The organism is Erysipelatoclostridium sp. DFI.2.3 (assembly GCF_019132535.1).
Lineage (GTDB): Bacteria > Bacillota_I > Bacilli_A > Erysipelotrichales > Erysipelotrichaceae > Clostridium_AQ > Clostridium_AQ innocuum.
In genome coordinates, this window is sequence record NZ_JAHOOJ010000004.1 from 1 (window position 1) to 115,343 (window position 115,343).

The 115,343-nt window shown below is 44.6% G+C and carries 106 protein-coding genes and 1 pseudogene (1 of these 107 running past the window's edge); 87 read left to right on the top strand and 20 right to left on the bottom strand.

Going from position 1 to position 115,343, the window contains the following annotated elements; all coding sequences use genetic code 11:
- The first annotated feature begins 586 nt into the window (after positions 1-586).
- The 9 genes from KSZ58_RS05265 (at position 587) to KSZ58_RS05305 (ending at position 9,658) form a co-directional block, all read left to right on the top strand.
- Positions 587-1,309 (top strand): hypothetical protein, encoded by a 723-nt coding sequence (locus KSZ58_RS05265; RefSeq protein WP_009587813.1) that lies wholly within the window; start codon positions 587-589, stop codon positions 1,307-1,309.
- Entirely contained in the window at positions 1,306-1,917 is a 612-nt protein-coding gene (locus KSZ58_RS05270; protein ID WP_009269404.1) for an ATP-binding cassette domain-containing protein, read from the top strand. Before KSZ58_RS05265 ends, KSZ58_RS05270 begins: the two co-directional genes overlap by 4 nt.
- Positions 1,884-2,387 (top strand): hypothetical protein, encoded by a 504-nt coding sequence (locus tag KSZ58_RS05275; RefSeq protein ID WP_008818952.1) that lies wholly within the window; start codon positions 1,884-1,886, stop codon positions 2,385-2,387. Before KSZ58_RS05270 ends, KSZ58_RS05275 begins: the two co-directional genes overlap by 34 nt.
- 288 nt (positions 2,388-2,675) lie before the next feature.
- A complete protein-coding gene (locus tag KSZ58_RS05280; RefSeq protein ID WP_227761306.1) occupies positions 2,676-4,577 on the top strand; it encodes a DUF1430 domain-containing protein in 1,902 nt (633 codons plus the stop codon).
- Positions 4,574-5,218, top strand: coding sequence for an ABC transporter ATP-binding protein (locus tag KSZ58_RS05285; RefSeq protein WP_008818950.1), 645 nt, complete (start codon positions 4,574-4,576; stop codon positions 5,216-5,218). The genes KSZ58_RS05280 and KSZ58_RS05285 overlap by 4 nt, the downstream gene beginning before the upstream one ends.
- Before the next feature lie 214 nt (positions 5,219-5,432).
- The gene (locus KSZ58_RS05290) at positions 5,433-6,899 is read left to right on the top strand and encodes an SNF2 helicase-associated domain-containing protein (protein WP_217752634.1); all 1,467 of its coding nucleotides are present in this window, start codon (positions 5,433-5,435) and stop codon (positions 6,897-6,899) included.
- Positions 6,865-8,043, top strand: a complete 1,179-nt coding sequence (locus tag KSZ58_RS05295; protein ID WP_008818948.1) for a DEAD/DEAH box helicase — start codon at positions 6,865-6,867, stop codon at positions 8,041-8,043. The genes KSZ58_RS05290 and KSZ58_RS05295 overlap by 35 nt, the downstream gene beginning before the upstream one ends.
- Positions 8,044-8,047: 4 nt before the next feature.
- On the top strand, positions 8,048-8,770 hold the full coding sequence (locus tag KSZ58_RS05300; protein WP_009269401.1) for an SWIM zinc finger family protein: 723 nt from the start codon (positions 8,048-8,050) through the stop codon (positions 8,768-8,770).
- 9 nt (positions 8,771-8,779) lie between these two features.
- Positions 8,780-9,658: a DUF4261 domain-containing protein gene (locus tag KSZ58_RS05305; RefSeq protein WP_008818946.1), complete on the top strand. Its 879-nt coding sequence runs from the start codon at positions 8,780-8,782 to the stop codon at positions 9,656-9,658.
- Between the two features lie 452 nt (positions 9,659-10,110).
- Here the strand turns inward: KSZ58_RS05305 and KSZ58_RS05310 are convergent, their stop codons facing one another.
- From KSZ58_RS05310 to KSZ58_RS05325, 4 genes are read right to left on the bottom strand one after another with little or no spacing between them, the layout of a single operon-like run.
- A complete protein-coding gene (locus KSZ58_RS05310; protein ID WP_009269400.1) occupies positions 10,111-10,866 on the bottom strand; it encodes an ABC transporter permease in 756 nt (251 codons plus the stop codon).
- Positions 10,863-11,810 carry an ABC transporter ATP-binding protein gene (locus KSZ58_RS05315; protein ID WP_008818943.1) on the bottom strand — a complete coding sequence of 316 codons (948 nt, stop codon included), beginning with the start codon at positions 11,808-11,810 and terminating at the stop codon, positions 10,863-10,865. Before KSZ58_RS05315 ends, KSZ58_RS05310 begins: the two co-directional genes overlap by 4 nt.
- The gene (locus KSZ58_RS05320; protein WP_008818942.1) at positions 11,807-12,265 is read right to left on the bottom strand and encodes a GyrI-like domain-containing protein; all 459 of its coding nucleotides are present in this window, start codon (positions 12,263-12,265) and stop codon (positions 11,807-11,809) included. Before KSZ58_RS05320 ends, KSZ58_RS05315 begins: the two co-directional genes overlap by 4 nt.
- Positions 12,255-13,130 carry an effector binding domain-containing protein gene (locus tag KSZ58_RS05325; RefSeq protein WP_009269399.1) on the bottom strand — a complete coding sequence of 292 codons (876 nt, stop codon included), beginning with the start codon at positions 13,128-13,130 and terminating at the stop codon, positions 12,255-12,257. The genes KSZ58_RS05320 and KSZ58_RS05325 overlap by 11 nt, the downstream gene beginning before the upstream one ends.
- Before the next feature lie 224 nt (positions 13,131-13,354).
- Here KSZ58_RS05325 and KSZ58_RS05330 point away from each other — a divergent pair, with 224 nt between their 5' ends.
- From KSZ58_RS05330 to KSZ58_RS05375, 10 genes are all read left to right on the top strand, one after another.
- Positions 13,355-14,752: a TldD/PmbA family protein gene (locus KSZ58_RS05330; RefSeq protein WP_009269398.1), complete on the top strand. Its 1,398-nt coding sequence runs from the start codon at positions 13,355-13,357 to the stop codon at positions 14,750-14,752.
- Positions 14,745-16,076, top strand: coding sequence for a TldD/PmbA family protein (locus KSZ58_RS05335; protein ID WP_008818939.1), 1,332 nt, complete (start codon positions 14,745-14,747; stop codon positions 16,074-16,076). Before KSZ58_RS05330 ends, KSZ58_RS05335 begins: the two co-directional genes overlap by 8 nt.
- 461 nt (positions 16,077-16,537) lie before the next feature.
- Entirely contained in the window at positions 16,538-16,702 is a 165-nt protein-coding gene (locus KSZ58_RS05340) for a hypothetical protein (protein ID WP_162232152.1), read from the top strand.
- Between the two features lie 1,526 nt (positions 16,703-18,228).
- Positions 18,229-19,284 carry a 23S rRNA (adenine(2503)-C(2))-methyltransferase RlmN gene (gene rlmN, locus KSZ58_RS05345; protein ID WP_002608449.1) on the top strand — a complete coding sequence of 352 codons (1,056 nt, stop codon included), beginning with the start codon at positions 18,229-18,231 and terminating at the stop codon, positions 19,282-19,284.
- On the top strand, positions 19,281-20,030 hold the full coding sequence (locus tag KSZ58_RS05350; RefSeq protein ID WP_008818935.1) for a Stp1/IreP family PP2C-type Ser/Thr phosphatase: 750 nt from the start codon (positions 19,281-19,283) through the stop codon (positions 20,028-20,030). The genes rlmN and KSZ58_RS05350 overlap by 4 nt, the downstream gene beginning before the upstream one ends.
- Complete coding sequence (gene pknB / locus KSZ58_RS05355) at positions 20,023-21,756, top strand: Stk1 family PASTA domain-containing Ser/Thr kinase (RefSeq protein ID WP_008818934.1); 1,734 nt, start codon at positions 20,023-20,025, stop codon at positions 21,754-21,756. Before KSZ58_RS05350 ends, pknB begins: the two co-directional genes overlap by 8 nt.
- The gene (gene rsgA, locus KSZ58_RS05360) at positions 21,753-22,622 is read left to right on the top strand and encodes a ribosome small subunit-dependent GTPase A (protein WP_217752635.1); all 870 of its coding nucleotides are present in this window, start codon (positions 21,753-21,755) and stop codon (positions 22,620-22,622) included. Before pknB ends, rsgA begins: the two co-directional genes overlap by 4 nt.
- Before the next feature lie 47 nt (positions 22,623-22,669).
- On the top strand, positions 22,670-23,335 hold the full coding sequence (rpe, locus tag KSZ58_RS05365; RefSeq protein ID WP_055201328.1) for a ribulose-phosphate 3-epimerase: 666 nt from the start codon (positions 22,670-22,672) through the stop codon (positions 23,333-23,335).
- Complete coding sequence (locus KSZ58_RS05370) at positions 23,323-23,928, top strand: thiamine diphosphokinase (RefSeq protein ID WP_175627841.1); 606 nt, start codon at positions 23,323-23,325, stop codon at positions 23,926-23,928. Before rpe ends, KSZ58_RS05370 begins: the two co-directional genes overlap by 13 nt.
- Positions 23,929-23,960: 32 nt before the next feature.
- Positions 23,961-25,727, top strand: a complete 1,767-nt coding sequence (locus KSZ58_RS05375; RefSeq protein WP_008818930.1) for a nucleoside kinase — start codon at positions 23,961-23,963, stop codon at positions 25,725-25,727.
- A 266-nt stretch (positions 25,728-25,993) separates the two neighbouring features.
- Here KSZ58_RS05375 and rpmB read toward each other — a convergent pair whose 3' ends face one another.
- Positions 25,994-26,185 (bottom strand): 50S ribosomal protein L28, encoded by a 192-nt coding sequence (gene rpmB / locus KSZ58_RS05380; protein ID WP_002608456.1) that lies wholly within the window; start codon positions 26,183-26,185, stop codon positions 25,994-25,996.
- Positions 26,186-26,583: 398 nt separating this feature from the next.
- Between rpmB and KSZ58_RS05385 the strand changes: the two genes are divergently transcribed.
- From KSZ58_RS05385 to KSZ58_RS23140, 16 genes are all read left to right on the top strand, one after another.
- Complete coding sequence (locus KSZ58_RS05385; RefSeq protein ID WP_008818927.1) at positions 26,584-28,362, top strand: dockerin type I domain-containing protein; 1,779 nt, start codon at positions 26,584-26,586, stop codon at positions 28,360-28,362.
- Positions 28,363-28,366: 4 nt separating this feature from the next.
- Entirely contained in the window at positions 28,367-29,788 is a 1,422-nt protein-coding gene (locus KSZ58_RS05390) for a cadherin-like beta sandwich domain-containing protein (RefSeq protein WP_009269393.1), read from the top strand.
- A gap of 173 nt (positions 29,789-29,961) precedes the next feature.
- Positions 29,962-31,218 (top strand): cell division protein FtsA, encoded by a 1,257-nt coding sequence (locus tag KSZ58_RS05395; RefSeq protein ID WP_009269392.1) that lies wholly within the window; start codon positions 29,962-29,964, stop codon positions 31,216-31,218.
- Positions 31,219-31,240: 22 nt separating this feature from the next.
- The gene (gene ftsZ, locus KSZ58_RS05400; RefSeq protein ID WP_002608460.1) at positions 31,241-32,338 is read left to right on the top strand and encodes a cell division protein FtsZ; all 1,098 of its coding nucleotides are present in this window, start codon (positions 31,241-31,243) and stop codon (positions 32,336-32,338) included.
- Between the two features lie 5 nt (positions 32,339-32,343).
- Positions 32,344-32,790, top strand: coding sequence for a hypothetical protein (locus tag KSZ58_RS05405; protein WP_002608461.1), 447 nt, complete (start codon positions 32,344-32,346; stop codon positions 32,788-32,790).
- 285 nt (positions 32,791-33,075) lie between these two features.
- Positions 33,076-35,649 (top strand): cation-translocating P-type ATPase, encoded by a 2,574-nt coding sequence (locus tag KSZ58_RS05410; protein ID WP_009269391.1) that lies wholly within the window; start codon positions 33,076-33,078, stop codon positions 35,647-35,649.
- A gap of 112 nt (positions 35,650-35,761) precedes the next feature.
- Positions 35,762-37,096, top strand: a complete 1,335-nt coding sequence (locus tag KSZ58_RS05415) for a uracil-xanthine permease family protein (RefSeq protein WP_008818922.1) — start codon at positions 35,762-35,764, stop codon at positions 37,094-37,096.
- A 281-nt stretch (positions 37,097-37,377) separates the two neighbouring features.
- Positions 37,378-37,656: a hypothetical protein gene (locus KSZ58_RS05420; protein WP_224720914.1), complete on the top strand. Its 279-nt coding sequence runs from the start codon at positions 37,378-37,380 to the stop codon at positions 37,654-37,656.
- A gap of 11 nt (positions 37,657-37,667) precedes the next feature.
- Complete coding sequence (locus KSZ58_RS05425) at positions 37,668-38,531, top strand: radical SAM/SPASM domain-containing protein (RefSeq protein ID WP_008818920.1); 864 nt, start codon at positions 37,668-37,670, stop codon at positions 38,529-38,531.
- A complete protein-coding gene (locus tag KSZ58_RS05430; RefSeq protein WP_009269390.1) occupies positions 38,528-39,508 on the top strand; it encodes an SEC-C domain-containing protein in 981 nt (326 codons plus the stop codon). Before KSZ58_RS05425 ends, KSZ58_RS05430 begins: the two co-directional genes overlap by 4 nt.
- The gene (locus tag KSZ58_RS05435; protein ID WP_008818918.1) at positions 39,505-40,155 is read left to right on the top strand and encodes a non-canonical purine NTP pyrophosphatase; all 651 of its coding nucleotides are present in this window, start codon (positions 39,505-39,507) and stop codon (positions 40,153-40,155) included. Before KSZ58_RS05430 ends, KSZ58_RS05435 begins: the two co-directional genes overlap by 4 nt.
- Positions 40,156-40,279: 124 nt before the next feature.
- The gene (gene recG / locus KSZ58_RS05440; RefSeq protein ID WP_009269389.1) at positions 40,280-42,289 is read left to right on the top strand and encodes an ATP-dependent DNA helicase RecG; all 2,010 of its coding nucleotides are present in this window, start codon (positions 40,280-40,282) and stop codon (positions 42,287-42,289) included.
- Positions 42,290-42,328: 39 nt separating this feature from the next.
- Complete coding sequence (rnc, locus tag KSZ58_RS05445; protein WP_008818916.1) at positions 42,329-43,012, top strand: ribonuclease III; 684 nt, start codon at positions 42,329-42,331, stop codon at positions 43,010-43,012.
- 338 nt (positions 43,013-43,350) lie between these two features.
- Positions 43,351-44,385 (top strand): PD-(D/E)XK nuclease family transposase, encoded by a 1,035-nt coding sequence (locus KSZ58_RS05450; RefSeq protein WP_008818915.1) that lies wholly within the window; start codon positions 43,351-43,353, stop codon positions 44,383-44,385.
- Positions 44,386-44,749: 364 nt separating this feature from the next.
- Positions 44,750-46,078 carry a 6-phospho-beta-glucosidase gene (locus KSZ58_RS05455; RefSeq protein WP_009269388.1) on the top strand — a complete coding sequence of 443 codons (1,329 nt, stop codon included), beginning with the start codon at positions 44,750-44,752 and terminating at the stop codon, positions 46,076-46,078.
- Positions 46,079-46,080: 2 nt separating this feature from the next.
- Entirely contained in the window at positions 46,081-46,209 is a 129-nt protein-coding gene (locus KSZ58_RS23140) for a hypothetical protein (RefSeq protein ID WP_257269047.1), read from the top strand.
- Between the two features lie 848 nt (positions 46,210-47,057).
- Here the strand turns inward: KSZ58_RS23140 and KSZ58_RS05465 are convergent.
- Positions 47,058-47,624 carry a hypothetical protein gene (locus KSZ58_RS05465; RefSeq protein WP_009269387.1) on the bottom strand — a complete coding sequence of 189 codons (567 nt, stop codon included), beginning with the start codon at positions 47,622-47,624 and terminating at the stop codon, positions 47,058-47,060.
- A gap of 132 nt (positions 47,625-47,756) precedes the next feature.
- Between KSZ58_RS05465 and KSZ58_RS05470 the strand changes: the two genes are divergently transcribed.
- The 9 genes from KSZ58_RS05470 to KSZ58_RS05510 all read left to right on the top strand — a co-directional run bounded on the left by KSZ58_RS05470 (position 47,757) and on the right by KSZ58_RS05510 (position 55,868).
- Positions 47,757-48,755, top strand: coding sequence for an FHA domain-containing protein (locus KSZ58_RS05470; protein ID WP_008818912.1), 999 nt, complete (start codon positions 47,757-47,759; stop codon positions 48,753-48,755).
- Entirely contained in the window at positions 48,752-49,276 is a 525-nt protein-coding gene (locus KSZ58_RS05475) for a protein kinase (RefSeq protein ID WP_008818911.1), read from the top strand. Before KSZ58_RS05470 ends, KSZ58_RS05475 begins: the two co-directional genes overlap by 4 nt.
- 177 nt (positions 49,277-49,453) lie before the next feature.
- Complete coding sequence (locus KSZ58_RS05480; RefSeq protein ID WP_154410857.1) at positions 49,454-53,569, top strand: FtsK/SpoIIIE domain-containing protein; 4,116 nt, start codon at positions 49,454-49,456, stop codon at positions 53,567-53,569.
- Positions 53,562-53,816 carry a hypothetical protein gene (locus KSZ58_RS05485; RefSeq protein ID WP_008818907.1) on the top strand — a complete coding sequence of 85 codons (255 nt, stop codon included), beginning with the start codon at positions 53,562-53,564 and terminating at the stop codon, positions 53,814-53,816. Before KSZ58_RS05480 ends, KSZ58_RS05485 begins: the two co-directional genes overlap by 8 nt.
- Before the next feature lie 10 nt (positions 53,817-53,826).
- Positions 53,827-54,129 (top strand): WXG100 family type VII secretion target, encoded by a 303-nt coding sequence (locus KSZ58_RS05490; protein WP_002608481.1) that lies wholly within the window; start codon positions 53,827-53,829, stop codon positions 54,127-54,129.
- 10 nt (positions 54,130-54,139) lie between these two features.
- On the top strand, positions 54,140-54,433 hold the full coding sequence (locus KSZ58_RS05495) for a pore-forming ESAT-6 family protein (RefSeq protein WP_002608482.1): 294 nt from the start codon (positions 54,140-54,142) through the stop codon (positions 54,431-54,433).
- A 16-nt stretch (positions 54,434-54,449) separates the two neighbouring features.
- A complete protein-coding gene (locus KSZ58_RS05500; RefSeq protein ID WP_009587470.1) occupies positions 54,450-54,629 on the top strand; it encodes a hypothetical protein in 180 nt (59 codons plus the stop codon).
- A gap of 11 nt (positions 54,630-54,640) precedes the next feature.
- Positions 54,641-55,558 (top strand): hypothetical protein, encoded by a 918-nt coding sequence (locus tag KSZ58_RS05505; RefSeq protein ID WP_009587481.1) that lies wholly within the window; start codon positions 54,641-54,643, stop codon positions 55,556-55,558.
- A gap of 16 nt (positions 55,559-55,574) precedes the next feature.
- A complete protein-coding gene (locus KSZ58_RS05510) occupies positions 55,575-55,868 on the top strand; it encodes a DUF4176 domain-containing protein (protein ID WP_002608485.1) in 294 nt (97 codons plus the stop codon).
- A gap of 172 nt (positions 55,869-56,040) precedes the next feature.
- Here the strand turns inward: KSZ58_RS05510 and KSZ58_RS05515 are convergent, their stop codons facing one another.
- The gene (locus tag KSZ58_RS05515; RefSeq protein WP_008818903.1) at positions 56,041-56,601 is read right to left on the bottom strand and encodes an HD domain-containing protein; all 561 of its coding nucleotides are present in this window, start codon (positions 56,599-56,601) and stop codon (positions 56,041-56,043) included.
- 185 nt (positions 56,602-56,786) lie between these two features.
- Between KSZ58_RS05515 and KSZ58_RS05520 the strand changes: the two genes are divergently transcribed.
- A complete protein-coding gene (locus tag KSZ58_RS05520; protein WP_021420293.1) occupies positions 56,787-57,788 on the top strand; it encodes a nucleoid-associated protein in 1,002 nt (333 codons plus the stop codon).
- 100 nt (positions 57,789-57,888) lie between these two features.
- Here KSZ58_RS05520 and KSZ58_RS05525 read toward each other — a convergent pair whose 3' ends face one another.
- Both KSZ58_RS05525 and KSZ58_RS05530 read right to left on the bottom strand, forming a co-directional pair.
- Positions 57,889-58,119: a NifU family protein gene (locus KSZ58_RS05525; protein WP_002608488.1), complete on the bottom strand. Its 231-nt coding sequence runs from the start codon at positions 58,117-58,119 to the stop codon at positions 57,889-57,891.
- A 16-nt stretch (positions 58,120-58,135) separates the two neighbouring features.
- Positions 58,136-58,591 (bottom strand): divergent PAP2 family protein, encoded by a 456-nt coding sequence (locus KSZ58_RS05530; RefSeq protein ID WP_002608489.1) that lies wholly within the window; start codon positions 58,589-58,591, stop codon positions 58,136-58,138.
- A 246-nt stretch (positions 58,592-58,837) separates the two neighbouring features.
- Here KSZ58_RS05530 and KSZ58_RS05535 point away from each other — a divergent pair, with 246 nt between their 5' ends.
- The 4 genes and pseudogenes from KSZ58_RS05535 (at position 58,838) to KSZ58_RS05545 (ending at position 61,488) form a co-directional block, all read left to right on the top strand.
- Positions 58,838-59,191: a CvfD/Ygs/GSP13 family RNA-binding post-transcriptional regulator gene (locus KSZ58_RS05535; protein ID WP_008818901.1), complete on the top strand. Its 354-nt coding sequence runs from the start codon at positions 58,838-58,840 to the stop codon at positions 59,189-59,191.
- 15 nt (positions 59,192-59,206) lie between these two features.
- On the top strand, positions 59,207-60,481 hold the full coding sequence (locus KSZ58_RS05540) for a glucose-6-phosphate isomerase (protein ID WP_008818900.1): 1,275 nt from the start codon (positions 59,207-59,209) through the stop codon (positions 60,479-60,481).
- Between the two features lie 158 nt (positions 60,482-60,639).
- A pseudogene (locus KSZ58_RS23460) lies at positions 60,640-61,035 on the top strand (hypothetical protein); the annotation flags it as partial.
- A gap of 57 nt (positions 61,036-61,092) precedes the next feature.
- Positions 61,093-61,488, top strand: coding sequence for a DUF2262 domain-containing protein (locus KSZ58_RS05545; RefSeq protein ID WP_374102560.1), 396 nt, complete (start codon positions 61,093-61,095; stop codon positions 61,486-61,488).
- 215 nt (positions 61,489-61,703) lie between these two features.
- Here the strand turns inward: KSZ58_RS05545 and KSZ58_RS05550 are convergent, their stop codons facing one another.
- The gene (locus KSZ58_RS05550) at positions 61,704-62,612 is read right to left on the bottom strand and encodes a helix-turn-helix domain-containing protein (RefSeq protein WP_009269381.1); all 909 of its coding nucleotides are present in this window, start codon (positions 62,610-62,612) and stop codon (positions 61,704-61,706) included.
- Positions 62,613-62,936: 324 nt separating this feature from the next.
- Between KSZ58_RS05550 and ppdK the strand changes: the two genes are divergently transcribed.
- The 4 genes from ppdK (at position 62,937) to KSZ58_RS05570 (ending at position 69,352) form a co-directional block, all read left to right on the top strand.
- A complete protein-coding gene (ppdK, locus tag KSZ58_RS05555; protein WP_009269380.1) occupies positions 62,937-65,570 on the top strand; it encodes a pyruvate, phosphate dikinase in 2,634 nt (877 codons plus the stop codon).
- A gap of 663 nt (positions 65,571-66,233) precedes the next feature.
- A complete protein-coding gene (locus tag KSZ58_RS05560) occupies positions 66,234-68,093 on the top strand; it encodes a GTP cyclohydrolase IIa (protein WP_022300385.1) in 1,860 nt (619 codons plus the stop codon).
- 247 nt (positions 68,094-68,340) lie between these two features.
- Complete coding sequence (locus KSZ58_RS05565; RefSeq protein WP_022300386.1) at positions 68,341-68,805, top strand: hypothetical protein; 465 nt, start codon at positions 68,341-68,343, stop codon at positions 68,803-68,805.
- 61 nt (positions 68,806-68,866) lie between these two features.
- Positions 68,867-69,352, top strand: a complete 486-nt coding sequence (locus tag KSZ58_RS05570) for a hypothetical protein (protein WP_254884704.1) — start codon at positions 68,867-68,869, stop codon at positions 69,350-69,352.
- Positions 69,353-69,758: 406 nt separating this feature from the next.
- Here KSZ58_RS05570 and KSZ58_RS05575 read toward each other — a convergent pair whose 3' ends face one another.
- Positions 69,759-70,232, bottom strand: a complete 474-nt coding sequence (locus tag KSZ58_RS05575; protein ID WP_009269377.1) for a hypothetical protein — start codon at positions 70,230-70,232, stop codon at positions 69,759-69,761.
- Positions 70,233-70,325: 93 nt separating this feature from the next.
- Positions 70,326-70,946: a TetR/AcrR family transcriptional regulator gene (locus tag KSZ58_RS05580; RefSeq protein ID WP_009587542.1), complete on the bottom strand. Its 621-nt coding sequence runs from the start codon at positions 70,944-70,946 to the stop codon at positions 70,326-70,328.
- Between the two features lie 444 nt (positions 70,947-71,390).
- On the opposite strand from KSZ58_RS05580, the gene KSZ58_RS05585 reads away from it, so the two are divergent.
- From KSZ58_RS05585 to KSZ58_RS05600, 4 genes are all read left to right on the top strand, one after another.
- Positions 71,391-72,911 carry a DNA methylase gene (locus KSZ58_RS05585; protein WP_009587473.1) on the top strand — a complete coding sequence of 507 codons (1,521 nt, stop codon included), beginning with the start codon at positions 71,391-71,393 and terminating at the stop codon, positions 72,909-72,911.
- A 12-nt stretch (positions 72,912-72,923) separates the two neighbouring features.
- A complete protein-coding gene (locus KSZ58_RS05590; protein ID WP_022300387.1) occupies positions 72,924-73,349 on the top strand; it encodes a YolD-like family protein in 426 nt (141 codons plus the stop codon).
- A gap of 393 nt (positions 73,350-73,742) precedes the next feature.
- On the top strand, positions 73,743-76,007 hold the full coding sequence (locus KSZ58_RS05595) for a diguanylate cyclase domain-containing protein (protein ID WP_022300388.1): 2,265 nt from the start codon (positions 73,743-73,745) through the stop codon (positions 76,005-76,007).
- Positions 76,008-76,052: 45 nt separating this feature from the next.
- A complete protein-coding gene (locus tag KSZ58_RS05600) occupies positions 76,053-77,990 on the top strand; it encodes an HD-GYP domain-containing protein (RefSeq protein ID WP_008819537.1) in 1,938 nt (645 codons plus the stop codon).
- A gap of 516 nt (positions 77,991-78,506) precedes the next feature.
- On the opposite strand, the gene KSZ58_RS05605 is transcribed toward KSZ58_RS05600, so the two are convergent.
- Genes KSZ58_RS05605 through KSZ58_RS05615 form a run of 3 tightly spaced genes read right to left on the bottom strand, consistent with a single transcriptional unit; the run spans position 78,507 to position 80,514 of the window.
- A complete protein-coding gene (locus KSZ58_RS05605; protein ID WP_008819536.1) occupies positions 78,507-79,622 on the bottom strand; it encodes a DUF4097 family beta strand repeat-containing protein in 1,116 nt (371 codons plus the stop codon).
- Positions 79,623-80,204 carry a DUF1700 domain-containing protein gene (locus KSZ58_RS05610; protein WP_008819535.1) on the bottom strand — a complete coding sequence of 194 codons (582 nt, stop codon included), beginning with the start codon at positions 80,202-80,204 and terminating at the stop codon, positions 79,623-79,625.
- A complete protein-coding gene (locus tag KSZ58_RS05615; protein WP_008819534.1) occupies positions 80,197-80,514 on the bottom strand; it encodes a PadR family transcriptional regulator in 318 nt (105 codons plus the stop codon). The genes KSZ58_RS05610 and KSZ58_RS05615 overlap by 8 nt, the downstream gene beginning before the upstream one ends.
- Before the next feature lie 165 nt (positions 80,515-80,679).
- On the opposite strand from KSZ58_RS05615, the gene KSZ58_RS05620 reads away from it, so the two are divergent.
- The 3 genes from KSZ58_RS05620 (at position 80,680) to KSZ58_RS05630 (ending at position 82,612) form a co-directional block, all read left to right on the top strand.
- Positions 80,680-81,120 (top strand): MarR family winged helix-turn-helix transcriptional regulator, encoded by a 441-nt coding sequence (locus tag KSZ58_RS05620; RefSeq protein ID WP_009269372.1) that lies wholly within the window; start codon positions 80,680-80,682, stop codon positions 81,118-81,120.
- On the top strand, positions 81,117-81,875 hold the full coding sequence (locus KSZ58_RS05625) for an NmrA family NAD(P)-binding protein (RefSeq protein WP_227761308.1): 759 nt from the start codon (positions 81,117-81,119) through the stop codon (positions 81,873-81,875). Before KSZ58_RS05620 ends, KSZ58_RS05625 begins: the two co-directional genes overlap by 4 nt.
- A gap of 383 nt (positions 81,876-82,258) precedes the next feature.
- Positions 82,259-82,612, top strand: a complete 354-nt coding sequence (locus tag KSZ58_RS05630) for a hypothetical protein (RefSeq protein ID WP_224727317.1) — start codon at positions 82,259-82,261, stop codon at positions 82,610-82,612.
- 118 nt (positions 82,613-82,730) lie between these two features.
- On the opposite strand, the gene KSZ58_RS05635 is transcribed toward KSZ58_RS05630, so the two are convergent.
- Complete coding sequence (locus KSZ58_RS05635; protein WP_008819527.1) at positions 82,731-82,940, bottom strand: hypothetical protein; 210 nt, start codon at positions 82,938-82,940, stop codon at positions 82,731-82,733.
- Positions 82,937-83,317: a transposase gene (locus tag KSZ58_RS05640; RefSeq protein WP_233104355.1), complete on the bottom strand. Its 381-nt coding sequence runs from the start codon at positions 83,315-83,317 to the stop codon at positions 82,937-82,939. The genes KSZ58_RS05635 and KSZ58_RS05640 overlap by 4 nt, the downstream gene beginning before the upstream one ends.
- Before the next feature lie 614 nt (positions 83,318-83,931).
- Between KSZ58_RS05640 and ltrA the strand changes: the two genes are divergently transcribed.
- The gene (ltrA, locus tag KSZ58_RS05645; RefSeq protein WP_074747957.1) at positions 83,932-85,203 is read left to right on the top strand and encodes a group II intron reverse transcriptase/maturase; all 1,272 of its coding nucleotides are present in this window, start codon (positions 83,932-83,934) and stop codon (positions 85,201-85,203) included.
- A gap of 224 nt (positions 85,204-85,427) precedes the next feature.
- Here ltrA and KSZ58_RS23360 read toward each other — a convergent pair whose 3' ends face one another.
- Entirely contained in the window at positions 85,428-85,937 is a 510-nt protein-coding gene (locus KSZ58_RS23360) for a transposase zinc-binding domain-containing protein (RefSeq protein WP_074747960.1), read from the bottom strand.
- Between the two features lie 282 nt (positions 85,938-86,219).
- Between KSZ58_RS23360 and KSZ58_RS05655 the strand changes: the two genes are divergently transcribed.
- From KSZ58_RS05655 to KSZ58_RS05685, 7 genes are all read left to right on the top strand, one after another.
- A complete protein-coding gene (locus tag KSZ58_RS05655) occupies positions 86,220-86,555 on the top strand; it encodes a hypothetical protein (RefSeq protein ID WP_008819524.1) in 336 nt (111 codons plus the stop codon).
- 165 nt (positions 86,556-86,720) lie between these two features.
- Positions 86,721-87,197, top strand: coding sequence for a hypothetical protein (locus tag KSZ58_RS05660; protein ID WP_224720962.1), 477 nt, complete (start codon positions 86,721-86,723; stop codon positions 87,195-87,197).
- A 16-nt stretch (positions 87,198-87,213) separates the two neighbouring features.
- Positions 87,214-88,092 (top strand): hypothetical protein, encoded by an 879-nt coding sequence (locus KSZ58_RS05665; protein WP_054343902.1) that lies wholly within the window; start codon positions 87,214-87,216, stop codon positions 88,090-88,092.
- An 18-nt stretch (positions 88,093-88,110) separates the two neighbouring features.
- Positions 88,111-88,569 carry a ribose ABC transporter substrate-binding protein gene (locus KSZ58_RS05670; RefSeq protein ID WP_233104919.1) on the top strand — a complete coding sequence of 153 codons (459 nt, stop codon included), beginning with the start codon at positions 88,111-88,113 and terminating at the stop codon, positions 88,567-88,569.
- 589 nt (positions 88,570-89,158) lie between these two features.
- Entirely contained in the window at positions 89,159-89,665 is a 507-nt protein-coding gene (locus tag KSZ58_RS05675) for a hypothetical protein (RefSeq protein ID WP_002608508.1), read from the top strand.
- Positions 89,666-89,791: 126 nt separating this feature from the next.
- On the top strand, positions 89,792-90,694 hold the full coding sequence (locus KSZ58_RS05680) for a YafY family protein (protein WP_009269364.1): 903 nt from the start codon (positions 89,792-89,794) through the stop codon (positions 90,692-90,694).
- 222 nt (positions 90,695-90,916) lie between these two features.
- Complete coding sequence (locus KSZ58_RS05685) at positions 90,917-91,408, top strand: cysteine hydrolase family protein (RefSeq protein WP_008819518.1); 492 nt, start codon at positions 90,917-90,919, stop codon at positions 91,406-91,408.
- A 242-nt stretch (positions 91,409-91,650) separates the two neighbouring features.
- Here the strand turns inward: KSZ58_RS05685 and KSZ58_RS05690 are convergent, their stop codons facing one another.
- Entirely contained in the window at positions 91,651-92,112 is a 462-nt protein-coding gene (locus KSZ58_RS05690; RefSeq protein ID WP_008819517.1) for a YbhB/YbcL family Raf kinase inhibitor-like protein, read from the bottom strand.
- 198 nt (positions 92,113-92,310) lie between these two features.
- Here KSZ58_RS05690 and KSZ58_RS05695 point away from each other — a divergent pair, with 198 nt between their 5' ends.
- From KSZ58_RS05695 to KSZ58_RS05725, 7 genes are all read left to right on the top strand, one after another.
- A complete protein-coding gene (locus KSZ58_RS05695) occupies positions 92,311-93,651 on the top strand; it encodes a sodium-dependent transporter (RefSeq protein WP_009587544.1) in 1,341 nt (446 codons plus the stop codon).
- A gap of 584 nt (positions 93,652-94,235) precedes the next feature.
- Positions 94,236-94,883, top strand: a complete 648-nt coding sequence (locus KSZ58_RS05700; protein WP_008819515.1) for an MmcQ/YjbR family DNA-binding protein — start codon at positions 94,236-94,238, stop codon at positions 94,881-94,883.
- 50 nt (positions 94,884-94,933) lie between these two features.
- Positions 94,934-95,782, top strand: a complete 849-nt coding sequence (locus tag KSZ58_RS05705; protein ID WP_009269361.1) for a helix-turn-helix domain-containing protein — start codon at positions 94,934-94,936, stop codon at positions 95,780-95,782.
- 87 nt (positions 95,783-95,869) lie between these two features.
- Entirely contained in the window at positions 95,870-96,370 is a 501-nt protein-coding gene (locus KSZ58_RS05710; protein ID WP_002608515.1) for a GyrI-like domain-containing protein, read from the top strand.
- 350 nt (positions 96,371-96,720) lie between these two features.
- A complete protein-coding gene (locus KSZ58_RS05715) occupies positions 96,721-97,566 on the top strand; it encodes a Cof-type HAD-IIB family hydrolase (protein WP_009587532.1) in 846 nt (281 codons plus the stop codon).
- Between the two features lie 341 nt (positions 97,567-97,907).
- Complete coding sequence (gene gpmA, locus KSZ58_RS05720) at positions 97,908-98,660, top strand: 2,3-diphosphoglycerate-dependent phosphoglycerate mutase (protein WP_002608517.1); 753 nt, start codon at positions 97,908-97,910, stop codon at positions 98,658-98,660.
- A gap of 149 nt (positions 98,661-98,809) precedes the next feature.
- Complete coding sequence (locus KSZ58_RS05725; RefSeq protein ID WP_002608518.1) at positions 98,810-99,295, top strand: VOC family protein; 486 nt, start codon at positions 98,810-98,812, stop codon at positions 99,293-99,295.
- 327 nt (positions 99,296-99,622) lie between these two features.
- Here the strand turns inward: KSZ58_RS05725 and KSZ58_RS05730 are convergent, their stop codons facing one another.
- Positions 99,623-100,429, bottom strand: coding sequence for a Cof-type HAD-IIB family hydrolase (locus tag KSZ58_RS05730; RefSeq protein ID WP_009587520.1), 807 nt, complete (start codon positions 100,427-100,429; stop codon positions 99,623-99,625).
- 375 nt (positions 100,430-100,804) lie between these two features.
- Between KSZ58_RS05730 and KSZ58_RS05735 the strand changes: the two genes are divergently transcribed.
- From KSZ58_RS05735 to kdpA, 12 genes are all read left to right on the top strand, one after another.
- Positions 100,805-101,635, top strand: coding sequence for a sialate O-acetylesterase (locus KSZ58_RS05735; RefSeq protein ID WP_009587501.1), 831 nt, complete (start codon positions 100,805-100,807; stop codon positions 101,633-101,635).
- A gap of 605 nt (positions 101,636-102,240) precedes the next feature.
- Complete coding sequence (locus KSZ58_RS05740; protein ID WP_009587493.1) at positions 102,241-102,882, top strand: hypothetical protein; 642 nt, start codon at positions 102,241-102,243, stop codon at positions 102,880-102,882.
- Positions 102,883-103,075: 193 nt separating this feature from the next.
- Positions 103,076-104,983 carry a DUF4118 domain-containing protein gene (locus KSZ58_RS05745; protein ID WP_008819506.1) on the top strand — a complete coding sequence of 636 codons (1,908 nt, stop codon included), beginning with the start codon at positions 103,076-103,078 and terminating at the stop codon, positions 104,981-104,983.
- A 615-nt stretch (positions 104,984-105,598) separates the two neighbouring features.
- Positions 105,599-105,961 carry a YkvA family protein gene (locus tag KSZ58_RS05750; RefSeq protein WP_009587490.1) on the top strand — a complete coding sequence of 121 codons (363 nt, stop codon included), beginning with the start codon at positions 105,599-105,601 and terminating at the stop codon, positions 105,959-105,961.
- Between the two features lie 65 nt (positions 105,962-106,026).
- Entirely contained in the window at positions 106,027-106,794 is a 768-nt protein-coding gene (locus tag KSZ58_RS05755) for a nucleoside phosphorylase (protein WP_074747963.1), read from the top strand.
- 394 nt (positions 106,795-107,188) lie between these two features.
- Positions 107,189-108,298 (top strand): alanine dehydrogenase, encoded by a 1,110-nt coding sequence (gene ald / locus KSZ58_RS05760; protein WP_074747966.1) that lies wholly within the window; start codon positions 107,189-107,191, stop codon positions 108,296-108,298.
- Between the two features lie 404 nt (positions 108,299-108,702).
- On the top strand, positions 108,703-109,152 hold the full coding sequence (locus KSZ58_RS05765) for a TrkA family potassium uptake protein (RefSeq protein ID WP_002608527.1): 450 nt from the start codon (positions 108,703-108,705) through the stop codon (positions 109,150-109,152).
- Positions 109,149-109,820 (top strand): TrkA family potassium uptake protein, encoded by a 672-nt coding sequence (locus KSZ58_RS05770; protein ID WP_074747969.1) that lies wholly within the window; start codon positions 109,149-109,151, stop codon positions 109,818-109,820. The genes KSZ58_RS05765 and KSZ58_RS05770 overlap by 4 nt, the downstream gene beginning before the upstream one ends.
- A complete protein-coding gene (locus tag KSZ58_RS05775; RefSeq protein ID WP_074747972.1) occupies positions 109,817-111,319 on the top strand; it encodes a TrkH family potassium uptake protein in 1,503 nt (500 codons plus the stop codon). Before KSZ58_RS05770 ends, KSZ58_RS05775 begins: the two co-directional genes overlap by 4 nt.
- A complete protein-coding gene (locus KSZ58_RS05780) occupies positions 111,316-112,863 on the top strand; it encodes a DUF4118 domain-containing protein (RefSeq protein ID WP_009269351.1) in 1,548 nt (515 codons plus the stop codon). Before KSZ58_RS05775 ends, KSZ58_RS05780 begins: the two co-directional genes overlap by 4 nt.
- Entirely contained in the window at positions 112,856-113,539 is a 684-nt protein-coding gene (locus KSZ58_RS05785) for a response regulator (protein WP_002608531.1), read from the top strand. The genes KSZ58_RS05780 and KSZ58_RS05785 overlap by 8 nt, the downstream gene beginning before the upstream one ends.
- A gap of 757 nt (positions 113,540-114,296) precedes the next feature.
- Positions 114,297-115,343 carry the 5' portion of a potassium-transporting ATPase subunit KdpA gene (gene kdpA / locus KSZ58_RS05790; protein WP_074747975.1) on the top strand. The gene runs 672 nt beyond the window's last position, so only the first 1,047 of its 1,719 coding nucleotides appear in the window; its start codon is at positions 114,297-114,299; its stop codon lies beyond the right edge, outside the window.

A 115,343-nucleotide genomic window follows, 5' to 3' on the forward strand; every position in this document is an offset into this window, starting at 1 on the left:
TTGGCTATTCAGAACCTCAGCAGCAAATGGACACAGAGATGTCGAAACTGGGATATGATTCAAAATCAACTTGCCATTATGGAAGCAGTAGAAGCATAATGAGTAAAGATAAAGGCATATAAAAAAATCAGTATAACCCTTGATGAATTGGGCATACTGATAATACATAAACAGATGATGATTAGACATGATTCGTCATCTACTATCTAAACCTGTCGATTTTTACTTACACATAATTCTTCACATTCCCGCAGATGCAAGCCTGTTTGTTGTCTCAAACTATATCGTTCTCTGTTCGTTTAATGTTCAGTATATTCAGAATACAGTTTTAGTGATACTGTTTCTATTTGCAAATTTCATTCTGTTTCTTCTATTGGAAGGAATTGTTATCTATAGCATTACAGAAGATATTCATAAAATAATGTTATTATTGCTTGTTGTCTTAAATCTTTTTTTTCATTATATATTCATACCAGTCGCATTTTTATAGAAAGGGGCAAACATGATGCTTTCTAAAAATAAATATTGTTTTAGAGTAGCGACGATATTGGTTATCCTTACCATATTGCAATGGGTGATAACCTATATGGAGGCTTACCAAGAAGCGACACCGCTGAATCAGTTTTATTTCACAACATCATTTCCGAGAAGTATATGGTTTGAAATGCTTTTGATGCTGTTATTTCCTTATGTAATATTGATGGATTATCATAAAGCTGTAAGTAGTGGTTACATCCATCAAATGATGATTAGAGTGGGAATAAAACAGATGTTTTTCTATTCCATTAAGCAAATCACAAAATATACATTAATTTTCTCGATATTGTTATATGCAGTGGTTTTATTCAACAGCTATGTAATTGCATTCATACAGCCGAACGGTATTCCATCTGGACAAGAGCTTTTATCTTATTTTCTGGGAACATATGATATTCCGGATTTTCTCATTTATTTTATTACGACTGTTATAGGAATATGCATATATTCTATTTTCATGTTTTCTCTTTGTTATGTCATACGCAATCGATATCTATATGTTTTCTTTACGCCTCTACTGTTATTTATTGGTATATTTTCCATATCCAGTTTCTTACACCCATTTCTGTTACAATTCTCATGGTATGCTCAAAATTCGGAGATTATGGCTATGCCATCCTGCATATTGCCGATTGCTTTATTTGCGCCGGGTAGTTTAATGGAAGCTATTGGATTTTATAATTTTATTATCGGAACCATTGTGTATTTTGGAGGTGGAATCAGTATTTTAATTATTGCCTGCAGAAAAATGAAAAAGGAGGCTTTCTTATGAAAAAGGCGATTTTGGAAATATGTCATGTCTCAAAATCATTTAGACACCAAAGCATTTTATCAGATGGCAATATGACGTTTTATGAAGGTGAGCTTCTTTATTTGTGTGGGAAGAATGGAAGTGGTAAATCTACAATATTTAAAATCATAGCCGGTTTACTAGAACCGGACACTGGTACATTGAATTGGATGAAAAAGGTGAAAATAGGTGCGTTAATTGAGAATCCTGAGTATATGGGAAGTGAAACATTATTTGATAATCTTCGTTTTTTATATCAGTTAACTTCACCCTTTCATAAACAGGAAGTAGAGATGCTGGTTAATAGATTTAATCTTGCTCTGTACAATAAAAAACCTTTAAAAAAGTATAGCGTAGGGATGCTTCAGAAAGTGGGAATCATTCAGGCCATCATGGAACATCAAGATTTTATTATGCTTGATGAACCGATGCGTGGATTGGATAAAGAGGCGCAGCAAACGTTTTATGAAATAATACAGGAACTCCATGAGGAAGGGAAAACCGTAATCATTGCATCACATGATGTTATGGATGAAATTGAATTTGATAGAAAACTATGTGTAGAAAATGGAAAGATAATGGAATTATAAAGAAAGGAAGATTCCTGTATATAAAAGTTATTTTGCTAATAGTGTTTTCTGCTCTTGAGGCTGAAGATATCATGATGATTTTGTTTGGTATACCAAAAATACAGCTCATGTATGCCATGTTATTATGGCTTATCTGTGATATGCTTTTCTATAGTGATATGTTACTCCCTTATTTTCGTATGAAATATGGAATGGCAATTCGACTTCAAAAGCATGGGATGTATACATGGTATGTAAAATACAGCGGTATGTCTTGCATGATTTTATGTTTATTTAGAATCTTTTTGCAATATAATAGCAAAGCTATTCGTGTATCTATCGCAGTTATTATGCTATATACAATCGGAGAATGGCTCATTTTTACGCTTGTAATGATACTTTTTCAGCGACTTTCACAAGAAAAACAGCTGATGATTCAATTTGTTTTATTAATTATGACGCGATATGCTTTCTATTATTTTTGTATATAGAATATAAGAAGTCAAAGGGAAGGACTTTAATCCGTAAGCATTGGATTTCCTATAGCGTTAATGGCAGAATTAAGGTCAAATCAACAATTAAAGTTACAAATCGCACAGTAGAAACAAATATAGATATCCAATATTTAAAGCTTGTTTCTAGATTATGATTCTCATACGCATGGAGGTGGACAAGCATAGATGAGTGACGGTACAAATATATACCGTTTTTCTTGCTACGATATGAAAAAAATAATATGCATATTGGTCTGTATTTCTCAAATTCTTGTTGTTTATTGCGTGAAGTTTGCATTTTATGAACGCGATATTTCCGATATCCAGGGCTTCTTTGGATTGGAAAGAGAAAAGGAAGCGACTTTTTTCGAAATAACCCCGCAAAGCAATGAATTCGATCATAAACAAATGATAAATACCATGGAGGCCTTATCTCAAAAATTTAATTGTACGGTGATAAGAACAGAACAGCATGATTCTGATTATATCTGGTATCTCTATAGTCCCTATGATATTTTTCAATACATGGATATTTCCAAGATTAGTGAGCATGATCTTGTATATGAGAATCAGTTGCGCTATGATACAAAACAAAACAGCCTGCGCTTATTCAATCAGGACATTCGTCTGGTTATTCAGCCATTTCAAAATCTGAATCAGAGATTTCAAAATCTCGCAGGAGATTATATCCTGTATTTTGATCAGGATACAGATAAAGATGCCTTTCTTACCGATATCTCTCAGCAGTATCCAGGTGCAATACAGGATATGGGAGCTTTTGAACGACATGCATTTACGCTTTCATCCTATCTGAAAGAGAACATAATTCCGATGGGAATCATAACATTCCTATTGCTGGGGCTGCTTCTCATCATGCTGGTGAATCAGAAATTAAAAACCATCGGCATATTGAAAAGTATGGGAATGTCAGGGCTGCGCATTGGAAGGTTACTGTATCAGAGGCTGTTTTTTCAAATCCTGGCTGTATCGTTACTCAGTATTGTTCTTGCTTATATCTGGATGATAGGCTTTGTCGCCAGACAGACCTATGAGGCGATCCTTTTGCTTTCTTTCTTCTGGATTGGGTTTTCGATCGGTATGTTTCTTGCATTTGCAGGTACGGTTCTGTTGATTCTGCGCTGTCCTGTCTATGCATTTATAAAAAACAGAAGCTTTACCAGATGGTTTATGAATCTGAATTATCTATATGGCATTCTCGCCCTTCTTATTCTGATGCCGCTTTGCTCGACTGCATGGGAACAGATGCAGTTGAATCTGCCTACCTTTCAAGCGCTATTGCGCCAACAGGATATGCTGGAATCGTATGTGTATGCGTTTGATTATCAGGACGGATATCGCTTTGACGGCTATGATGAGGAGTCCGTAGAGGAGGATTACAGAAATAAAAAGCTTATTCAGAATAAAATGTATCAGGTACATCTGAAAGAATACGAAAAGATAAATAGAGAAGGAGGTATCTATTATCGAAAGGATGTTATCCCAAAAGGAGAGGAGCTGCAGCCGTATGCGGAAGTGAATCTGAATTATACAAAGCGCTTTCCTCTTAGAAAACGGGATGGCAGCCTTATTGAATTAACGGACAAAAAGGATACGGTGTATATCCTGCTTCCTGAATCGCTTAATACTGTGGATGTCAGCTATCTTGAAACATACGGCAATCGGATTGAGAGGCTGTATATTCAGGATGAGCAGGTGGATGCTGTGGATTTTTCTTTGCTGGACAGTATGCTGGATACAGATTCCCCGATGTTTTATGTTGTATATAGTGATGATGCCTTTCGTCTGGGGAAGAAGGTAACAAATTATGTATATATGGATATGGATAAGCTGAGCACTTTGACCTCAGTTCATAACGGGGAGCATTTTGTTCCCTCCGCATTGCTGATTCTGCTGGTTATGGCAGAGTATACACATTTGTATCTGCTTTCCTTTCAACAGCGTATTTTTGTCAGACGAGTACAGGGAACCTCCTTTTTCAGGGTATATCTACGGTTGTTTACTGAGCTGTCAGCACCCTTTGTGTTTGTAATCGCATTGTTTCATCAACAGGAGGAATGGAAAATCACAGGTGTATTTCTGATGATCAGTCTGATTGCGTCGATGCTGTTTGTCTATGTAAAAGATAAGGGTGTACGAAATCAAAGCAGGGAGGTGCATATCGGATGAAGTCGATCACGTTAAAGAATATTACACACACATACGGAAAACATACGGTTCTACATGATGTCACCCTATCATTGCCCATAGGAAAAATGATTGCGATATGCGGTCCAAGCGGCTGTGGAAAGACAACGCTTCTCAATATTATCGGCTTGCTGGAGCGTCCGAGCAGGGGAAGTGTGCAGTATGATGAAATGGAGGTTTGCGCAAACAGCAGCAGAGCGGTGAAAAAGCTCCGCTACACAATCGGCTTCCTGTTTCAAAATTACGGATTGTCGGATAATGATACGGTTTTGTGGAATATGATGAGTGCCATGGAATATGTGAAGACCGGTAAGGAAGAGAAAAAGAAATGCATTGCGCAGGTGCTGGAAAAGGTGGGACTGTACGGTATCGAACAACAGAAAATCTGTCAGCTGTCTGGTGGAGAGCAGCAGCGTGTAGCACTGGCAAAGCTGATGGTAAAGCCCTGTGAACTGATCCTTGCGGATGAGCCTACGGGAAATCTGGATGAGGAAAATCGGGATATGGTATTTTCGATTCTGCGTGATTTGAATCAGAAAGGAAAGACGGTTGTTATGGTTACGCATGATCCTGTGCTTGCGAAGCGTTGTGATGAGGTCATTTTATTGGAAAAACACATATAAAAAGCTGGAGGCAGTGATTTTGAAAATCGGAATATGCCTCCAGTTTTCGTATATTCTATTGTTATGGTGAAAAGAGATGCTTATCGTGTGTGAGAATTTATTTTCCGAAACACAGATAAATGCATTGGCTATGATAAAATCTTCAAATTTCATGAAAAGTATATATGCAGCAATAAAAATACGATATACTGTACATAACAAATGGAGGGATTTTATGGTAAAGGAAGAGGTAAGAAATCTGTCATTTCTGTTTACGGAAACAGGGTTTGTGTTGGATACCGTTGATAGAGAGCAGCAAGATTCTAAATGGTTTCAACGATTTCAGGAGGATAAATACAGTGCCTTGTATGATTTCGGCTTTCAGGAACGCATTCATCAACTGCATGCTTCCACCGGTTTCCTGCATCGTACAGCAGAATTGTATATCCATGTTTTAACATCCCTAAGCGAGCTGGAAATCGCCAGAGAGCAGGTGCAAATCACATTGCCAGTTGACATATGGGAACAATTGCAGAAGGAGCTGCCTTTTGCTATTGGCAGTGAGTTCATTACCTATAAATGGGTACAGAATATCTTTGTTCACCTGCACGAGGTATTTTGCAGGGAAATCAGCAGGTATGAGGGAAGTGCAAAGCTGTATCTTGCTGAGAAAAATCAGAATCTAAAGGTGGCAGAGCGTATTTTCTTTCATTTGGTTGAGAGCAAGGATGAGGAATATCCATTTGCCTTTCTTGCAACCTATGCGACGAAGGATCAGGAAGGCAGGATCCGGCACATGCCGCTTCGTTACGCTTTGGAAGAATTCAAGCAGGAGCGTGACCGTCTGCTGACTCTGTTATCCTGTCTGAACAAGGCTGCAAAGACATGTGACTTACTGGATTCCTTTATTGCGCATGGAGAGCTGTTTCATCCTTTGCGCCTGCAGACACAGGAGACCTATGAAATCCTGAAGCATACAGAAGAAATTGAAGCCTGTGGAATCTTATGCAGAATCCCGAACTGGTGGCGGAAAAAATATGCCAGTGTTTCTGTAACCATGAAGATGGGGGAGAAAAAGCCTTCCCTGCTCGGTTTTGATTCTCTATTGTCAATACAACCGGAATTCAGTGTGGACGGTGTTGCTTTAACCAAGGAAGATATCGAACAGCTGCTTCTGCAAAGTGAGGGTCTTGCCTTTTTAAAGGGGAAATGGGTTGAGGTCAACCATAAAAAGCTGCAGGCTCTTTTAAAGCAGATGGAAAATTCAGAAAATGAAAGTATTACGTTAATGGAAGCTTTAAGAACCAATCTAAAAGAAGAAGAGCAAGCAGAGGATGATATAAGCATATGCAATGGGGAATGGCTCCAGTCTTTTCTCCAAAGTCTTCACAAGCCTGCTGAACATCAGAGCGATCATGTGCCTGCGACACTTCAGGCAGTGCTTCGCCCTTATCAAAAGGCAGGCTACAGCTGGCTGCGGCAGATGCAGCAGGTTCATTTCGGAGCCTGTCTTGCAGATGACATGGGGCTTGGTAAAACGCTTCAGGTATTGAGCTTTCTGGAGGAGCTGCGTCTGGAGAAGCCGGATAGCAAAGTTCTACTCATTGTCCCTGCTTCTTTGCTGGGGAACTGGAGCAGTGAGGGTAAGCATTTCCTTTACACCAAAGATGGATTTTCATATATTGCATGGCAAAACAAGTGATAAGCTCAGTATGGATTATGCAGACTTGCGTGTGTTCCTTACCATCACAACCTATGGAATGGCCGCAAAGCTGAGCTGCCTGAAGGATGAGGAATGGGACTGTATCATTCTGGATGAGGCGCAGGCAATCAAAAATCCACTGACCAAGCAGACCAGGGCACTCAAAGAGCTTAAGGGTGCGATGCGAATTGCCATGACCGGTACACCGATTGAAAATGATTTGTCAAATTTATGGTCCTTGTTTGACTTTCTGAATAAGGGACTGCTGGGCACAGCCACGGAATTTAAAGCCTTTGTAAAACGTCTGGAGGAACATCCGGAAGGATATCAGAAACTGAAGGCAATGATTGCTCCGTTTATGCTTCGGCGTTTGAAAACGGATAAAACCATTATATCGGATCCGCCTGAAAAGCTGGAATCCGATGAGTATGTCACACTCAGCAAACAACAGGTTGTCTTATATCGGAAGCTGATTGCCGATATGGAAGAGAAAATCAAAGAGTCTGAAGGAATGGAACGCCGTGGCCTAGTGCTGTCCACCATCACAAAGCTGAAGCAGATATGCAATCATCCGGATCAGTATCTTGGAGAGGAATCGTACCGGATAAAGGATAGCGGAAAGCTGGAAATGCTGAAAGAAATCTGTGAAACGATATATGAAAAAAGAGAACGGGTTCTGGTATTTACACAATATAAAGAAATCATTCCGTACCTGCATGCTACTCTGGCCAAAATTTTCCATCAGGAGGGCTATATTCTGCACGGCGGTACACCGGTGAAAAAACGTTCAGAGATTGTTGCCGCATTTCAACAGGAAGCCTATGTTCCCTATATCGTTCTTTCCTTAAAAGCAGCTGGAACCGGATTGAATCTGACAGCCGCAAATCATGTGATTCATTTTGACCGCTGGTGGAATCCGGCTGTTGAGAATCAGGCAACGGACAGGGCATTTCGCATCGGTCAGAAAAAGAATGTAATTGTACATAAGCTGATCAGTAAGGGAACGGTGGAAGAAAAAATTGACGAACTGATAAAATCCAAGGTGGAGCTTTCACAGCAGGTAATCGGAGATGGTAAAGAAACATGGATTACGGAGATGAACAATGAGGAACTGATGAATCTTCTTCGTCTGGATGCGAGGTGAGCATATGAGCAGATATTGGAAAACAGCAGAATATTCTCAGCTATCGGCAGAGGAGCTGCGATATAAGGCTGAAGAAAGTATGAGGAAAGCAGAAAGTAAGGGCCGCAGCATGGAGCCGGTCACGATAGAAGGAAGGGCAATCACCGTCAGCTGGTGGGGAAAGGCATGGTGTGAGAATCTTGAAAAATATGCAGATTTCGCATCACGGCTGGAGCGTGGAAAGCGATATGTGCGTACGGGAACTGTGATTGATCTACAGATTCGCGCGGGAAGAATTCAAGCTCGGGCTCAGGGACGGCGGAAAGCACCGTACAAGGTGGAAATTCACATATCACCATTAAAGGAAGAAGACTGCCAGCGCATAATGCAGGCTTGTGCCAATCAGATTGAAAATCTGGAAGCACTGCTCAGCGGTAAATTCCCACAGAGTCTGCAGGAGCTGTTTACCGGTGAAAGCGGCCTCTTCCCAAGTCCAAGAGAAATCAGCTTTCAATGCAGCTGCCCCGACTGGGCGATTATGTGCAAGCATGTTGCGGCAGTATTGTATGGAGTAGGAAACCGTCTGGATGAAAATCCGTTTCTGTTTTTTACACTGCGTGGAATTGATTTAGCTAAATTTATCGACGTTGCGATTGGGAATAAAGTGGAAATGATGCTGGAGCATGCAAATGAAAAAAGTGCACGTATTATGGATAATGCGGCAATTCACGATGTATTTGGATTATAAGGAGACATTATGGAAAAAAGAAAAAGTGTGTCCATGGATGCGTTCATGGGGAAGTATGCGGGTGTATATTACATAAAGCTGCTGCTGAAGGAGCCGGTTGAAAGTCGTGCTCTTGCAATCAGGGAGCGACTGCTAAAGAGGTTTAACGAGGTAGATGATGTTATAGAGCAGGAGGGTATGTATTCCTATGCACTCTGTAATCATAAAGTAACCTATAAGGATGATGTGAAGGTGCCATCGCAGCTGTTTATAACGCAGATGATTGCGTTTGATAAAACGACGATACCGGAACTGGTTTTGCAACAATGCTGGAGCTGTGAAAATGTTGAGGAGCTGCTCAAAGACTGTCAATATGAAATCATGTTTTCCGATTTTATGGCAAGTGGGCTTCCTGTGCGGGAGCGTTGTGAAATACTTGCAGCATTTGCGGATATTATGATGGAGGTTTATCCGGAGGCAGTGGCGATGTACTGGCCGCATGCAGGAAAGATTGTACCAAGAGCTGACTGGTTAAACAGCAGCTGGAGCAATCCTGCGCTGCATTTTCTTGATGGCGGTGTCAATGTGCGATTGTTCAATATTGCGGAGAGCTCGGAAAAGATTGTGGATACGACCGGGTTGACAGCGATAGGATTGTGTGATTTGCAGTGTCACTTTCATAATTTGGATATAGATTTTATTATTCGCTATATGTTTAATTTTACATCTTATCTCTATGCACAGGGAGAAGATATTATCAAAGACGGAGATACTATGGATGGTAGGAATTCACAGGAGCGATGGCGTTGTCAGCACGAGGATGCATTAGTTTCTCCAAGTCGGGTGGTTATTGATGTGAATCCCGGTGAATTTGGTGCTGGAAAGCGTGTTGAGCAAATGGAAGCATAAACAAGGCAGCAAAAGATTATGTGAGATTCAGCTGCTATGGTAATTGTTAGTAAGTCATGCTATTCTAATCCTATGGATCTAATTTTATTATGGATGAATGCTGTTTTTGGCCTTTGGTCTAGCCTCTCCTGAGACTAGCGTATCTAAATTCTGGCAGCTCCTTTTTCAATTGTATCTGACAAATGTCTAGCCTCTCCTCGAGGATTATATATCTAAATTTATGTATGATAATTTGAAGATAAAAGGAATGATTGAGCTAGACTTCTCTTGAGGCTATCAAACAAAATCGCCTATAAATAAGAAAAGACGAGTATATACCGCTCGTCTTTTTACAATTGTTAAAGGTTATTCCTGGGTTTAAAAAATAGCACAACATTGCTTCCGGTATTACATGATTCCTGATGACATAGAGATACGGAACATGCATACATAAGTAATCACACTATCCTCAGCTACAAATTTGTCTTTTTTTCCAGCTGCCGGCACGCCCATAAAAAGCTGAGGCTTCCCATAAGGATAAACAGCAGCAAAACAGCTGTCAGATTCCCTGTGTCTATTCTGCCATATAGAATCAGAGAACGCAATGCCTGGATCATATGGGTAAACGGATTGAGATTGATTGCAGTATGTAAGAAACCGGTAATACCTGTCATGGGAAACAGTGCATTGCTGAGAAAAAACACCGGAAGTACAATCGCGTTCATAACAGTTTCGTATATCACCTCATTCGGAAGGAGCATGCTGATTCCATAAGACAGCCCTGCCATAAAAAATGAGGTCAGAAAAATCAGTGAAATAAAGATGAGATATCCAGAGAGTGGCAGGGAAAATCTGACAGAAAACAGAAGACTGAGAGCTATCATAATTCCTACCTCCAGAAAGGTACACAATACGGCTTCAAAAAGCTGTGCAAGCACAATGGAGCTGCGTGTGAGCGGAGCAATCAGTATCCGATCGAAGCTGCCATCCGATTTCATCAGATAATTCATAATTCCACTGCTGCTGCAGGTCGAGAAGCTGATTAGGACAATCAGTCCCGGAAGCATGAACGCCGTATAATTTTCGATGCCGGAATGCTGCATCGTTGAAGAAGCGATTGCACTATAAAGTATCAGCCACAGAATCGGCTGCAAAGCTGTCATAACAATGGTGAATTTGTTGTGGAATCTCCATTTTATATTCCTGTATAAAAGGGTAAAAACACTCATACACATTCCTTCCTTTCACTCTGTGTCAGTCTCAGATACACATCCTCCAATGTCGGCTGCGCGATTTCTATTCCCTGAAATGCCGCATGCCTTTTCAATAATACTGCCGCTGCTGCTTCTATATCGCTTTGCGGGGTCTGCGTATAAATCAGAAGCTTTTCAGCACGTAGAAGGATTTCCTTTGACATCTGCTCCTTTAGGATGCCACAGCCTTTTCTTGCCTCTGCTTCAGAGGAAAAGGTGATTTCTATCGAATTCTGCCGCAGTAAAGAGCGCAGCTGTGCGGGGGATCCCTGTGTTACTTCCTTGCCATCCTTCATAATGCAGACGGTATTGCTGAGCTGATCGGCTTCCTCCAGATAATGTGTCGTAAGAAAAATCGTGACACCAAAATCATCTCTGATTTTTCTCATCATTCCCCACATCGCAATACGGGACTGTACATCCATTCCCACCGTAGGCTCATCCAGAAACAGAATTTTCGGATTCGTCATCATATTCAGGGCAATATCCAGACGCCGTTTCACACCGCCGGAATAAGAGGATACTGGATAACGCCGATACGGCTCCAGACCGAAATCAACAATGAGCGTTTCCATCCGTTTTTCGGCATCCCTTTTGGGTATTCTGTACAAACGGCTTTGAAGCAGCATATTTTCTTCCAGAGATAAATACGTATCAATGGAGGTTTGCTGGGCAACGCAGGCAATTTGCGAGCGCAGAGAGGCTGCATCCCTACACAAATCCTTCTCCAGCATCGTTATTCTACCGGATGTCGGCTGCAAATAGGTTGTCAGTATTCTGAGCAGTGTGGATTTACCGGCACCGTTTTGTCCAAGCAAAGAGAAAATCTCTCCCTGTTCAACGCAAAGAGATATACCATTCAGTGCCTGTACGCCGTTTTTATACTGCTTGACTACCTGCTTTACCTGTATGGCGCTCATGCTTCCTCCAGAATCGGAAATTGTATTTCCGTGATATATTTTTTCGGATTTCCCTTGAACAGCATTCCCGGCCCCTTGATGAAAACCTCCCGAAAGGGCGCAGAAATCTTTAGGCTGTGTTTGACCGCATACTGATCAATTGCGGCATAGGCAAGCGGCAGTGTCGCATAGGAGCCGATATGGGTAACACATACCGCTTTGATGCGGGGCATTTGCTTTACTTCAATATCCTGAGTGCATGGCACTTCATCCGTTGGAACACAGAGCTCCAGTGCTCCCTGCTTTGTTTCCGGATTCATAGACAGATAGTTGAAAAACGGTGCCCCGTTTGTTTTCCCGTGTATTGATTGAAACACCTTGGGAAATACCCGGTTTGCTTTTGTGACATCTCCTTCATAACTCATGTATGCCACACAAAGCGGCTCAATCTCTCGTATTTCGATTTTATATTCCATGTTTCTTCTCCTCTTCTTTCTGAATGGCAATCCATACATCGCATTGGTTGTATGGTGCCTGCGTCTGCACAGGATATGCTTCGATATCGGGAAGCCGTGCATATTCATAACCGGAAAACAGCAGCCATTCGGAATAAAACCGGCGGAAAATATCCTGTACATTTTCCTTGAAATTCCCCTTGTTTTCAAACACAGCCCAGGTCGCGGCAGGAATGCGCAGCTCATGAAACCGGGATGGAATCTTTTTGCTTGTGGCAACTGCTATATAGTAGAAAATGTGATCGGGATCCTCATATACGCTGATGCCGAAGATTGCATTCGTACCGGTATCGGATAGCTGACAGAGCTCTGTGTATTGCGGACTTTGCATTGTTTCCTTCCAGAAATGGGGGACAATTTTATGATTCTCCTCCATCTCCTCGCATAGGCGTATCCGGATGCCCGCAAAGCGCAGCTCCCTTTTCTCTGCTATATGATAGGCCATAGGACTTCCTCCTGTGATATTGACAGAAAACTGTATCGGCGGATATGCATGCAGTGTTTTGCCGATATTTTTTGCGGCTGTCGGAGGGATACCGTGAACCTTTTGAAAGGCTCTGTTAAATGCGGTTGGTGAGGTATAGCCATACTTGAGGGCAACATCCAGCACCCTGGCATCACAGCGCTGCAAATCGAAGGCAGCCTGCGACATTCTTCGTCTTCGGATATAATCTGACAGCGATATGCCGGCGACATAGGAAAACATTCTTTGAAAATAATAGGGTGAGCAGCATGCGATACGGGCTGCCTCCTCGTACGATATCTCTGCATCAAGATTTTGCTCTATGTATGCGATGGCATCACTAAGCTTTCTTAACCATTCCATTTCTTTACCTCCCTTGCGTATAGGATATTCCAATACGTTTTTTTAATCCTCGCTTTTCCTGCGCTCTTTTGTAAACTATACGCTATATAAAAATTGTGTGCAAGTATCCCTAATTTTCATACCAGGAATACCGTAAGTGCATGGAAAGGCATATATGCAGGCTCTTTTGTTTGCAATCTCTCTTTGAGATGGCGTATAATGATGAACAGATGAGAGGTGACGTTATGTTAGAGAAAAACATATTGGAAGATGTACTGGAAATCGCCTGCAGTACGACGGGTGATTTTGCAGAAATTTTTGAAGAAGTCAATTACAGTACCAGAATATCCATGCTGAATGACGAGGTTGAAAGCACCAACAGTGGTATTCGCTGCGGGCTGGGTCTGCGGATTTATCATGGACTGGAATCCGTGTACGGCTATACCAATGATACAGATGAAAAAAATCTGAAGGAATTTGCGAAAAAGCTGGCGGACAGTCTGGGGGAACAGGGAAAGCATATTCCTGTGCAATTAAAGGAAATAACGTATGAAAATGCTCATATCATACGGCGCATACCGCGCGAAACTGCGCTAAAGGATAAAGTGGCGCTCATGAGGCGTGCTAGCGAAGCTGCACAGTCCTATGATGCGCATATAACGAAGGCGATTGTGAATTATCAGGATGATGAGCAGCATGTCGCAATATCCAATTCGGAAGGAAAATATATTCGTGATGTCCGGATTCGGACTAGAATGGCGGTATCTGCCGTTGCACAGGATGGAGCATTGCGGGAAACCGGAAGCTGTTCTCCCGGAGGCAGTGAAGGAATGGAGTTTTATGATACACACAAACCGGAGGATATTGGAAAAGAGGCGGCGCGCATTGCGATGACGATGCTGTATGCACAGCCGTGTCCTAGCGGTGTTATGCCGGTTATTATCGACAACGGCTTTGGCGGTGTCATCTTCCATGAGGCCTGCGGACACTCTCTGGAGGCACGCGGAGTTGCGAAAAATCAATCCAATTTTGCAGGAAAGCTGGGACAGAGAATTGCGAGTGAATGTGTAACGGCTGTGGATGACGGTACGATTCCCAATGCCTGGGGAAGTACAAATATCGATGATGAGGGAAATTTCACACGACGCACGGTACTGATTGAAAAGGGAATACTGAAGAGCTATCTGGTGGATACATTGAATGGGCGCCGGTTGAACATGCCTTCCACGGCATCCAGCAGACGGCAGTCCTATAAATATGAAACAACGTCCCGAATGACCAATACCTTCCTGTTGAACGGTACGGATCAGCTGGAGGATATGATAAAGGAAACCTCGTATGGACTATATGCAAAGACAATGGCTGGTGGCAGTGTGCAGGCAACCGGTGATTTCAATTTCGCTGTCAGAGAAGCATATTTGATCGAGGACGGAAAGATAACAACACCTGTCAAGGGCGCAACACTGATTGGAAACGGCTCGGATACATTGCTGAAAATTGACCGAGTCGCAGGTAATCTTGCGCGTGCACAGGGAATGTGCGGATCCAGCAGCGGAAGCATACCTACAGATGTCGGTCAGCCGGCAATACGAGTTAGTGAAATGACGGTTGGTGGCAGTAAGGGAGGCAAGGAACATGCATAAGCAACGTTGGCTTGACGCGGCAAAGGCTGCGGGTATCGAACAGTTGGAAATCTATGAACAGAAAAGCAGATCCACATCCATACGGCTGTTTGAAGGAAGTGTGGACGGCTACACCATCAGTGAGTGTAACGGATTTGCGATTCGTGGTATATATAAAGGAAATATGGGTATCTGTTTTCTGGAACAGGATGATGATGCCTTACTGGAGGACACGCTCTGCAGGATAAAGGAAAATGCGGAGGTGATTACAAGCAGGGATGAAGTGGAAATTTATGCGGGTGATTCTGCGTATCCCCAGCTGCAGCTGCGCAGCTGTACATGGAATGCACATCCGGATGCAGAAAAGATCGAAATGCTGAAGACGGTGGAGCAGTATATAAAGGAATCGGATGCCAGAATCGCTCAGGTTATGAATACCAGCTATGGCGAAGTCGATGTGGAAATTGCCATTGATAATACATTGGGTGTTCATCTGCATGATGCACAGCATGCGGCGTATATCAGTACAGCAGTTATGGCGAAGGATCAAGAGGATACAAAGATTGCAGGTGACTGGCAGTATCTGTATGATGATGTTTGCTTCGACGCGAAAAAATTTGCAGCAGGTGTGAGCCGTAAGGTGCTGGATAAGCTGTCTGCTGAAAGTGTGCAGAGTGCACAGTATCCGGTTCTGATTGAAAATGAGGCAATGGCAGATTTGCTGGCGGCCTTTAGCGGTATGTTTGACGGAGAAAATGCTTACAAAGGTATTTCATTATTGAATGACAGTATTGAGAAACAGATTTTCAGTGATAAAATTACAATTGTGGATGATCCGTTGTTGAAGAACGGCTATAACTCGAGAAGCTTTGATGATGAGGGGGTTGCCTGCAGGAATAAGATACTGGTTGATAAAGGCGTTTTAAAGACCTATCTGCACAATCTGAAATCCGCAAAGCTTATGAATTGTGAAACGACGGGCAATGGATTTAAGGCGGGATATGCATCCAATGTCGGTATAGCTCCAAGCAATCTGTTTATTGAAAATGGAAGTACATCTATGGATGAAATGATTGCATCGATGGAGGAAGGAATCATTGTTACGGAAATAACAGGTCTGCATGCCGGACTGAATGCCATGACAGGTGAATTTTCACTGCAATCTCAGGGCTGGTATGTGAAGGACGGAAAAAAGGTCAAGCCGGTCAATCTGATCACGATCGCTGGTAATTTTCTGGAGGCAATGAAGCAGGTGGAGATGCTGGGGAATGATGGAAAGCTGAATGCTGGATCTATTGGTTCACCGAGTATTTTGTTTACATCGCTTTCTGTCAGTGGTTTATAATGTGATACAGGCATTGTATGGCTGGTGTAACAGCTGCGTAAAAGTCTGCGTAAAAGCATGAATTTTACATTGAAAATGGCATGAAAATATTCTATAATATAGGTGCCAAATCCAAAGACCGAAAGGTCAAAAGAAAGGGACAGAGTATCTTCCACATAACTCTGTCCCTTTTGACGCAGTAAGAGGCACCAAATCCAGGAGTAATGAAAACGGCGAGTTCACCTCCTTTCCGTAGCAAGATCATCCCAGTTAATATAAAACTGAGCTTATTTGCTTACTAATGCCGCCGCTTGTATTTCAGGACGATGTACAGGATGATTCCAAGCTCTCGCAGCACTTTTGGTATGATGCCAATCAGCGCAATGAGAATCCAGATTATGTAATTCATCCTTCCTCCTATCACCTGGTGCATGAGTAAGAATTTCTGCATACCGATGAACCTCCTACACATATACATACGAATGGAAGATGCAGAACTCCTAAAAGAAATAAAAATATTTTTATATAAAAGGATAAAAATGGTTGAAGTGGATGCAGGAATATTCTATAATAAAGATGCCAAATCCAAAGACCGAAAGGTCAAAAGAAAGGGACAGAGTTACGTGGAGATACTCTGTCCCTTTTGACGCAGTAAGAGGCACCAAATCCAGGAGTAATGAAAACGGCGAGTTCACCTCCTTTCCGTAGCAGTATCATCTCAGTTAACAGAACACTGAGATTATCTGCTTACTAATGCCGCCGTTTGTATTTCAGGACGATGTACAGGATGATTCCAAGCTCCCGCAGCACTTTCGGTGTGATACCAATCAGTGCGATGAGAAACCAGAATATGTAATCCATCCTTCCTCCTTTCACCTGGTGCATTTCTAAGGTATAGTGTATGCATACCGATGAACCTCCTACATATATACATACGAATGCAATATACAAAACTCCTAAAAGAAATAAAAATATTTTTTAAAATAATGGTTGAAGTGGATACAGGAATATTTTATAATAAAAGTGCCAAATCCAAAGACCGAAAGGTCGCAAGAAAGGGACAGAGTTACGAGCAAGATACTCTGTCCCTTTTGAAGTAGTAAGAGGCACCAAATCCAGGAGTAATGAAAAGCGGCGAGTTCACCTCCTTTCCGTAGCAGTATCATCCCAGTTAATCCAACACTGAGATTATCTGTTTACTAATGCCGCCGTTTGTATTTCAGGACGATGTACAGGATGATCCCAAGCTCCCGCAGCACTTTCGGTGTGATACCAATCAGTGCGATGAGAAACCAGAATATGTAATCCATCCTTCCTCCTTTCACCTGGTGCATTTCTAAGGTATAGTGTATGCATACCGATGAACCTCCTACATATATACATACGAATGCAATATACAAAACTCCTAAAAGAAATAAAAATATTTTTTAAAATAATGGTTGAAGTGGATGCAGGAATATTTTATAATAAAAGTGCCAAATCCAAAGGTCGAAAGGCCAAAAGAAAGGGACAGAGTTACGTTGTGGTTACTCTGTCCCTTTTGACGCAGTAAGAGGCACCAAATCCAGGAGTAATGAAAACGGCGAGTTCACCTCCTTTCCGTAGCAGTATCATCTCAGTTAATCCAACACTGAGATTATCTGCTTACTAATGCCGCCGTTTGTATTTCAGGACGATGTACAGGATGATCCCAAGCTCCCGCAGCACTTTCGGTGTGATACCAATCAGTGCGACGAGAAACCAGAATATGTAATCCATCCTTCCTCCTTTCACCTGGCGCATTCCTAAGGTATTGTATATGCATACCGATGAACCTCCTACACATATACATACGAATGCGATATGTAAAACTCCTAAAGGAAATAAATTTTTTTTGTAAAATTTGATAAACTGTATCTCATAGAAAGAAGTGTCTTATGTTTCTTTCTAGTTTTGTGTGTTTGCGAAAAGACAGATTCAAATTCTATTGATAAGTACAATCGTGTTGCATTCTTCAGATTTTGAATTTAACCACAATTGGGTAAGCCCCTATACACGCTATTCATTTTCTTCTTTCTGCCTTCCATGTGGATTTCATTCCGATAATATCGTAAGTTTCTGAAAACTTTATTAAGAAATGGAAACTCCTTGGTCCCTGCAAGGATTCTATGGTAAAATAGGATACGGTGATAAAATGAAAAGTTTATATGATTTTACATACGATCAGATGGGCGATATGGCTCTGGAGCAGGGCTGGAAAAAATTTCGTGCACATCAGATCTTTCAATGGCTGTATCGCAAACGTGCAGTCAGCATAGATGACATGAGTGATCTTTCCAAGGATACCAGAGAGACCCTGAAGCAGCAGTTTTCTCTCACGCCGCTAAAGCTGCGTGATAAGCAGGTGGCAAGCGATGGGACGACGAAATATCTGTTTGCTTTGGAGGACGGCTCCCTGATTGAAAGTGTGCTGATGCAGTTTGATTATGGTAAGAGTATCTGTGTTACCTCACAGGTAGGCTGCAATATGGCCTGTGCCTTTTGTGCCAGTGGTCTGACAAAAAAGAAACGCAACCTGACAAGTGGAGAAATGGTGGCCCAGGTGCTGTATGTGCAGCGTGATCTGGATAAGCAGGAGGATCGGCTGAGTCATATTGTGGTAATGGGAACGGGGGAACCGTTTGACAATTACGAGCATGTGATGAATTTCCTTTCTACTGTCAATCATGATCGCGGACTGGGAATCGGTGCGCGTCATATTACGATATCCACCTGCGGTGTCGTTCCGAAAATTTATGAATTTGCCAAGGAGCACACACAATACAATCTGGCAATCTCTCTGCATGCGCCAAACAATGAACTCCGCGATCGTCTGATGCCGGTCAACCGTGCCTATCCACTGGAGGAGCTGATGGAGGCAATCCAGTATTATGCACGGGAGAACAATCGCCGTCTGACGTTTGAATATATTCTTCTGCGCGGGGTCAATGACCAGAAGGAGCATGTGGCACAGCTGGCAAAGCTGTTAAAGGGTCTGAATGCCTATGTGAATCTGATTCCCTACAACGCTGTGGATGAAAACGGCTTTCAGGGAGTGGATCATGCCCATGCCATGGTATTCTATGATGCACTCATGAAGCAGGGAGTGCGTTGTACGATTCGTAAGGAGCATGGTGCGGATATCGACGCGGCATGCGGACAGCTGCGTGTTAAGCATCTGAAGAAGGAACAGGAAGGGAGCCGTTCATGAGTATTCAATATTATGGAGCGAGTCATGTCGGACTTCGAAGAAGAAATAATCAGGACAGCATCTGTTTTCTGGAAAACGGAGAGCATGCTCTGTTAGCTGTAGTCTGTGACGGCATTGGCGGCGGTCTTGCAGGAGATGTTGCGAGTCGTATGGCTATTGAGCATATGAAGGAAAGCTTTTTGAAAATGGAAAAATGCAGCTCGGATGTTCAGGTCAAGCACTGGCTGCAGGATACCATACAGGAAGCAAATGATCTGATTTTTACGCAGTCAACACGCAATACAGAACAAAAGGGAATGGGAACCACACTAGTTGGTATTCTGAAATGTGAAACGACGACCTACATTTTCAATGTCGGAGATTCCCGTACCTATGGGCTGTATGCGGATGATTTTCTGGCATTGACAGAGGATCATTCCTATATTGCGGATATGCTGAAGCGCGGAGAATTGAGCGAAGAGGAGGCAGCGGTGCATCCGAATCGCAACATGCTGACCAATGCCCTCGGCATATGGGATTCTGTACGCATCGATATCAATAAAATTAAAAATGATTACAAGGCGCTGCTGATTTGCAGTGATGGTTTACACGGCTATGTCAGTGAAGCGATTATTCGCGAGATTCTGGAAAGTAAGCGCAGCGTGGAGGATAAGGTTCGCATGCTGATTGACAAGGCTCTTCTTGCGGGCGGCTATGACAATGTGAGTGTCATCATCGTGGAACAGGCAGGTGATCTCCATGAATAACAACAACAAAATGATTGCCGAGCGCTATATGATCGTTTCCTCATTGGGGGAAGGCGGTATGGCGGATGTCTATCTGGCAATCGATACCATACTGAACCGTGAGGTGGCGATCAAGGTGCTGCGTGGGGAGCTCAGCAAGGATCCGGTGACACTGCTGCGCTTTCAGCGGGAGGCCAATGCGGTCAGCAAGCTGAACCATCCCAATGTAGTGGATGTATACGATGTCGGAGAGTTTGAGGGACGTCACTATATCGTAATGGAATATGTACGCGGCCGTACACTGAAGCAGCTGATTTCCCAGCGTGGGGCACTACATCAGGAAGAGGCTGTAAACATCATGATTCAGCTGACCAGCGCTGTACAGCATGCCCATGAAAACGATATTATTCACCGGGATATCAAGCCTCAGAATGTTCTGGTTAAGGATGATGGTACGGTAAAGATTACCGATTTCGGAATTGCGCTGGCGCACGATACGGTACAGCTGACGCAAAGTGATGCGGTACTGGGCAGTGCGCACTATCTGGCTCCGGAAACAACACGGGGAGAAACACCAAGCAATCAGGTGGACATCTATGCGCTTGGTATCGTGTTTTATGAGCTTTTGACCGGGAATGTTCCCTTCCATGGAGACAACCCCGTCCAGATTGCAATGAAGCATCTGCGTGAGGAGATACCAAGTGTTCGTGATTTCAATCCGACACTGCCGCAGTCCGTGGAGAACATCATCATCAAGGCAACCGTGAAAAACCGCAAGCTGCGCTATCAGAGTGCGAAGGATATGCTGTATGACCTGCACCGCTGCCTGCTTCCGGAATATGCACATGTCGAAAAGCTGGTGTTTGAGGAAGAGCATCCGCAGCCGACAATGGTCATGGAGCAGCGCAAGCAGAAGCAGACTAAGAAAACTGAGGTGCGCAAAAAGCATGTGGAGCCGATTGAAGAGGATGAAGAGGATGATTCCGGTAATCGGAAAATCACAACAATCATCATTGCTATGATTGTCGGGCTGTGTGTGATCGGTGTTGCGGCCTTTGTACTGATGAGCGGAATTTTTGATAAAGAAAAGATGATTAAGGTCCCGGAGCTGTCCACATCACAGACGCAGCAGGAGGCAATTCAGACGCTGACCTCCAGCGGGTTTAAAAAGGATAATATTACGATTAAGCAGGAGCTGAGTGATGATGTGGAAAAAGGTCATGTCATCCGTGTATCACCGGATACCGGAGAGGAAATTGGTGAAAAATCCAAGCTGACGCTGACTGTTTCCAGAGGAACCTGGTTTGTGGTAAAGGATTACCGCCATCGTTTACCGGAGGAAGTGGAAAAGGAACTGAATGAACAGAATCCAAACATCAAGCTGGAAATCAGCTATGAGCAAAGGGCGAATACGTGGCCCGGATATATAGCGGAACAAAGCGGCTTGGAAATCGGAGAAAAGCTGGATCCGGATAAAGAATATACATTAAAAATAACTGTCAGTCAGCTGATGAGCTGGAAGATAGAGGGCGTTGTAGGAAAAACGGCAGAAGAGGCCATTGCTTTAATTAAAGAAAAGACGGGAATACTTCCGGTATCGGATGAGCGTTCCTATGATGACCTGAGTGAAGAGGAACAAAAGACCATTAAAAAAGGAGTCGTTACAGATGTGGATCCCGCAGAGGGAACGGAATATGTCCAGCAGATGGAGAATCCGAATGTTATAACGATAAGGTTTTACAAATGACAGAAACAGGAAGAATTATCAAGATCGTATCCAGCCGCTATGAGGTGCTGGCAGCCAATCAGGAGCGGGTGCTGTGTGTTGCCATGGGAAAGCTGCGTAAGGCGCACTCTCCGGTTGTCGGCGATCTGGTGGAATTTGAACGCTTTGCGGATCAAAACGGTATTCAGAAAATTCTGCCCCGTAAAAATGCCCTCGTCCGCCCATCCATTGCCAACGTGGATCAGGCGATCATCGTCATGTCCTGCAAGGATCCGGATTTTTCAACAACCCTGATTGACCGCTTGATTTTCAGTGTATGCTATGCGGGAATCCGTCCTGTTTTATGCATCACCAAGCTGGATCTCATCGCTGAAAATGATGCAATCCATGAGGAAATCCAGCATTATATCGACAACGGTTATGAGGTGTATCAGAGTGGGAAAGGCTATGCAAGTGAGGATCTGATACAGGCCTTGAAGGGAAATATCAGTGTGCTGACAGGGCAGAGCGGCGCAGGTAAAAGCTCCCTGTTAAACCGGATTGACCCTACCTTTCATCTTCAAACACAGGAAATCAGCAAGGCTTTGGGTAGAGGAAAGCATACAACACGGCATTGTGAGCTGCATGAGATTGCCGGCGGCTGGGTGGCAGATACCCCCGGTTTTTCCTCACTGGATTTTATTGCGATGAATATCACGCAGCTGGCCGAATGCATACCTGATTTTCAAAATGTTCAGGATGCATGCAGATTCCGCGATTGTATTCATGTCAATGAACCGGATTGTGCCATACGTGCTGCTGTTGAGGATGGGACGATACGCAGGGAACGCTATGCGCATTATCTGGAAATTGTGGATATGATACAAAAAGCAAAGCCGCGGTATTGAAACAGCATACAGAAAATACAATACAATTATGAAGGAGGACACACGTTATGAAAGAATTAGTAATCGCTCCGTCCATTCTGTCACTGGACTATTCCAGAACGAGTGAACAGCTGAAGGAGCTGGATGAAAGCAATGCGAAATGGATGCATTTTGATGTTATGGATGGCCATTTTGTACCGAATCTGACCTTTGGACCGGACCTTCTCAAGGGCTTTAAAAAAGCAGTGGATATGGTAATGGATGTTCATATCATGGTAGATAATCCGGATATGGTTGCGGAAATCTTCGCCAAGGCAGGTGCAGATGTTATCACCTTTCATCTGGAAGCTGTGAAGGATGTGGATGCCTGCATTCAGCTGTGCAGAAAAATCCGTGAAATGGGTGTACAGGCAGGTGTATCTGTGAAGCCGAAAACCGGTGTGGACGCACTGCTGGCACATCTGAAGGAAATGGATCTGGTTTTGATCATGTCGGTGGAGCCGGGCTTTGGCGGACAGTCCTTTATGGAGGATACGCTGGAAAAGGTGCGCGTTCTGCGTGAGCGGATTGAAAAGGAAGGTTTGAATACACGTATTGAAATCGATGGCGGTATCAATGGGGAAACGGCAAAGCTGGCCGTTGCTGCCGGAGTGGATACGCTGGTTGCCGGAAGCTATGTGTTCAAAAACGGTATTGCGGAATCCGTGGATAAGCTGCTGGCATGTCAAAGGTAGTTCTCGTTGCCGGCATGTGTGAGACTGCGCCGATCATTGCACATGCCGATTATATCGGCGTAGATCATGGAGCTGTCTGCTGCATGCGGCAGGGTATTGCCATGCGCAAGGCCGTAGGGGACTTTGACAGCATAACAAGGGAGGAGCTTGCACAGCTCAAGCAGTATTGTGAGGTGGAAAAGCTCCCCTCCCATAAAAATGAAACCGATACTGAGGTTGCAATCGAAGCAGCACTGCAGCTGGGCTATGATGACATTATCCTATACGGCGGCCTGGGTGGACGTCTGGATCATGAAATGGCCAATCTGCATCTGATGATCTATCGTGAGCTTCCGCTGACCCTGATGAATGATACCAATATCATCAAGGTATTGCATCCGGGAACCTATGAGGTTGAAAAGCAGCATACCTACTTGTCCTTTCTGCCGCTGGAGGATTCCTGCATCAGTGAGGAGGGGGTTGCCTATCCCTTGAAGGAACGCGTTTTGAAGGTTACGGATATTTATCCGCTTTCCAATGAAATCAATGGCAATATTGCGAGGATCACCATACATTATGGGCGTGTGCTGATGATGCAGTGCAGGGACGCATAACAAACCGGAATCAACATATAGGAAGCTTAAAAATGCTTTCTTTGGAGCATGTCTATACGGCGTGTTCCTTTTTCTTTTGTTTTTACCGGGAAGCGGGTATAATGAAGGGGAATATAAACGACAGCTGTATGAAGCAGGGCTGTCTGACATATACTGATGAAAAAGGAGGGCTGATTATGCTGGAGTTGAAGCTGAAAAGCGGTGAGGTGAAGCAGTGTGAAGCAGGTGCCTATGTTCATGAGCTGCTGGAAGCATGGAACGTAAAGGAGGCGGTTTATGCAGTTACGCTGGATGGAAAGCTGCATGATCTGAATTATCGAATCAAAAAAAGCGGTGCACTGGATTATATTTATGCGGATAGTGAAACCGGGAAGCTTATCTATGAGCGCAGCTTGAATTTTCTGTTTATTGTAGCGGTGCGCAGTCTGTTTCCCGATGCCCGTGTCCGCATGGAGCATGCCCTCAGTGGCGGTCAGTATTGCGAAATCGATAAGGAAGGATACTGCAAGCCGCAGGATGTACGTAAAATTGAAAAGCGGATGAAGGAGCTCATTGCCGCAAACGAGGTGATTCACCGACGTGTTGTGGCCACAGCAGAGGCACAGGCCTATTTTGACCGTCTGGGAATGAAAAACAAGGCAAATCTTTTGGCATGCAGGAAAAGTGCGACCAGCAGTATTTATACATTGTGCGGATATGATGATTATTTTTACGGCATCATGCTGCCGGATACCTCCTATCTCACACATTTTTCCATTCGTTTTTATGCACCGGGTGTCTGGCTGTCTGCAGGAAACGGATTTCAGAATCAGGCAAAGCTGTTTCATGTGTTTCAGGAGTTTGAAACCTGGGGCAGGCTGATTGGTGTATCCAATATTGCAGAGCTGAATGCACAGATTCAGCAGGGCTATATGGATGATCTGGTGCTGATGAGCGAAACGATGGTAGAAAAGAAGCTGGCAGAGCTTGCGGCGTCCATTGTACAGGGGCATCCGCATACGAAATTCATTCTGATTGCAGGACCGAGCTCTGCAGGAAAGACAACCTTTTCCAGACGTCTGGCAATTCACCTTAAGATTCTTGGGAAAAAACCGATGCCGATCTCAATGGATGATTTCTATAAAAACCGCGAGGACTGTCCAAGGCTGCCGGATGGAAGCTATGATTTTGAAGGATTGGAGGCACTGGATCTGGAGCTGTTTAATGACACCATGCTGAAGCTGCTGCATAAGGAAGCAGTGCATATGCCGTTGTTCAACTTCAAAACGGGGCAGCGCGAGTGGAAGGAAAGGGAAACAGTGCTGGAGGATGATCATATTCTGATAATAGAAGGTATCCACGGATTGAATCCTAAGACCTCTGCCGATTTGCCGGAAGAGGCGAAGTTTCGTATCTATATCAATGCACTGACGCACTTGAATCTGGACGAGCATAACCGTATACCGACAAGTGATTACCGCCTGATCCGCCGCATTGCCAGAGATTATCAGTTTCGCAGCTGGAGTGCGCAGAATACCATTCATTTCTGGAAGAATGTAAAGCAGGGAGAGGATCATAACATCTATCCGTATCAGGAGGAGGCCGATGCTATCTTCAATTCCTCCATGGTATATGAAATGTCTATTCTTAAGAAAATTGTGATTCCGCTGCTGGATCAGGTGCATCCACATGAAGCGCAGTATCTGGAGGCCAACCGTTTGAAAAAGCTGCTTGCCTATTTTGTGGACGGCAGTGAGGAGGCAGTGCCAAGAAGCAGTATTCTTGCGGAATTTATTGGAAACAGTGTTTTTGATGTCTGATTCCTATCCTCCCTCACAGAGCGTTTTATAAAAAAACAGCATGGGAATAGGAGCCGTAACGAATCCAGATTCGTATTAACGAATATATATACCGAATTCAATTATGAATTAGGTAGTTATAAGCAGGATATCGGCAATGATAGAAAATAATCATCGGAATACAAAAAGCAGATCATCTGTACAGTTAAGGATGATCTGCTTTCTTTATGGCTTGTCCTGCTTCCTGAAGTAAGAAAAAAACAGGTTACCCTGTTTCATATCCACTCTTAGATAGCTTTTTTGTTTTTCAGCGTTTTTAATGCACGAGCACTAATACGGATCGTTTGAGGTTTTCCATCAACAACGACTTTAACTTTCTGTAAGTTTACATTCCAGTTACGACGACTAGCACGCATAGAGTGAGAGCGTTTATTACCTGATAAAGGTCCTTTACCTGTAATTGCACAAACTTTTGACATACCGTTTACCTCCTTCCGTACAATACTTTAAAACACAATTTGCTTAGATATCATACCATCTTATAATGTAAAATGCAACAATAATTTTCAAAAATTGTACAGGGAATACAGTATAAATAAAAATTGCTTACTACCTGAAGCAAAGACCTTTTGCCGTATGGATGTAAATGCTTCATAACAAAGCGGTTTCATGGTGTCCTCACAAGCAGGACATGCAATAGTTGCCTGTGACAGCTGTATGATGAGAAGATGCGCCAGGTAAAATATTCCAGAATATTCGATGTTTTTCCGTCTTCTATAAAAACTTAAGAATTTCATGTGGAAATAAAATTGCATGTTCTCCTACTTTCTTATATAATTAAGCTGACAAACTTTGTATGAAAAGGGAATGTGATGATATGAAGAAGAAAATTATAGTAGGTATAGCAGCTCTTCTATGTGGCGGCATACTGCTTCAGCAGGGCTACATAGGAGCGCAGAATAGTGCAGAAAAAGAACCGGAGGCTGTTTCCTCCAGACTTCCGGAGAATCATGTGTTTAAAAGAATTGATGAAAACGGTAAAATCATCATCGAGGATACTGCCAAGCTGGAGGCTGAAACGAAAAAGGAACAGGCGGCCAGAGAAAACATGGCAAAGGTAAAGGGAATCGGCGGTGCCAGAGATATTAAATATGGTGTCGTCAATTTCAAGACGAAGTCAGATTCCGGAAAAAACACCAGCTATACCGAGGTAGGTACCGGTTATAGCGGATATACCAACGGATATTATGCTGCCGACGGGGCATTTCTTGGATATGAAAACAATGGTACCAAGGTGAAGTTCATGCTGGCCGGTGTTGTCGGTCTGGTGGATGCCGATGAGGTGGAGATTCTGAATTATGAGGATGAGGATACGGTACAGTCCGTAAACTATTACATATGTAAGAATGGAAATATCTACCATTCCATCACACTGAATATCCGCCAGCCGTATTATACGAGTACAGCGATGGTCGGCAAGCAGCAAAGCTATATGAAGAGCAATACGGTATACTACAGCTATGATGGTCATTATTTCTATACGACCTATCAGAAGATGATTGATGATTACAAGGCCAATACAAGAAAGAATTCAATCAATGCATCAAAGCCGTATTATAATTATTATCAGTATGTTTCATCACGTACAAAAACAAGCTTTACTGCCAGTGATTTAAATGGATATGTGAAGAGCTATCTGGATGACTTGTATAATAGCAAGGATACAAAGATGTACAATATGGGAAAATATTTTATTGATTATCAGAATACATACGGCGCCTATGCACTGGCATCCTTTGGCGTTGCCGTCAATGAGAGTGCATTCGGTACCAGCTCCATCGCGTTAAGCAAGAACAATCTGTTCGGGCACAATGCGGTGGACTCCGATCCCGGATTGGCGAACGGCTATTCATCGCCGCAAAACAGTATTCTGGATCATGATAAATACTATGTGAATCTGTGGTATTCCACGCCGAAATATTCAACCTATCACGGGGCATTCCTTGGAGACAAGGCAAGTGGTATGAATGTATCCTATGCTTCGGATCCATACTGGGGTGAAAGTGCAGCACACTGGATGTGGCAGCTGGATGAATATGTCAGTGGAAAAAGTGATGCGGGCTCCAAAAAGCTGGTCTTCAAGGATCAGGGAGCAATCAATATCCGCAAGGAAGCGACAACCTCCTCAGCAAGCCTGTATACCACACCGAAAAATGGAAATATGTCCTTTAACATTCTCGGAAAGGTAAAGGGAGAATCCGTAAGCGGAAGTACAGACTGGTATAAAATACAGCTGGATGTACCATTGAACAGTGCGAGAACGGCGATTGATTATTCCGGAAACAGCTATAATTTCGGGAATAGCTACGGCTATGTACACAGCTCTCTGCTGTCTGAAAACGGCTATACAAGCGACTCCTCCGGCGGAAGTGACTCAAGCAACAGCAGTACTGCCTATAAGCTGGGGGATGTCAATAACGATGGGAAAATTACCCCTGCCGATTATGTCAAGGTGAAGAACCATATTATGAAGAAATCCACGTTGAGCGGCAAATCATTAACGGCCGCAGATGTGAATAAGGATGGGAAAATCACCCCTGCGGATTATGTGAAAATCAAGAACCATATTATGGGAAAGAGTACAATAAAGGAGTAATTTGATGAAGAAATTCAAACTGAAATTTATAAAAATGGCAGCTGTGTTCATCGTAGCAGCCGGAATATGGAACCTTTCCGGTTTTATACATGCAGCCAGTCTGAGTGTTACGGCCAGTGCAAGCACGATTTATGTCGGTGACAGTGTAACCTTTACGGTAAGTGCATCCGGCGGTGCGGGAAATGTAAGTGTCAGCGGGGCGGCTAATGGAACCTACTGGCTGGAAAACAGCTCGCAGTCCTTCACGGTAACTGCCTCCGCAGAAGGAACACTGACTGTATCTGCATCGGGTACACTGGGAGATTTCAATACGGAAGAAGATGTGACGGTATCCGGCTCTGCATCCGTACAGGTTGTCGCAAGACCGACAGAGACTCCGAAAAACGAGACACCTCAGAAACAGGAGACACAAAAGCCGGAGGAAAAAAAGCAGGAAGAAAAGAAGCTGTCCAGCAATGCCAATCTGGCAAGTCTTAGTATCTCACAGGGAACTCTGAGTCCAAAATTTTCCGCCTCTAAAACACAGTATACCGTAAATCTGAACGGGGATGTTTCCAGTATCAAGGTGAATGCAACAGCTGCCGACAGCAAGGCTGTGGTATATGGAACAGGCACAAAGAGCCTGAAGCCCGGAAAAAACACGATATCCGTCAGTGTTGCGGCAGAGGATGGAAGCACAAAGGAATACACGATTACAGTCAATGTCGATGAAACACCGCTTGTATACGTAAGCTACAATGGAGCGAAGCTCGGCTTTGTCCGCAGTCTGGATGGCGTCGATAAGCCTGCGAAATCCTTTGAAGCTGTGAAAATCAAGGTGGACGGCAAGGAAGTAAAGGCATGGAAAAGCAACCTGCTGAAGAAGACGGTTGTCTATCTGCAGGATGATAAAACAAAGGAAAAGAATTACTATATCTATAATACGGATACCAATACAGTCGAGACTATGCTGCGTCCGATGGCTCTGCTGGGAAACAATGTGTTTGTCGTTGATGTGCCGAAGAATCTCCAGACGCGTGAAGGGATGAATTTCACAACGGTGAAAATCGATAACTATGAACTCAACGGCTGGACCTTCAAGGATACGGCTTTTGAGAATTACGCTTTGATCTATGTCATGGATGAAAAAGGCAACATGGTGTATTACCAGTACGAAGCTACGGAAAAAACGCTGCAGCTGTATTCCGGTGCCGCAACGATACCGCAGAGTGCCTATGATCAGTATCGTAAGGATGTAGATGCGTCGCTGAAGAAGCATAAGCTGGTCATCTATGGCTTGGCCGGCGGCTGTGTGGTACTTGCGGGATTGAGTGCATTTCTCTTCTTCCGCAGGAAAAAGACGGTGAAATATCAGAAGCGGACAATCTCTGATTCAAGAAGAGATGCGGAGGCGGACGCTTTGAGAAACATATCCGATGACAATTAAGAGAGGGAAAACCTCTCTTTATTTTAACCTTTGTGCACCTCTTTGAAAAAAAAGAAAAAATTTATGAGAAATCCTTGGAAATGGTTTTTAAACCGCTTAAATTATGATATCATATATGAGTATAAATGTACGCCGAAGGCTGGCTTAGCCAGTGTGGGTAAGGAGGTAACCTTATGAACAAAAAGGAAATATATGCCTCGATAGAAGTAGCGGATCATGAAGTTCGACTGGTTGTCGGTGAATTTTATGAAACGCGGTTTAATATTCTAAGAGTGGAAAAAGCTCCCATACAGGGAATTGAAAAACAGAAAATCATGGATGAACAGAATGTTGTAAACGGCATTATCAAGGCCAAGAAGCAGGCTGAGGATGCACTTGGATATCACATTGAGCGGGTTCTTGCGGCAATCCCTTCCGTCAACGTACAGCGTCATAACAAAAAGGTAAGCGTTGTTCCGGAAGCAAGCAGTAAACGCATTCGTTTAAGTGACATTCAAAAGGGGTTGAATGAAGCGGTCAGCTTTAAACCGGATCCACAGCTGGAACTGGTAAATATCGGCTGCGTCAAATACATAACAAACGGTATCACTTCCAGAAAAATGCCAATTGATGAAACAGCAGAGGTTCTGATCATGAATGTGGATCTGCTGTATGCGGATAAAGAGGTAGTATATGCCTATGCACGCTGCATTGAGAAGGCCGGACTGGAAATTCTGGATGTATGTCTGGATTCCTATGCCATGGCCAATGAAGCAGCGGTATTTGAACAAACAGTTGATAAATATGTCATACAGATTGACCTTGCGAGAGATCATACAACGCTTTCCCTGTTTACACATGGCAAGCTCGTGAATTGTGAAGTTATTGAAGATGGATATGGGGTATGGCTGCAGGATTTGATCGAACAGTATCATCTGAGCAGCAATGTGAGCTATCGGCTGGCACAGAATACCTGTACCTTTGATGCGGACTCCGCAAAGGATCAGATTATCTATATCTGGTCAAAATCGGGTGAGCAGAAGCAGATCAGCGAGAAGCAGGCATGTGAAGCCATTGTTCCTTATGTGAAAAGCTGGCTGAATATGATCAATGAAACCTGTGCTCCGATTATTGAGAGTGGAGATGTGCGCTACCTGTTGAGCGGAGAGGGCTGTGAAATACCTTCCCTGCAGGAGCTGCTGCGCTATCTAAATGCACCTGCACAGATTTATGTTCCGCAGACCATTGGTGTCCGCGACTGTTCCTATGTAACCTGTCTGGGTCTGTTCTACAGCTGGAGGGAGCAGATGGCAATCCGCAGGGATGAGCGTATATGCTGCAATCCGCAGGAAGTGGAAGAAACCATGGATACGGTTACGAAGAAAAGCTCCGTCGATGAAGAGGGCGGATTTACAAGAAAACTGAAAAGCATTCTGTTAAGCGATAAATAAAAAGAGAGAGCGAGGAATAACGATGAGCGATTTACAGTTTGAACAGGTAGCAAATATTAAAGTGTTTGGTATTGGCGGAGGCGGCTGCAATGCCGTAAACCGCATGGTTTCCGAAGGTGTCAAGGGTGTGGAGTTTTATGTTGCCAACACAGATCTTCAGGCACTGAATATTTCTCCTGTTGAAAATAAAATTGTCCTTGGACGGGAAGTGACCAAGGGGCTGGGTGCCGGGGCGAATCCGGAAATGGGAAGACGTGCTGCCCAGGAAAATGAAAATGAAATCCGGGAAGCGATTAAGGGAAGCGATATGGTGTTTATCACCACAGGACTTGGCGGCGGAACCGGAACCGGTGCTGCACCGATGTTTGCAAAAATTGCAAAGGAAGAAGGGGCATTGACGGTAGGTATCGTTACAAAGCCGTTCACCTTTGAAGGAAAGAAGAGAATGAAATCCGCAGAGGACGGTCTTGCCGAGCTGAAGCAATATGTGGATTCCCTGATTATCGTATCCAACAATAATCTGATTGAAGTCATCGGCCGTCGTCCGCTGACAGAGGCATTCCAGGCGGCGGACAATGTGCTGCGGCAGGGTGTACAGACGATTACCGATCTGATTGCTGTTCCTGCACTGATCAACCTGGACTTCGCGGATGTGCGCACCATCATGGAAAATCAGGGCTCTGCACTGATTGGAATCGGTATGGCAGAGGGCGAAGACAAAGCCCGTGCTGCAGCCGAAAAAGCAATACAGTCTCCACTGCTGGAAGCGCAGATTACCGGAGCGAGCAATGCCATCGTTAATATCACCGGTGGAGAATCGATTACACTGTTTGACGCAGAGGATGCCATGGCGCTTGTACGGGAAGCTGCAGGCAATGACATCGATGCGATTTTCGGTGTTGCTATCAATGAAAAGCTTGGAGACTCCATCATCGTAACCGTTATTGCGACCGGTTTTGACAAGGAAGAGGAAGAAGAGGAAGAAATTCCAGCGGCATCCGCATTTACTCAGCCGGTTTCCCGGCCAAGTGCAAGAGTGCAGACAGAGGAAAAGCCGCGGTATCAGGAACTGGAAGAAGATGACCGTGAAGGTATTCCATCCTTTTTCTCCCGTCGTTAACCATCATGATATTTTATTATATTGATGACAGTATGCTGGCAAGAAATGAGTTTGCTACAGCTGTTCTGCATCGTTTTGAATGCTGGATGGAGCATCATCCGGCAGACCTTGTGCTGGTAAGTACAGCACAAAAGAATCATCCGCAGTTAGAGCACTTTGTGGATGCCATGAAGCGTACGACCGTGCTTGCCAGCCCGGCTCAGTTTGAATTTCAGGGTGTTCGCGGAGATCTTCGCAACGGCTTTCTCTGCGTAGAGGGCTTTCCCGAAATGCAGAGCTTCAGCGGTTCCTTTGTAGCCTATGATACCAAGCGTGCTGCCTGCGAGCGTATCTATCTGGAGCTGTTTATGGAGCATGATGCATCCGATATGGACAGCTTTGTAGAGGAGCTGGAAGAGATGCTCAGTGAGAAGCTGCAGATGCTGCAGAAAAAGAAATCAATCCTGAGCTGAATACGAGGACATGTCATTGCGGCTGTCCTTTTTTTCTTATGCAGAAGCTTTCAGGGCAGATAAAGCTAGTGGTGAGTACAATCGAAGGCCTATAAGCCAAATGGCTTTCTGCTTTCGGATATGAACATAGGATAAAGCAGACTGGTTTAGATGATGCTCGTATCCCTTCTTGAAAAGTCCCAAAGCTATGAGCTTACTTTTTTCTGTCTGTTTCACGGAGGTTTTGTCGAAGCACACATATATCCTGTACGGGCACATACATTGTGGTAGTGAAGGAGGGTGTATATGCCTTATCGAATGAACATACAGGAGGTAGTTCAGGAAACCTACAGTGATCTGGATAAGGGGCTGAGTGAACAGGAAGCTGCCGCCAGACTCCGGGATCAGGGAAAAAATGAGCTGCTGAAGAAGAAAAAGGAAACTGTCTTCCAGATGTTTCTGGAACAATTTCAGGATCCGATGGTAATTATATTGATTATCGGAGCAATCGTATCCATATTTTTAAAGGAGTATATTGATGCATCCATCATTCTGACTGTGATTATCCTGAATGCCATCATCGGCGTTGTACAGGAATTCAAGGCGGAGAAAGCAATTGATGCACTGGAAAAGCTGTCTACACCGAAGGCTTTTGTTGTCAGAGAGGGTTTTCTCAAGGAAATCGACTCCAAGGAGCTGGTTGTTGGCGATCTGGTGGAGCTGGAAGTGGGGGGATACATACCGGCCGATATGCGTCTGGTGTCATCCGTCAATCTGAAGGTGGAGGAAAGTACACTGACTGGAGAAAGTGAAGCGGTGGAAAAGGATGCGGCCCTTGTATATGATGAGGAAATCAATATCTCCGATCAGAGAAACATGGTCTTTATGTCCACCTATGTTACATATGGAAAGGCCAGAGGCATTGTTGTACGCACCGGCATGAGCAGTGAGGTCGGTAAAATTGCGCGGATGCTGGATGAAACCAAAGAGGACATGACACCGCTGCAGGTGCGTCTTGCCCATCTGTCTAAAATATTGGGAATCGGTTCCGTCGGTATCTGTATTGCGATGTTTGTAGTTGCTGTATTGCAGGGACGAGACCTCTTTGATATGCTGCTGCTTTCAATTTCTCTCGCTGTCGCTGCCATACCGGAGGGACTTCCTGCAGTCGTTACCATTGTACTTGCACTGGGTGTTCAGGTCATGAGCCGCAACAATGCTATTATCCGTAAGCTGCATGCTGTGGAAACACTTGGTTCCGTAAGTGTCATCTGTTCCGATAAGACAGGAACATTGACACAGAATAAAATGCATGTGGTTTCCTCCTATGCAAACGGTGCCTTGCAGAACCGCAGTGAGGAGCTGCTGCGCGGCTTCTGTTTATGCAACAATGCAACCGTGCAGAAGGAGGAAATCCTCGGAGAGCCTACCGAAGCCGCTTTGATGGCGTTCTGTGAAGAAAACGGGATGCATAAGGACGCAGAAGACCTGTCCTACGTGAGAGTGAATGAGATCAGCTTCGATTCCACACGTAAGCTCATGACAACGATTCATCAGCATGGAAAAGAGTATGTGGCATTCACCAAGGGAGCCCTGGAAAAGGTGCTGGATTTGTGCACACAGGTTCGTATGGATGGCACAACCGTGCGGATGAGCAGCTATGAGAAAAACCGCATACTGGAAGCAAGCAAAAAGGTAAGCAGTGATGCGCAGCGTGTTCTCGCTTTAGCAATGCGCTCCCTGAAAAGTCCGCATGAAAGTGCTGTGGAGAGTAAAATGACGTTTATCGGCTTTGCCGGCTTAATCGATCCGCCTCGCGAGGAGGTACGGTATTCCATCAGGCTGTGCCACAAGGCTGGAATACAGGTTGTTATGATTACAGGAGATCATCCGCTCACTGCATTTGCCATTGCCCGCAATCTGGGAATCGCAAAAACGGAGCAGCAGGTGATCACCGGAAAAGAGCTGGATGAAATGAATGAGGAAACACTGGCGCAGCATGTACAAAGCTATTGTGTATATGCCCGTGTAACACCGGAGCATAAGGTGCGAATCGTCAACGCATTTAAAAAGCATCAGCTTGTCGTTGCCATGTCAGGAGACGGCGTGAACGATGCACCGAGTTTAAAGAATGCCGATATCGGTATCGCTATGGGAAAGACGGGAACTGATGTATGCAAGCAGGCCTCCGATATGATTCTTGCGGATGATAACTTCGCAACGATCGTTGAGGCAGTGGAGCAGGGAAGAAATATATATCTGAATATTCAGAAGGCTGTGCTTTATCTTCTAAGCTGCAATCTCGGTGAAATCATGTCGCTGTTTCTTGCCATTGTCTTTATGCCGCATGTTGTCTCCACCCTATCTGCCATACAGATACTGTGGGTCAATCTTGTGACAGATGCCTTTCCGGCACTGGCGCTTGGCGTGGATCCGATGGATAAATTCATCATGGAAGAAAAACCGCGGGATCGAAGAGAAAGTCTGTTTGCGCACGGCGGTATGATATTCACGATTATGAACGGTATGTTCATCGGTACCATTACTCTGGTTGCCTTCCGTAACGGTCTGGATGTCAGCCCTGCCAAGGCACAGACCATGGCCTTCATGGTATTATCGATTTCCCAGCTGTTCCATGCATTGAACCTGCGCTCCCGTACACATTCCATACTGGAGGTTGGAATCATGCGCAATAAGTGGCTGATTCTGACAATGGTGTTTGGAATCACACTGCAGATTGCAGTCTGCCAGCTGCCAATCTTCAATATGCTGCTGAAAACCGTTCCGCTGGATATGTCCTCGTGGACAATGGTTCTCGGCATGTCCTTCAGTATTATCCTTATCAATGAAATCAGTAAATGGATAGCCAAAGAGAGGTAGCATGTAGCCATAAAAATATGGTATACTACTCCTGTTGACCATTGGCAGGTACATATGACTCTGGTCCTGTGTGCCTGCTTTTTCTATGGTCTTTTTGAAAAGGAGTAGATGTATGAAGCATTTTGAAGAACATGTTGAGGATGTTTCTCTCATACTGGATGAAGAGGAATGTTCTGATACAAAACAAACGGATATGATTCTGGATGTCGGGGATCGCCCGCCGCTTCTGCAATGGCTGTTTCTGAGCTTTCAGCACGTATTTGCAATGTTTGGGGCAACGATCCTGGTGCCTACCCTGACGGGCTTACCCGTTTCGGTGGCACTTTTTGCAAGCGGTGTGGGAACGCTGATTTATACGTTTGTGACAAAGCGCAAAGTACCCGTATATCTGGGAAGCTCATTTGCCTATATCAGCGCAGTGGTAATTGCAATCAAGGCGATGGGTGGCAGTGTGGATGCTGCACAGACAGGACTGATGCTGGTTGGTGTGATCTATGTAGTTGTTGCATTGATTGTACGTGTTATCGGAAAGGAATGGATCGATAAGCTCCTTCCACCCATCGTAATCGGACCGATGATAGCGGTTATCGGATTGGGTCTTGCCGCGAATGCTGTCAGCAATGCCCAGTTCATTAAGGATGGAGATCCCCGTGCCATGATCGTCGCTATCGTCACCTTTCTGATTGCGGCCCTGATTTCCACAAAAGCAAAGGGATTTTTCAAAATTATTCCCTTTCTGATTGCCATTCTTGGCGGTTATGTGTTGTCACTATGCCTGGGACTGGTTGATTTTCAGGCGGTTGTGAATGCCAAATGGCTGTCCTTTCCTGATTTTATCCTGCCCTTTAAAATTGGAAATTTCCGCACCTATAACCTGTATTTCGGTCCGGAAACGCTTGCGATTTTACCGGTTGCACTGGTTACGATTTCCGAGCATATCGGCGATCATACGGTACTTGGAAAAATCTGCGGACGCAATTTCTTAAAGGATCCCGGTCTGGAGCGTACGCTGATGGGAGACGGTATCGCAACCGCAGTTTCTGCCTTCCTTGGAGGTCCGGCGAATACGACCTACGGAGAAAATACCGGTGTGATCGGTATGACAAAAATAAGCAGTGTTTATGTAACAGGCGGTGCTGCGTGCATTGCCATTCTGCTATCCTGCGTTGGAAAGATTTCCGCCTTTATCTCAACGATTCCCGCCTGTGTACTGGGAGGCATGAGTATTCTTTTATACGGGGTCATTGCCAGCAACGGCCTGCGTGTACTTGTCGATAACAAGATTGATTTTGGAAAGCAGCGTAATCTGGTCATCGCCTCTGCCATGCTCGTCATCGGTCTTGGCGGTGCCATACTTCCTGTAGGAAGCTTCATGACCCTATCGGGAACCGCGTTATCCGCGCTTGTCGGTATCATCTTGAATCTGATTCTTCCCAAAGCGTCTTAATACCTGAAAACAACGTAGCATATGAAAATGGATGAATTCCTGCAGATACCGGGTGTTCATCTGTTTTTATTATAGATTGAAACCAGTAAATTTTCTTATTTGCTATACAGATATAACGTGAATTACGTTATAATTAGGCTATGAACGAGGAAATAAAAAAGACTTTGACACCAAAGGAAGCAAAAAAAGAGAAGATGAGAAGAAAACGGCAGCTGCGAAAGGAACGGGAAATATGAAAATTGTGCAGGGATACAACAAAAGAGGATCTGCTGTTTCGCTTTATGAAAACATATTCCGTGAAGGAAGCAATGGCGCTGAAGACACTGAACGAATACCATATTAAAATAACCCGGCAACAGATTGACTTTGCAAGGAACAGGATGAAAGGAATCCGGGCGAACAATAAAAGAAAGAGAGTACATAGGAAAGAGCGAAAGCAACGCCTGCTGGAGGAAAAGGAATATCAGGCATATAAAGAGGATGTCTGTCTGCGTTTTATGGAGACGGGGCAGGTATACACGCTGGAGGAATATGCGATTATCAAAGAAGAATTTTTTTAAAGGAGAAGAGAATGCAGTTTAAACGAATATATGTGGAAATAACGAATACATGCAATCTGTCCTGCAGCTTCTGCATACAAAATCAAAGAAAACCCCGCAGGATGTCAGTTGCACAGTTTTCACATGTCATCAGAGAAATCAAGCCATACACCGGGCATGTATATCTTCATGTGCTGGGAGAACCGCTGTCCCATCCAGATCTGAAAACGTTTTTGCAGATTTGTGATGAGCAGGAAATGCAGGTGAATCTGACAACGAACGGCACCCTGCTGAACGCATGTCGTGATGTTCTTATGAACAGCAGACTGCGGCAGGTCAATGTATCCCTGCATAGCTTTCCCGAGCATGAGCAGCCGCAGTATCTGGAGCATGTCTTCTCCGTGTGTGAGGAGCTTGCCCAGAAAGGCGTACATATCAGCTATCGCCTGTGGAGTGTACAAAACGGACAGCTATCCGGTGAAAGCACAAGGTTACTGCAGCAGCTGACACAGCATTATCATATATCGCATCCGCAGGAATTTGAAAAGCGTATGCGTCTGGATGTGGGAGATCATCTGCATCTGAATCTGGAATCGGTATTTCAATGGCCGTCCCTGCAGCATCCGTATGTATCTGATTACGGGCGCTGCCTTGGGATGATGCAGATGTGTGCTATTCTAAGTGATGGAACTGTCGTACCCTGCTGTCTGGATTCCAGAGGAGATGCAGCACTTGGAAATATATTCACACGCTCGTTTTCCTCTATTCTTAACAGTGAGCGTGCCGTACAGATGAAAGCGGGCTTTGCACAGCATAACATCGTGGAGGAGCTGTGTAAGCATTGCAGCTACCGCCTGCGCTTCACAGAACATAAGAGAGGAGAAAAAAGTGTATGAAAGAAGAAAGCATTAGAGAATTATCATGTTTTCAGCAGTATGCTACGAAATTGAGCGAGCAGGGTATTTGGATGAAGGCTGCTGAAGCCTGTATTGTAAAGGAGCTGCTGGAAGCGGATAAACAGCTTCCGGAATTAGAGCTTTTGACCAATTCTTCGGTAGTGGAATTCATTATGATGAACATTGTTAAAGATGCAGCACATGAGGAAAAGGACATCACCCTTTCCCGGGTAATGGAAACCATAGAGGAGCTGGCATCTGCAAACACCGAAGAAGAAGCACTTCCGTTGATGACAGAATTTGTCAATAATCTCAGAAGGCTTTTAAAGAAAAAGAGAACACGGGATATCCGCAAGCTTACAACTACAGATAAAAACTATTATGAGATTGAAAATCTGTTAAATGAATTGGATATGCATCTGATGAATGCAAGCTCCTATCCATGGTCACAGGCACTACTTGTGGATGTTTTGAGAAGTGTGGATCTGGATTCCATAACGAAAGGAAATTATGAACGCGCCTATGCGGATATTTATGAAATGCATGAGGATCAGGAAGCCTGTGATGCGTGTTATAATCGTTTAATAAAACACTCTCCTGAAGATGCCAACATTTTATATGGATGGCTGACACAGTTGTGGCAGCGCAGGGACTATGATGCCTGTTATGATATGATTATACGTGGACTACAGCTGCAGGACAGCTTTTTTCAGGAGATGTTTTTGGATATTGCACGGGATATCGCTGAACAAACCGGTGATGACAGTGCCTATGTGCAATGGAAAAAGCAATATGGGAAGAGGGATACATATAAACAGAATTTGACGGATACCCGGGTAAACAAAGTTCAGCTGCCACTGGATACCAGCGCCTATACGGACGCAAAGCCCAATAAGCCGTGTCCCTGCGGCAGCGGGAAGAAATTCAAGGCGTGCTGTAAAAAAATACTGGATAAAACAGAGGCACAGGGTGTATGAATATACTGGTAGGAACAACCAACAGAAACAAGGTACGCTCTGTACAGCGTTATCTGCAGGCATATGATGTGCAGCTTGTGACACCGCAGGATGTACAGCTTCATGTAAGGATTGAAGAGGATGGTGCGACACCAATTGAAAATGCAAGGATCAAGGCGCTTGCCTATTATCGCTCTGCCCGGATACCGACCGTTGCCTTTGACAGTGGTCTGTATTTCCTCGATTTGAAAGAGGATGACCCGCTGCAGCCGAAAACACATGTTCGCCGTGTACAGGGCAGAGAATTGAACGATGAGGAAATGATCAGCTATTATCGCAGAATAGCCGCAGATTTCGGTGGACGCCTGCTTTCCGCCTACCGTAACGGAGTTTGCGTTGTGTACGATGAACAGCACATCTATACGTATATGGAGGATATGGAAACGGCAAGAGACTTCGCCTTTTATCTCTGTGACACGCCGCATGAGCAGCGCACACCGGGATGGCCGCTTGATTCTATTTCCATCGATGCAAAAACGATGAAGTATTTTCATGATATGGCAGATACAGAGTATGCAGCTGCAGGGGAGGATGAAAAACGCCTTACCTCGTATAGAAATATGCTGGCATTTTATCGCAGGGCATTCCATCTGGAAGAGACATCATAACACCAGTTTTCCAAAGGAAGGCTGTTTATCGCGTTGGAAAAGGATTTTGTTCATCCTTTTTGCTTTCCGGTTATAAAGAATGCCGGATTCATGATATAATAACACTCGAAAAGGATGCGTGGACATGGAATTAAAAGCATTGCGTATATCAGAAAAAAAGGCAGAGGTTCTTCATAGTATGCAGATTATGCGGGCAGAGGATCTTTTGACCTGTTATCCGTTCCGGTATGAACATCTGGAGGCGAAGCCCCGGGATACATGGGAAAAGGAAGACAGGATCATCTTCGAGGCGGTTATTGTGAACCGGGCAAGGGTGATCCGTTTCAGGGGAAAACAGAGTGTTACCCGCTTTAAGGTGATGCTGGAGGATGAGGAGCTTGATGTTTCGCTGTTTAACCGCCCCTGGGTGTCGGCTTTTACGATGGGGAAGGTAATCACGATTATTGGCAAATATGACGGAGGAAGCCGTGTCACGGCGCTGCAGTATAATTTTAAGCCTATGAAAGAGCAGCTGGGGATCCATCCGGTATACAATGTTCGTGAGGGGATCACACAGAAGGAGCTGGTTCGCTATATTGATAAGGCATGGCAGGCCCTGCAGAATCAGATTCCGGATGTGATTCCAAAGCCGTATCTGGAGAAATATCGTCTGATTCCCAGAAAGCAGGCCTTGTATTTCATTCATCATCCGTCCAGTATGGAGGCGGTGAAGCAGAGCCTTCGGCATTTGAAATATGAGGAATTCCTGAAATTTCAGCTGAGCATGCAGGCGTTAAAGGCCAGGGATACGGAAATGGTCCAGGGGAGTGCCAAGCAGTTCTCCATGGGGGACGTTATGGATTTAAAGCATTCCCTGAGCTTTTCCCTGACAAATGACCAGAACAGGGTGGTTGAGGAAATTTTACAGGATTTATCCAGTGACAAGGTGATGTATCGCATGGTGCAGGGGGATGTCGGCTGTGGAAAGACGATGGTGGCAGCCTTTGGCCTGTATGCCTGTGTGTTGGCACATAAGCAGGCGGTTTTCATGGCACCCACGGAAATTCTTGCCAAGCAGCATCTTACAAATCTGAAGCGGCTGTTTTCGGACTTTGACATTACCGTTGACGTGCTGTATTCGAGCCTGAAGCCGGCACAGAAAAAGGATGTACTGGAGCGCTTGAAGCATAATGAAATTGATATTCTGGTCGGTACGCACGCACTGTTTCAGGATGATGTGGAATATTATGATCTGGGTATGGTGGTTGCGGATGAGCAGCACCGTTTTGGTGTTGCCCAGCGAAAGAAAATGCTGGAAAAAGGGGAAAAGGTTGATTTTCTGTTGATGAGTGCAACACCGATTCCCCGTACGCTGGCGATTTCCCTGTATGGCGATATGGATGTGTCCACGATTCAGGAGCTTCCCAAGGGGCGCTCTACGGTTACGACAAAGCTGATATCCAGCCGTTCCATGAGTCCGATTCTGGAAGCTGTGCTGGAAAAAATAGATGAAGGGGATCAATGCTATGTGGTATGCCCTGCGATTGAGAAAAATGAGGATATGGATATGCGCAACGTGACGGAAATTTATGACGGGATGTGTGCCTCTTTGGGACGGCGGTATCGCATAGCACTGCTTCATGGAAAAATGAATACGCAGGAAAAGGATGCGGTCATGGAGCGCTTCCTTCACAGGGAGGTTGATATCCTCGTATCCACAACGGTAATTGAGGTCGGTGTGGATGTGAAGGCTGCCAATATCATGGTCATTTATGATGCGCACCGCTTCGGACTCTCACAGATTCATCAGCTGCGGGGCCGGGTCGGAAGAGGAACGCGTCCGGGATATTGTTATCTGTTAAGCAGCACGAAGGATCCGGATTCCCTGCAGCGGTTGAAAATCTGCGAACAGACAAGAGACGGCTTTGCGATAGCCCGTGCGGATCTGCAGCTTAGAGGCCCCGGCGATATTCTTGGAACCAGACAAAGCGGTGTACCGGGCTTTATTCTGGGAGATGTGATTCAGGATGCCAATATTCTGGAGGTCGCGCGTGAGGATGCAGCGGAAATTCTTGCACATCTCGACACAATCGGCTATGAGGAGATAAAAATGTATGTTGAGCATGCAGTTGGGAGTGCCACATATCTGGATTAGTGGTATAATATACAGGAAAACAAGAGGAGATACTAGGTAATGGATACAATATTTGAATGGTTAAAGAATCAGAATATCGCTTATTCCGATAAAAAGCTGATTACACAGGCACTTGTGCATTCCTCCTATGTGAATGAGCATAAGTCCTATGCGCATGATAATGAACGTCTGGAATTTATGGGAGATGCCGTACTGCAGCTATGGACGACGAAGAAGCTGTTTCTGCTGGAGCCGGAGCTGAGCGAAGGGCAGATGACAACCCTGCGTGCACAGCTTGTCTGTGAGGAGGCACTGGCGGAATACAACCGGCAGCTGGGCCTTGGAAAATATCTAATGCTTGGCGTTGGTGAGGAAAAGACGGGTGGAAGACAGCGGGATTCCATTCTGGCGGATATGTTTGAGGCACTGCTTGGCGCGGTCTTTCTGGATCAGGGCATGGAGGCAATCGACAGTATTCTGTCTGCAGTTGTTACACCTGCCATCAGTCGCCCGAAAAGTGAAAAGGTGATCGATTATAAGACGAAGCTGCAGGAGTACATACAGTCGGATTCCCGTAAGACGGTGCATTATGAAACTGTAAACGTTTCCGGACCAAGCAATAAGCCGGAATTTGAGGTTATTGTTATGCTGGATGATATCAACCTGGGACGCGGCAAGGGCTTTTCGAAAAAGCGGGCGGAACAGATGGCAGCCAAGGATGCATTTGAAAAAATGGTAAAATAACAGAAAAGAGCCGTAACAGGTTCTTTTTTTACGTTATAACGGACATGATAAAGTCATAAATGTCTGTGTACAAGCAGAGATAATAGGGGAGAATCAGGAAGCTATGAGACAATCGCTGCAAACATGTGTGAGCATATGAAACCGTAAAACGAAGTGTACCGTCGTTTCAATTCTCATACGACTGTAGAGCACCTCGTTATTGTTTACATGAACCCGACTTTTGCCCCCCAAAAAGCAGGAGCTTGTAAAATATTCAAAAAATATCATGTTAAATTTAGGAGTTTTGCCCTTTCCATACGTATATAAGAGTGTATATGGAAAAAAGGAGGATGAGACATATGCAAAAATCGAAGGAAAGGGAGTATCCGATTCCCTTTCACAATGATGTATTTTTCAAGTATATGCTGATTGGTGAGGATGCAGGCTCTGCCATGCTGAGAAGCAGGATCATTGAAGAAATTTACGGATTGAAGGTTCAAAAGACACAGGTGCTGAATCCGGAGCTCCTGCCGGAAGCCTTTTTCGGAAAACGAGCGGTTCTGGATGTTGTATTGGAGGATGAAACAGGTCACCTCTATGATTTGGAAATGCAGGTATCCGGGTATACGAAGGAGGAACAGCTGCGTTTTCAGCAGTATGGTTACCGCCTGGTCGGAAGACAGCTGAAGCAGGGGGATGATTACACAAAGCTGAAGCCGTTTTATCAGATTATTTTCATGTTTGCAATGCCAAAGGATACAGGGCGCATGATTCGACACTACACGGTAAAGGATGAGGATAATCGGGAGGAGCCCAACGGTACACTGCATCGCGCGATTGTGTTTTTACCGATGATCAGGCAGCGTGTAAAGGAGGTCGGAGGCATAGAGAACCTGACGGAGTTTGAAACCTTCTGCTATGTGCTTGCATATAATCCGGATGATGCTATACTAAACATGAAGAGAAGGATGGTGAATGTGGCTATGGAAAAATATAATGAGATGCGCGAGGATGGCTCATTATTCAGCTGGGCGGAATCCATTGAATTTGCAGAGCGAGCAGTACAGGCCAATTTGAGAGAGCAGACAGCAGAGGCTGAAAGGCTCGGACTTGAGAAGGGGTTTCAGAAAGGGCTTGAACAGGGCATTGAAAAAGGTATCGTGAAAGGTTTGGAAAAAGGCATCGAAAAAGGCATCGAAAAAGGAATGGAAAAGGGTCTGGAAAAAGGGAAAAGAGCATTGTTGAAATCACAAATAGCACACAAATACGGCAAGGAGGATGACTGGATAGATACACTGCCAGATCATCAGGTTGAGGATGCAATTCTTCATATTCTGGAATGTGATACATATGATGCTTTGAAAGACAGGCTGAAGGGTAAAGAAGTGAAATAAGTATACACATCGAGCTGATAGGAAAATCTGGAGCATAACAAACGTAAGGGAGCGATCGTAATCGATCAGCTTCCTTTTTATATTGCAGGGCATGGAAAAGAACAGCTGCTTTTACAGCCGGTTCATTCTTACTTCAGGATGTATATTCAACTTCTATTGATCAATACAATCGTGTTGCGTCTGTATGCTTTAAAGCTACCTGCAATTGAACAGGAACCTTACAAACGGATACGTTTCTGTATAGAAATAACACTTTCGCAAAATAAGCGATATAGAAATGAAAACGGTATCTTTTTTCATTTACGGATGGGGAATCTCATGTTATAATGCTTTTGCAGTGGTATATACCACTAAGGAGGACGAGATGAAGAAAGATCTTGTGAAAATCGTGACGATAGGAGGCGGCTCCTCTTATACGCCCGAGCTTGTCGAAGGATTTATTCGACGTTACGACGAATTGCCGGTCGGTGAATTATGGCTGGTTGATATCGAAGAAGGACGAGAAAAGCTGGAAATCGTCGGTGCTCTCGCTCAGCGCATGGTGAAAAAGGCAGGATTGCCGATGAAGGTGATTCTTTCCTATGATCGAAGAGAAGCATTAAAGGATGCGGATTTTGTGACTACACAAATGCGTATCGGTCGTTTACCGGCACGTGTTCTGGATGAACGGATTCCCTTATCCCACGGGATGATTGGACAGGAAACCAACGGTGCCGGGGGAATGTTTAAAGCATTCCGTACGATTCCGGTCATACTGGATATTGTAAAGGATATGCAGGAGCTTTGTCCGAATGCATGGATGATTAACTTTACAAATCCGGCAGGTATGGTTACGGAAGCTGTTCTGCGTTATACGGATTTCAAAAAAGTGATCGGCTTGTGCAATGTCCCTGTCAATATGGTTGCCGGTATCGCCAATATCCTCGGGGTAGAGGAACATCGTGTGACCATGCAGCTGCAGGGAGTGAATCACCATATCTTTGCGACAGATGTGTTTCTTGACGGCATGAGTGTGATGGATGAGGTTGTAGAGCGCTATGCGAATGTAAAGCCGGAGGATGTGCTGGCAATGAAAAACTTCATATCCCTGCCATATTCCCCTGCCTTTATTCGCGGGTTGCATGCAATACCATGCCCATATCATAATTACTATTTTTTCACAAAGGAACAGCTGGAGGAAGAACAGGAACAATTCGCAAAGGGCAATGTGCGCGGTGAGGTCGTTTCCCGTGTGGAAGAGGAGCTGTTTGAACTGTATAAGGATGAGCAGCTGGATGTCAAACCAAAGCAGCTGGAGATGCGCGGGGGTGCAAAATACAGCGATGCGGCATGCAATCTGATTGCGTCCATCTATACGGATAAGCGAGATATCCAATATGTGGATGTACAGAATAACGGCTGTATCAGTGATCTGCCGGATGAAAGCGCTGTTGAGGTTGCGTGCATGATTACTGCGGATGGACCTAAGCCGCTGGCTACCGGGGAAATGAAGCCGATGATTTCCGGAACGATTCATATGATCAAGGCATTTGAGCGTATGGTTGTTGAGGCTGCGGTTACAGGAAACCGCGATTTGGCAGTAACGGCATTGAATATGAATCCATTGTGTCCAAGTGATCATCTGGCAAATATCGTAGTAGACGAGCTGATTGAGGCGCATAAGGAATACCTGCCTCAGTTTCGTGGGAAATAGCCATGAGACTGCAGGGGAAGGATATTTATGTTCGCAATCAGACTGCGAGCAGAATTACGGATCTATGCTTTCTGTATCCGGGGGGAACCGCACCGCATACCGTAAAGAAGATTCCACCGCATCAGCACTAGCTGGAATTTATTTATGATTTCAGCATAGCAGGCGCAAAGGATCTGGCATTTTATTTTCTTGATGATGAGGATACGAAGTTCATTTTTCATAAGGAGCTTGACGCTGAGCATCAGAATCAGCCGCTGTATGTTTACATAACCATACAGGATGGCAGACGCTGTGTGCGAAGGGATCCTCATGGTAAGGAATTGTATCAGGAATAAGGTGAGTACCTGAAAGCTAAACGAAAAGAACACGCATCTGTTTCGGAGTTCTTTCTCGACGGTGGGTAAACATAAAACAGGGAGAATGCAACACGATTGTATTTATCAATAGAAGTTGAATTCTCCCTGTTTGCAGACACCCTAAAGTAAGAAAGAATCTGGTTTCGGTAGACGTGTTCTTTTTTAGTGGATGAAAAGCATATTGGTTATATGGAATGGCACAGAAACGGTGGATATCATATATTTTCCGGAAGAGGCACTGCAGAGCCTGTGCAGGAAGGTAACAGGCAGAGCAACTAGCCTGTAAGCCTTTGTTTATCATGTTAGTTAAGATTTAAAACTCCGGACTTTGAAAAGGCAAGGTATGACCTTTTCTACATATGGAAACTACGAAATGTTTAGATTCCCTAGCCTCCAGAGGTGTCATAAATAGATTATGATACAGGGAGAGAAAAGAGTGATATGCAATAAAACAAAAGATATCCTCTTTATAATGCAGTATGAATCTGCCTTGTGACAATACTTTTGTATGTCTGCATTTTCCATAAGTGGTTCATGGGCTGTTTCCAATGTTCAAAAGGCTTACAGCCTGCTTTAGCCAGATGCTGTGACCTGCGAATTTTGGCTATCGAAATATTCATAGCTTATTTACTGAATCTGTTCCTGCGGCTGAAAGAGCTGTTGACAGTATACAAATAAAGCGACATAGCCATTGGAAAGCATATTTCAAGCAGTGTCGATACACCGCCATTTAACAGATAAAGCAAAAGCTCGAATACGACGAGCATGGCATAAGGTCCTGCCACCTTTTGAAAAGCAGCTATATCTCTGGTGAGCAGCTCACACAGTATATGAAAAATCAAAAGCACATACAGGATGGTGGATCCCATCGCAAGGCGAGTATGCCATTTTGACAGTGTTGCATGTACATAGGGGGCATAGGGAAGCAGTACGGAAAATACCATACCGAGACAGCTGAGTGAAAGTACAAGCCAACCCAGCCTGTTGCGGTATTCAAGGGAAGCCATCCATTTTCTCGTATACACATAAAAGTATAAGGCAGCGCTGGCCGCCCATAGCATCAGATACCAGCGCATATGCAGTGCATTTCCCAGATGGGAAAGATTTTGTGAAAGTGGTTTGACAAACCACAGGGTATTGAGATTGATGATCCAGATTCCCGCAATGCATAATGTTTGATTTAGGCGCATGAGCATTCTCCTTTACAGCAATCTATTATACCATTTGAAAAATGTGAAAAAATGTGAAATCATGAAATTTTTAGGAGTTTCATGTTTTTTTTACGTATTTACTAGTGTAAAAAGCAAGTCGAGGTGATAAAAATGGATGCTATGTTAAAGCATATGGAGGTTCGTGATGATGGTTTTCTGGAGGTGGTGTTAAAGCGGACAAAGGATTTTGATGAGTATATCTTTCAACAGATTCATAAGGATGAGCGCTGTCTGCTCTGTGTGCGTGATCCCCGCAGCAAAACCAGGCTGTATTATGATACGAAGGGGTATCTGACATTGAAGGAGTATTTACAGGCGCATCTGTTTGCGGAAAGAGAGCTGTTGCCGTTTCTGCTGTATGTACTCGAGGATATGGTGCAGGTAAATGCCGGAAAGCCGGTATCCATGCGGCTGGAGCATGTATTTCTCAGCTATGACGGAGGTCTTTTGCGCTTTCTTGTATTTCCGCTGGTTGTGGACAACTGGCTGTTTCAAAAGGAGGAGCTGAAGCAGTTTTTAAAGGATTTACTGGATTGTGTCCGTGTAACACAGGATTTTGCGGCACTGGGATTTCTAGGCTATTGCCTGCGCAGCGAAGATCTGACGCTGCCTCAGGTTTTACAGGGGCTGCATGATTTGCAAGCTGCACAGGCTAAGCCTTTGGGATTATTGGAAAAGCTGTTTCATATCACAAGGGAAGAACCGTTTCAGGTACGCGATCTGCCCGCTCCCAAGACGATGGCTGTACCTTCCTTTGCGATCGAAGAGGAGAGTGGCGGCTATGCGGTACAAAAGGAACTGGAGAGTCCGACGCAGGAGCTGCTTGCACAGGATTGCAGCTGTCTGGTGGATCTGAAGTCATGGAACAGCATACGTGTGGATAAGGCGCAGTTTACAATCGGTCGGGCAAAGGACAATGATCTGGTGCTGAGTGGGAAAACGATATCCCAGCATCACGCCTGCATCGAGGAGGGTGTGCTGAAGGACTGCGGCAGTGCCAATGGCACATATATCAACGGTGAAAGAATAACATCCCGTGAACTGAAGGATCAGGATGTCATACGGTTTGCGAATCTGCAGTTTCGCTGGCAGAAGGAGGAAATCGTATGAATCTGCGCTACCAGATCTGTGCCTGCCTGTATCAGGGAACGGCCTGTGAGGTGTTTCTGGTACGGGATATCGTGACATCACAGCTGTATGCATTGAAACGCATTGTACGGCATCATGCAAAATTTTCAGATGCTTATCTGCGGGCGGTATATCAAAGAGAGGCATGTATGCTGGGATGGCTGCAGCATGAGCGTATCCCGCACCTGATATCAGCATTTGAGGAGGAACAGTACCGCTGTATTCTGATGGAATATATTCCCGGTGTTTCCTTATCGCGTATACAGGGCTGCAGCAGCGAGCAAAAGCGTCTGCAGTGGTGCCTGCAGCTGGGAGAACTTCTCCAGTATCTCCATGAGCAGCAGATTGTACATCTGGATATCAAGCCGTCCAATCTGCAGTACTGGAAGGGAAATGTCTATCTACTGGATTTTGCGACCAGCCGTTTTCTGCAGGAACAGGATGTCGCAGCCGCGGTGTCTCCCCGGCTATTCTCCCAAAGAGGCTGGTACGCTGAACTGTGATGAGCGAAGTGATATTTACAGCTTTGGAAGAACCTGCTATGTCCTGCGTCATGGACAGTTTCCTGCAGATGGTGCATGCAGGGATGCATTGGATGCGTTGCTTCTGCACTGCTGTCAGGAAGAAAGGAATCAGCGCTTTAGCAGCATGCAGGCTGTTATGAAAGAGCTCGTAAGGCTATGCAAAGGATAAAGCTCTGTGTGTTGCAGGACAAGGGCATACAAACGGTTCTGCTGATAAACCAGCGAAAGACGGTGCCTGTTTATCAGTATTGGGATGTTGCGGTGCAGGCAGTATGGAGAATAGGCGGATGGAGCTTTCATGTTACGCAGTCTGCTTCTCCTCTGTATCAGCTGCATAAGAAGGAAATAGAACCGGGCTTTCATTGCGTGATTGCACTAGAGGGGCAGCGGATACGCTTTTATGCAGAAGAACTGTGTGCAAACGCTCTGCGCTTTCATGGCTATGCCCTGGTGGGCATTGTGCATATCGGGCGTTCCTCCACACAGGAGCTGTGTCTGAAAAGTGCTGGAATATCTCTATGTCATGCGCTTTTACAAGCGAAGGATACGGAGTGGGAGCTGGTGGATCAGGCGAGCACCAATGGCTGCTATGTCAACGGGGATCGCATTACAAGGCATACAGTAGTGCCGGGCGATGTCATTTATCTTGGGAATGTGATGCTGCTGATGGGAAAGGACAGTATCTTCGTTCCAGAGCAAATAGCGGATACAAGGCTTTCTGAAATTTCCTATTGCAAAACTGTCATAGAGGAAAAGGAAGCAGGCACAGCCATATGCCTGACACCGGAGCCTGTGCAGAAATTAACGATGGAAATCGAGCTGCCTCTGGCCAAAGGCACACAGGAAAATCTTCCTGCAATCTTTGTACTGGGACCCTCCATTACCATGGGGCTTTCCTCCACCGCAATGGGATTGTTTTCCTTCTGGCTGGCAGCAGAGCGAAAGCAGGATTTGCTTTCTGTGGTACCGACACTGCTCATGTCCCTCAGCATGGCGCTGGGAACAATCCTTTGGCCGCTGCTCTCCAAGCGTTATGAGCGAAAGCAGCAGCGTAGAAAGGAAGAAAAACGATGCTATGTGTACTCCTGCTATCTGCTGGAGGTGAAACAGCGTATTCAACAGGCAATGCAGGAGGAGACTGCATATCTACAGCACTGGTATCCGCCGGTTTCCAAGCTCTGTGTCGATTTTCTTGCTCAAAAGCCGTATCGTCTTCGCTGTGTGAATCATGCGGACTGGCTGCATGTGGTGCTGGGACAGGGCAGCTGTCCAGCGGGCGTTGATCTGCAGATTCCTCATGTATCCTCCATGACGCAGGATGTGCTACTGGATAAGCTGCACGGATTGCAGGCTGGTCAGTTCAGATTGGAAAATGTCCCCATCGTGGCAGATCTTCGCGAGTGTCAGTCTCTGTGTCTGGAGGGCGAACGATCCGTATGCATCGACACGCTGCTGAATATCCTGCTGCAGCTGGTCATACAGCAGCCGGAAAAGGAAACCCGTATCTGTATCGCTGCGGATAAAGCGCTGATTTCAAGGGAAAAGCTGTTCTGTCTGCCACACCTGTTTGTGGACAGGCAGCGACTGCTTGTATGGGATGAGACAAGCGCAGGCCGCTGCAGGCGTCTTTTGGAAGCAGTGGTGGACGATGAAGGTATCAAGGATGTCATCGTTTGTATTCTGGAGCCGTGTCTTACCGATTCTCTGCAGCTGCCTGCGCATGAAAAAATTCACCAACTGCGCTGGAGCGATACGCTGAACAACGCTGCTGATCTTCAGCTGCAGATAAACGGCCGCAGCGTGCGATGGCCGCAGCGTCATGCGGACTTTACAATCGATACATGCACAGAAAGGCAAAGACGTGCTGCCTTTGTTCAACGCTCAGCGTATCCAAAGGATAGTGCACGGGGTAAGAAAATGCTGAGCTTTCTAAAGCTGTTTCACTGTCACAGTGTTGAGGAGCTTCAGATAGCCTCCCGCTATCAGGGGAGTGATGCTGCGAAAAGTCTGCGCGTGATCATCGGACAAAGTGCAGACGGCGGTGAGCTGTATCTGGATGCGCATGAACACAGCCACGGACCGCATGGATTGCTTGCGGGAATGACCGGCTCCGGCAAAAGTGAATGTCTTCTAACCTATCTGCTGTCGCTGGCTGTTACGTTTTCCTGTCAGGATGTCAGCTTTCTGCTGATTGATTTCAAGGGGGGGACAATGGCCAATGCTCTGGCAAAGCTGCCGCATACCGCTGGTATCATTACGAATCTGGATAAGGGCATTCTGATGCGCTGTATGTGTGCAATAGAAGGCGAGCTTACCCGCAGACAGCAGCAGCTGGCGGATACAGGGGAGCGGTATGGAATCAGCAGTATGGATATCGATAAATACATGCAGCTCAGAAAGCAGCATCCCTCCCTTACGGCGATGCCCCACCTGTTTCTGGTAGCAGATGAGTTTGCCGAGCTGAAGCAGCTCTTTCCGGCGGTTCTTGATCATCTGCGTCAGTGTGCCAGAATCGGAAGAAGCCTGGGTATCCATCTGCTGCTGGCAACACAGAAGCCCTTCGGTGTTGTGGATGAACAGATTTGGAGCAATGCACGCTTTCGTCTCTGTTTAAAGGTTGCCGATCGCAATGACAGTATGGATATGCTGAAAAAGGACTCCGCTGTCCATCTGCAGCATCCCGGTCAGCTGTTTTTACAGGTAGGACATGATGAGGTCTTTGTGCAGGGGCAAAGCGCCTGGACACAGGCACCCTATGATCCCTGCGGAAAGGAGGCATCGGATCTGTATCTTTCCTATTATGACAGTGACGGGAATATGCAGGATTTACCGATGGCAGGCGGTACGGTGGCAAAAACCGAGCTGGAGGCGGTTTGTGATGCACTGTGTGCTATCAGCACAGAGCGTGCCGCTCCTTTGTGGATGCCGCCATTAAAGCCGAATCTGCAACAGGAGGAGCTTCCGGCTAAGGAAACTGCATTGACCCTTGGTTTGCTGGATGATCTTGCCCATCAGCAGCAGATTCCCTTTTCCATGTCCGTGTGGGACGGACGCAACCTCGCTGTGTGCGGCATGGTGGGGAGCGGGAAAAGCATGTTTGTGGAAACGCTGATTCAAAGCTGTCTTGTGAAGTCTGAGAACATACTCTATCTGTTTGATTTCGATAAGCCGCTGTTCATGAAATATGCGCAGTACCAGCAGGTTGCCGCTGTATTTCAAAGAGAGGATGCAGAGGGAATTCAAAGCTTTTTCAGCTTTATGAGGCGCATGATAAAACAGCGCAGAGCACAGAGAAGCGAACAGGGAATCCTTTGTATTCTTCATAATTATGAAGTGTTTCATGAACTGTATCAGGAGCTGGAGGAGGAACTGCTTTATCTGCTGCGCGAAGGAAAAAAATACGGCATTGTATGCTGTATCACAACGGCTGTTCTGCAGCAGATTCCCATGCGTATACAGGCCTGTCTGGAAGACTGGTATGCCCTGCAGTGTGCACAGCATGAGGATTACAGCTATCTCTTCTCCTGTGAACAAAGCTGTATTCCGCTGACACAGCCGGGCTGTGGTCTAATGAAATATAACGATACTCTCTGTATGTTTCAGATTGCCGTCTATCGCAAGGAGGCATGGATGAAGGCATCCCGTTCGCAAACACCGCCGGCTTATGCTGTTCCACGTATGCCGGCACATGTTTCCCATCCTCTTGCAATGCAATGTGACAGCAGCTTTTTGGGCAGGGAAATCAAAACGCAGGAGGAAATTTATACAGCCTATCCCACAGGGCGCTGTCTGTTTCTTCTGGCTGCCTACCGTCTGAATGACAGCTTCATTTCCCTCTATCTGAAGCAGCTGGAAACAGGAGGCAGTGTCCATATATTCAGCCCGCATTCGCTTGCGAAACGAAAGCCATCCTCCTTGGATACGCTTGATCGACTGCTGAAGCAGCCGCAAAAGCAATATATCGTATGGCATCAGCTGGATGAGCTGAGTCTGGATACAGCCTTCATGAAGAAACTGCTGGAGGCAGAGCAGCTGCATCATATTTTTATTGAGACCATACCTCATCTAAGTGCGTATTCCCTATGGGACTGGTATGCACCGGTATGGCTTGATGCCGCTGTTCTCTGGATGGGAAAAGGATTTCAGGAGCATTCCTATACGTTAAAAAGGAATGTGCAGACAGATAAAATACTGAAAAGCAAGGAAGCGATTTACTGGGAGGAGGATACATGCAGAATACTGCAGCTATGGGAGGTCGAGGAAAATGGATGAAAGAATACTGGTGGAGGTGTATGTACCAGCGGTGCAGCAGGGTATGGAGGTGCTGCTTCCCGCACAGGCAAAACTGGGTGTTGTACACCGCTTTGTATCACGATTACTGGAGGCTGCCTGGCATTTGGAAAAGGGCAGTCTAAAGGATGCTATATGGTATCTGGAGCAGCAGGACAGCATGCCGGATTTCGCATTGTGTGTTAAGGATGCCGGCATTCGCAACGCAGAACGCATCATCATCTTATAGGAGGAATGAAATGAGTATAAAAATACAAGTGGATCCTGCCAGACTGGACAGTGCGGCAGGACAGATTGAGCAGCAGACCCTGTCCTACGAAAAGAATTACCGCCGTTTATTTCAAGAGGTGGCGGCGATGGGCAGCGGCTGGCAGGGAAAGGATAATCAGGCCTTTGTATCACAGATTCAGGGGTTTGAAAAAGACTTTCAGCAGATGGCGGCACTCATGCGCGAGTATGCGGCTTTTCTCAAGCTGAGTGCCAAGACCTATCGACAGACACAGGATGAACGAGCACAGATGGCCCGCCGTCTGGTCAATTAGGAGGTGTATCATGGATCAGCTACAAATTACACTGGCACAGGTAACCCAGACAGCTGCCAGTATCCGTTCACAGAATCAACAGCTGAATTCCTGTCTGCAGGAAATCGGTACTTCAATGAATCAGCTTGCTGCCTATTGGCAGTCTCCGGCTTCAGAAAAAATAAGATCCCGCTTTCACGGAATGCTGCCGGTTTTTGACAATTATCGGTCAATTGTCGAATCCTATGCAAAATTCCTTGATCAGACGGTATCTACCTATCAAAGCATGGAGGCACAGCTGAATGCCAGTGCCGAAGGCTTCTAGGATTCTTATCCAGACCATGGCAAACGGCTACTTGCAGCAGCTGTATGCATTGCAGACACAGCTGCGCCAGCAAACCGTCATGCTGCCAAGTGCAGCACAGGGCGCAGAGCTTCCCCTGCTGCAGCGACAGTATCGCAATGTCCTGCATAATGTGCAGGAACAGATTCGGATATGTGAGGGTCTGCGTATGCTGTAGGCAATAGCCGAATGATAAAGATACATACCGGAAAACTGCTGCAGCTTCAGCAAAGCACACAGCAAACCTGGAAACAAAGCAGCCGCCTGAGTGCCTCTGTTTACCAGCTCCAGAATATTCTGGGACAAACAACGCAGCTAAACCGTTTATCTGTCCTGCAGCGACAGCTGTCTGCACAGCTGTATCAGCTGCAAGCCTTTTTCCATGAGTCACAAATGCAATATGAATCGATGGAGCAGCGTCTTCTGAAGCAGGCTGGACAGCTGCGAACAGCAGCATCCCTATCCAGTGACAGCGATTGGTCGGATGCCTGGTATACACGAAAGGACAGCTGGAAAACCACCCATCGCACACATACGACCTTCGGCAATGGCAGATCCCTTGTCGATTATGCGAAAAACGGTATCTGTGCCGGAATTTTCGGCGGCTTTGATGCCTTTCGCTATGCAGTGGGAAAAAACAGCAAATATACATCGGCAAATGCCCAGTTTACACTTGGCAGTGCCCACATGTCTGTGGATGGGAAGGGGCTGCTGTATGATGACGGCACCTGGAATCCGCAGCTGCAATTGGAGGCGGAAGCAGAAGCTGCGCTCGCACAGCTGAAAGCCGGTTTTGATATCGGAACCTCGTATGTGCATGCCGGGATTGAGGCTTCTGTAGGAGTCGGTGTTGCCAAAGGAGCCGCAAAGGCAGTGATTAAGAAGGATGAGGTTACGCTGAAGGGCGAAATCGGAGTGGCGGCCGTACAGGGGGAGGTAAAGGGCAAATTCTCTTTGTTTGGCGCAGACATAACGCTGAGTGGTACCGGTGAGCTTGGTGCTGCCGGCGTTGGTGCAGAGTTTTCCAGTAAAACAGGGGAAGTGGAGTTTGGCGGAAAGGCTTCACTGCTTGCAGGTCTGGGATTTAAAGTTAAAATCAATTACTGATGGGAAGGTATAAGGAATGAAAAAGGAAGCATTACGAAATATTCTGCCTCTTGGCAGTGTAATCACCCTGAAGAAAGGGCGAAAAAAACTAATGATTATCGGTAGAATTCAGGAGGAGCGTTCCAGCGGTATCCTGTATGATTATGCTGCGGTGCTGTATCCGGAAGGCATACTGGATGCCTCCGAGCTGTATATGTTTCAGGGAGAGGACATTGACCGCATCTATCATGTCGGGCTGCAGGAGGAAGAGGAATTCGCCTTTCGCAGCTATATGGAACAAAAGCTTAAGGAATTGAAGCTGCTGGAATAAGCTGTTGGATGCCCTGTAGAATCAAAACACGTCCGCATCTCTTAACAGAGAAAGGACGTGTTTTATATAGGATAGGCGACTGACGGAAATTCAAGCAGCATGTTCATTCGATAAAAGAAAAAAGCTGTGCCCGGAAATGAATCCCAAACACAGCATTATCTGTATATAAGTGCTATCGAATGCTGAAGGAAAGCAGTGCAGCCAGTGAAATAGCAAGTCTGGAATATCGCACTCTTCTTCCACCCTGCAAAAGAATTTCGCTGATGGCGCAGTATTTATCAACAGCCTGCAGAACCCAGCCCTCCTTTGTTTTGGGGCAGCGCAGAGTCATCGGCCACATATGGTGTACGATGGCATCTTCGATAATCGTATTAACGAAGGTTGCCTTACGTGCATTTTCCAAAGCAATCTGCGGATGTACGGCACAGTGTCTTCCTTCTATGGGACGCTCCTCCTTATCCAGATTTCTCCAGTCATAGTGATACAGATCATGAAGAAGGCCGGCTCTTGCGGCGCTGCAGGAATCCAGATGGAATCGCCGTGCTATCAGAAAAGTATAATAAGAGACATTCAGCGAGTGCTGAAATCTTGATGTATTCATATGCTGTGTAAATGCTTTGAGGTCCTGTACATCATGCAGATGCAGCAGATCCCGGATACAGCTCAGATACTCCTGAGCCAGATCATTGTCGGCGTTATTCAAATCAATTCTGGAAAAAATTGCTTTTTGCATTCCATGACCACCTTTTTTACATTGACATTACTATAGCACTACTCTGTGAATAAATCATGTGAACATTTTGTGATTTTTATTTTCACAGACAATTCATACTATGCAAAGACTGCAAAATGGGGTATCATAAACAGGCAAAGACATGGAATGAACAGGAATGTCTATCAAAAGGAAAGAGGGAGCTTATGCCGGATTTTGAAAAGGTGATTGTCCACGTTTTGGACTGTGAACAGAATACATGTATTATGAGTACCGCCTGTATGCAGGAGCTGCAGCCGGAGGTTGAAAAAATGATGCAGACCAAGGCATCCAAGGTTTTTTCAAGCTCCTCCAAAAAAAGCGGAAAATTCAAGGAAAGCTCGCAGGTTAAGCAGTGGCTGGACAGCTATAAGCTGCAGGAACAAAGTTTTGAACAGCTCAGTGAGCTGCTTGCACGCCATATATTCGATGCGAAGCTGCGATGTGCCTTATACTATCCAAGCGATCTGCTGATTGCACAGGTGATGGAAGAGGGAAGGCGCTATCTGCTGGTTATCGACAATGCGTACAGTGAGGGAATTACACATACGCTTGTACAGGAGGAAGCCGGTATGCGGAATGAAATCATCCCCTATCGCACGCTGTTATCCTCCTCTCTGGTCAAGGCGGATAAGGCATTTCTCGTAGAGCTGAGTGATTATGCGCTGCATTGTGTGGAAAGCAAGGTTGAAATCGAAGCGGAGAAGGTGAATTTCTTTGCGGATATCATACTGGAAAGCACAACCTCCCCATCGTATAAGGAAGCGGTATCCTCACTGGCGAAAATCACAGAGGAAATCAGCGATAAATACGATTTGAATCAGATGGAGGTCGTTCCGAAAATGAAAAGCATCATCAAGGAGAATATTGAGCAGCAGACACCGATTGAAATTGAGGAGGTCGCAGAGCTGCTATTTGCAGAGAAGCCGCTTGCCCGTGATGATTTTCGCGAAGAACTGCGCAAGCAGGGCGTTGAAAAGCCGATTGAGGTGGAATATGTGAAGCCGGCACGCTCGGACAAGGTACAGAAGATAAAAACAGACAAGGGAATCGAAATCATTATTCCGGTGGATTATATGAATTCCCGTGATTTTGTGGAATTTAAAAATCAGCCGGATGGAACGATTTCCATACAGCTGAAAAACATCACCCGAATCACAAGTAAATAGTTGCATCGATAATAAGGATAGTACGTTTGAGGATATGAAAAAACACATGACAGCAGGATTTAGAAATATAAACTGCAGCATGTGTTTTTTTGTCTTATAACTACTCGATCAGCGCAACGCCACTGACACCTTCCACCTCATCCAGAAGAATCGCCTCAATACCTCCCTGAATGGTATCGTCGATGGACATGCAGCCGACGCATGCTCCCAGAAGACGCACACCGACAATGCCGTCCTCAAAGGATACGAATTCAACATCGCCGCCGTCTCTTTGTATGTATGGACGTATTTTTTCAATGGTTTGCTTGATTTCATCTATCTTAGTCTGCATCCTATTCCTTCTTTCTCTAATGGATAAGCTGATACATGGACAGGGATACCAGTATGCCCAGCAGGATACCTCCAAGTATTTCAATGAATTTATGGCCGAGAACGCTTTTGATCTTCTCGTGATAGATCGGATCGTTGAATTTCAAACCCTTCAATGTTTCCAAATCGCTGATCAGCTGCTTTGTCAGCTGGATATTTCTGCCTGCGTAGTAGCGGACATTGGCTGCATCGTAAATAACGATGAAGCTGAATACACAGGTAATCGCGAAGAGGGCGGAATCAAAGCCTTCATTCATGCCGATCGCAATCGTCAGGGCTGTTACCGTAGAGCTGTGTGAGCTTGGAAAGCCTCCGCAGGCGATGCACTGATGCACATCCAGTTCCTTGGTACGGAAATAAAGCACGATCGGCTTTAGAACCTGGGCGATGACATTTGCCAGAAGGGCAGCCACCAGGGGGTAAATCGAACTCATGTCTGTATCACCTCATATAGTCCAGAGTGCTGTATGTATAACGTTTCGCTGCTGTTTATGCAGATATATGGAACTAGAAACACGGTGGAATCATACCCATCGGTATTGCATGGGAATCTGTGTATTCCGCATCCATTATCAGCAGTTACCGGCGAATCATCAGCCTTTTACGCTCTCTGCCATATTATTATAACACAAAATCAGAAAAGATATGATATAATAAGCATGATGAAATGAGGTGAGTGGATGCATTATATGGTTGGAGAGGTCGTGGAAGGTGTCGTTACCGGAATCAAGCCCTACGGCGCATTTGTTTATCTGGACAGCAAGCACAACGGATTGATTCATATTTCTGAAATCAGTGAGCGCTTCGTGCGGGATGTGCATACGTATGTCAAGGTCAATGAACGTGTAAAGGTGAAAATTCTGGATGTCGATGAAGACGGCATGCATTTCAAGCTGTCCTTGAAAGCTGTAGAAGCAAATAAAGCTCGTTCCATGCGAAAACGCAGATTCGTCCACGAATTGCCGCAGATGAATATCGGGTTTACTTCACTGGCGGAGCATCTGGATCAGTGGATCGAAGAGGCAACAAAGTAAAAGGAGAAAACGCATATGATGAAATTAGACACAAAGCATGCATTTTTGAAGGAAGACATTGCAGGTTATCAGGACATCGTTACCAAATGCCATGAGGATCTCCACAACAAGACCGGCAAGGGAAACGACTATGTCGGCTGGGTGGAATGGCCAAACAATTATGACAAGGAAGAGTATGCAAGATTAAAGAGCGTTGCGGCTGACATCCGCGAAAAATGCGATGTACTGATGGTTTGTGGTATCGGTGGTTCTTATCTGGGAGCCAGAGCTGCCGTTGAAATGATCAATGGAATGTACAGTGATAAAAAACCGGAAATCATTTTCTTCGGTAATACATTCTCATCCACGTATATTGCGCAGGTTATGGAGTACATCAAGGATAAGGAAGTCGCAGTCAATGTAATTTCCAAATCCGGTACAACAACGGAAACCGCGCTGGCATTCCGTCTGCTGAAGCAGTTTATGGAAGAAAAATACGGAAAAGAGGAAGCCGCAAAGAGAATTGTTGCGACAACGGATAAGGCAAGAGGCACGCTGAAAACGATTGCCGATAAGGAAGGCTATGAAACCTTTGTAATTCCGGATGATATTGGTGGACGTTTCTCCGTCATCACACCGGTTGGACTGTTTCCAATCGCTGTGGCAGGTATTGATACCGATGCTATCATGACCGGTTTGAAAAAGGCTTATGAAGATTTAAAGGATCCGGATTTAAGCAAAAACGATGCCTATGCCTATGCAGTAAGCCGCCGTATTCTGGAAAATCAGGGAAAAGATGTGGAAATGCTGGTAAGCTATGAAACACAGATGACGATGGTTGCGGAATGGTGGAAGCAGCTGTTCGGAGAAAGTGAAGGAAAGGAATGCAAGGGAAATCTGCCGACAAGCGCAAACTTCTCTACCGATCTGCATTCTCTGGGACAGTTTGTACAGGACGGAAAGAAGGTTCTGTATGAAACACTGCTGCTGATTGACAAGCCAACGCTGGATCTGAACTTCCCGGAAGATGCGGATAATCTGGATGGCATGAATTATCTGGCAGGAAAATCCGTTGACTGGGTAAACAAAATGGCGTGTCAGGGAACTTTGGAAGCACACGAGGAAACAGGCGGTGTTCCAAATCTGATTCTGACACTGGACGATATGAGTGCGGAAAGCTTTGGTTATATGTGCTATTTCTTCTTCAAGGCATGTGCCATTACCTGCTATATGCTGGATATCAACCCGTTCAATCAGCCTGGCGTAGAGGTCTATAAGAAGAATATGTTCCGTCTGTTGGGGAAAAAATAGGACGGGCAAAGATAAAACGTTTGCTGAGCTTGTGAAAAGAAAGGGTATATAGGAAGTACGGAAATAAGAACAGGTCAAGCTCTATTGGTATCATTTGTGTATAACGGGATGTTTCCAAACTGGAAATATCCCGTTTTCAGAAGAAAGGGAGAGCTGCAATGTGGAAGGAACGAACAGAAAAAAAGAAATTTGAGGAAGGCTTTGCGGAAGAGATCAAGGAAATCTATGCACTGACACAGGATGATGCAGGCTCCTGCCGCATGAAAGGGGAACGCTGTTGGACAGTCAGTATGCGGCTGCTTGCCCACATAGATGGTAAAACTGCAGAGCTGAAGCAGGAGAAAAAGGTACTGCAGTGGATGCTGAGTGAAAAGGAAAATAAAAAACCGTGAAAAGTGTTTCGTTTGAAAAAGGAAACGATTTATCGTTTAAAGGTGCGGGAATCCCTGCCGAAAAAAACGATATGGTCAAATCAGGAGATTCCTGCCGGTGCCTGTCTGCTGCTGGTGGATGTACTGGAGCGAAATGTAAAACAGCCGCAGCTGCAGGAACTGCTGAAGGAATATCAGAAGCCTGTCTTTTTATCTCTGTCAGATACCTGTCAACTGCAGCTGAACCGTTCCCTGTCCATGTTTCAGGGGGAGGGGGAGTGGAATGCGCAAAAGGCAGAGATTTTACTGGATACAGATGGGCATGATGATAAGCGTGCGGATAAGGCATTAACTGTTTTTCGCAGGCTGCAGGAGGATGCCGCTGCATGGGATAAAAAAGCCCGTCGGTACGCTGCCGAGCAATTACTCAGCTGTGCAATTGAGTGGCAGGATGAAGACGAAGATGAGCTGTGTGCTGATGAATTTATACGTCGTATCCGGATAGAGTCTGTCAACGTGTCACAGGATGGGGAGTTTGAATTGTATTATGATGACGGCGGTATATTTGCAGGTCATGTTATTATTGTCAGCGGAAATATGGATAAGGGGTTGTATGACGCCCAGTTTGCGGGTTAGTTATATAGAAAACGGACAGATTGCTCTGTTCGTTTTTCTGACTGGGAAGGCTCTTATAATGGCAAAAGAAAAGAAAAAGCAAATCGTTATCATAAAGGCGATTTGCTTTCTTCTAAAATACCGGTATTTCAGAATGGGTGCATTTATTTACAAATGACTACACAGGTAAGGATAGGGAAGATCTTTTGCAGTTCGCTATCCGGTTAAGGCTGTCATTATTTCTTGCGCATACTGATACCGCTGACGATGCCGTAGGTCACAAGCCATGTGACGGCGATAAGTATCCAGCCGGTTCTCCATGCCTCTTTACCAAACAGCATTCCCAAGCCGACATAGAGAATGGAAGCACAGCCAATGGTGACATAATACAGCCAGGAAAAGCGTTCTCCATGCTTTTTTTTACGATATGTCTCGTTATCAACAAGCAGTTCATATGTGTCCATAGAGCAGCCTGCATAAATAAACAGGAAGACAGCAGTGGAAATCAGCAGCAGATAGACAGCATCCAGCAATCCTTCCTCCATATGCAAAACATCCTCACTGATTATCGCGATGATGCAGCTGAGAAATATCAGCAGCAGTCCGCCGATAATAAGACGCTTGAATTTTTTCTGCAGTCCGTCATGTTCACCCTTCAGCTCCTGCAGATAATCGTGATCAAAATACAGTGGCTCCTGTTTGAGTATCTTGTATTCATCCTTATCGAAGGAAAGGGATACAAACACGGCGATTCCCAGGGCGATGATGAGCATTGAAAAGACACTCATGACATCCTCCAGCTGTGGGAAAATAAGAATCGGCAGCCCGGAAAGAATGCAGAGCAGCGTCCCGACAGCAATCCGCAGTGTAATTCTTTTCTCCTGCTGCAGATAGCCCTGTACACATTCCCGACTCGCATAAAAGCCCTGTTCCTGCGGCTGGTCTCCTCCCTCGTCCTTTAACAGATAATCCATAGTTACGGAAAAGATGTTTCCAATCATCAGCATTTTCTCCGTTTCGGGATAGCCCTGATCATTCTCCCATTTGCTGACAGCCTGTCTGGATACGTGCAGACGAGCGGCAAGCTCCTCCTGTGACATTCCCTTCTCTTTTCTTAGCTTCTGTAGTTTTTCTCCAAATTTCATAGTAGTTCACCTCACACCTATATCCTAGCAAAAGGGCTGCAGCTGTGCTACCAAGCTCCTCTTGCGTTTTGTCAACCTGCGGTTGCAGCAGTTGCCATATCCCTGAAAGTATAGCATGATTCCAAAGATTTGACATCATGACAAATGTATGGGAAAGAAAAAGCCGACAGGAAGACAGCAGCATATTCTGCCATGCTGTGCATATAGTGAATGGAGCACTTTGTGAATTGCATAACTTTTTAACTAATACTAGGAAAATATATGAAAATGCTGTATAATATAAGATATCCAATGTAAACGATTACATAAGAGGAGGAATGCTTAATGGGCAAAAAGTATGTTTACCTGTTTTCAGAAGGAAACGGGCAGATGAGAGAGCTGCTCGGCGGTAAGGGCGCAAACCTGGCAGAAATGATGAACCTCGGTATGCCTGTACCTTTTGGTTTCACTGTTACCACTGAGGCATGTAACCAGTATTATGCGGACGGTGAGGCAATCAATGAAGCAATTCGCAAGGAAATTTTTGATTATTTAATGAAATTGGAAGAACTGTCTAAAAAGCAGTTTGGGGATCCGAAAAATCCGTTGTTAGTATCCGTAAGATCTGGTGCGCGTGCGTCTATGCCAGGCATGATGGATACCATTTTAAATTTGGGACTCAACGATGAGGTTGTGGAGGGCGTTGCCAGACTGACGGATAATCCGCGGTTTGCATATGATTCCTACCGTCGTTTCATCCAGATGTTTGCTGATGTTGTCATGGGACTGAACAAAGCGAAGTTTGAAGACATTATTGATGAAATGAAGGAGAAAAAAGGCGTAGAGCAGGATACTGATCTGGATGCGGACGACATGAAGGAAATGGTGAAGCGCTTTAAGAAATTCTATAAGGATTCCTTGGAGGAAGATTTCCCATCCGATCCGAAAGAGCAGCTGTACCGCTCTATTGAAGCAGTTTTCCGTTCCTGGAACAACCAGCGTGCGATTTTCTATCGTAAAATGAATGATATTCCGGGAGACTGGGGAACAGCTGTCAACGTACAGATGATGGTTTTCGGCAACATGGGAAATGACTGCGGTACCGGCGTTGCCTTTACGCGTAATCCAAGTACCGGTGAAAACAAGCTGTATGGTGAATTCCTGATGAATGCACAGGGCGAGGATGTCGTTGCAGGTATCCGTACCCCGCAGACCATCGATCAGCTGAAGGAAATCGCGCCGGCTGCTTATCAGAAATTTACAGAAATCTGTGCAGCACTGGAAAGTCATTATAAGAATATGCAGGATATGGAATTTACCATTGAAAAGGGAAATCTGTTCATGCTGCAGACACGTAACGGTAAACGTACGGCTGCATCTGCACTGAAAATCGCCTGTGATATGGTGGATGAGGGCATGATTACCAAAGAGGAAGCCATGATGATGGTGGAGCCGAAGCAGTTGGATTCCCTGCTGCATCCGCGTTTTGACGATGCGGATTTGAAGAGCGCAAAGCCGATTGCCAGTGCATTGCCGGCATCTCCTGGTGCTGCCTGCGGACAAATCGTATTCTCTGCAGAGGAAGCTATTGAAGAAACTGCACTCGGACACAAGGTGATTCTTGTCCGTCTGGAAACCTCACCGGAGGATATTGAAGGGATGCATGTATCGGAAGGTATCCTGACCGTGCGCGGCGGTATGACTTCCCATGCGGCAGTAGTTGCCCGCGGTATGGGGGCATGCTGTGTTTCCGGCTGCGGTGATATTAAAATCAATGAAGAGGAAAAATATTTCATAGTGAATGAAGAACGCTATAATAAGGGTGATTATATTTCTCTGGATGGCTCAACAGGTAATATTTACGGACGTAAAATCAAAACGGTTCCGGCAGAGATTTCCGGTGATTTTGAACGCTTTATGAAATGGGCGGATGAGATTCGTACGCTGAAGGTCAGAACGAATGCTGACACACCGAAGGATGCAGCACAGGCAGTAGCCTTCGGGGCTGAGGGAATCGGTCTGGTGCGTACCGAGCATATGTTCTTTGAGGGTGACCGCATCAAGGCTGTGCGCGAAATGATCGTATCCAAAACCGAAGGACAGAGAAGAAAAGCACTTTCCAAGCTGCTGCCGATGCAGCGTGGTGACTTTGAGGGCATTTATGAGGCAATGCACGGACTGCCGGTAACCATCCGTTATCTCGATCCGCCTCTGCATGAATTCCTGCCGACAAGCTCTTATGATATTGCACAGCTGGCTAAGGATATGCATATTGATCTGGATGAGCTTAAGAGCGTTATTTCCGGATTGCATGAATTTAACCCGATGATGGGTCATCGCGGGTGCCGTCTTGCGATTTCTTATCCTGAAATCGCAGAAATGCAGACAACCGCAGTTATAGAGGCAGCAATCAACGTCAACCGCAAGCATCCGGAATGGAAGATTGAACCGGAAATTATGATTCCACTTGTTGGCGATAAGGCCGAATTGAAATTTGTCAAGGATGTTGTCGTACGTACGGCAGATGAAATTCTGAAGCGTGAGGCTTTTGATATGAAATATCATGTAGGTACGATGATCGAGATTCCGCGTGCCGCACTGCTGGCGGATGAAATTGCAGAGGAGGCTGAATTCTTCAGCTTCGGAACCAATGACCTGACACAGATGACCTTTGGATTCTCTCGTGATGATGCTGGTGGATTCCTGAACGATTACTATGAAAAGAAAATCTTTGAACAGGATCCGTTCGCAAGAGTTGATCAGAAGGGTGTCGGAAAGCTGATTGAAATGGCAGTTGCAGGCGGAAGAAAGACACGCCCTGAAATCAAGCTGGGAATCTGCGGAGAGCATGGAGGCGATCCTAGCAGTATTGATTTCTGTCACCGTATGGGACTGAGCTATGTATCCTGCAGTCCGTTCCGTGTACCGATTGCCAGACTGGCTGCAGCACAGGCTGCTATCAATCATAAAAAGGGATAGCTGTCTTTAAACTACAGGGTAAGCACGCAGCTACAGAAATGTGCAGTAGGCTTTTCGTAAATAAAATAGCGAAAACATATAGGAAAGTAGAAAAGATGTGGAGTAAAATCCACATCTTTTCTTACTATCACAATAATGGGTTCAAGAGGCGTGTGCTGCAAAGCAAAGGGATGCAGCATAAGACCTTTTAAAATAATACTGGCAGATATATTTTTAGAAGTGCCATTCATAAATAAGGGAACTGCATTTATGGCGTACCGCTTGGAATAATCAAATCATAAGCGGTCTGTAAATAACCGCTTGAAGTGTTTCTGATCCATCGATTTCGTCTTGGGTAATAACCAGATGATGATTGAAAATGGTGATAAATAAGGGGGCTTCAGATACCATATACAAATGTGCAATCACAGTATCACTTTGCCTGCCATTCGCGCTGCAGGAACAGGCAATATCGCTTTCTGCAGAAAAATGTGCTGTAGCCTGTAGGAAAGGAATGAAATTGGTGCATCAAATAACATTACATGATAAAATAGTAAATATAAATATAAGGACTGCGAATACACAGGAGGTTTTATCCAATGAAAAAAAATATTATCCAACCATCTCGTTGGCATTATACCATTGCTTCTCTGTATAGCGATAATCACCATTGGATTTCTATCCATGGATTCGAATGCAAAGCTTCAGGGGAACGCCCGTATTATAAACTATACCGGAATCATACGCGGAGCTACGCAAAGGCTGATTAAGCAGGAATTGAATCATGAACCAAATGATGCACTGATTGACGAGCTGGATCGAACTTTACATGGCTTGCTTTACGGTGATGAAGATGCACATATCTCCCGTTTGGATCAGATGGAGTATCAGGGACTTCTCGCTGAAATGGAAAAGGAATGGGCAGATATCAAAAAAGAAATCTTGCAATATCGCAGCAGCGGGAATAACAAACAACGCTTATATGCATTAAGCGAGCAGTATTTTGCCATGGCGGATGAGGCGGTGGATATTGCAGAGGTATATACGGAGGAAATCGTTCAGCAGTCAAGAACGTTTTTGATTATCGTTATCTGTGCATTCCTTGTGGTTGTGATGATGGTAACGATTTTCACATATCAGCAGGAAAAGCGGAGAAGGCGCTTATTGGAGGCAGAGGCTGAGAACAGAAGAAAAAGTGAGCAGCTTGCCAGACAAGCACAGCTGATGCTCATGCCGATCAACGAGATGACAGAGCTGATGTATGTTGCGGATATTCATACCTATGACCTGTTGTTTGTGAATGATGCAGGGAAAAAGCTATTTGACATAAAGGAGTTAACAGGACTGAAATGCTATAAAGCACTGCAGGGATTTGATAAGCCCTGTGACTTCTGCCCCAATGCAAAGCTGTCAAAGGATGAGACTTATACATGGGAACACAGCAATCCTGTTATTCACGGACACTATCTGTTAAAAGATCGTCTCATTGACTGGGAAGGTCGTGAGGCAAGAATGGAAATCGCCTTTGATATTACCGAGAGTCTGCAAAAGAAAAAGGAATTGGAGAAGCGCATAAAAAGAGATAACATTCTGATTGACTGTATCCGCGAGCTGTATCAGAATCATCATACAGTGGATGCTATGAATCATGTCTTGAAATTGATTGGAGAGGTATTTGAAGCAGAGCGGGCCTATGTGTTCTATATGGAAAATGATGAGATGTCAAATATTGCAGAATGGTGCAGAGAAGGGATCACTCCTGAGATTGATAATTTGCAGCATTTATCCAGGCATGATTATAAATGGTGGTTCCAGCTATATGATGAGCAGGCCAGCATTATGATCAGGGATGTCAAGGAGCTTCAGGGAGACAGGCAGGCGGAATATGAACTGTTATCTGGTCAAAAGATAGAGCGGCTGATCCTTGTTCCATTTGAGCGATACGGTAATTTCGGAGGTATGATCGGATTGGATAATCTGTCGGTGGAAGTCTTTGAGGATGCAGAGAAATTTTTACTGACATTCAGTTACTTCATCATGCTGGCAATTCGCAGAAATGAGGATGAAAAAACACTGTATCGGTTAAGCTATATGGATACATTAACAAAATTTTATAATCACAACCGCTATATTCAGGATGTGGAGGAATTTTCAGAAAAAGAGACTACTGTGGGCGTGGCGTTTATTGATGTGAATGGTTTGAAGGAAATCAATGATCGTTTCGGGCATGAGGCCGGAGATCAGCTGCTGCAAACAGGAGCGGCAATTATGCAAAGCAGTGTGCCGGAAGGAAACCTCTACCGTGTAGGGGGCGATGAGTTTGTGATCATCTGTCCGGATGTGGAGGAAGCAGAATTCAGAGATATCATACAGAAGCTGAAGGATACATTTAACAGGGAGGAATGTAAAGCGGCTGTCGGTTATGAATGGACGCATTCCTGCCGCAATCTGAAGGCTATCATCCGTAGTGCAGATCAAAAAATGTATGAGGATAAGGAACAATTTTATCAGCAACATGCAGAAGGAGGAAGATACCGCCATTGAAGGAAGGAAAACTCGCTTTAAACGGCCTGTGCAGAAATGACATCTATCTGTTATCGATATCATAAAGCAGATGCCGGGTAAGGAGAAGGGCAGATTGCCTGCCGTATAGATAAAGGCAGATGAGGAAATATGCAGGATCGTAATACATTTATAGGGAATGTGTGGAAAAAATCAAACGTGTTGTAAAATAAACAATTCCAAGCATTAAAATTTAATACTCGTGCGAAGCGGGAGAATGGAGAAGGCAATGAAACGAATTATGAAAACAGGTGTTCTTATGCTGGCAGTAGCCATGATGCTTACGCTTGGGGCATGCTCAGCCTCATCCAGCAAATCTTATACATTCAATGTGGAAACCGGCGATACCATTAAGGTGAAACTGGATACCTCGAACGGCTTGTCCTTATCGCAGAAGGATGGACAGTTTACAGTTAAAAAGGATGAAGAAAACATTTTACAAGGAATGTTTATCCATGAAACCGGATATAACAGTTATCTGGCTATCAAAGGTCAGCAGGGAATGCGTGTGCTGGAGGATACAGAAAAGGATGGAAATACCTATTATATGTATGAAATAGAAGGGGAATCAGGGACAGAGGAAAATTTTGTTGTATGGATCAGGGATTCAAAAACAGGAATGCTGATAGCCAGTCTTGCCGGACAGGAAAAGGCAAAGGAGGCATTTGAAAGTCTGACGATAACGAAGGAATGATTTTCCTTTATGTTCATAAGCTGCTGTTGCGCATTGGTTTTTATTGCGGCTAAGCTGCTGTATGAAGAAGATGGCCTGTGCCAATAAGGAGGAAAGTATGCGTACAAGGAAATGCTTTACGGTAACAAACCCTCCCATCGTCTTCTGGCTATGGGTATGTATCCTATGCTTCTTTATCATTCTGGTGGTATTGAATACGATCTTCTTGCCGCCACCTCATACGGCCATGTATATCTGTACAACGGTATTTGTGTTTATTCCTGTGACCTTCGTTATCTTATGGACAAAAATGTATAGAATCAGGGTGAACGGATCAAGGATAACGGTCAGAAAGGGGCTTGGTCTGGTGAAGTTCAGCTTTGCGATAACCGACATCCGCAATGTACAATGGAAGGTTCGAAAGAATACATTTGCGCAGAACGAGATGATCACTGTTTTCACTGCACAAGGGAAACGATTTAAAGTGGAAAGCCTTATGGTAAACGCGGATAAGATGCAGGCGTTCTTAACAGATCATGTAGAGGAAAACAAAATAAAGAGAATGTAGCCGTTCCTGATTAAGAAAATGGTCAATTGTGAAAAATGATACCGGAGCTGCAGTACTTCGTGTGCGGGATATTGATGAAAAGAGGATATAAAAAGCAAGTCATTGAACGAACTTGCTTTTTGTTATGTTATACAATTTGATTTGCAAACAGCGGCAATGCTGCTGAAGGAGCTTCTGCCTGTACGTTATTCTTCGAATGGCGAAGGCTTTTTCCTGATGCTTTGTGATTCTTGACGAGGTTCCTTTGACAGTGTATGCCAGGCCTTCTTCTGTTTACGTCCGATGTGAAATATTCTCTTGAAACACCCGCCGATTCCGTCAATTATCCCCACCCACAGATGAGCTGCAAGTAAAGAGAGACTCATACCGGCAAGAATGATTAAGATGAGAGTTATCGTATCCATACTTACTTACAGAATTTAGGCCAGAAGATATCCCATTGTGCTGCCTCTTCACTCTGTCGCATATAAGCGAACAGATTGTCATCATCATATTCGTCAGAAATATAAAACTGTGTATACCCGGCCATAAGACCGCCCTTGTGATAAATGGTGAAGCCGCCCTGAACAACCTTGGCTTTCTTGATTTCTCCCTTTCTGAAGATTTCCGGATCGCTGCAGCCCTCCAGCTCCGGTGTTGTCTGTAAAATGACGATACTCATATCAGCTTCCCGGAAACCGACGATCAGGCTCGTGTACGTATACGTTGTTTTTCTGGCGAGTATGTAATTGCTTGTTTTTACGCTGGAGGAATATGCGTAGACAAGCTGATAGCCTGCAGCATCCTCTACTACCTGTTCAAACAGTGCGCGCATTTTAGCCTTGTTTTCCTGAATACGTCCTTCATCCCAAGCCTTTTTCTTTTTACCAAATAAACCCATACAAATCCTCCTTTTTACTTACCGAAAATAATTTTGGTAATTATATTTTTATTATACATAGAGCAGGCCCGGAAAGCAAGAAAAAACATACGTTTACCGTATGCTTTGTAGCCGCAGGGATTCCAGATGGTCTATAAACAGACGTATTTGCAAAGCTGCTGTTTCGTCAAGATACTCATGAAATAAAAAGGGGAGAGAGGTTGGGGCATTGTTTCGTACAATAATGAGGGATAACAGATAATTGCCCATGATCTGCGGGGCAATCGCTGTCAGAGGAACCTCCCATGCAGCCAGAAGGTCTTCGTAAAATGCTATTTGTGATTTCTGAAAAGAATCAAAGCACTGCTTTGTCAGCCGCTGATACAGCCATACCTCCTCCTCCGGGGAAAGGATGAAAAAACGATGCTCCCTGTGATGCAGAAGCGGATACAGAAAGGCTTCTATTTTGCCTCTCCAATCCAGTGTCTCATCTGCCTGTGTCTTCTCAAGCAGCTTCATAATCGATATACGCTGCTCATCGATGATATCAATAATCAAATCGCCCAGAGATGGGTAAAAGGTGTAAAAGAACGGCTTGGAAATTCCAGCCAGCTGTAAAATCTCCGGGAGCTTGACATTCTGGATGCCCTGTTTTAAATAAATATCCAGACCGATTTCATGCAGTCTTTTTTTCAATGCGGTTCGTTCCTGCTGACTATATGCTTTTCTGGACATATGCTTCCTCCCGACTTGCTTTGTGTGTCATATATGCATCATATCAATTTCTTTTCAAATGTGCTTCCATTATAGCATATTTGATGTAGCATTACGGCATTGCTTTTCGCTTTTTTTGAATATATGCAGAAGCTCTTTATGCATGCGCAGTCTGCAAAACAGCTCATCAGGAAAGGATTGCGTATGAAAAGTGTGCAGCTAGGACTGGCTGTGCTGATAAATATCATCCTTTTTCCAAAGACGCGAACAAGCATTTGTGATAAAATATAGAAACTTCAATAAGCAATCAGAGATGGCTTTCTATGTGCATCTTTCTGTGCAGGACAGATCATAATCTCATACCCGATTGCAGGGAAAGCAGATTACAGTTCGTGTATACATGGAATCCGTATGAGGATGGAGGAATATACAAATACTGTCTGTGTAGAATAAGGAGGCGGTGGCGTGGAACAGAAGAAACATATTTATATGGCGATAGATTTAAAGTCCTTTTATGCCTCCGTGGAGTGTATCAGCAGGCAGCTGGACCCGCTGACGACGAATCTGGTTGTTGCGGATACGGGGAAGACGGAGAAAACAATCTGCCTCGCGGTCACACCTTCCCTGAAAAAATACGGGATTTCCGGAAGAGCCAGGCTGTTTGAGGTCGTTCAAACCGTAAAGGAAATCAATGCAAAGAGAAGAAAGGCGGCTCCCGGCCATCAGTTTGTCGGGGAATCCTATGATGAACATGAGCTTACTACCCATCCGGAGCTTGCGATGACCTATATTGCGGCTCCTCCGCGCATGGCTTTTTATCTGGAACAAAGCACCAAAATCTATGATATCTATCTGAAGTATATCTCTGCGGAGGATATCCATGTGTATTCAATCGATGAGGTTTTTCTGGATGTGACAGGGTATCTGAAAGCCTATCAGACAACACCGCGACAGCTGGCAAAGCGTATCATTACCGATATTCTGAACACAACCGGTATTACGGCGGCAGCAGGTATCGGTACCAATTTATATCTGTGCAAGATCGCCATGGATATCGTGGCAAAGCATATTCCGGCAGACAGTGATGGAGTGCGGATTGCACAGCTGGATGAAATGCGGTATCGAAGGCTGCTCTGGAATCACAGACCGCTTACAGATTTCTGGCGCATTGGAAAAGGCTATGCGAAGAAGCTGGAACAGATTGGTCTGTATACCATGGGAGATATTGCAAGATGCTCACTTGGCACCGCACAGGACGCATATAACGAGGATCGCCTGTATCAGCTGTTTGGTGTTAATGCGGAGCTGCTGATTGATCATGCCTGGGGATATGAACCGTGTACAATGGCAGATATCAAGGCATATCAGCCGGAAAATACAAGCATCGGTACCGGGCAGGTGCTGAGCTGCCCCTACGATACGGAAAAAACAAGGCTTGTTATTAAGGAGATGCTGGATCTTCTTGCTCTTTCTCTGGTTGACAAGGGGCAGGTCTGTGATCAGATCGTGCTGACGATCGGGTATGATATCGAGAATCTTGAAACCGCTGCCCCGTATATCAAGGCTGTCACAACGGACCGCTATGGAAGAACGATTCCAAAGCATGCTCATGGCACGGCTAACCTAAAACGGCAGACAGCATCCTCCCAATGGATGATTAAGGAGGTCATGAAGCTCTTTGACAGAATTATAAATCCGCATTTGACAGTACGCAGAATCAATATATCCGCAAATCATGTTGTGGATGAGAAGCAGGTACAGCAAAAAGCAGAAGCAGAACAGCTGGACCTGTTTGTGGATTATGATGCATTGCGGCAGCAGGAAGAAAAAGAACGCGCACAGCTGGATAAGGAAAAGGCGCTCCAGCAGGCAACATTGCAGATAAAGAAAAAGTATGGAAAGAATGCCGTTTTAAAGGGTATGAATCTGGAGGAGGGTGCCAATACCATCCGGCGAAACGAAACGATTGGCGGTCATAAGGCATAAAAGGAGATTTCTATGAAACAACAGCACACAGACAACTATGAGGATATTATCCATTTGCCTCATCCGGTATCAAAAAAGCATGCGCAGATGCCGATACGGGATCGCGCTGCCCAGTTTGCGCCATTTGCCGCTTTGACAGGGCATAAGGAGGCAATTCAGGAAGCACAGCGGCTGATCGATCAGCGAAAAGTTCTGGATGAAAACAGAAATATGCAGAATGATGAAAGCCTGCAGGAAATTCTGCAGCATATCACGGAGCAGCCGCGCATCCGGGTAACCTATTTCCAGCCGGATGAACGTAAGGACGGCGGAGCATACCGTACACTTATTATGTATTTGAAGAAAATGGATGAGTATAACCGCAGGCTCATATTCAGTGATCATTCCTGGATTCCACTGGATGATATCTATGAAATAGAGCTGCTGCTTGAAAGATAGCAGGGATGGCAGAGAAGGGACGTATCTGTACGTATGTCCCCATATAAAAAGCATGTGATGACGAGGAAGAAGAAAAGAGGGGCTGCGCTTGCTTATCCGCTGTTTCACAGGATTCATTGTAGTTCTGTCATATTGGATGTTATTTTTCCTATGTATTTTACAATAAATTATTTAAAATAATGCAAAAAATGAAATAAAGTTTCAGGTTGTGCTATAATGAAAGAAATGATATCTGCAGCGAAGTGTAGAATGGATTGCGTGCTTTTCTTTTTGATGAAAGCGCCTTATGCATAGATAAACGGGGTACGGATGCACATGGATGCAGTAGGATGCTTGTGTGGTGATGTAACTTCACTCACAGGATAAAGGGCAGATATAGTGGAGGATTACGAAATGGTACAGATGAAGCAATCAGCTGCAGGCAGTGCAGATATGGGAATGATGGAGGATTTGCAACTGGCAGTCAGTCTACATCGGCTGGATGATGCATTGACCGTGCTGTGGGCAAATACAGCGTTTTATCAAATGTTGGGGAAAAAGCAGGAAGATTTTAAGGAATCCGTTGTATTTTCTTCGTGCTTTTCCGATTTTATTCAGGATTATCAAACGCTGTATTCCTTACTATGTGCGGCAGATCAGCACGGACAGCGTCAGGTGAAGCTGCGCAGCAGCATGAGGATCGCAGGAGCTGACAGGATGGTTGAAATCGCAGGAACTATCCGGGCATCGGAAGGTGAAGGACAGGAGATACTGCTCTGTTATACACCAATGCCAAAGCTGTTGGATGAGCGTGAACAGCTCCTGAGTGCCAAACAGGAAATGACCGATAATTTCGAATGGATGATGGCAGCCAATACAGGTAACGTGTATATCAGTGATATGGATACCTATGAGCTTTTGTATGTAAATAAAAAATCCTGCGACACGCTGCAGGCAAGTGAAGCACAGCTGCTTGGAAGGAAATGCTATGAAGCAATACAGGGTCTGGATGCACCCTGTCCGTTCTGTACCAATGCTTATCTAAAGAAAAATGAAACCTACAACTGGGAATTTTATAATTCGAAACTAAAGCGTACCTTTATGATTAAGAATCGAATGCTGGACTGGTTTGGACATCGCTCGAGGATAGAGCTGTCTTATGATATGTACAGTGAAGAATATAAGCTGGACAAAAAGGATCAGGAAAGAGAAGCGATATTGAAGACGATTCCAGCCGGTATGGTCCGCATAGATGCAAGAGATCTTGATACGATTCTGTGGCATAACGGTATATTTCTGGATATGATTGGCTATACGCAGGTGCAGCTGGAGGAAGAACTGCATTTCCGCTGTTCAAAATATGTCCATTTGGATGATCTTCCCCGTATTTCACTGGTATGCGCAGGTCTGAAAAATACTGGGGACAATGCTGTTCTGGAGGCCCGGGCATATACACGCAGCAAAGAGGAGCGCATCTGGACGGTAACGCTGTGTTATATCAGCGGTGAGGACAGCTGGGACGGTATACCATCCTTCTACAGTATCGGTCTGGATATCACGAAGGAGCGTTTGCAGATGGAAAAGCTGCGCCACAAAGCTGAAAAGGATACGCTGACAGGGGTGTATAACCGGGAAACCATGAAGCAGCAGCTACAGAGCTATCTGATAGAAAATCCAAAGACCGTGAATGCCTTGATTATGGTTGATACAGATAATTTTAAGCAGATCAATGATACACATGGACACATAACCGGGGATCTTGTATTGAGTGAAATGGCTGCTGGTATGAAGCGAAACGTGAGAAAAGACGATCTTGTCGGACGTATCGGCGGTGATGAATTCACGATATTTCTCAAAAACATCTCATCCGCAACGACTGCAATGGATAAGGCTGAAGAGCTTCTTGCCATGTTTCAGCAGCTGTTTTCCAATGAAAAAAAGCCGATTGCAGTTACCTGCAGTATGGGGATCGCTATGTATCCAAGAGATGGCGAAAGCTTTCAGGAGCTGTATGAATGTGCAGACAAGGCCTTATATCAGGCAAAGCAGCGCGGGAAAAACGGCTGCTGTATGTACGATGACAGCCTGCTGCAAAATCAGGAGTATTTACAAAACTCCTCATTGGGAGCGGCGATCGATTCCGAGCAGAATTACGCAGAGAGTCAAGATAATCTGGCACGGTATGTTTTCCGTATTTTGTATCATTATGAACATCTGGATGAGGCAGTCAATTTGGTTCTGGAGATCGTAGGAAAGCAGTTTGATGTCAGCCGTTCCTACATTTTTGAAAACACCAGGGACGGCAGCCACGGCTTCAATACATATGAGTGGTGCAATGAAGGAATCTCCTCTGAAATGAAGCAGCTTCAGAATGTAAATTACAAGGAGCTGGGCGATTATGAAGCATTGTTTCAGGAAGATCATATCTTTTACTGCCGGGATATTCAAAGCCTTTCGCCAACGCTGGTTGAGCTGTTTGAGAGTCAGGGAATTCATTCCACCCTGCAATGTGCATTTTATGACAATGGTATTTTCCGTGGATTTATCGGCTTTGATGAATGTACCGGAAGCCGTTTCTGGACAAGGGAAGAGGTTAGCTCTCTCTCACTGATTTCCCAGATTCTGGCAACCTTTCTGAAGCTTAATCGAATGGAAGCGGAAACCCCTGTCAAAGAATGACAGCCGTAGCAAAGAATACCGAAAAGGAAAGAGAGGCCTTGCCTTATGAAACTGGAACACGGCTTCACAACCAGGGAAGAGTGGGAGGAATTCTTCAATCAGTATTATGCCTCCATTCGTCTCATTAACCAAAAGACAAATGAGCTGCTGCATACAAAGGACGGCGTGGAGAGCTGGATAGAAAAATATAAGGACTGCTCAGCTCTTCAGCGCAGCATTTATGTATCCGGGAATCAGCAGATACAGCGTCATATCGAATATTTTCTGGAGGATGGTACGCGTCTGCAGGATGCAATCGCTGATTCCCTGCTGTCCTATCAATTCCGCTACTGTACAAGGATGGAGGATACGGATCTCACCTATCGCTCCGCCTGTATGCTTTCCACCTATTATACCGGCAGGCACGATGAGATTTCCCTGATGAAGTGTAGCTTTATCAAGCTTGTCTGCTTTACTTTTCTGGATACCGTGCATTTTCGAGCACGCTCGCTGCAGCTGGTCACTCAGATGGGGGAATGCTATGAGAGATTATACGGGCAGCTTTCTCAGGAGGATCAAAGCCTTGGATTATCCATTTACGATTATATGTCCTCCCTTCTATTTGAGCACATCGACAGCGTTGAAAATTATAATACATATTTCAATCAGACACTCCTGCCATCCTATCAAAAGGGACTGCAAAGCTATGAACGCTTCATTGCCGAAGCTGATTGGACGCTGGAGGTCAATGAAATCGTTCCGTATCTAAAAATAAATTACACGAATTCCTTTATCATGAGCGTTTTGAATTTACAGAAGGGAATGCTGTCCGCACCCAATTTAAGCATTCTGCACGATATGTCCCATCAGGCTTTGCAGGACGCGCAGCAGCAAAAGGATGCAAGTCCCTTTGATCTTATGAAGTGGCAGCTGACATGTGCGATGTGTGACTATCTGCGACAGAACAGGGATGCGAAAGCCATGGCTGAGCTTGTAGAGACTATTGACAGCAAAATTCCCTACCGGTGCAATTACAGTCGTAAGGAGCTGGATGATATACAATTCCATCTGTTATTATCCTTATGCAATGTGATTTATGCCCTGTCAAAGGAAGTTGATATGTCGATGCATGTCGAGCGGATACTGGAGAAGGTGATTGGCTATATCGCGTTTCTTCCATCGGATCTATTCACGGAATATCGTATTTCGCATGCAGTTTATTATGAGATTATTCCACTGCTCTCTCTGGTAAGGGAAGCAGAGGATGTCATTCAATATTTTATGGATTTGTTTATGCTTCGCCAGCCGCAGACACTGATTCATACCTATATGGTCGCTGCGTGCAGTGAGGCTATCCTGCAGCAGCTGCTGAAAGAAAAGCCGGAGCTGCTGATCGGTCTGCTTGGTCTGGACAGTGTGGAGGCAATACAGCAGAAGGGTGACGATCTGCTTGCATATATTCACAATGCCGCACTGGTGCATGATGTGGGGAAGGTGCTTTGTACAAGTGTCATCAATACACAGTACCGTAACATCAGCGGACTTGAATTCGAAGCAATTCAATATCATCCTCTCGCAGGCAGACACATCCTTTCAAGGATCGGGAAGCTTGCAGCCTATAGCGAGGTTGCCGCAAATCATCACAGAAGCGTAGACGGCGTATTCGGTTATCCGCAGGGTGTGGAAGCGCCATCGGAAACCTATCATTTATTTACCTGCATTATTACCATATCAGACAGTCTGGATGCCGCAACCGACAGCTATGGAAGAAACTACGCTTCCTCCAAAACATTTACCCGTGTACTGGAAGAAATGAAAAACGACCAGAATCGCTATCATGCAGAGCTGGTGCATTTCATAGAGGAATGTGTACCATTAAGAGAAGAGCTGTCCTATATCATACGCTGTAAACGGGCAGAGGTATATGAACATGTCTATCATCTGTTGAAGGAAAGACAGAGTAAAAACGAGGGAATCTGGCAGCGGCAGAAGCAGCAGGCTTAACATGGATGGAGAGATTTTTCCTTAAAAGGGTGTTGAAATACCTCCGTAAGAAGCACACAGCTGTTTTGAAATTCAGAAATTGCTGTATCCTAACAGCTTCCACAGGAGGCTTGCGAAAATATCATTTCATACGACGATTGCCGGTGTGTGACGTTTGATCACCGGTGTGATCGTCTTTTTTTCTTTCCTAGGAAACAGAACAGACAGTTTTTTATGCACGTAAGGTGAAAAATAGCTAGGTAGGATGCACCCGTATCTCTTTAACCGTACGTAAATAAGACTGTGAGACGCTAATCCAAGCGATAATGGAAACAGTAAAAGAGTGAAAGCAGCCATAAAAAAAGGATTCCTCATAACATATGGCAGATTGCTTCCCGCATGGAATATGTCTGAGAAATCCTATTGATAATTCAGAGAAGCTGTGCTTATCGTAGTGGCTTGATGTATAACTTCGGCATTTGAGCGCAATATGAGTTATACGCGCATGCTATTATTCCGAAAGTTCCATTCAGCTCCTTATTTTTGAAATTTTACATTGATATCGCCGTATTCTACATTGATTTGCAGCTTGCGCCGGGAGCTGTTTTCATATTTGGTCGGAAGCGTATTGTCCCCATGCTCTGCTTCGGAAAGAATGTTAAAGTCGTCAATGCTTCCTTTTACCGTGGCGCTGAAGCTGCCACGCTCGCCTTCCATCAGAATACTATCGGCGTCCAGCTCTGAAATCATCGTGTCACCATAAGCATTTTCCATCGTCATGTCCTTTGCGGAAAGCTTCTGCAGGGTGACATCGGAGCGCTCCAGTGAGAAGTCTGCGTTTTCCGCGATGGTAAGACCTGTGCTGCGGATATCACCATAGGCGCTTTCTATCTGCAATGCCTGTGCCCTCAGCTTTCCAAGATTTACCGGAGCATGCTCATGATAAAGTGTCATATCCTTTGTAATTTCGGTATCATCCAGAGTGATATCGGAATAGGCGGTCGTTAGCACGGCACTGTCTGCCTTCAGATTTTTGGAAATGATATCGCCATGCTCACTGTTCAGCTGGAATGCCTGCCTGCTGTTTACATCATTCAGAACGACGCTGCCATAGGCGACATCGAGTGTTACTGCTTCCGCTTTTAGCTTGGAAAGGCTGACATTGCCATGATCATTGTTGATCGTGATATTCTGATATGCCATGTCATGTACAGTCACATTGCCGTACGAGGTATCGATATCCAGCTTGCCATGAAAGGCTTTCGGCAGCTCGATTGTGATCGGAATATTGAGCTCACGGTCAAAATCAAAGAAGTTGAATTGAAAACTCTTTGTCGCACGTTTCAGCTGTAAAGAGGTGGCATCCTTTGTGACATTCATCGGATACTCATCATTTTCCTCATACTGGATATGAATGTTATCATCCTTTGCAGGAAGAATATTGATTTCACTGTGATAGCTGTCAATCCGGATGGAGGAAATCTGATGCATGGTAATTGTTTTTTCTCTTTTCATATATGGCTTATGCTCGACCGTCTGCAGGTTCTCCATCTTGAAATCGGCCATCGCAAAGCCGCCGCCAATCAGCAGAAGACCAAGCAGAATACAGATGACCGGTACATATTTCAACAGCTGTTTTAATGTGACCTTCATTTAATTCACCGCCTTTACAAATAGATGCCGTATCGCCGCCAGCCAGATACCGGTTTGATTTTTCAGCCATGCAACACCTATGCGTAACAGCTTCCAGCACAGCGGCAAGAGACCGGAAAAAAGAAACATACAACCAAGCAGAACAACAGCTGCAGCGGCATTTGCTCTTACAACCGGTATCAGATTCCACAAAGCACCGACAAGGAAGCAGACAAATGTCAGCATTATGCAAAACAGGACGGCAAGCAGTGTCCACAGCAGCAGATAGATAACGAATGCCATACTGAGCAGGGTCATCCAGAATGGAAAAAGTAAAACAAAAGCAGCGATTTTCCATCCACGCCTCCTGTTTCCCCGTGCTGCAGGCTTTCCCTCTTCGATAGGCAGCTCGCGCTCTGCATAGACCTGCTTTACAATCATGTCGATGGAATCCAGACTAGCTACAGCCTCTGCTTCACTCATGCCGTCCTCCATGCGGTCCTCAATCGTTTCATTATAATAATTTAATAAATGCTCCTTCTCTACCTGTGGAAGCTGAAATAAACGCTTTTCCAGCAGACTGATAAATTCCTGTTTATTCAAATTCATCCCCTCCTTTGATAAATTCGTAAATATGCAGCATAGACTGCCATTCCATTAGAAAATCCTGAATGCGCGCAATGCCAATATCGGTGATTCTGTAATATTTTCTCAGACGTCCGTGATGCTCCACGGAATAAATACTGAGGCATTTGCTGTTTTCCAGCCGCCTGAGTATGGGATACAGGGTTGATTCAGAGATTTCTATATATGGAGAAATATCCTTTACGATTTTATAGCCATAGGAATCTTCTTTTTTCAATACTGCAAGAACGCAGATTTCCAGCAGTCCTTTTTTCAGCTGTGTATCCATGATGACACCTCCTGACACATTATACTATATAATACATAGTATAATGTGTCAACAGGTATTATGTGATATATGTAATCACGCAGAACTTTTATTGTATTGACATAGTATAGCAAGTGTTCTATTATAATATAGTAAATGAGATGTACTAAATACAAGGAGAGATCTATGGATACGATGATGAATGCAATGGAACAGGTATCGCTGTTCTGCCGTCTGAATATGAATACAAGGCGCAACCTGCCCATTCGATCCAGTGAAATGGGGATGCTGATTTATTTGGTTAAAGCAGACGGAGAGAAGACGGCAAAGGGAGTCGCAGACTTTTTCAAGGTGACAAAAGCGATGGCTACCAATATGAGCTCTGCGCTGCTGAAAAACGGCTTTCTTGAAAAGCAGCAGCAGGAAAATGATAAGCGCAGCTTTCTTTTGCGGCCGACAGAGAAAGCAGTGCAGCTGGTGAATGAAACCTATGATGAATATATGAAGCAGATGAATATTTTGAGAAATTCCATGGGTGAGGCGGCATTTCATACCCTGCTTGATTTACTGAACATGGCCAATGTTATCCTGCTGGACAAAAGGTCAAAGCAGCAGGTACGAATGTGAAACGTCTTACACAGCTGTTTCCAAATGCAGAGGCTGTCCTGTTTGATGTTACAAAGCCGTCTACATTTCCGGCTGCCCTGCAGGATGTGGACAGGGTGTTTCTCATGCGGCCGCCGCATCTTGGTGATCCAAAGGCTTTGAAGCCGCTGATCGATGCGTTGCAGAAGCAGAAGAGGATTCAGCTGGTAAGCTTTCTTTCCCTGCTGGGAGTAGAGAAAAATCCCATCCCTCCGCATCATAAAATTGAACAATATATCGAGCAGGCGGGATTGCCGTACTGCCATATACGCCCCGGTTTTTTTATGCAGAATATCAGTGGCGTGCATGCCTTTGAAATTCAGCATTTCAACAGAATTGTCGTACCCGTCAGGAATGCATTGACAAGCTTTATCGATGCTCAGGATATCGGTGAGCTGACAGCGAGGGTTCTTTGCGAGGCGCATATGCATCAAAACACAAGCTATTCCATAACAGGAGCAGAAGCGATTGATTATTGGGAAGTGGCTGAAATTTTATCGCAGGAGCTGGGAAGGAACATTGTGTATGCGAATCCAAAGCCGTCATTTGCAAAAAATTACTGGATCAGCGTTCGGGGGCTGGAGAAGGAGTATTGTAAGGTTATGGGGATGCTTTATATGATGACACGGTTTAAAGGTGCAGAGAAGGTCACGACTGATTTTGAAGCGGTTATGCACAAAAAGCCGAAGAGCTTTCGTCAGTTCGTAAGGGATAATGCGGCAGCGTGGCAGCTGTGAATCGTAAGGGGTACTTATTTCATAGGTGAATAAGCACGTGACGGCATAAAGGATAAAGAATGATGCAGTAGAATGAATACAAGGTATGTAAGAGGGATGTAGATGATGAATGTGTCTGATACAGAAATAAAATCTGTACGCAGCATCCATAGAACATCTCAGCCGTCAGTTCATCTGTATTCGTTAAATGCATCAGGCATGCTGTATGGTTTAAATCCATAGTATCTTTTCCAAGGGGTTTTATCATGATACCGGTCGGAGGAATCAAAGCTTGCGAAGCGGATATGAATTGCTTTACAATTTCCAAATATTACAAATTTATTTATGATGAACACATGCGATTCTTTCAGTATAATAGTGAAAGAAAGAGGAATGTGAGAAAAATGAAAAAGTATGTTAGAAAAACTGTAATAAAAGCGCTACAGGAAATTGATAAGTTTCATGTGACGATGGTGCAGGCACCTCCGGGCTTTGGGAAGACAGTGGCAGTCAGGCAGTATTTTAAAAGAAGCGGGGAAGATCATGTGTGGATGGATCTTAGGAAAAAGACGATAAAAGAGCTTGATACGGCTGATATCATAACACAGCCGTATGTTATTTTAGACCATGTAATGAAAGAGCATATGTATACGGGGATCCTCCATGGCTTTCTGCAAAAAAACATAGATAGACATAACATAGATAGAGATATCGTACTTATTTATGCAGATGAAGTGCCTTCTTTTTTTATATTGTAGGAATTAGCATATTATATGAATCTTAATTATAAATAATTATATATAAATAGTTATATGAAGAGGAAAGAAAACACAAAAATCCCCTTATAGGGGATAAGAGATATCGATGATAAAAAGTTTATTTCTCCAGTTTGTCTAAAATACTTTCCGGATACATGATATGTTCACATTTCATACAGTATCCATATAACACTCTTTTTCCTTTATACATCTTTGTACGCATGACTTCATAAGCAATATCAACATCCATAGGTATGACATAACCACATTTAATACATACCATATGGATCACAGACGGATCTCCAGTCATAGAATTTCCACGTTTCATTTATCTGTTCCTCCAATCCTCAAGGAAAAAAAAGCTTCAACAAACTGCATTTCATGACCGCATTTACACAAGAGAGGGTCAATGCGGAAAGTATCCATTAAATATTGACGATGCGCATAGTTCTTTTTCGCTAATCCTGCGTATTTACAGGATACCATTTTTTTAATCATTTTTGTTAACTTTTTTTTCTTCGCTGCATAACCTCCGATGTAGCGAACCATTTTGAAATGCTCGTCAGGGATATGACGAATAAGTTTCTTCATAAAAGCTAAGATAGAATCATATACTTCAACATACTCTTTCGTTTCATGATCTTCGTACCACCAAATGACATGATCCATATCAGAATTATAATCAATGATACGACTCTGAGCCATGACTGGACTGCCTACATAGCGAGTAACATACTCTATACAGTCCTTTAGATTTTTATGTTCACTGGGAGGGCAGTAAGCGTACACCGAAGGCGGAGTGCGTCAGTTAGGCGTCGAAAATATAATGGGTGGAAATCCCATCTAGTAAGATTTAGCCAATCGCTAGTATTGAGTCCTTGGAGTCGTAACGGTAACATTACGATTTAAGCGTAGGACAGAGAGTATGCGAGCCGTAATAGCCCAATGAAAAGTTGGGAGTGAAGAAATAGACCTTCGTTAAGGTGTAAACGTAAAAGTCGATATTGTCCCGCCAATAGCAGACAACATCATACAAACGATAAGGCATTCCATCGGAGGCGCAGAGCGCACGCTGCGGGCCCAGGCCTGGAGAGCATAACATGGATATTTTCGGGGTACCTGAGAGGTCCTACCGTTCCTGAAATAAGGTAATGCGATATACAAGCCTTAAAAAGCAAGATAGAGCAGAAGACGGTATGGAAGTCAGATTAGTACATAGTAGCAATGAAACCGTCAAAACCGGTGGAGCCAAAGGACTAATGCACAGTCAGTTTTTCAAGGGAAACATTTAGACCTACCCAAGAGGAGGTGAAAATCAAATGATAACAGGACTTGAAAGGATAGCACAAAATAAGTTGAAATATCCAGAGAGTAAACATCTGAATCTTATTCACTATGTCAATGTGGAAAATCTGAAAGGTGCTTATAAGCGCATAAACGGAAAGAAAGCAACTGGCACTGATAAGGTAAGCAAGGATGAATACGGAAAGGATTTGGAAGCAAATCTAAACCAGTTGGTGGCAAGGATGAAAACATTTTCATACAGACCACAACCCACTAAACGAGTATACATCCCTAAAGCAGGCAGTAATAAACTGCGACCTTTGGTTATACCGAGTTTTGAGGATAAACTGGTACAGAACATCATGGCAGATGTTTTGAGCGAGATATACGAACCGATATTTTATGACTTTTCCTATGGATTCAGAAAGGATCGAGATTGCCACAAAGCAATCGAACATCTTTCAGAGATGATCCAAAGAAATAAAGTCAACTATATTGTGGATGCGGACATCAAAGGTTTCTTTGATAATGTAGATCACAAGATATTGATGGAATTTCTGCGAAAGGAAATAGGTGATGACGTCTTTCTAAGATATATCATTAGATTTCTGAAAGCAGGTATTATGGAGCATGGGAAGAAAATAGAAAGTGATAAGAACATACCCCAAGGTGGCCTCATTTCACCAGTTTTGGGAAACGTATACATATATTATGCATTAGATATGTGGTTTGAAATCGTAGTAAAGAAATACTGTCAAGGATTCTGTGGAATAGTGCGCTATGCGGATGATTTTGTGTGCTGTTTTGAATACAAAGCAGAAGCACAGGAGTTCTTCGTAAAACTCCAAGAGAGACTAGCCAAATTCAAACTGGAAATAGAGGTAAACAAAAGCAAAATCATCCGCTTTGGCAGATATGCCGGAGAGGGTAAAGGCACATTTGATTTTCTGGGATTCACGTTTATCAGTGGTACCGACCGAAAAGGAAGATACCGAACGATAAAACTAACCAGTAAAAAGAAAATGAGTGCTAAAATGAAAGCAGCGAATGAATGGATACATGCCAATATGCACATGCCAGTAAATGAATTAATCAAGAAACTGAACACCAAACTTATAGGACACTACCGGTACTATGGTATCACAGGGAACTATGACAAGTTTGAAATGTTCAGATGGTATGTAATAGAAAGACTAAAAGCATGGCTCCACAGGCGCTCACAAAGGGCTAAAATGACATGGGAGAAATTCGATAAAATAATTGAATACAATCCAATCGTTAAGCCAAAAGTTTACCATTCAATTTAGGCGAAAGACTGTGTAAAGAGCTGTATGCCTTAATAGGGCACGTACAGTTCCGAGGGGATTGTCGCAAGATAAACCATCACTTGTAAATATAGTACATATTAAAACAAGATGTTAGAATAGGCAAGGTTTATTTTGTAAGACTTTTACCCAATCAGAGTCAAAGCCTTTTGAATAATCTTTATACAGCTTCCTCTTTAATTGCTTGAATTCGATCGTATCAATTTTTACTGATAAACGATCGAGAAGTGATCTTTGAAAGGAGCGGCGAAGAGATTCGTAATTGATGTGCTTCCAGCGTTTAAAAAGCCATCCTTTCGTACACCTCCTTTAGCTAGTAAAACGTGGATATGAGGTATCCAATTTAATCCTCTACCAAATGTGTGGAGAGTAAGCACAGCACAGGGGATAAGTTCATCCTTCTTTGTGCCAGCCTTACGAATGACAAAAGATAAGGTATCATTGACAGCTCCAAAGAGTTCGTTCAAAAGAAATCGATCTTTCAAAAAGTATTCACGTAAAGGGTCAGAAACCGTAAAAACACCATGCCTGTGTGGACAGTCAAAGACTTTATCCATAACAGCCGCAGAACGAATCTTCTGATATTTCATACCACATGATGTGCAGAATATCGATTTAAAGGTATGCCAGACAAAAGTGAAATTTTCGCAATTAGGGCACTCGTAAAGAGAATGACCTAAATTGTGAAGAAAGCATAAAATAATAAGGTTAATCACTATTCATAACGCTGGAACGAAGACCTTTACGTGCAAGTTCAAAATCATAAAGGAGCCTACCTTTATTTTCATAGAAGATTCTAGCAATAGAGATTTTGTTTGACCCCTGAGAAATAAGAATCACAATGTCCCATCGCAATTACTGTATGTTTGTTTTCAAAAGCAGAAATATATATATCACCCATATTATTATACAAAATCAATCTTTATTTATCTATCTTTGCTTTTTGTCTTTCGGAATGTCCTTGGACATTTTTTTCATTCAAATAAGGAGAATGACAAATGAGGAAAAAAGAAAAGAGCAGAGGAAAGCGGAAGCTCACAGGGATCATCCTGAGCGTGCTGTTCACCCTGATCGTACCCATCGGATTCGTATTCCTTATGGGACTGCTGTCAGAAAGCTTTCCGGTACTGTATTTCTATACCAAACAGATCTTTCTTGCCTTCGTGGCACTCGTGATCGCGGGCATCTGTATGATCATCTATCAGATCGTACGCTATGTCAAAGGTGATAAGACCGATCCGAAGGAGGAAGAAAGAAAAGCACGCAGAGAGCGCAGAGAACAGCGCAGGGCAAACGCAGAAGGTACCATGAAACACGGAGTCGTATCCGAATAAGCGGGAAGCTTCTGTACATACAGGAAATCGTTTTCCTGTATGATCGTAGATATGAGGACATCACTTCTCATATCTATGCTCATATGAGAAAAAGGTCTACAGATAGAAAAAGGGATCGGAATTCAGGTGATGAGGATGGAAAGGCGGATCCGGCATGGGAAAAGGATGTCGTCGTATGAAGAAGCAGTCATGGATCTGATGGCCAGAGTGGAGGAAAGTGAACGGTATCTTCAAAGATATAGGAACAGTGACCATGCCGTCATCGTTGTGGGAAATGGAGAAGAGGAGCATTATCCTTCCTTTGCCATTGGGAAAAAGAAAAAAGAAGAGGCTGTACAAAGCATAGAATCCATATGGCAGGAAGAGGAAGATGACTGGGTACTGTGTGAAAAAACAGGGAGGAATACAGTAAAGCTGACCGTATGGGAATGGATGGAAGCCAGAAGGAAGGGGATCATCAATGTGCTCCTGCTGTCTGCCGCTTTTTTTCTACAAATCTACATCGTATGGACGGATATGAATGCGCTCAGCTCTCTGATTCTGAAGACAATGAAAAACGCATGCATAGTTGCACTTGTATTGAAATTCGTTCGCTGGGTCATAAGCGGCGAGATGTACAGGTTTCTGAATGAAGAAAGTTGAAAGGATAGGATGAAATATGGTTAAGAAGATTGTGATCGTGGGGATCGTTTTTCTGATGCTGGTGGGGATATTTGGATGCAGCTCAAAGGATAAGGAAGAAAGTAGAAAGGAACCGATTGTGGTAGAAAAAGAAACAAAGGAAACAGACGGTCTCAAACAGCTGGATCTGGATCAGACATTCAAAAGGATCGATGATAAGGAAAGCTTCATCTTCATGGTGACACAGAGTACCTGTAGCTACTGTAATTCCTTCAAGAAGACGCTGGTACCCTTTCTGAAGGAGCACAGGGACATCCCGTTTTATGAGCTGGAGGTCGATATGCTGGGAGAGATGAAGGCGGATGTGGAGAAGAACTTTGCGAAGCTGCAGAAAAAGATTCCGGAATTCGGGGGAGGGACACCGGAGATGTTCTGTTATGAGAAGGGGAAGCTCAAAAAGACCGCAAGCGGTGAGATCAGCGAGGCGGCATTATATAACTTTATGATCGACTGCGGGTATATCAAAGGGGATAAAAAGGAAGAGAAAACAGAAGACTATAGCTTTCAAACAAGTAAGCGGATCAAAAATCTGAATCTTATAGAAATTGCGAAGAAAATTGATAATAAGGATACCTTTTATCTGATGATCACCCAGAGCGACCGCTACAATCAGGCCTTCATCAAAAAGCTGATTCCGGTTCTGGAGGATAAAAAGGCTGATGTGGCCGTACTTCATTTCCCGCTCGAACAAAAAGGAACAGATGATGAGATGAACAAGGCATATGAGACACTGATGAACTGTGTAAAGGATCTGAGTGTGTCACCGGCTGTATTCAAGATAACAAAGGGAAAGGCAGAGAAGCTGCTGGAGGATAATGTAGCTGTAGGTGATATTGAAAAAGCATTTCAAAAATAGAGTAGATAAGGGATGGTGATGGACGTGTACAGGAAAGAAGAAGGAAGCTATGGAGGGCAAAGAAGTATCGATCTGCAGATGATCAGGGATTATGAACAGACAGGATGCAGGCTGAAGGAATTTCTGGAGAACTGTAAGAAAAAGGATGTGAAGTTAGAGTTTCGAAACAAGACCGTAGAGCCGGACTGGATGATGGAAGTCTATCAGATGATCATGGAGCGAACACGGGAGGAGTTAAAGGCAGAACAGAGAGCAGGAATCAAGCGGGCACTGAAACGGCGGGAGGAAGGAAAGGGGACCTATGGGAGACCGCGTGTGGAGCTGCCTTCTGATTTTGAGAAACAGCTGAAGGAGCGAATCCGGAATCAGGAGAATTTGTCTACCTATTGTGAACAGCTCAAGATGAAAAAATCAACATTTTATAAGTGGGTCAAGGTATACAGGGATTCATGGGAGGAGGAAAAGAAACTGCTGTAAATGATCAACTGCATCTTTAAGGCTTCCAGTTTGTCAGAATCATTATTCCTGAAAAGAGGAAGTAGGATGAATGCATTAAAATGGATGAAAAGCTGAGCAAGCCTTCAATATTTGAGACTTTTTGATTTGATATTTATAACATTGTTTTCAAACACAGAATCCCATAGATAACAAAGTAAAAAATAGATACTTAAAATAAAGATGGATATTGAAAAAAATTTCGTAACCGATAACCTATTTCTTCTGGTTCTTTACCTTTATTTATTGCATACATGGATAACAGAATAAATAGTTTATATGAAAAATTAAACTGGCAGGCAGAAGATGAAAGGATTTGTTTAACCGCTGAAATACGGTATTTTCACAGATATGCAGCTGTCCTGTAAAGAAATTCCATTTGACTTGTGGATGGGGGTATGTAATAATTAGCCATGTATGACATCCAGCTAAACAGGCAGGACGTCGGTGAATCAATGATAACAAACTGTGAATACATGATGCAGGTGATGCAAAGGCTTTTGACCTTCTTCTGGTTTTGTATGATACGTTTGAACAACATTCACAAGCAAGAAGGAGAACCATCATATTCATGAAAACCATATCCATTGTATTAACAAATTATCCAAGTCATCTTTCCAGTTTCATGGAAACGGTGTACGGATATGAATATACACATGCATCCATTTGTCTCGATGCGATGAATGAAAAGATGTACAGCTTTAACTATAAGGGCTTTTGTATGGAAACGGTATCCAAATACAAACGCCACGGCGTGGAGAAAAGCATCAGCTTCCAGCTACAGGTAACGGATGCGGCCTTTGAGCGGCTGCAAAATAAAATCGAGCAGTTTGTGGAAAATCGCGAGGACTTCTGTTATTCCAGTATCGGAGTGGTATTCTGCTTTGTCCATATACCATTCAAACGAAAGAAGCATTATTTCTGTTCACAGTTTGTTGCAGAGATTCTTGCGGAATCCGGAGCATTGAAGCTGAAACGGCGTCCCTCCCTGTATCTGCCCAATCATTTTTACCGGGAATTAAAGGAAGCTGCGGAGCTGCAGGAAATTCAGTACGATATTTTGCCGGAGGCAGTTTAAACGAAGTAGAGCGAAGTCAGAGCAATTTCTTGTTCTGGCTTTTTTTAGAACATCATGCATTGAATACAAAGCTTTTTTTATCTGACAGTCATCACTATATACGCGTGGAATAGGAGGAAGTGCAATATGAAGGAAAACAGATATTTTCAAATGATTTATCTTTTATTGGATAAAGGACAAATGACTGCACCAGAGCTGGCAGATTATTTCGAGGTGTCGATCAGAACGATATACCGTGATATTGACATTCTGAGCTCAGCCGGGATTCCGATTTATGCTACGCAGGGAAAGGGAGGAGGCATAGCGATTCAGGACAGCTATGTTTTAAAGAAATCACTTCTCAGCGAGCAGGAACAGAAGCAGATTCTCATGGCCCTGCAGGGCATCCGTGTGCTGGAGGATGAGCAGATAAATATGCTGTTATCCAAACTGAGCGGCGTATTTCAAAGACAGCAGGGAAACTGGCTGGAAATCGATTTTTCAACATGGACAAAAAGTGGTGCGGGAAAACATAATTTTCAATTACTGCAAAGCGCCATATGGAAAAGCAGAATCGTTTCCTTTTCTTATTACAGCGGAAAAGGTGAACAAACCAAACGGATTATTGAACCGCATAAGCTTGTTTTCAAGACCTCTGACTGGTATTTGTATGGTTACTGCACGCTGCGTAAGGATTTTCGATTCTTCAAATTAACACGGATAAGAGATCTAAAGCTGCAGGATGCGGAATTTATGCGGGAAACACCGGAGCATATCTTTGAAAGATCGGACGAATTTGAGATGAAAACCGTGCAGGTTACCCTTTTGTTTGATGCGGGGATGTCCCATGAGGTATATGAAAAATTCGATGAGGAAGTAAGCGAGCAGGAGGATGGCAGCTTACTGGTGACTACGATTTTACCGGATAATGAGTTATTATACAGCTATGTCCTTTCCTGCCGGGAAAGGGTTGAAGTATTATCACCTCCGTATGTACGTGATAACGTTAGGAAAAGAGTTAGAAAAATGCTGGAAATATATAAAACATGACACCGTGTTGCAGGTTATGAATGGTATGATGATGGCAACATAGGGAGGCGAAATCATCTGCAGAGTCAGGGAATATACTGTGCCGAAGAAGCTGAAGGAGGATTGTATGTCAGGCCTTCAGCAGCAGGCCAGTCTGAGGATTTGTGCAGATTGAACAGCCGTATATGTTTGTTATCAGATACCTGTATGACGGGGCATACGATAACTCGAAAGGAGTACCATATGAATAAAGCTTTGATTGTAATTGATATTCAAAATGATATCACCAAAAATTATAAGGAGATCATTGATAATATCAACAGCGCTATCGACTGGGCGGTGGCGCATGAAATTCCGGTTGTTTATATACGGCATGAGAATTTATCACAGGGAACAAGAACCTTTAAGCCCAATACGCGTGGTTCTGAATTGGCCTGTGATTTAAAGATTGTATCCGATTGTATTTTCACAAAATACAAGGGGAATGCATTAACCAGTGAAGCATTTTCTGACTTTGTGCGCAAGCATGGAATTACTGATTTCTATTTAACCGGGGCGGATGCCTGCGCGTGTGTAAAATCAACCTGCTATAATTTGCTGAAGGATCACTATAAGGTCACGGTTCTGTCGGATTGTATCACAAGCTATGATAAAAGAAAGCTGGATGAAATGCTGCAATATTACGAGAAAAAAGGCAGTACGATTGCCACACTGCAGGAGCTGCAAAAAGAATAGGCAGATAAGTGCGGCTTTTCAGGAAGGATGTAATATATCTGTAAAAAGGTAGCGGACAATAGCTTCTATGTACATTGCCTCGCATGGGACAATAGTCATACAGCATACGGAGAGGGCATGAAGCCATTTTTGAGCTGCATCAGGCAAAGCGGGTCTAACAGTCTGAATTTTTAAAAAGCAACGAGAAAAGAAAACGCATCAATCAGGAGCACGTCTCTCATGTGATGCGTTTTTATTTCAGCTTAGCGGTAATGTCCCCTTAACACAGCCTGCTGCAGGATATGTTGTTCCATTGCTGCCAGCAGATGCTTCTTTCTCGCAGTAGGCGGCAGTGTCAGGACAGTATCCAGAACATATACGGTAAATTGATAGGTATGCGACCAGTGGAACGGCGGCTTTGGCCCTCTATAGGCATGCCTGCCATATCCAATCCCCTGTATTGCACCCGACAGGCTTGGCACCTGTGCCCCGCGGGGAATATTCCCCGGGATGATTGACATCACAGGAAGATTCCAGATTACCCAGTGATTATATGCCGGTATCGGATGATCCATATCATTCAGAATAACTGCCAGGGATACTGCCTCCTCGCAAAGTCCGTGCAGCACCAGCTCCGGCGATTGATCCGCGCCATATCCGGTATGTATAACAGGAATCAGCGCACCATCCGGAAAGCTGGGAGAAGATATTGTCAGTATTTGCATAAAAGACCTCCATTTTTAATGATATAAGGTTAACATAAACGCATTCTCAGTGCAACCGGTTGAATGACACATGAACGAAGATTAAAAAGATTCCCCGAAGCAGCGTGCAATTGCTTGGGAATTGTTACATTTTATCTTGAAATATATGAAGGAACCCTCTAAAATAGAAGAGCTGTATAATTGAGGGAGGATTTATTTGTGCACAAAAACAGAGGAGAGTGGTCTAACCACCTCGGATTTATCCTGGCAGCTGCCGGCTCGGCAGTAGGTCTGGGGAATATCTGGAAGTTTCCAGGAAAGCTTGGGGCAAACGGAGGCGGTTTGTTTCTGTTGATTTACATAGTGGTTGTAGCAGTGATCGGTCTGAGCATTATGCTGGCAGAGCTGGCGATTGGTAGAGCAACGCAGAAAAACGCTGTTGGAGCATTTCGCAAGCTGAATAAAAAGTGGATGTTTGCCGGTGTGATCGGCATGATCACCTTGTTTGTTATTTTATCCTATTACAGCATCGTTGGCGGCTGGATCATGAAATATATTGCCGTTTATTTCGGCGGTGCACATTTTTCCGGAGCTGCAACGCAGTATCAGGATTTCTTTACCGGCTTTATCACGGATCCGATAGAGCCAATTTTGTGGGGACTGCTGTTTCTTGGCTTGTGTATCTTCATTATTTTAAAGGGCGTTGCAGAGGGTATCGAGAAAATCAGTAAGGTTTTAATGCCGGCTCTCTTTCTTTTGCTGATTGCGACGGCGATTCGCTCGGTTACTTTGCCGGGCGCTATGGAAGGCGTGCGCTTCATGCTGCATATCGATTTCTCCGCCTTCCATACAGATATGCTGGTTGCGGCAGTAGGACAGGCCTTTTTCTCGCTCTCCGTGGGAATGGGCATCCTTATCACCTATGGCTCCTATGTGGGAAAGAAGGAAAATCTGATGAAAAGTGCGGTCTGGATTTGTGTGCTGGATACCCTGGTCGCCATTCTGGCAGCCTTTGCCATCATTCCGGCAGTCTTTGTGACCATGGGGGCTGAAGGACTTGGTATGGGTGGAGGATTTGCATTTATGGCACTGCCCAATGTGTTTGCTTCCATTCCCGGAGGTATTATCTTCGGGGCTGTCTTCTTCATTCTCTTGTTTCTGGCAGCATTGACAAGTGCCATCAGTATACTGGAGAGCATCATTGCCTGTATGAGTGAGGAATTTCATATCACGAGAAGAAAGGCTGTAGTCTGGCTGTTTCTGCCGCTCATGATTTTAGCCGCCGGCTATTCCCTGTCGCAGCTGGAGTCACGCGGATTGAACCTGCCCTGGTTTGATATGCGAAACGGGTTACAGCTGCTGCCCATGAATGCTGTGATGGAGAAATTTACAGATAATCTGATGATTCCGCTTGGTGCACTTTGCTTCTGTGTATTTACCGGATGGGTGTGGGGTGTCCAGAAAGCTACAGACGAATTCGAGAACGAAGGTACACTGCGGTTTCGCTGGAAAAGCTCTGGTCCCTTGCTATCCGCTATCTGGCACCGGCAGCGATTCTGATGATTCTCTATTTTACGATTTGTGAAGGAATGATTCTGTCCTGAAAATCAATTGCCTGTCTTAGTACAGGCTTTTTTTCTGCGAGTATTTAAATCAAATTTTCCTGGACAAACAGCATCTGCACAGCAGCACGGCATGGAGACTTATCAATATTTTTCAGCAAGGAGTGCAAAGTGATTGCTTACCTTATGGCAAAGAACATCCATACTGGAAATATTTAACCTCTATTTCCTGAAAACAAGGAATGTCGCTTTTGATAAATAGATGGTATAATTGAATACGAATTGTGAGTGCTGTATGGAAAAAATAAAATCAGTTTTACAGCAGGCCTTTGCAGTTGGCTGTCCCTGTGCGGTGCTGTACAGAAACTAAAATAGTAGAGAAATTCGTATTGTGATGGAAAGTGATTCTGCAGGGGTTATACAGGAGAATTCATCCTTTATTTTATATGTATTCCTCTGCCGGATGCTTATCAGGAGCTTACCACATGTTATTCACAGGAGGATATGGCGTGTAAGAAGAAGGTATTGCAGGGTGAACAAATCAAGGAAGTATTCTGCTGTTGATTGGAAAGGAGCGGCTATATGAAAAATAAACGTGTGCAAAAGCTGTCAGAACAAAAGCTGCTGCAGTATGGATGCAGTAAGGAAGGGATGACATACCGCTGTATCCGGAAGCTGAAGGCTCCGGATTTTTATGCGGTTATCACGTATGAAGGGCAGGAGCTGCATGCTGAAGTATACGATGCGCAGCTAAGGGAGCCCTATACACCATTTCACGTACCGGGGGCAAATGGCAGCTTTGTATCATCGATTCGTGAGGAGGTTGAGGAGCTGCTGGAGGACATGGTGCAGCAGTGTATCGATGGAAATCCATATCGTACGCGCATTCTGGATTATGTTGCTGAGCGTTATCAGAGCTATCCCCAATTTCCCTGGAAGAGTGCTCCGGAGCATGGAACCTTAAAGACAGCTAAGGGAAAGTGGTACGGTGTTATCATGCATATTCCCTATCGAAGTCTGGGTATTGATGTCGATGGTATGACGGATGTCTGTAACTTGAAAAATCGTCCGGAATTCATTCAGGAGTTGATCGATTATAAATGTTTTTATCCTGCGTATCATATGAATAAAACATACTGGTTTACGATTCTGCTTGATCAAAAGCTGTCCTGGAAGCAGCTTCAAAAGCTCATTGATGAAAGCTATCGGCTGGTGAGTGCTGGTAAATAGCGTTGGAATCAGTGAAAAAAGAGAAGTCATAGAAAAGGAGCTGTTATCAAATGGAATGGATGGAACGATTGAATGAGGCAATTGCATATATGGAGGAGCATATGCAGGAGGAAATCAGCTTTGAAGAGGTCGCAAAAATTGCGTGTACATCCTCCTATAATTTTCAGCGGATGTTCTCTTACATGACCGGGATCTCCCTGTCGGAGTACATACGCAGAAGAAGGATGAGTCTTGCAGCAGAGGAATTGCAGCAGGGGACGGATAAGATTATAGATATTGCATTGCGTTATCAATACGCATCTCCAACCGCTTTTAATCGGGCATTTCGCTCTGTCCATGGCATTGCACCATCTCAGGTGCGCAATGCCCAGGCTGCCGTAAAGCTGTATCCGCCGCTTCACTTTCAGCTTTCTATCGCAGGAAGCAGGGAATTGAATTACAGAATTGTAAAGAAGGATGCCTTTCGCGTTGTCGGAGTTTGCCATGAGCTGGAAAAGGAGCTGGAGAAAAATTATGAGGTGGTTCCCAATCTCTGGCGGACAGCGGCAGAAGATGGAACGATTGCAGACCTTTCAGCACATATCGACGCAAAGGAGCCAAGCGGTCTGTTGGGAATCAGTATGTGTCAGGACTTGAAGGACTGGAAGTTCTGGATCGGAGTGGTGAGCGAAGAACCGCTGAACGGATATGAAGAACTTCAGCTACCTAAGGCATCCTGGATCGTATTCCAATGCGAAGGAACGCATGCGTCCATTCAGGAGCTGGAGCGCAGAATCTGGACGGAATGGTTTCCATCAACCGGCTATCAGTATGTAAACGGACCGGTGATGGAGGTCTATCTGGACCCTGATCCTAGCTCCTCAAGGCTTGAGATGTGGCTGATGATCACTGACATGTGAAAAGCACGCAGTATCGGACAGAGAAAGAGAGGATAGAAAGGACATAAATTTATATACTAATACCATACAAAGCAGGAGGAATCAAATATGAGCGAACCGTTTCATATCGTAGAAAGAGAAAGCTTTCGTGTTGCAGGCTATTGCATACATACGACAAATAAGAGAAAAGAAGGACAGAAAGCAATACCCCGGCAATGGGAGGAGCTTCAAACACAGGGACAGCAGAAGGAATTGATGTCCCATATGAATCAGGAGCCCTTTGGTCTGTTTGGTATCAGTGTTTATAATACAGCAGCAGATGACAGTCGTAAATTCGATCATTGGATTGCTGTTTCCAGCGATCATGCAGTTACAGGGGAGCTGGAAGAATATATCGTGCCCGCTGCAACCTGGGCAGTATTTCCCTGTACATTGGATACCATTGGAAAAACAGAGGTGCAGGCAATCATGAAATGGCTTCCGAAATCTGATTACAAGCCGCTGAATTCCGGATACATCACCGGAAGGATGAAAGCAAAGGCGCCGGATATCACATATTACGGAGAAAATGATCTGGTTGAGGTATGGGTGGCAGTGGAAAAGAGATAAAAAAACTGACAACTAACAGCTTATCGATGCATGAGGGATTCTTACTTTATGCATCTTTTTATTTAAGCCGGGGGGATGTTAGAGTGTTAGGAACGGTTAAGTCTATCATAATTCATACTAAAAATTTTCAATGATTGACGATGGTTTCAGCATCCGCTATAATCAAACCATAGAGAAGGCAGTCAAAGCATAATTAAGCAAACAGATAAAAGCCAGTCATCTTCTTGTTACTTCTCATTGCAGCAATAGAATCACAGCGCTATTTGTCTGTTCAGGCTTTATATTGTGTTAAAATGAAGTGTGCGACAATTATGAAGATAAAACAGCCGATGTGATATGAAGGAGGTACTATGATGCATAAATTAGAAAAAAAGGTAATTCTGATCGATGTGGACGGAACGCTGGTGGATTATGAAAATCATCTTCCGCCTTCCGCAGTCAAAGCAATACGTATGGCCAGAGCACAAGGACATCTGGTTTATATCTGTACGGGTAGAAGCCGCAGCGAGGTGTATGACGAAATTTGGAATATCCGTCTGGATGGTATGATTGGTGCAAATGGCGGATATATTGAGCATCATGGGGAGGTATTGTTTCATGCACATTTAAAAAAAGAACAGTGCAGTGCAATCGTAGACTGGCTGCATAGCCGCAATCTGGAATTTTATCTGGAAAGCAATACGGGTTTGTATGCCAGTGAACATTTTGAAGAAGCGGGAGAACCCGTTATGCAGAAATATATGCAGCGCAAGGGAAACGGGCAGGAGAATATCCATATACGCGCACAGTATCCGGATATGGTGTTTGGAGAAAATCTGTATCGGGAGGATGTGAATAAAATCAGCTTTATTCTAAATTCCTATGCAGATGTGACTGCCGCAGCGCAATTCTTTCCGGATCTAAAAATCAGCACCTGGGGTGGCAAGGGAGAAACAGCTCTTTTTGGTGATATCGGAATACAGGATATTGACAAGGCAACAGCGATCTCTCTTCTGCTGAAGTATCTTCATATGGAACAAAAGGATACGATTGCTTTTGGAGATGCGGCGGTGGATATTCCTATGCTGGAATACTGCGCGTTGGGTATCGCAATGGCTAGTGGAGGTAAGGAAATTAAAGCCATGGCGGATGATATTACAGCTGCCGTGAATGAGGATGGATTATATAAGGCATTTTTAAAATACAATTTACTTTGATGCACTGATATTACAGAAAAGATACTGCACCTATCTGCTATCTGTTTGTTTGCACTGGAAACAAATCACTACAGTCTCTTCTGCAGACAAAAACAGAATGTCAATTTTTATACAGAGAGCTGCGGGTTTCATCTGTGTAGAAAAATAATGGATAGTGATATGGAAATGGCAAGCTTTTATAGAATTGATCCTTTGAGGTCTCCTCTTTCCGCGCGACGTTTGGCGGGAGTTGGAGCCTTTTTACGTCAGCGTGGGCAAATGCATTGACAGCACTCCTTTACATGCATATACTGTTATTAGTTAGATGGAGATAACTTTTAACATCAAAGGAGGAGTCACAAATGAAGCTTGTATTGATTCGTCACGGAGAGAGTGAATGGAATAAATTAAACCTGTTTACCGGGTGGACAGATGTTGATCTGAGTGAAAAAGGACATGAAGAGGCCAAAGCGGCAGGGAGACTGCTGAAGCAGGAGGGATTGGATTTTGATATCTGCTATACCTCCTATTTAAAAAGAGCTGTGCATACACTGGATCACATTCTGGATGAAATGGATCGCACATGGCTTCCTGTTGTAAAGTCCTGGAAGCTGAATGAGCGACATTACGGTGCTTTGCAGGGCTTAAATAAAGCGGAAACCGCTGAAAAATACGGAGAGGAGCAGGTCAGGGAGTGGCGGCGTTCCTACGATATCCTCCCACCGGCGCTGAACCAAAACGATGCGCGAAGTGCTGTTGCACAGAGTATGTATCGGGATGTGAATCCGAATGAGCTGCCGAGCAGTGAGAGCCTGGAAACGACGGTTGCACGAGTAGTGCCGTATTTCAACAAGGTCATCAAAAAGGATATGATGGCAGGAAAACGCGTCATCATCGCGGCACATGGAAATTCTCTGCGCGCATTGGTGAAATACTTTGATAAGCTCAGCGAGGAGGATATCGTAAATGTGAATATTCCAACAGGTGTTCCGCTCGTGTATGAATTTGATGCACAGGGCAATCCTTTGCACCATAGATACCTTGGTGATCCGCGGCTTTTAAAGCAGAAAATGGAGGCTGTTGCCAATCAGGGAAAAAAAGCAATCGGCGTGTAAAGGAAAACAACATGATCATATGCATAGGGAAAAGATATCCGCTTAATACCGTAGGGGTACAGAACCAATCATTTCATGTATGTCTTCTTTTTACAATTCACATCCCCTGCCCTCTGGTATAATAACTGCATTCACAGGGAGGTAGCTGTATGAAATACATGGGAAGCTTATATGCAGTAGATGATAAAGAACGCACGATCGCTTTTTATAAGGAGGTGTGCGGTCTGCGCGTGATACAGGATTTTGGTACAAACTTCACGATGACGGGAGGTATATCCTTTCAGACGAGAGAAAGCTGGAGTGGTTTTCTGGAGAAGCAGCCCTCGGATATTCATTACGGCGGCAATGATGCGGAGATTTATCTGGAATGTGAGGATCTGGACGCTTTTGTAAAGCTGTTAAACAGTCGAACGGATACCAAACTGCTTCATCCTGTAAAGGAGCATGACTGGGGACAAAGAGGCATTCGCTTTTACGATCCGGACATGCATATCATCGAAGTCAGTGAACCACTGCCTGTTGTCGTCAGCCGCTTCACACAGCAGGGGATGAGCCCCTCGCAGATATCTGAGAAAATGGGGTTGTCTGAACGCATGGTGAACCGCATGCTGAAAAGGCACGAAAAAAATTCATAATATGAAGGCTGTCCTGCGGCAGTCTTTTTTGCATAAGAAAATCAAAGCTCGTCTGAAAGCTCAGGATTGCGTATTGCTGATAACCCGGATGCAGGAAATAAAGCACAGGACATAGTGAATAGCTGAATGAAAAAGGATACATAAACGCAGATACATAGGGGTCAGCTGCATGAGGGAAACAGAAGTGTATAAATAAATGAACGATGAAAATGACAAGAAAAGAAAACAAAAAGCCGATACCTGCAGGAAATATCACCTGCCGCACCGGCTTTTTCATAACCTCTGTTACATAATCACAGGAATATAAGCGTTGGACCGCGGCAATCATTATCTGGCTAGAATATGCTTTTCCAGATACCAGGCTACACCGTCCTCTTCGTTGGAAATTGTCTGGGCGTCCGCATGGGCAAAGGTATCCATGGTGCCGTTGCTCATCCATACGCCGTGTCCGACTTCCTTTAACATTTCGTTGTCATTGCTTGTATCACCAAAGGCAAGCACCTCATCCATGGTAATCCCGATATCCGCACACAGGTGACGAAGCCCGCTGGTCTTATTCACCCGCTTATCCACGAATTCAAACAGGGTGGGATCGGAACGAAAGGCTGCACAGGTTGAAAGATTAAGCTTTCTTGCACGCTGTTCCACCATATCCATATCCTCCGGCTGACATTCCACAATCAGCTTCTGTCTAGGCTGATTACAGAGCGCATACAAATCTGTGATCTGTTCATCCTCGTGATATAAGGCAGCCTTTGCACGGGTTGCTTCAGTTCCCTTGTTCACATAGCGCTTTTCCTTTTCAAAAATCCAGAAGCGCACCGGCATATCCCGATATTGATCCATAATATGCTTTAACAGTTCTCCGTCTATGGTATAAAAGTTTTTCTGTGCATCCTTTGCTTTATCATAAATGCACCCGCCGTTCATACCGAGTACATAATCCACAAGCTCCTCCATTTCCCATTGCTTGATGAGGGAGAGAATCGGATACAGCGGCCTTCCACTGGCAATCGCAAAGGACATTCCCTGTTCCTTTGCTTTGCGAATGGCTTCCTTATTTATATTGCTTACAAACTTCTGCCCGTTTAACAGCGTTCCGTCCAAATCACTAACAATCAGTTTATATTTCATATCATCACCTGCGGGAATCATACCATAAAATAAGATAAAGGAAAAGATGACAAAGCAGGTCTATTGTTATATCCGCATGATGACTGTGTATTCTTTGTTATGTTCGGTTGACAAATTGCTACCCTGCATGGATAGCATTTCCTCCTGCATTCCTGTTTAGTATAGTCATACGATGAGGCGATGAGGATGAAGGATATCGTGATAACAAATGCTATGCAGGGAAACCTGAAATGGGCTTGATGCGTAAGCAATGCTTTTGTGCTCTTTACAAATCAAGAAGGATACATAATTTTTTTAAGTCAGAAATGAAATGACAATGCTTAAGGGAAATGATATAATGACAAAAATATAATTGAAAATGAGAGGAATTTAGAAATGAAATCAGTTTTACTAATAGGACAATCAAATATGGCAGGGCGTGGATTTTTAAACGAGGCTACGCCAATATATAATGAAAATATTTTCATGCTAAGAAATGGCAGATGGCAAATGATGGCAGAACCTATCCACTTTGACCGGTCAGTTGCTGGTGTTGGACCAGCGGCGTCATTTGCACAGGCATGGTGCAACGCAAATAAAAATGAACAAATCGGACTTATCCCTTGTGCGGAAGGAGGCAGTTCCATCGATGAATGGGATAAGGAAGGTGCTCTATTTCGCCATGCAGTCAGTGAGGCAAAATTCGCCATGGAAAACAGTGAGTTGATTGCAATTTTGTGGCATCAAGGAGAAAGCGACAGTCATAGCGGAAAATACAAAAATTATTATCAAAAACTTAATGTTTTAGTTAATTCGTTCAGAAAAGAACTGGAAGCTTTGGAAGTTCCGTTCATTGCTGGCGGTTTGGGAGATTATTTAGGTAAGTCTGGATTTGGAAGAAGCTGCGTAGAGTATGACTTGATTAACCAGGAATTACTCAAATACGCAGAATATAACAGAAATTGTTATTTTGTAACAGGGGAAAAATTATATCCTAATCCAGATGGTATCCATATCAATGCAGAGTCTCAGAGAATACTGGGTATTAGGTATTTCAAAGCTTACCAGACCAAATCAAATGTTGTAGAGCCATTAGATAATGAAGCGAACATGGTAAAGGAATTGTGTGAAAGAGAATACACTATAGCAGAAAAAAGATACATAACACTAGAACAATTTACATTAGGAAAAAGTTCCATGGAAGAAGTGTTGAAATTTTTAAAGTAGAGACATAACTTCCAGTTTATGTAGGAAATAAGCTGAAAACCTCACAAACCCACGATATGATCCGCCACGGAGGTGGCTGCAAGACATTAGATAAGCTGGCGTGAGGGGTGATTTCCTTTGTCGGTTCGGCGATTCCAGAAACAAAACGACTGAAACAGTTAAGCAGTCTTTGTGGTATTGGTGTAGAGTCTGCTGGGAGGAAACGTATAGCCAATTGCACAGCAGCCCTTTGATACTGCCAGTGCTCTGATTGACTGGACTTCTGCCTGTTAATTGTTAAAGGATATGCGGTATCACAGCTATCTAAAAAAAATGAGGAAATAAAGCAGGCAGGTAAAAGAAGGCGTTTCCTCTTTGAGATTGTCAAGGAACAAGCTTACATGCTATTTTATCTTTTGCTTTTCATGATGGTGTATCCTGTTCATTTTTGAATAAGGGGCAAACAGCAGCTTTCAGCATTTTCAGGTTTGGAATACCGGAAAAGAAAAGAGCGATACAGATTTCTGATTCTAGTTGGATTGAACAGGCGGTGAAGGAATGAATTCAGCACTGCTGTTTATGAAGGAATGTATATAAAGGTAAGCTTATCGTGATGTGAAGAAACAATGTGGAAGGAAGGCGATAACATTATGAAACGGCTGTGGGATGCAGGTGCATTGTTGAATAAATGGTATTTTCTGTTCATTATCCTGCTGCATAGTGCTGTATGTGCGATCATCGTACAAAATGCCCTGGCTTTTTTCTTGAATCTCGGGCTTGCTTATTTAGTACGCGGTTTTCTGTCACTGCATTTCATCGTAAATGGTGTGGAGTCTTATAAACCAACGCGTAAAATTGGTCCTTTTTACATATTGGGTGATGATCATTATATTTTTTACGGTTATCCGTTTCGTCGCCGTATTTCTCCTGTAACCGGCTATCTTGTCAACTTTGGAATCGCGATTCTCCTATATCTGTTCTCCATGAGTCAGCTGCTTTTACGCAAATATGAGAATATCTGGCTGGCCTGTGCAACAGGTGTTTTACTGGGGACTGTCCTTGGCTTTTTAAAGATTTCAATGCAGGCAAATCATGCATATCAGGAAAATATGAAAACGGCCAAACAGATGTTTATGGAGCATTATGGTAATCTGAAAGAATTATCTAAAATTGAAAAATACCGTCAGCTGAATCCCTCCACCTATTATGAAACAAAATGGATGAAGGAAATGCTGCATACAGATCGTGAGGAGGGCAGGGAAGGTTAGCTTCTGCACACTGTCCTTTTTTTCTTAAGGCACTGGATGTGTGAAACATTATACTCTGCTTTTTATAAGAAGGTATTAAAAACGGTAAGCTGCTGTTTGGATTTCATAAAGATAAGTACCTGTTTCATAAATATGATATATATAGGCTAAAGTACCTCTGCAATCGCTGTTATACTGATTCAGGGTGATGGCAATGAAACAGGGTAAATTGAAAATATTCTTCGGATATTGTGCAGGCGTGGGAAAAACCTATGCCATGCTGGAGGCTGCTCATGAGCGGAGGCGGGAAGGCATGGATGTGGTTATCGGCTACATCGAAAAGCATGATCGATTAGATACGATTGCATTGATGCAGGGACTGGAGTGTATAGCGTTAAAAGCGATTATGTATCATGGGATTACGCTGGAGGAATTTGATTTGGATCAGGCATTGCAGCGGCATCCGCAGCTGATACTGGTTGACGAGCTTGCGCATACGAATGTACAGGGGGCCCGGCATCCCAAGCGCTACAGCGATATACAGGAGCTGCTGCATGCAGGAATTGATGTGTATACGACTGTGAATGTACAGCATTTGGAAAGTCTGCAGGATGTGGTTGCAGGTATCACCAGAGTACAGGTACAGGAGCGTATTCCGGATGCTGTATTTGATGAAGCAGATCAGGTGGAGCTGGTGGATATTGAACCGGATGAGCTGCTTGAACGTCTGAAAAGGGGGAAAATCTACCATAAGACTGCCGCACAGAAGGCGATGCATAATTTTTTTGTGAGAGATAATCTTATCGCACTGCGTGAAATAGCCTTGCGCCGTTGTGCAGACCGGGTGAATAAGCGGGTCAGTTTAAAGGATCGCAAGTCCACACGGGAGCATATCCTTCTCTGTCTTAGCCCGTCCCGCAGCAATGCATTGGTCATCCGTACCGCCGCACGCATGGCAAGTGCTTTTTTCGCAGAGTTCACGGCACTGTATGTTGAAAATGTAAACGAGGAGCCGCTTTGTCGCGAGGATTTGGAACAGCTGGAACAAAACCGCCGTCTGGCGCAGCATTTTCATGCAAATATCGTATCTGTTGCAGGAGAGAATATTGCACAGCAAATCAGTGAATATGCCAAAATCAGCGGAGTTTCCAAGATTGTTATCGGCCGTTCCTCCCCCCGTCCGCACTCCCGTGCGAGAACCCTGATCGATCAGCTCACTCTGCTGGCTCCCGACCTTGAAATCTATATCATTCCGGACGCAAATGTGGAGCCTGTGAAAAGGAAACGGCATAGGCTTACACATGCCCATGTATTCCGTCATCGCGACTTCATGTTTACGGTACTCCTGTTTCTGGGAGCGACCGGGATCAATTTGCTCATGTACCATTTTCAGCTTCCGGAAGCAAACATCATCATGGTCTATCTTTTGGCAATCGTTCTGATTTCCTATAACACCAGCTCCCGTGTTTACGGACTGGGTGTTTCTCTGCTGATTGTTGCCGTATTCAATTTCTTTTTCACAGCACCCCGCTTTTCCATGGAGGCATATGATCCGGCATATGCAATGACCTTCGCCGTCCTGTTTATCGTTTCCTTTATCATTAGTACCCTGACTCGGACAATGCGCATGCAGCTCAAGGTAAATGCCATGCAGGCACATCGCATGGAGCTGTTGCTGGAGACCTCCCAGCAGCTGCAGCTGGCAGAGAATATGGCACAGCTGGGTGAGGAGGCAGTCCGGCAGCTGTATAAGCTGCTGAACCGTACCATCATCATTTACAGTGTAAGGAATAAAACCCTGCAGGAGCCGATCATTTATCATGAACATTTAAATGAAGAAGAGGAACAGAAATATCTAACTGAGAATGAACGTGCAGTTGCACAATGGGTGTTAAAAAACAATCGCAAGGCCGGTGTTTCAACCAGTACGCTGCCGTATGCAAAGGCCCTGTATTATTCGATCCGGAAGAAAGATCGGATTTATGCTGTGGTCGGAATCGCCCTGCAGCAAAAGGAGGTATTGTCACCGTTTGAGCGCAGTATGCTGGCAACCATGCTGAATGAGATTGCTTTGGCAATGGATTCCATGCGCAAGCAGAATCACAGAAGAGTGAATCGCTAATATGTAATTAACAGGGCAACAGAACGAAAAATCGGTTGTCGGTTTATCGCTTTTGGAAGGCAGGAAAGAGGAGGTTTAAAAAAAACTTCCTTTTTTATATCCGGGATTTTGCTGAATTCCTGCACATAAGTCCTTGCTTTGCTTTGAACTTGCGGAAAGCATGGAAAACGCATGACGCAGCTTGCCTTGAATGATATAATAGGCATGGAATGCCGCTATATTGCATAGGAGGCGGTAGCTGTACATGTGATCCGTGTTGATACCGATGCGCATAATAAGGGGATGCAGTATATTTTACAGTGAGCTGAATGTCTATATTGCGGCACTGTGATTTTCCAAAATGGTCCCAAGCTTGCCTAGGGGCTTATGTTTTCGGAAGATTGTATCTTACAGACATGACATTGCATGAAAAGCAGCAGGGGGGGCAGCTTATAGAATTGATGCGAAAGTATGCGAAAAAAAATCCGTAAGCTGTATGCTTGCGTTCGGGTGTGCTGAGCGCTGAATGAGTCAGGATTTGATACGCAAAGGTTTACAGGCAGTAGGAGTACTGTGGAGGTAATCACGAAGAAGTGTAAGGCAGGGTGAAGGATATTGAAAGAGAATTCGTTACGCATGATTTTGAAAAAAAGGGCAAGACAGCTGAAGCAGGATTTGCCGATTATCTATCTGGTATGGAAGGATAGGGATACGCCGGTGTTAGCGAAGGCACTTGCGGCTATGACGGCGGTTTATGCACTTTCTCCGATTGATTTGATACCTGATTTTATACCGGTGCTTGGCTTGCTGGATGATGTGATCCTGTTACCGGCACTGATTGTATTGACCTGTAAACTGATCCCCGATGAAATCTGGGAGCGAAATCGTTGGCTATGCGAAGAAATACAGGAGAAGAAGCAAAGAAAATGGTATTATGCGGTTCCGATTGTCGTCATATGGCTGCTGATGATCTGCCTAATTGTTAAAGCGGTGCTCTAGGATGGCTTCTGGCCTTGATATAGAAATATATCGGTTACCTGTAAATGAAAAAGGAGAAGTGAAGGATGTACACTAGGTTTGAGGATACACAGGAAGCGGTGATCAACCCGTGGGATATTGTAAAAAGAAGAGCGGATTGTCCAAAGGTAGCTGTAACCTGCTTCGCACATAATCTGATTGCATATGCAATAGAAAAATACCAAGCGCAGGTTTATGATTATCTGCATACAACCAATGGTGATAAACCAATTTATGTGTGCAAAATTGAAAGTCATCGTATTGCGCTGTTTATGAGTGGAACTGGAGCCAGTGCTGCAGTGAATGAATATGAGGAATTATTTGCCCTCGGAATAGAAAGTATCGTTGTTTTTGGTACCTGTGGTGTGCTGGATTCATCAATCAAGGACTGTGTAATCCTCCTTCCAACGCTTGCCTATCGTGATGAAGGAACAAGCTTTCATTATGCACAGGCAAGTCAGACGATCGCAGTCAATGTAAATACGCATACTCAGATGAAGCAATTCTTTCAAACACATGCGATCGCTTATCGGGAAGCAAAGATATGGACTACAGATGGGTTTTATCGTGAAACGAGGAATAAGGTTGAACGGATGAAGGCGGCCGGTTATACCTGTGTGGATATGGAGTGCTCGGCATTGGCTGCCCTTGCTCAATTTCGCAGGAAAAGGATAGCACAGTTTTTTTATACAGCAGATAATCTCGATCAAAAGCAATGGGATAAACGAAGTCTGGGAAATGCTGAAAACATCGAAGTAAAGAAGAATATTGTCGATATCGCAATGCAGCTGTCTCTGCAGCTTGCAAGTGAGTAAACGTGGTTGTTATATGGAATGTAATAATGACTAATTGCTGTACATCATATTTACATATCCTAGCGGTCAACACTCTTTCATAGCTTTCATCATTTAGCTGTCAGATAGATATGCAGTTATCTGTTTTTCCTTCGATTGATGATGTTTGTGAGAAAGGCGTGGCAAAGATAACTGCGGCGTCCTCCTTTTAAAGGCAGTAGCTGTTATTGATGTAGAATTCATAAAACACGTATACATAACACTGTTAATGAAGCAAAAACAGTATGAGAAAAAGGGTGGTCATTTTTACAATTTATGAAAAATGTTACAGAAAACTTTGTGATTCAGGAAGACTGAGCATGGAAACCTTTACCAAAAAGTGTTATAATGAAGCACATAAGGAGTGTGAATCATTATGAAGATTGGAATCCCTAAAGAAATAAAAAACAATGAAAATCGTGTATCCTGTACACCTGCGGGTGTATTTGCATTGTGCAAGGCAGGACATGAGGTGTATGTGGAAACAAATGCCGGAGCAGGAAGCGGCTTTTTGGATAAGGAATATGAAGAGGCCGGTGCACAGATCAAAGCGGCCGATGAAGTATTTGCTTTGGCTGATCTGATTGTGAAGGTCAAGGAATATCTGCCACAGGAATATCATTATCTGCGTAAGGATCAGCTGGTTTTCACGTATCTGCATATCGCGAATGATGAAGCCTTTGCGAATGCATTGCTGGAATCAAAGACAACCTCCATTGCCTATGAAACAGTACGTGACAGAAAAGGCGGACTTCCGCTGCTGACACCGATGAGTGAGGTAGCGGGGCGCATGGCGGTTCAGGTCGGAGCAACAATGCTGCAGAAAAACAACGGCGGACGCGGGTTGCTGCTGGGGGGAGTTCCCGGTGTATTCCCTGCCGAGGTTGTGGTGATCGGCGGAGGTACCGTTGGTCTCAACGCGGCAAAGATTGCCTGCGGCCTAGGCGCAATCGTAACAATCTTCGATATCAGTGCCGATCGTATGGGCTATATTGATGATATTTCTGGAGGAACGATTCATACAGCCTACAATAATGAATATAATCTGCGCAGAGCGCTGCGCACAGCGGACCTCGTTATCGGGGCAGTGCTTGTACCGGGCGCAAAGGCACCGAAAATCGTGACCGAGGATATGGTCAAAACAATGAAGCCGGGAAGTGCGATCGTCGATGTGGCGATTGATCAGGGTGGATGCATTGAAACAAGCGATCATATTACAACACATGATGATCCGTATTTTGAACGCTATGGTGTTATGCATTATTCTGTGGCTAATATGCCGGGTGCGGTACCTCGTACCTCAACGATGGCTCTTTCCAATGCAACGCTGCCGTATATCTTAAAGCTTGCGGAAAAGGGTGTGGATGCTTTGAAGGAGGATGCAGGCTTCCTTGCTGGATTGAATACATGCAAGGGGCATATCACCTGTCAGGGAGTCAGTGATGCTCTGCAGCTGCCGTATGCTGATCCCATGGAGCTGCTGTAGGCACAGAAAGGATAAAACAAGTATCATGCATGTTGAGAATGGCTTTGCTTAAGGCTGTTCGTCAGCCTTCCTTATCAGATGCAGATGGCATAAGAATTCAAATCAGGTGAGATTTGGATTCTTTTTTTATTTGGGGAGGAAAGGACAGTATGTATTGCTTCATGAATTTCTATCGTAAATTGCATCGCACTTCTTTAAAAAAGTTAACAATTTTCATATGTATGCTGTTCTCTATATGATTCCTTAACACAAAAGCTGCAAAATCTTTATATTCTTAACGGAAATACCATCACTCTTAATGCAGTCTTTATACGTTCTTAACATTGGCTGCGGTTTGCTTACACTGTCTTTATATGCAACCTGTTACTATAGGGGTGGGAAGAAAAAGGTAAGAGGTGTTTATTATGTTTACAAGAAATCAATTAAGAAATCAGAAGGTGCTGGTTGCAGGCTGTGGAAGATTTGGAGCCTGCCTGGCTGCGGCATTGAGTGAGGCGGGGTATGATATACTGGTGATAGATAAACAAAAAAGTGCCTTCAGGCGTCTTTCTGACAGCTTTCAGGGCTTTGAAATCGAAGGGGATGCTGCGGATGTGAATGTGCTGGAAGCCTGTGATATCAGCCATTGCAATATTGTGCTGGTGGCAACGGACAATGACAATACCAACTGCATGATTGCCCAGATTGCCGCAACGATTTATCATATTGAGCAGGTGTATATCCGATTGAATGATCCCGACAAGGAAAAGCTGCTGGAGCAGACCTCCATTCGAGCAATTTATCCTGCACGGCTTTCCGTACAGGAATTTGAACAAATCAGCCATATCGCATTAAAAGGAGCTGCTGTTTTATGAAAATCGTTGTAGCCGGAGGACGCAGCAAGGCGGATTTTTTAATCGGATCTTTGCTGGAAAAGAAGCACGAGGTAACGGTAATCAACGATGAGGAAGTATATTGCCGGTATCTTTCTGAAAAATATAATATCCCGGTTGTTGTGGGAAATCCCTGCAAGCGGTATGTGCTGGAGGAGGCGGAAATCGATCATGCGGACATTCTCATAGCACTTCGCCCCGGTGATCCGGATAATCTGGCAATCTGTCAGACTGCAAAAAAAATATTCCATGTGAAACGGGCAGTGGCAACCGTTTCCAATCCCAGAAATGTTTCTGTCTTCAAAAAGCTCGGTGTAAATACGGCCATATCCGCAACGTATACGATTGCAAAGATTATTGAACAAGCAAGCACCATCGAGAATCTGGTCAACTCACTGTCTATAGAGCAGGAAAATATCGTGTTGAGCGAGCTGCTGCTGACCGGAAAGTGTGCAGTAGTAAACAAAAAGCTGAAGGAGCTGTCCCTGCCAAAAAACGTTATCATCTGCTGTATCCTGCGCAATGTGGATATGATCGTACCAAATGGGGAAACCGTGCTGCAGGAGCATGACAAGCTGCTGCTTCTTTGCCCCACTGCTTTGCAGGAGTGTGTGCTCGATATGTTGACAGCGCAAGGGTTGGCATCATGAAAGAAAGGCTGCTACTGAAACAGCATGAGGTAACCGGATTTGAGCTGATGCTGGGCTATATCGGGGTTCTGCTGATGCTGATTGGAGGCATTGTACTGCTGCCGCTGCTCACGTTATTATGGTATCCAGAGGAGGCGTACGAGGCGAAGTACTTCATTCTGCCCGGTATCGGAAGCATTCTGCTTGGCTATCTGCTATTCTATAATATCCGGGGAAGAGAAACAGGACGGCTCCAGCGCAATCAGGACGCCGTTATCGTTGTGACCTGCTGGATTCTGGCAATCATGATCTGTGCATTGCCCTTTCTGTTGAGTGGTAACTATACGTTCACGCAGGCGGTTTTTGAAACAACCAGTGCCTGGAGCACCACGGGGTTGAGCGTTGTTGATGTGGAGCATACCTCTCACCTGTTTCTGATGCACCGCAGCACCATTCTGTTTTTCGGAGGTATCGGACTTGTGCTGGTCATGCTTTCCGTCTTATCCGACACGTATGGCATGCGCCTGTATGCGGCTGAGGGTCACAATGACCACCTTCTTCCCAACCTGTTAAAATCCGCACGCATCATACTGACGATGTATCTGTGTTACATCCTGTCCGGAGTCGCATTGTATTGTCTGTTTGGTATGCCGCTGTTTGATGCACTGATTCATTCCATCGGAGCCTTATCAACGGGCGGCTTCTCCTCACATGCACAGAGTATCGGATATTATGATAATATCTGGATTGAAATGATTACAATCGTATTGATGCTGCTTGGCAATATCAATTTTCTGGCGCATTTGTTTCTGATTCGCGGTAAGCTGAGAAATTTCTTTCAGTATTGTGAAATTCGTTTTTCCTTTCTTGTGATTGCACTGGCTGTACCGGTTTTGGGATTCCTGTTATGCGCGGGTATGGGGACCGCCCTGCCGCATGCGCTGCGAACTGCATTGTTTCAAGTCGTATCCGCATTAACGACAACCGGCTTTCAAACGGTGGACACGTTTGTGACGCTGCCCTCCGCAGCTCTGCTTTTATTGATTGTACTGCAGCTGATCGGTGGAGGCATCGGATCAACTGCAGGCGGAATCAAGCAGTATCGCATCTATGCGCTATGCAAGGGCATCTGGTGGAATATAGAAAGTCAACTGCGTTGCGGAAATGTGATTCGTTCCCATAAAATCAACCGTGTTGATAAAAAGGAGGCTATCAGTCCTACCGAGCTTTCGCAAATGGGTCTGTATGTAGTACTGTATTTCTGTTTGTTTCTTCTGGGAAGCTTTATCCTGTGCTGCTATGGTCATCCGCTTGCATACAGCATGTTTGAATTCTCCAGTGCACTTGGCACCGTTGGACTTTCCGCTGGCATCATGACCTGTGATGCACCTTCTCTTGTCCTGTGGACAGGAACGATTGGGATGTTTATCGGCAGGCTGGAAATCTATGTTGTACTGCTTGCGGCAGCAAGGCTGGGAAAAGATATCCGCAGCCGTGTAAGGCGTAGGAAAACGGCATGAAATCTGCTATAATTGGAACGGAAAAGAGGGGTCTGATGAAAAACAGTCATATATGGAAAAATCTGTGTATTACGACAGTGATACTGTTTCTCTGCACACTGGTATCCTTTGTCTTTGATGATATAGAAATACGCACCGAAAACATCATGCTGATCTATCTGATCGGGGTACTGCTGATCGTTGTGGAAACCGGAAGCTTTCTGTGGGGCATCACCTCCAGCCTGCTGAGTATTCTTACCTTTAATTACCTGTTTACCAATCCGACATTTTCATTGCAAATTGATGATTTCAATTATATTATCACGATTATCGTGTTCCTGATCGTATCCTTTGTGACGGGCTCTCTTGTCAATAAGCTGCAGCAGCATGCCCATAAGGCCAGAAGCAGTGCACGTCAAACCAGTGCCTTATATGAAATTACGAGAGCCTATCTAACCCTGTCCGGTGTGGATACGATTCTGCAGCATACGATTCGCTCACTGTATACTGCCCAGCAGACCATCTGTACCGTTTACTATACAGATGGGGAAGCCTTAAAGAAAATACAGGAGCCAATGGATACAGCTGCTGAGCCGGATGACGGTATGGCGGCGTGGTGTATGGAAAAAGACTGCGACTGCGGCAGGGGAACCTCCTTTTATGAAGAACAGGCCTGGACCTATCATCCCATGCACTGCAACAACCAGCTGCTAGGTGTGTATGCGCTGTATGAGGAAACCTCCCTGCGTGAGGAACAGCGTCTGTTTGTTCATACGCTGATTTCACAGATGATGATGGCAGTGGAACGGGAGATGCTGTATGCGGAGCAGGAGCAAAGCAGGGTCGAAATAGAAAAGGAAAAGCTTCGCAACAATCTTCTGCGCAGTATCTCCCATGATCTTCGCACCCCCCTGACCGGTATTGCAGGAAGCAGTACGCTGATCTGTGAAAATTATCAGGATCTGGATGATGATACCATCTATCATCTGGTGAAATCCATCAGCAGTGATGCCCTGTGGCTCAATCAGCTGGTGGAGAATCTATTGAATATGACAAGGATTCAGGATGGAAAGCTGCTGCTGAAACAGCAGGAGGAGGTTGTGGATGATATCATCTGTGAGGCCGTATCGCGATGTGAAAGCAGAAAGCGGGAGCATACGCTGAAGGTGACGCTTCCGGATGAGGTTTTGCTTGTGGAAATGGACGGACGGCTGATCATACAGGTGCTGGTCAATATGATTGATAACGCCATCAAGCATACACCGGATGCGACAATGATCGATATTCGCTGCTATAAGGACCACGGCTGGGCGGTGTTTGAAGTCATTGATCAGGGAGAAGGCATTGATGAATCCATCCGCGAGCATCTGTTTGAAAGCTTTGTGACCACCAAGAGTGAGTGCAGCGATTCCAGACGCGGAGTGGGTCTTGGCTTGACCATATGCAAAAGCATTGTAGAGGCACACCACGGTGAAATCTTTGCCTATAACCGTAAGGATGTGCAGGGTGCAGTGTTCGGCTTTCAGCTGAAGCTGGCCACAGAAAGGAAGGAATACCATGCATGATAAAATATTGCTGATTGAGGATGATGCCAGCATAATCCGATTTCTGAGTTTGTCCCTGGATAAGAACGGATATAAGGTGATAGAGGCACGAAACGGCATTGAGGGAATTTCATTATTCATGAGCGATAATCCGGATTTGATTCTGCTGGATCTGGGACTGCCGGATATTGACGGCAGCGAGGTGCTGCGTCAGATTCGTTCCCAAAGTGAGGTGCCGATTCTGGTAGTATCTGCCAGAGGGCAGGAAAGGGAAAAGGTGGAGGCACTGGATCTGGGGGCGGATGATTATGTTACCAAGCCCTTTCATATCAATGAGCTGCTTGCCAGAGTACGGGTAGCACTGCGCAAGAAAACACCGCGTGTTGTTAAGGAAAAGGTGTTTGTGCTGGATGGTCTGCGGGTGGATTTTGAAAAATACAAGGTCTATGTGGAGGACCGGGAGGTGCATCTGACACCAATCGAGTTTAAGCTTCTGGTGTTACTGATTGAGCATGCGGGCAAGGTGCTGACCCACAGCTTTATCATCCGTAATATCTGGGGGTACAGCTCCTGTGAGGATTCACAATCCCTGCGTGTCTTTATGGCAAATATCCGCAGAAAAATTGAAAAGGACAGCTCACATCCCCGCTATATACTGACAGAGGTAGGCGTAGGATATCGTTTTGTCGATGAATGACCGGTACAAACCGGTTTTTTCATTTCATTAGCATCCCGCTAAAACAGATGGCAATGTGCCATGTCAGAGGACGTTGTAAAACTCCATGCACATGTTCGAGCTGTGCAATTACCTATTGATGCAGGGACTATGCAAAGCTCATAAAAAAACGTATTGCGCAATGAAATATGCAAAGCAATGACTATACGGAGGGCCGCACAGAGCAAACGCTGTATCATTATGCACCTTACAGCAGTATGCAGCACACGAAACTGCATGGCATATAAAGACCATTTCTAAACCGCCTTCTTATCCGTGAGGGTATGTACCACACATCTTCCACATCATGAAGAGGGATTGCATTTACAGCAAGAGTATTTCTCGATTGTGGGCAAACCTAACATAGGGAGACTTCCATACGATTGTAGTTATCAATAGAAGCTGAAGTCTCCCTTTTGCAAACACCCTAAAGTAAGAAAGAACCTACAGCAAGCAACCCTCTTTTTATCTATCTTTCTCCCATCGCATCCCCTCTTGTTCCTGCCCTTTTCATTTTGCTTGAGCGGATTGTCAGGCGCAATCGCTTTCATAAAAAATCCTTACAGCTTCTTAACATTCGCCCTTAGTTCTTTACACCTGCTTTATACGGGATTCGCTATAATGGAACTCGTTAAGAAAGGAAGGGTTTGGATATGGAAATGATCGTTATCTTGTTTTATGGCGTTGCCATTGTCCTGTTAGCATATTTGTTTTACATGCTGTTTAAGGGTGAATCCATATGAACAGCGCATTGATTTTGCAGGATGTCGTTTATGTCGTGGCACTGCTTGCCATCGGATATCCGCTTGGCTGTTATATCTACAAGATTTATAACGGGGAGCGTGTAGCTCTCATGCGGATTTTTGCACCGCTGGAGCAGCTGCTGTACCGTGTGATGGGAGTCGATGAAGAACAGCAGATGCATGCGAAAAAATACGCATCCAGCGTTCTGTGGTTTTCGCTTTTCGGTTTTCTGATCGTTATGGGGCTGCATCTGGTACAGGCATGGCTGCCGCTGAATCCGGAGCAGCTGGAAAACACCAGTGTGCATCTTGCCTACAACACAGCCGCAAGCTTTGTATCCAATACAAACTGGCAGGCATATTCGGGAGAAACCACACTGTCCTATCTGACGCAGATGGCAGGACTTACCGTACAGAACTTTGTATCTGCGGCTACCGGAATCGCTGTTTTGTTTGTCCTGTGCAGAGGCTTTGTGCGCAGGGAAACAAAAAATCTTGGAAACTTCTGGAGTGATCTTGTAAAGATTACACTGTACATTCTGCTGCCGCTGTCTGTCGTGGTATGCCTGATCCTGGTCAGTCAGGGGGTTGTACAGACACTGGATCCGTATGCATCCTATACGACACTGGAAGGAACACAGGGCGTGTTGCCGCTGGGACCTGCGGCCAGTCAGATTGCCATCAAGCAGCTGGGCACCAACGGCGGCGGCTTCTTCGGTGTCAATTCGGCATTCCCGTATGAAAATGCAACACCGCTGTCCAATATTATTGAAGCGCTCTGCTTACTGCTGATACCGGCTGCTCTGTGCTTCACCTTTGGAAAAGCGGTCAAGGATACCCGGCAGGGAAAGACGATTCTTATTGTTATGACGGTAATCTTTGTCGCTGCACTGGTGGGCCTGAGCTGTGCGGAAATCTTCGGTGCCCCATCCTGGGATAGCGTAGCATCTCTTGGCGGAAGCATGGAGGGAAAGGAAACCCGCTTCGGTGTCGGCGGAAGCTCTTTGTGGGCTGCGGCAACAACTGCCGCAAGCAATGGCTCG

What these genes read in the sequence shown, in the direction of transcription:
- KSZ58_RS05500 (WP_009587470.1), top strand. Translation starts at nt 54,450, where the DNA reads ATGGCAAACGGCTACTTGCAGCAGCTGTATGCATTGCAGACACAGCTG.
- KSZ58_RS05415 (WP_008818922.1), top strand. Translation starts at nt 35,762, where the DNA reads ATGAAGCATTTTGAAGAACATGTTGAGGATGTTTCTCTCATACTGGAT.
- KSZ58_RS05725 (WP_002608518.1), top strand. Translation starts at nt 98,810, where the DNA reads ATGAAATACATGGGAAGCTTATATGCAGTAGATGATAAAGAACGCACG.
- KSZ58_RS05675 (WP_002608508.1), top strand. Translation starts at nt 89,159, where the DNA reads ATGAAAACCATATCCATTGTATTAACAAATTATCCAAGTCATCTTTCC.
- KSZ58_RS05665 (WP_054343902.1), top strand. Translation starts at nt 87,214, where the DNA reads ATGGTTAAGAAGATTGTGATCGTGGGGATCGTTTTTCTGATGCTGGTG.
- KSZ58_RS05700 (WP_008819515.1), top strand. Translation starts at nt 94,236, where the DNA reads ATGAAAAATAAACGTGTGCAAAAGCTGTCAGAACAAAAGCTGCTGCAG.
- rlmN (WP_002608449.1), top strand. Translation starts at nt 18,229, where the DNA reads ATGAAAAGTTTATATGATTTTACATACGATCAGATGGGCGATATGGCT.
- KSZ58_RS05630 (WP_224727317.1), top strand. Translation starts at nt 82,259, where the DNA reads ATGAAAAAGTATGTTAGAAAAACTGTAATAAAAGCGCTACAGGAAATT.
- KSZ58_RS05750 (WP_009587490.1), top strand. Translation starts at nt 105,599, where the DNA reads ATGATTTTGAAAAAAAGGGCAAGACAGCTGAAGCAGGATTTGCCGATT.
- KSZ58_RS05765 (WP_002608527.1), top strand. Translation starts at nt 108,703, where the DNA reads ATGTTTACAAGAAATCAATTAAGAAATCAGAAGGTGCTGGTTGCAGGC.
- rsgA (WP_217752635.1), top strand. Translation starts at nt 21,753, where the DNA reads ATGACAGAAACAGGAAGAATTATCAAGATCGTATCCAGCCGCTATGAG.
- KSZ58_RS05785 (WP_002608531.1), top strand. Translation starts at nt 112,856, where the DNA reads ATGCATGATAAAATATTGCTGATTGAGGATGATGCCAGCATAATCCGA.
- KSZ58_RS05405 (WP_002608461.1), top strand. Translation starts at nt 32,344, where the DNA reads ATGATATTTTATTATATTGATGACAGTATGCTGGCAAGAAATGAGTTT.
- KSZ58_RS05410 (WP_009269391.1), top strand. Translation starts at nt 33,076, where the DNA reads ATGCCTTATCGAATGAACATACAGGAGGTAGTTCAGGAAACCTACAGT.
- KSZ58_RS05290 (WP_217752634.1), top strand. Translation starts at nt 5,433, where the DNA reads ATGGTAAAGGAAGAGGTAAGAAATCTGTCATTTCTGTTTACGGAAACA.
- KSZ58_RS05375 (WP_008818930.1), top strand. Translation starts at nt 23,961, where the DNA reads ATGCTTTCTTTGGAGCATGTCTATACGGCGTGTTCCTTTTTCTTTTGT.
- KSZ58_RS05660 (WP_224720962.1), top strand. Translation starts at nt 86,721, where the DNA reads ATGTCGTCGTATGAAGAAGCAGTCATGGATCTGATGGCCAGAGTGGAG.
- KSZ58_RS05455 (WP_009269388.1), top strand. Translation starts at nt 44,750, where the DNA reads ATGAAGAAAGATCTTGTGAAAATCGTGACGATAGGAGGCGGCTCCTCT.
- KSZ58_RS05480 (WP_154410857.1), top strand. Translation starts at nt 49,454, where the DNA reads ATGCAAAGGATAAAGCTCTGTGTGTTGCAGGACAAGGGCATACAAACG.
- KSZ58_RS05430 (WP_009269390.1), top strand. Translation starts at nt 38,528, where the DNA reads ATGAAAGAAGAAAGCATTAGAGAATTATCATGTTTTCAGCAGTATGCT.
- KSZ58_RS05775 (WP_074747972.1), top strand. Translation starts at nt 109,817, where the DNA reads ATGAAAGAAAGGCTGCTACTGAAACAGCATGAGGTAACCGGATTTGAG.
- KSZ58_RS05580 (WP_009587542.1), bottom strand. Translation starts at nt 70,946, where the DNA reads ATGTCCAGAAAAGCATATAGTCAGCAGGAACGAACCGCATTGAAAAAA.
- rpe (WP_055201328.1), top strand. Translation starts at nt 22,670, where the DNA reads ATGAAAGAATTAGTAATCGCTCCGTCCATTCTGTCACTGGACTATTCC.
- KSZ58_RS05340 (WP_162232152.1), top strand. Translation starts at nt 16,538, where the DNA reads ATGGAAGATGCAGAACTCCTAAAAGAAATAAAAATATTTTTATATAAA.
- ppdK (WP_009269380.1), top strand. Translation starts at nt 62,937, where the DNA reads ATGGGCAAAAAGTATGTTTACCTGTTTTCAGAAGGAAACGGGCAGATG.
- KSZ58_RS05325 (WP_009269399.1), bottom strand. Translation starts at nt 13,130, where the DNA reads ATGGAATGGTTAAGAAAGCTTAGTGATGCCATCGCATACATAGAGCAA.
- KSZ58_RS05350 (WP_008818935.1), top strand. Translation starts at nt 19,281, where the DNA reads ATGAGTATTCAATATTATGGAGCGAGTCATGTCGGACTTCGAAGAAGA.
- KSZ58_RS05300 (WP_009269401.1), top strand. Translation starts at nt 8,048, where the DNA reads ATGAGCAGATATTGGAAAACAGCAGAATATTCTCAGCTATCGGCAGAG.
- KSZ58_RS05470 (WP_008818912.1), top strand. Translation starts at nt 47,757, where the DNA reads ATGGATGCTATGTTAAAGCATATGGAGGTTCGTGATGATGGTTTTCTG.
- KSZ58_RS05425 (WP_008818920.1), top strand. Translation starts at nt 37,668, where the DNA reads ATGCAGTTTAAACGAATATATGTGGAAATAACGAATACATGCAATCTG.
- KSZ58_RS05770 (WP_074747969.1), top strand. Translation starts at nt 109,149, where the DNA reads ATGAAAATCGTTGTAGCCGGAGGACGCAGCAAGGCGGATTTTTTAATC.
- KSZ58_RS05780 (WP_009269351.1), top strand. Translation starts at nt 111,316, where the DNA reads ATGAAATCTGCTATAATTGGAACGGAAAAGAGGGGTCTGATGAAAAAC.
- KSZ58_RS05495 (WP_002608482.1), top strand. Translation starts at nt 54,140, where the DNA reads ATGGATCAGCTACAAATTACACTGGCACAGGTAACCCAGACAGCTGCC.
- KSZ58_RS05265 (WP_009587813.1), top strand. Translation starts at nt 587, where the DNA reads ATGGAGGCTTACCAAGAAGCGACACCGCTGAATCAGTTTTATTTCACA.
- pknB (WP_008818934.1), top strand. Translation starts at nt 20,023, where the DNA reads ATGAATAACAACAACAAAATGATTGCCGAGCGCTATATGATCGTTTCC.
- KSZ58_RS05560 (WP_022300385.1), top strand. Translation starts at nt 66,234, where the DNA reads ATGGATTCGAATGCAAAGCTTCAGGGGAACGCCCGTATTATAAACTAT.
- KSZ58_RS05520 (WP_021420293.1), top strand. Translation starts at nt 56,787, where the DNA reads ATGCCGGATTTTGAAAAGGTGATTGTCCACGTTTTGGACTGTGAACAG.
- KSZ58_RS05485 (WP_008818907.1), top strand. Translation starts at nt 53,562, where the DNA reads ATGGATGAAAGAATACTGGTGGAGGTGTATGTACCAGCGGTGCAGCAG.
- KSZ58_RS05435 (WP_008818918.1), top strand. Translation starts at nt 39,505, where the DNA reads ATGAATATACTGGTAGGAACAACCAACAGAAACAAGGTACGCTCTGTA.
- KSZ58_RS05330 (WP_009269398.1), top strand. Translation starts at nt 13,355, where the DNA reads ATGTTAGAGAAAAACATATTGGAAGATGTACTGGAAATCGCCTGCAGT.
- ftsZ (WP_002608460.1), top strand. Translation starts at nt 31,241, where the DNA reads ATGAGCGATTTACAGTTTGAACAGGTAGCAAATATTAAAGTGTTTGGT.
- KSZ58_RS05535 (WP_008818901.1), top strand. Translation starts at nt 58,838, where the DNA reads ATGCATTATATGGTTGGAGAGGTCGTGGAAGGTGTCGTTACCGGAATC.
- KSZ58_RS05540 (WP_008818900.1), top strand. Translation starts at nt 59,207, where the DNA reads ATGATGAAATTAGACACAAAGCATGCATTTTTGAAGGAAGACATTGCA.
- KSZ58_RS05370 (WP_175627841.1), top strand. Translation starts at nt 23,323, where the DNA reads ATGTCAAAGGTAGTTCTCGTTGCCGGCATGTGTGAGACTGCGCCGATC.
- KSZ58_RS05745 (WP_008819506.1), top strand. Translation starts at nt 103,076, where the DNA reads ATGAAACAGGGTAAATTGAAAATATTCTTCGGATATTGTGCAGGCGTG.
- KSZ58_RS05655 (WP_008819524.1), top strand. Translation starts at nt 86,220, where the DNA reads ATGAGGAAAAAAGAAAAGAGCAGAGGAAAGCGGAAGCTCACAGGGATC.
- KSZ58_RS05295 (WP_008818948.1), top strand. Translation starts at nt 6,865, where the DNA reads ATGGATTTTCATATATTGCATGGCAAAACAAGTGATAAGCTCAGTATG.
- KSZ58_RS05730 (WP_009587520.1), bottom strand. Translation starts at nt 100,429, where the DNA reads ATGAAATATAAACTGATTGTTAGTGATTTGGACGGAACGCTGTTAAAC.
- KSZ58_RS05530 (WP_002608489.1), bottom strand. Translation starts at nt 58,591, where the DNA reads ATGAGTTCGATTTACCCCCTGGTGGCTGCCCTTCTGGCAAATGTCATC.
- KSZ58_RS05740 (WP_009587493.1), top strand. Translation starts at nt 102,241, where the DNA reads ATGTGGAAGGAAGGCGATAACATTATGAAACGGCTGTGGGATGCAGGT.
- KSZ58_RS05320 (WP_008818942.1), bottom strand. Translation starts at nt 12,265, where the DNA reads ATGGAATATAAAATCGAAATACGAGAGATTGAGCCGCTTTGTGTGGCA.
- KSZ58_RS05475 (WP_008818911.1), top strand. Translation starts at nt 48,752, where the DNA reads ATGAATCTGCGCTACCAGATCTGTGCCTGCCTGTATCAGGGAACGGCC.
- recG (WP_009269389.1), top strand. Translation starts at nt 40,280, where the DNA reads ATGGAATTAAAAGCATTGCGTATATCAGAAAAAAAGGCAGAGGTTCTT.
- KSZ58_RS05465 (WP_009269387.1), bottom strand. Translation starts at nt 47,624, where the DNA reads ATGCGCCTAAATCAAACATTATGCATTGCGGGAATCTGGATCATCAAT.
- KSZ58_RS23140 (WP_257269047.1), top strand. Translation starts at nt 46,081, where the DNA reads ATGAGACTGCAGGGGAAGGATATTTATGTTCGCAATCAGACTGCGAGC.
- KSZ58_RS05710 (WP_002608515.1), top strand. Translation starts at nt 95,870, where the DNA reads ATGAGCGAACCGTTTCATATCGTAGAAAGAGAAAGCTTTCGTGTTGCA.
- KSZ58_RS05735 (WP_009587501.1), top strand. Translation starts at nt 100,805, where the DNA reads ATGAAATCAGTTTTACTAATAGGACAATCAAATATGGCAGGGCGTGGA.
- KSZ58_RS05595 (WP_022300388.1), top strand. Translation starts at nt 73,743, where the DNA reads ATGGTACAGATGAAGCAATCAGCTGCAGGCAGTGCAGATATGGGAATG.
- KSZ58_RS05305 (WP_008818946.1), top strand. Translation starts at nt 8,780, where the DNA reads ATGGAAAAAAGAAAAAGTGTGTCCATGGATGCGTTCATGGGGAAGTAT.
- ald (WP_074747966.1), top strand. Translation starts at nt 107,189, where the DNA reads ATGAAGATTGGAATCCCTAAAGAAATAAAAAACAATGAAAATCGTGTA.
- KSZ58_RS05395 (WP_009269392.1), top strand. Translation starts at nt 29,962, where the DNA reads ATGAACAAAAAGGAAATATATGCCTCGATAGAAGTAGCGGATCATGAA.
- KSZ58_RS05335 (WP_008818939.1), top strand. Translation starts at nt 14,745, where the DNA reads ATGCATAAGCAACGTTGGCTTGACGCGGCAAAGGCTGCGGGTATCGAA.
- KSZ58_RS05570 (WP_254884704.1), top strand. Translation starts at nt 68,867, where the DNA reads ATGAAGAAGATGGCCTGTGCCAATAAGGAGGAAAGTATGCGTACAAGG.
- gpmA (WP_002608517.1), top strand. Translation starts at nt 97,908, where the DNA reads ATGAAGCTTGTATTGATTCGTCACGGAGAGAGTGAATGGAATAAATTA.
- KSZ58_RS05755 (WP_074747963.1), top strand. Translation starts at nt 106,027, where the DNA reads ATGTACACTAGGTTTGAGGATACACAGGAAGCGGTGATCAACCCGTGG.
- KSZ58_RS05615 (WP_008819534.1), bottom strand. Translation starts at nt 80,514, where the DNA reads ATGGATACACAGCTGAAAAAAGGACTGCTGGAAATCTGCGTTCTTGCA.
- KSZ58_RS05635 (WP_008819527.1), bottom strand. Translation starts at nt 82,940, where the DNA reads ATGAAACGTGGAAATTCTATGACTGGAGATCCGTCTGTGATCCATATG.
- KSZ58_RS05490 (WP_002608481.1), top strand. Translation starts at nt 53,827, where the DNA reads ATGAGTATAAAAATACAAGTGGATCCTGCCAGACTGGACAGTGCGGCA.
- KSZ58_RS05525 (WP_002608488.1), bottom strand. Translation starts at nt 58,119, where the DNA reads ATGCAGACTAAGATAGATGAAATCAAGCAAACCATTGAAAAAATACGT.
- ltrA (WP_074747957.1), top strand. Translation starts at nt 83,932, where the DNA reads ATGATAACAGGACTTGAAAGGATAGCACAAAATAAGTTGAAATATCCA.
- KSZ58_RS05565 (WP_022300386.1), top strand. Translation starts at nt 68,341, where the DNA reads ATGAAACGAATTATGAAAACAGGTGTTCTTATGCTGGCAGTAGCCATG.
- KSZ58_RS05315 (WP_008818943.1), bottom strand. Translation starts at nt 11,810, where the DNA reads ATGAGCGCCATACAGGTAAAGCAGGTAGTCAAGCAGTATAAAAACGGC.
- KSZ58_RS05420 (WP_224720914.1), top strand. Translation starts at nt 37,378, where the DNA reads ATGAAAACATATTCCGTGAAGGAAGCAATGGCGCTGAAGACACTGAAC.
- KSZ58_RS05510 (WP_002608485.1), top strand. Translation starts at nt 55,575, where the DNA reads ATGAAAAAGGAAGCATTACGAAATATTCTGCCTCTTGGCAGTGTAATC.
- KSZ58_RS05285 (WP_008818950.1), top strand. Translation starts at nt 4,574, where the DNA reads ATGAAGTCGATCACGTTAAAGAATATTACACACACATACGGAAAACAT.
- KSZ58_RS05590 (WP_022300387.1), top strand. Translation starts at nt 72,924, where the DNA reads ATGAAACAACAGCACACAGACAACTATGAGGATATTATCCATTTGCCT.
- KSZ58_RS05685 (WP_008819518.1), top strand. Translation starts at nt 90,917, where the DNA reads ATGAATAAAGCTTTGATTGTAATTGATATTCAAAATGATATCACCAAA.
- KSZ58_RS05275 (WP_008818952.1), top strand. Translation starts at nt 1,884, where the DNA reads ATGTGTAGAAAATGGAAAGATAATGGAATTATAAAGAAAGGAAGATTC.
- KSZ58_RS05640 (WP_233104355.1), bottom strand. Translation starts at nt 83,317, where the DNA reads ATGGCTCAGAGTCGTATCATTGATTATAATTCTGATATGGATCATGTC.
- KSZ58_RS05505 (WP_009587481.1), top strand. Translation starts at nt 54,641, where the DNA reads ATGATAAAGATACATACCGGAAAACTGCTGCAGCTTCAGCAAAGCACA.
- KSZ58_RS05270 (WP_009269404.1), top strand. Translation starts at nt 1,306, where the DNA reads ATGAAAAAGGCGATTTTGGAAATATGTCATGTCTCAAAATCATTTAGA.
- KSZ58_RS05385 (WP_008818927.1), top strand. Translation starts at nt 26,584, where the DNA reads ATGAAGAAGAAAATTATAGTAGGTATAGCAGCTCTTCTATGTGGCGGC.
- KSZ58_RS05515 (WP_008818903.1), bottom strand. Translation starts at nt 56,601, where the DNA reads ATGCAAAAAGCAATTTTTTCCAGAATTGATTTGAATAACGCCGACAAT.
- KSZ58_RS05575 (WP_009269377.1), bottom strand. Translation starts at nt 70,232, where the DNA reads ATGGGTTTATTTGGTAAAAAGAAAAAGGCTTGGGATGAAGGACGTATT.
- KSZ58_RS05715 (WP_009587532.1), top strand. Translation starts at nt 96,721, where the DNA reads ATGATGCATAAATTAGAAAAAAAGGTAATTCTGATCGATGTGGACGGA.
- KSZ58_RS05390 (WP_009269393.1), top strand. Translation starts at nt 28,367, where the DNA reads ATGAAGAAATTCAAACTGAAATTTATAAAAATGGCAGCTGTGTTCATC.
- rpmB (WP_002608456.1), bottom strand. Translation starts at nt 26,185, where the DNA reads ATGTCAAAAGTTTGTGCAATTACAGGTAAAGGACCTTTATCAGGTAAT.
- KSZ58_RS05620 (WP_009269372.1), top strand. Translation starts at nt 80,680, where the DNA reads ATGGATACGATGATGAATGCAATGGAACAGGTATCGCTGTTCTGCCGT.
- rnc (WP_008818916.1), top strand. Translation starts at nt 42,329, where the DNA reads ATGGATACAATATTTGAATGGTTAAAGAATCAGAATATCGCTTATTCC.
- KSZ58_RS05550 (WP_009269381.1), bottom strand. Translation starts at nt 62,612, where the DNA reads ATGAAATTTGGAGAAAAACTACAGAAGCTAAGAAAAGAGAAGGGAATG.
- KSZ58_RS05605 (WP_008819536.1), bottom strand. Translation starts at nt 79,622, where the DNA reads ATGAAGGTCACATTAAAACAGCTGTTGAAATATGTACCGGTCATCTGT.
- KSZ58_RS05600 (WP_008819537.1), top strand. Translation starts at nt 76,053, where the DNA reads ATGAAACTGGAACACGGCTTCACAACCAGGGAAGAGTGGGAGGAATTC.
- KSZ58_RS05450 (WP_008818915.1), top strand. Translation starts at nt 43,351, where the DNA reads ATGCAAAAATCGAAGGAAAGGGAGTATCCGATTCCCTTTCACAATGAT.
- KSZ58_RS05310 (WP_009269400.1), bottom strand. Translation starts at nt 10,866, where the DNA reads ATGAGTGTTTTTACCCTTTTATACAGGAATATAAAATGGAGATTCCAC.
- KSZ58_RS05670 (WP_233104919.1), top strand. Translation starts at nt 88,111, where the DNA reads ATGGACGTGTACAGGAAAGAAGAAGGAAGCTATGGAGGGCAAAGAAGT.
- KSZ58_RS05680 (WP_009269364.1), top strand. Translation starts at nt 89,792, where the DNA reads ATGAAGGAAAACAGATATTTTCAAATGATTTATCTTTTATTGGATAAA.
- KSZ58_RS05705 (WP_009269361.1), top strand. Translation starts at nt 94,934, where the DNA reads ATGGAATGGATGGAACGATTGAATGAGGCAATTGCATATATGGAGGAG.
- KSZ58_RS05690 (WP_008819517.1), bottom strand. Translation starts at nt 92,112, where the DNA reads ATGCAAATACTGACAATATCTTCTCCCAGCTTTCCGGATGGTGCGCTG.